This is a genomic window from Blautia sp. Marseille-P3201T, assembly GCF_900120295.1.
Taxonomy (GTDB): Bacteria; Bacillota; Clostridia; order Lachnospirales; family Lachnospiraceae; genus Blautia.
The window spans coordinates 115,343-230,685 of sequence record NZ_LT635468.1 but is presented as its reverse complement, the minus strand read 5'-3'; the positions used below and the strand labels follow the sequence as shown (position 1 = coordinate 230,685).

Annotated in this window: 98 protein-coding genes, 3 pseudogenes and 2 riboswitches (2 of these 103 running past the window's edge); of the genes and pseudogenes, 79 read left to right on the top strand and 22 right to left on the bottom strand. The window is 38.8% G+C overall.

Annotated elements, in window-relative coordinates; genetic code table 11:
• From lysS to BQ7352_RS04050, 7 genes are all read left to right on the top strand, one after another.
• A protein-coding gene (gene lysS / locus BQ7352_RS04080) for a lysine--tRNA ligase (RefSeq protein WP_072447193.1) crosses the window boundary here: on the top strand, positions 1-1,441 show its 3' portion. Its footprint begins 515 nt before the window's first position; 1,441 of the gene's 1,956 nt are visible here — the last part of the coding sequence; its start codon lies off the left edge, out of view; it ends in the stop codon at positions 1,439-1,441.
• Between the two features lie 239 nt (positions 1,442-1,680).
• A complete protein-coding gene (locus BQ7352_RS04075; protein ID WP_072447191.1) occupies positions 1,681-1,917 on the top strand; it encodes a DUF6462 family protein in 237 nt (78 codons plus the stop codon).
• A gap of 32 nt (positions 1,918-1,949) precedes the next feature.
• Entirely contained in the window at positions 1,950-2,207 is a 258-nt protein-coding gene (locus BQ7352_RS04070; RefSeq protein ID WP_072447189.1) for an excisionase, read from the top strand.
• A complete protein-coding gene (locus BQ7352_RS04065) occupies positions 2,186-2,971 on the top strand; it encodes a ParA family protein (RefSeq protein ID WP_072447187.1) in 786 nt (261 codons plus the stop codon). Before BQ7352_RS04070 ends, BQ7352_RS04065 begins: the two co-directional genes overlap by 22 nt.
• Positions 2,961-3,860 carry a ParB/RepB/Spo0J family partition protein gene (locus BQ7352_RS04060; protein WP_072447185.1) on the top strand — a complete coding sequence of 300 codons (900 nt, stop codon included), beginning with the start codon at positions 2,961-2,963 and terminating at the stop codon, positions 3,858-3,860. Before BQ7352_RS04065 ends, BQ7352_RS04060 begins: the two co-directional genes overlap by 11 nt.
• 89 nt (positions 3,861-3,949) lie before the next feature.
• Positions 3,950-4,948 (top strand): DUF6017 domain-containing protein, encoded by a 999-nt coding sequence (locus BQ7352_RS04055; protein WP_072447495.1) that lies wholly within the window; start codon positions 3,950-3,952, stop codon positions 4,946-4,948.
• Positions 4,949-4,958: 10 nt separating this feature from the next.
• Positions 4,959-5,255, top strand: a complete 297-nt coding sequence (locus BQ7352_RS04050; protein ID WP_072447183.1) for a hypothetical protein — start codon at positions 4,959-4,961, stop codon at positions 5,253-5,255.
• Positions 5,256-5,376: 121 nt separating this feature from the next.
• Here BQ7352_RS04050 and BQ7352_RS04045 read toward each other — a convergent pair whose 3' ends face one another.
• Both BQ7352_RS04045 and BQ7352_RS04040 read right to left on the bottom strand, forming a co-directional pair.
• The gene (locus BQ7352_RS04045; protein WP_009263190.1) at positions 5,377-5,868 is read right to left on the bottom strand and encodes a nucleotidyltransferase domain-containing protein; all 492 of its coding nucleotides are present in this window, start codon (positions 5,866-5,868) and stop codon (positions 5,377-5,379) included.
• A gap of 145 nt (positions 5,869-6,013) precedes the next feature.
• Positions 6,014-6,724, bottom strand: coding sequence for a hypothetical protein (locus tag BQ7352_RS04040; RefSeq protein ID WP_072447181.1), 711 nt, complete (start codon positions 6,722-6,724; stop codon positions 6,014-6,016).
• 132 nt (positions 6,725-6,856) lie between these two features.
• Between BQ7352_RS04040 and BQ7352_RS14260 the strand changes: the two genes are divergently transcribed.
• Positions 6,857-7,018, top strand: a complete 162-nt coding sequence (locus tag BQ7352_RS14260; protein WP_009263236.1) for a type II toxin-antitoxin system antitoxin — start codon at positions 6,857-6,859, stop codon at positions 7,016-7,018.
• A 59-nt stretch (positions 7,019-7,077) separates the two neighbouring features.
• Here the strand turns inward: BQ7352_RS14260 and BQ7352_RS04035 are convergent, their stop codons facing one another.
• Together BQ7352_RS04035 and BQ7352_RS04030 are read right to left on the bottom strand one after the other, a co-directional pair.
• A complete protein-coding gene (locus BQ7352_RS04035) occupies positions 7,078-7,602 on the bottom strand; it encodes an ImmA/IrrE family metallo-endopeptidase (RefSeq protein ID WP_225305238.1) in 525 nt (174 codons plus the stop codon).
• An 84-nt stretch (positions 7,603-7,686) separates the two neighbouring features.
• Positions 7,687-8,097: a helix-turn-helix domain-containing protein gene (locus BQ7352_RS04030; protein WP_009263234.1), complete on the bottom strand. Its 411-nt coding sequence runs from the start codon at positions 8,095-8,097 to the stop codon at positions 7,687-7,689.
• Positions 8,098-8,402: 305 nt separating this feature from the next.
• Between BQ7352_RS04030 and BQ7352_RS04025 the strand changes: the two genes are divergently transcribed.
• The 18 genes and pseudogenes from BQ7352_RS04025 (at position 8,403) to BQ7352_RS03940 (ending at position 29,551) form a co-directional block, all read left to right on the top strand.
• A complete protein-coding gene (locus BQ7352_RS04025) occupies positions 8,403-9,674 on the top strand; it encodes a Y-family DNA polymerase (RefSeq protein ID WP_072447179.1) in 1,272 nt (423 codons plus the stop codon).
• A gap of 11 nt (positions 9,675-9,685) precedes the next feature.
• Entirely contained in the window at positions 9,686-10,102 is a 417-nt protein-coding gene (locus BQ7352_RS04020; RefSeq protein WP_072447177.1) for a hypothetical protein, read from the top strand.
• A 230-nt stretch (positions 10,103-10,332) separates the two neighbouring features.
• Positions 10,333-10,569, top strand: coding sequence for a hypothetical protein (locus BQ7352_RS04015; RefSeq protein ID WP_072447175.1), 237 nt, complete (start codon positions 10,333-10,335; stop codon positions 10,567-10,569).
• 444 nt (positions 10,570-11,013) lie between these two features.
• Complete coding sequence (locus BQ7352_RS04010) at positions 11,014-11,634, top strand: sigma-70 family RNA polymerase sigma factor (protein WP_072447173.1); 621 nt, start codon at positions 11,014-11,016, stop codon at positions 11,632-11,634.
• 469 nt (positions 11,635-12,103) lie between these two features.
• The gene (locus BQ7352_RS04005; protein ID WP_072447171.1) at positions 12,104-17,332 is read left to right on the top strand and encodes a SpaA isopeptide-forming pilin-related protein; all 5,229 of its coding nucleotides are present in this window, start codon (positions 12,104-12,106) and stop codon (positions 17,330-17,332) included.
• Between the two features lie 69 nt (positions 17,333-17,401).
• Positions 17,402-17,593, top strand: coding sequence for a hypothetical protein (locus BQ7352_RS04000; protein ID WP_009268908.1), 192 nt, complete (start codon positions 17,402-17,404; stop codon positions 17,591-17,593).
• On the top strand, positions 17,594-18,157 hold the full coding sequence (locus BQ7352_RS03995; RefSeq protein WP_072447168.1) for a PcfB family protein: 564 nt from the start codon (positions 17,594-17,596) through the stop codon (positions 18,155-18,157).
• Positions 18,154-19,158: pseudogene (locus BQ7352_RS03990) on the top strand (type IV secretory system conjugative DNA transfer family protein); the annotation flags it as partial. The gene BQ7352_RS03995 and the pseudogene BQ7352_RS03990, both read left to right, overlap by 4 nt.
• 412 nt (positions 19,159-19,570) lie before the next feature.
• A complete protein-coding gene (locus BQ7352_RS03985; protein ID WP_072447165.1) occupies positions 19,571-21,454 on the top strand; it encodes a recombinase family protein in 1,884 nt (627 codons plus the stop codon).
• A gap of 504 nt (positions 21,455-21,958) precedes the next feature.
• Positions 21,959-23,380, top strand: coding sequence for a serine/arginine repetitive matrix protein 2 (locus BQ7352_RS03980; protein ID WP_072447163.1), 1,422 nt, complete (start codon positions 21,959-21,961; stop codon positions 23,378-23,380).
• Positions 23,381-23,446: 66 nt separating this feature from the next.
• Positions 23,447-24,082 carry a CHC2 zinc finger domain-containing protein gene (locus tag BQ7352_RS03975; RefSeq protein WP_072447161.1) on the top strand — a complete coding sequence of 212 codons (636 nt, stop codon included), beginning with the start codon at positions 23,447-23,449 and terminating at the stop codon, positions 24,080-24,082.
• On the top strand, positions 24,012-25,421 hold the full coding sequence (locus tag BQ7352_RS03970; RefSeq protein WP_227222458.1) for a DNA primase family protein: 1,410 nt from the start codon (positions 24,012-24,014) through the stop codon (positions 25,419-25,421). The genes BQ7352_RS03975 and BQ7352_RS03970 overlap by 71 nt, the downstream gene beginning before the upstream one ends.
• A 434-nt stretch (positions 25,422-25,855) precedes the next feature.
• Complete coding sequence (locus BQ7352_RS03965; RefSeq protein ID WP_227222457.1) at positions 25,856-26,029, top strand: transposon-encoded TnpW family protein; 174 nt, start codon at positions 25,856-25,858, stop codon at positions 26,027-26,029.
• 145 nt (positions 26,030-26,174) lie between these two features.
• Entirely contained in the window at positions 26,175-26,267 is a 93-nt protein-coding gene (locus tag BQ7352_RS15135) for a hypothetical protein (protein WP_231307149.1), read from the top strand.
• Entirely contained in the window at positions 26,228-26,614 is a 387-nt protein-coding gene (locus tag BQ7352_RS03955) for a relaxase/mobilization nuclease domain-containing protein (protein WP_002860781.1), read from the top strand. The genes BQ7352_RS15135 and BQ7352_RS03955 overlap by 40 nt, the downstream gene beginning before the upstream one ends.
• A gap of 51 nt (positions 26,615-26,665) precedes the next feature.
• A complete protein-coding gene (locus BQ7352_RS03950) occupies positions 26,666-27,040 on the top strand; it encodes a TnpV protein (protein ID WP_001129922.1) in 375 nt (124 codons plus the stop codon).
• Between the two features lie 366 nt (positions 27,041-27,406).
• Positions 27,407-29,326 carry a tetracycline resistance ribosomal protection protein Tet(O) gene (tet(O), locus tag BQ7352_RS03945; protein WP_072447158.1) on the top strand — a complete coding sequence of 640 codons (1,920 nt, stop codon included), beginning with the start codon at positions 27,407-27,409 and terminating at the stop codon, positions 29,324-29,326.
• A gap of 51 nt (positions 29,327-29,377) precedes the next feature.
• Positions 29,378-29,551 (top strand): cysteine-rich KTR domain-containing protein, encoded by a 174-nt coding sequence (locus BQ7352_RS03940; protein WP_002779755.1) that lies wholly within the window; start codon positions 29,378-29,380, stop codon positions 29,549-29,551.
• Positions 29,552-29,742: 191 nt separating this feature from the next.
• Here BQ7352_RS03940 and tnpB read toward each other — a convergent pair whose 3' ends face one another.
• The 13 genes from tnpB to BQ7352_RS03875 form a co-directional block, all read right to left on the bottom strand.
• A complete protein-coding gene (tnpB, locus tag BQ7352_RS03930) occupies positions 29,743-30,015 on the bottom strand; it encodes an IS66 family insertion sequence element accessory protein TnpB (RefSeq protein WP_072447156.1) in 273 nt (90 codons plus the stop codon).
• Positions 30,005-30,382: an IS66 family insertion sequence element accessory protein TnpA gene (gene tnpA / locus BQ7352_RS03925; RefSeq protein WP_072447154.1), complete on the bottom strand. Its 378-nt coding sequence runs from the start codon at positions 30,380-30,382 to the stop codon at positions 30,005-30,007. Before tnpA ends, tnpB begins: the two co-directional genes overlap by 11 nt.
• Positions 30,383-30,459: 77 nt before the next feature.
• Positions 30,460-31,926 carry an ABC-F type ribosomal protection protein Msr(D) gene (gene msr(D) / locus BQ7352_RS03920; RefSeq protein WP_072447152.1) on the bottom strand — a complete coding sequence of 489 codons (1,467 nt, stop codon included), beginning with the start codon at positions 31,924-31,926 and terminating at the stop codon, positions 30,460-30,462.
• Between the two features lie 120 nt (positions 31,927-32,046).
• Positions 32,047-33,264 carry a macrolide efflux MFS transporter Mef(A) gene (gene mef(A) / locus BQ7352_RS03915; RefSeq protein WP_009246943.1) on the bottom strand — a complete coding sequence of 406 codons (1,218 nt, stop codon included), beginning with the start codon at positions 33,262-33,264 and terminating at the stop codon, positions 32,047-32,049.
• A gap of 382 nt (positions 33,265-33,646) precedes the next feature.
• Positions 33,647-33,808 (bottom strand): hypothetical protein, encoded by a 162-nt coding sequence (locus BQ7352_RS14490; protein WP_153903692.1) that lies wholly within the window; start codon positions 33,806-33,808, stop codon positions 33,647-33,649.
• Positions 33,809-33,812: 4 nt separating this feature from the next.
• Positions 33,813-34,190 carry a TnpV protein gene (locus BQ7352_RS03910; protein ID WP_008976875.1) on the bottom strand — a complete coding sequence of 126 codons (378 nt, stop codon included), beginning with the start codon at positions 34,188-34,190 and terminating at the stop codon, positions 33,813-33,815.
• Positions 34,191-34,476: 286 nt separating this feature from the next.
• Positions 34,477-35,949, bottom strand: a complete 1,473-nt coding sequence (locus tag BQ7352_RS03905) for an IS1182 family transposase (protein WP_009263863.1) — start codon at positions 35,947-35,949, stop codon at positions 34,477-34,479.
• A 335-nt stretch (positions 35,950-36,284) separates the two neighbouring features.
• Complete coding sequence (locus BQ7352_RS03900) at positions 36,285-36,560, bottom strand: helix-turn-helix domain-containing protein (RefSeq protein WP_072447150.1); 276 nt, start codon at positions 36,558-36,560, stop codon at positions 36,285-36,287.
• A gap of 83 nt (positions 36,561-36,643) precedes the next feature.
• Positions 36,644-37,057 (bottom strand): dUTP diphosphatase, encoded by a 414-nt coding sequence (locus BQ7352_RS03895; protein ID WP_072447148.1) that lies wholly within the window; start codon positions 37,055-37,057, stop codon positions 36,644-36,646.
• The gene (locus BQ7352_RS03890; RefSeq protein WP_072447146.1) at positions 37,047-37,826 is read right to left on the bottom strand and encodes an FAD-dependent thymidylate synthase; all 780 of its coding nucleotides are present in this window, start codon (positions 37,824-37,826) and stop codon (positions 37,047-37,049) included. Before BQ7352_RS03890 ends, BQ7352_RS03895 begins: the two co-directional genes overlap by 11 nt.
• Entirely contained in the window at positions 37,813-38,139 is a 327-nt protein-coding gene (locus tag BQ7352_RS03885) for a hypothetical protein (RefSeq protein ID WP_004606466.1), read from the bottom strand. Before BQ7352_RS03885 ends, BQ7352_RS03890 begins: the two co-directional genes overlap by 14 nt.
• A 27-nt stretch (positions 38,140-38,166) precedes the next feature.
• On the bottom strand, positions 38,167-39,714 hold the full coding sequence (locus BQ7352_RS03880) for a relaxase/mobilization nuclease domain-containing protein (RefSeq protein WP_072447145.1): 1,548 nt from the start codon (positions 39,712-39,714) through the stop codon (positions 38,167-38,169).
• Positions 39,692-40,078, bottom strand: coding sequence for a plasmid mobilization protein (locus BQ7352_RS03875; RefSeq protein ID WP_009246941.1), 387 nt, complete (start codon positions 40,076-40,078; stop codon positions 39,692-39,694). Before BQ7352_RS03875 ends, BQ7352_RS03880 begins: the two co-directional genes overlap by 23 nt.
• Before the next feature lie 456 nt (positions 40,079-40,534).
• Here BQ7352_RS03875 and BQ7352_RS03865 point away from each other — a divergent pair, with 456 nt between their 5' ends.
• The 25 genes and pseudogenes from BQ7352_RS03865 to feoB all read left to right on the top strand — a co-directional run bounded on the left by BQ7352_RS03865 (position 40,535) and on the right by feoB (position 64,412).
• Positions 40,535-41,968: a PDDEXK family nuclease gene (locus BQ7352_RS03865; protein WP_072447143.1), complete on the top strand. Its 1,434-nt coding sequence runs from the start codon at positions 40,535-40,537 to the stop codon at positions 41,966-41,968.
• A gap of 247 nt (positions 41,969-42,215) precedes the next feature.
• Positions 42,216-42,314, top strand: coding sequence for a peptide deformylase (locus BQ7352_RS03860; RefSeq protein WP_330390365.1), 99 nt, complete (start codon positions 42,216-42,218; stop codon positions 42,312-42,314).
• A gap of 30 nt (positions 42,315-42,344) precedes the next feature.
• The gene (locus tag BQ7352_RS03855; RefSeq protein ID WP_054703388.1) at positions 42,345-42,617 is read left to right on the top strand and encodes a hypothetical protein; all 273 of its coding nucleotides are present in this window, start codon (positions 42,345-42,347) and stop codon (positions 42,615-42,617) included.
• Between the two features lie 197 nt (positions 42,618-42,814).
• The gene (locus BQ7352_RS03850) at positions 42,815-43,024 is read left to right on the top strand and encodes a DUF6462 family protein (RefSeq protein ID WP_008976866.1); all 210 of its coding nucleotides are present in this window, start codon (positions 42,815-42,817) and stop codon (positions 43,022-43,024) included.
• Between the two features lie 111 nt (positions 43,025-43,135).
• Complete coding sequence (locus BQ7352_RS14600) at positions 43,136-43,309, top strand: hypothetical protein (RefSeq protein ID WP_009246937.1); 174 nt, start codon at positions 43,136-43,138, stop codon at positions 43,307-43,309.
• Between the two features lie 33 nt (positions 43,310-43,342).
• On the top strand, positions 43,343-44,578 hold the full coding sequence (locus BQ7352_RS03845; RefSeq protein WP_072447139.1) for a site-specific integrase: 1,236 nt from the start codon (positions 43,343-43,345) through the stop codon (positions 44,576-44,578).
• A 153-nt stretch (positions 44,579-44,731) separates the two neighbouring features.
• Positions 44,732-45,220: pseudogene (locus tag BQ7352_RS03840) on the top strand (lysine--tRNA ligase); the annotation flags it as partial.
• A 307-nt stretch (positions 45,221-45,527) separates the two neighbouring features.
• Positions 45,528-45,845 (top strand): hypothetical protein, encoded by a 318-nt coding sequence (locus tag BQ7352_RS03835; RefSeq protein WP_072447135.1) that lies wholly within the window; start codon positions 45,528-45,530, stop codon positions 45,843-45,845.
• A gap of 287 nt (positions 45,846-46,132) precedes the next feature.
• A complete protein-coding gene (locus tag BQ7352_RS03830) occupies positions 46,133-46,468 on the top strand; it encodes a nucleotidyltransferase domain-containing protein (RefSeq protein ID WP_072447134.1) in 336 nt (111 codons plus the stop codon).
• On the top strand, positions 46,455-46,853 hold the full coding sequence (locus BQ7352_RS03825) for a HEPN domain-containing protein (protein ID WP_072447132.1): 399 nt from the start codon (positions 46,455-46,457) through the stop codon (positions 46,851-46,853). The genes BQ7352_RS03830 and BQ7352_RS03825 overlap by 14 nt, the downstream gene beginning before the upstream one ends.
• Positions 46,854-47,229: 376 nt before the next feature.
• Positions 47,230-47,442 (top strand): annotated as a pseudogene (locus BQ7352_RS03820) (helix-turn-helix domain-containing protein); the annotation flags it as partial.
• Positions 47,429-47,623 (top strand): HipA N-terminal domain-containing protein, encoded by a 195-nt coding sequence (locus tag BQ7352_RS03815; RefSeq protein ID WP_072447131.1) that lies wholly within the window; start codon positions 47,429-47,431, stop codon positions 47,621-47,623. The pseudogene BQ7352_RS03820 and the gene BQ7352_RS03815, both read left to right, overlap by 14 nt.
• Before the next feature lie 93 nt (positions 47,624-47,716).
• Positions 47,717-48,802 (top strand): SLC13 family permease, encoded by a 1,086-nt coding sequence (locus BQ7352_RS03810; RefSeq protein WP_072447130.1) that lies wholly within the window; start codon positions 47,717-47,719, stop codon positions 48,800-48,802.
• 59 nt (positions 48,803-48,861) lie between these two features.
• The gene (locus tag BQ7352_RS03805; protein WP_072447128.1) at positions 48,862-49,143 is read left to right on the top strand and encodes an acylphosphatase; all 282 of its coding nucleotides are present in this window, start codon (positions 48,862-48,864) and stop codon (positions 49,141-49,143) included.
• Between the two features lie 69 nt (positions 49,144-49,212).
• Positions 49,213-49,875 carry a response regulator transcription factor gene (locus BQ7352_RS03800; RefSeq protein ID WP_072447126.1) on the top strand — a complete coding sequence of 221 codons (663 nt, stop codon included), beginning with the start codon at positions 49,213-49,215 and terminating at the stop codon, positions 49,873-49,875.
• Positions 49,872-51,269 (top strand): sensor histidine kinase, encoded by a 1,398-nt coding sequence (locus BQ7352_RS03795; protein ID WP_072447124.1) that lies wholly within the window; start codon positions 49,872-49,874, stop codon positions 51,267-51,269. The genes BQ7352_RS03800 and BQ7352_RS03795 overlap by 4 nt, the downstream gene beginning before the upstream one ends.
• Positions 51,266-51,967 carry a hypothetical protein gene (locus BQ7352_RS03790; protein WP_072447122.1) on the top strand — a complete coding sequence of 234 codons (702 nt, stop codon included), beginning with the start codon at positions 51,266-51,268 and terminating at the stop codon, positions 51,965-51,967. The genes BQ7352_RS03795 and BQ7352_RS03790 overlap by 4 nt, the downstream gene beginning before the upstream one ends.
• Before the next feature lie 80 nt (positions 51,968-52,047).
• The gene (locus BQ7352_RS03785) at positions 52,048-52,824 is read left to right on the top strand and encodes a M15 family metallopeptidase (protein ID WP_072447488.1); all 777 of its coding nucleotides are present in this window, start codon (positions 52,048-52,050) and stop codon (positions 52,822-52,824) included.
• A gap of 109 nt (positions 52,825-52,933) precedes the next feature.
• On the top strand, positions 52,934-53,275 hold the full coding sequence (locus BQ7352_RS03780; protein WP_072447120.1) for a nucleotidyltransferase domain-containing protein: 342 nt from the start codon (positions 52,934-52,936) through the stop codon (positions 53,273-53,275).
• Positions 53,276-53,344: 69 nt separating this feature from the next.
• Complete coding sequence (locus BQ7352_RS03775; protein ID WP_143143371.1) at positions 53,345-54,709, top strand: alpha-amylase family glycosyl hydrolase; 1,365 nt, start codon at positions 53,345-53,347, stop codon at positions 54,707-54,709.
• A 214-nt stretch (positions 54,710-54,923) separates the two neighbouring features.
• The gene (locus BQ7352_RS03770) at positions 54,924-57,467 is read left to right on the top strand and encodes a YhgE/Pip domain-containing protein (RefSeq protein WP_072447115.1); all 2,544 of its coding nucleotides are present in this window, start codon (positions 54,924-54,926) and stop codon (positions 57,465-57,467) included.
• Positions 57,464-59,656: a YhgE/Pip domain-containing protein gene (locus BQ7352_RS03765; RefSeq protein WP_072447113.1), complete on the top strand. Its 2,193-nt coding sequence runs from the start codon at positions 57,464-57,466 to the stop codon at positions 59,654-59,656. The genes BQ7352_RS03770 and BQ7352_RS03765 overlap by 4 nt, the downstream gene beginning before the upstream one ends.
• 113 nt (positions 59,657-59,769) lie before the next feature.
• Positions 59,770-59,988, top strand: coding sequence for a cation transporter (locus tag BQ7352_RS03760; RefSeq protein WP_072447111.1), 219 nt, complete (start codon positions 59,770-59,772; stop codon positions 59,986-59,988).
• Positions 59,989-60,053: 65 nt separating this feature from the next.
• Positions 60,054-61,940: a heavy metal translocating P-type ATPase gene (locus BQ7352_RS03755; RefSeq protein WP_072447486.1), complete on the top strand. Its 1,887-nt coding sequence runs from the start codon at positions 60,054-60,056 to the stop codon at positions 61,938-61,940.
• A 141-nt stretch (positions 61,941-62,081) separates the two neighbouring features.
• A complete protein-coding gene (gene feoB / locus BQ7352_RS03750; RefSeq protein WP_072447109.1) occupies positions 62,082-64,412 on the top strand; it encodes a ferrous iron transport protein B in 2,331 nt (776 codons plus the stop codon).
• A gap of 161 nt (positions 64,413-64,573) precedes the next feature.
• On the opposite strand, the gene BQ7352_RS03745 is transcribed toward feoB, so the two are convergent.
• From BQ7352_RS03745 to BQ7352_RS03735, 3 genes are all read right to left on the bottom strand, one after another.
• Complete coding sequence (locus tag BQ7352_RS03745) at positions 64,574-64,945, bottom strand: ArsR/SmtB family transcription factor (RefSeq protein WP_072447107.1); 372 nt, start codon at positions 64,943-64,945, stop codon at positions 64,574-64,576.
• A 76-nt stretch (positions 64,946-65,021) separates the two neighbouring features.
• Positions 65,022-66,941, bottom strand: coding sequence for a beta-N-acetylhexosaminidase (locus tag BQ7352_RS03740; protein WP_072447105.1), 1,920 nt, complete (start codon positions 66,939-66,941; stop codon positions 65,022-65,024).
• Between the two features lie 23 nt (positions 66,942-66,964).
• The gene (locus BQ7352_RS03735) at positions 66,965-68,329 is read right to left on the bottom strand and encodes an MATE family efflux transporter (RefSeq protein ID WP_072447103.1); all 1,365 of its coding nucleotides are present in this window, start codon (positions 68,327-68,329) and stop codon (positions 66,965-66,967) included.
• Positions 68,330-68,476: 147 nt separating this feature from the next.
• Here BQ7352_RS03735 and BQ7352_RS03730 point away from each other — a divergent pair, with 147 nt between their 5' ends.
• The 27 genes from BQ7352_RS03730 to BQ7352_RS03595 all read left to right on the top strand — a co-directional run bounded on the left by BQ7352_RS03730 (position 68,477) and on the right by BQ7352_RS03595 (position 112,190).
• Positions 68,477-69,256: a hypothetical protein gene (locus BQ7352_RS03730; RefSeq protein WP_072447100.1), complete on the top strand. Its 780-nt coding sequence runs from the start codon at positions 68,477-68,479 to the stop codon at positions 69,254-69,256.
• The gene (locus tag BQ7352_RS03725) at positions 69,253-69,936 is read left to right on the top strand and encodes a hypothetical protein (RefSeq protein ID WP_072447098.1); all 684 of its coding nucleotides are present in this window, start codon (positions 69,253-69,255) and stop codon (positions 69,934-69,936) included. The genes BQ7352_RS03730 and BQ7352_RS03725 overlap by 4 nt, the downstream gene beginning before the upstream one ends.
• 95 nt (positions 69,937-70,031) lie before the next feature.
• Positions 70,032-70,118, top strand: a riboswitch (glycine riboswitch).
• 2 nt (positions 70,119-70,120) lie between these two features.
• Positions 70,121-70,198, top strand: a riboswitch (glycine riboswitch).
• A 197-nt stretch (positions 70,199-70,395) separates the two neighbouring features.
• Positions 70,396-71,739, top strand: coding sequence for an alanine/glycine:cation symporter family protein (locus tag BQ7352_RS03720; protein WP_072447096.1), 1,344 nt, complete (start codon positions 70,396-70,398; stop codon positions 71,737-71,739).
• 298 nt (positions 71,740-72,037) lie between these two features.
• On the top strand, positions 72,038-74,050 hold the full coding sequence (gene metG, locus BQ7352_RS03715) for a methionine--tRNA ligase (protein ID WP_072447094.1): 2,013 nt from the start codon (positions 72,038-72,040) through the stop codon (positions 74,048-74,050).
• A 241-nt stretch (positions 74,051-74,291) separates the two neighbouring features.
• Entirely contained in the window at positions 74,292-76,898 is a 2,607-nt protein-coding gene (locus tag BQ7352_RS03710) for a cation-translocating P-type ATPase (RefSeq protein WP_072447092.1), read from the top strand.
• Between the two features lie 20 nt (positions 76,899-76,918).
• Positions 76,919-78,058, top strand: coding sequence for an AI-2E family transporter (locus BQ7352_RS03705; protein WP_072447090.1), 1,140 nt, complete (start codon positions 76,919-76,921; stop codon positions 78,056-78,058).
• On the top strand, positions 78,048-78,812 hold the full coding sequence (locus BQ7352_RS03700) for a TatD family hydrolase (protein WP_072447088.1): 765 nt from the start codon (positions 78,048-78,050) through the stop codon (positions 78,810-78,812). Before BQ7352_RS03705 ends, BQ7352_RS03700 begins: the two co-directional genes overlap by 11 nt.
• A gap of 264 nt (positions 78,813-79,076) precedes the next feature.
• Positions 79,077-79,655: a TetR/AcrR family transcriptional regulator gene (locus BQ7352_RS03690; RefSeq protein WP_072447084.1), complete on the top strand. Its 579-nt coding sequence runs from the start codon at positions 79,077-79,079 to the stop codon at positions 79,653-79,655.
• A gap of 15 nt (positions 79,656-79,670) precedes the next feature.
• Positions 79,671-81,575: a 1,4-alpha-glucan branching protein GlgB gene (glgB, locus tag BQ7352_RS03685; protein ID WP_072447082.1), complete on the top strand. Its 1,905-nt coding sequence runs from the start codon at positions 79,671-79,673 to the stop codon at positions 81,573-81,575.
• A gap of 256 nt (positions 81,576-81,831) precedes the next feature.
• Positions 81,832-83,646, top strand: a complete 1,815-nt coding sequence (locus tag BQ7352_RS03680) for a serine/threonine protein kinase (protein WP_072447080.1) — start codon at positions 81,832-81,834, stop codon at positions 83,644-83,646.
• Positions 83,603-87,175 carry a hypothetical protein gene (locus tag BQ7352_RS03675; protein WP_072447078.1) on the top strand — a complete coding sequence of 1,191 codons (3,573 nt, stop codon included), beginning with the start codon at positions 83,603-83,605 and terminating at the stop codon, positions 87,173-87,175. Before BQ7352_RS03680 ends, BQ7352_RS03675 begins: the two co-directional genes overlap by 44 nt.
• A 5-nt stretch (positions 87,176-87,180) precedes the next feature.
• Entirely contained in the window at positions 87,181-88,176 is a 996-nt protein-coding gene (locus tag BQ7352_RS03670) for a dipeptidase (protein WP_072447484.1), read from the top strand.
• 182 nt (positions 88,177-88,358) lie between these two features.
• Positions 88,359-89,255 carry an ROK family protein gene (locus BQ7352_RS03665; protein ID WP_242948515.1) on the top strand — a complete coding sequence of 299 codons (897 nt, stop codon included), beginning with the start codon at positions 88,359-88,361 and terminating at the stop codon, positions 89,253-89,255.
• A gap of 2 nt (positions 89,256-89,257) precedes the next feature.
• Complete coding sequence (locus BQ7352_RS03660; protein WP_072447075.1) at positions 89,258-89,977, top strand: GntR family transcriptional regulator; 720 nt, start codon at positions 89,258-89,260, stop codon at positions 89,975-89,977.
• A gap of 14 nt (positions 89,978-89,991) precedes the next feature.
• Positions 89,992-91,752 carry a class I mannose-6-phosphate isomerase gene (locus tag BQ7352_RS03655; protein ID WP_072447073.1) on the top strand — a complete coding sequence of 587 codons (1,761 nt, stop codon included), beginning with the start codon at positions 89,992-89,994 and terminating at the stop codon, positions 91,750-91,752.
• A 14-nt stretch (positions 91,753-91,766) separates the two neighbouring features.
• Positions 91,767-94,160: a glycoside hydrolase family 38 N-terminal domain-containing protein gene (locus BQ7352_RS03650; RefSeq protein ID WP_072447071.1), complete on the top strand. Its 2,394-nt coding sequence runs from the start codon at positions 91,767-91,769 to the stop codon at positions 94,158-94,160.
• An 88-nt stretch (positions 94,161-94,248) separates the two neighbouring features.
• Positions 94,249-95,517, top strand: coding sequence for an MFS transporter (locus BQ7352_RS03645; RefSeq protein ID WP_242948514.1), 1,269 nt, complete (start codon positions 94,249-94,251; stop codon positions 95,515-95,517).
• Positions 95,518-95,536: 19 nt separating this feature from the next.
• Entirely contained in the window at positions 95,537-98,140 is a 2,604-nt protein-coding gene (locus tag BQ7352_RS03640; RefSeq protein ID WP_072447068.1) for a glycoside hydrolase family 3 C-terminal domain-containing protein, read from the top strand.
• Positions 98,141-98,320: 180 nt separating this feature from the next.
• On the top strand, positions 98,321-99,355 hold the full coding sequence (locus BQ7352_RS03635; protein ID WP_072447066.1) for a LacI family DNA-binding transcriptional regulator: 1,035 nt from the start codon (positions 98,321-98,323) through the stop codon (positions 99,353-99,355).
• Between the two features lie 12 nt (positions 99,356-99,367).
• The gene (locus BQ7352_RS03630) at positions 99,368-100,321 is read left to right on the top strand and encodes an ABC transporter permease (RefSeq protein WP_072447064.1); all 954 of its coding nucleotides are present in this window, start codon (positions 99,368-99,370) and stop codon (positions 100,319-100,321) included.
• 11 nt (positions 100,322-100,332) lie between these two features.
• Positions 100,333-101,265 carry a carbohydrate ABC transporter permease gene (locus tag BQ7352_RS03625; protein ID WP_072447062.1) on the top strand — a complete coding sequence of 311 codons (933 nt, stop codon included), beginning with the start codon at positions 100,333-100,335 and terminating at the stop codon, positions 101,263-101,265.
• 85 nt (positions 101,266-101,350) lie between these two features.
• On the top strand, positions 101,351-102,802 hold the full coding sequence (locus BQ7352_RS03620; RefSeq protein WP_072447061.1) for an ABC transporter substrate-binding protein: 1,452 nt from the start codon (positions 101,351-101,353) through the stop codon (positions 102,800-102,802).
• A 95-nt stretch (positions 102,803-102,897) separates the two neighbouring features.
• Positions 102,898-103,884, top strand: a complete 987-nt coding sequence (locus BQ7352_RS03615) for a glycoside hydrolase family 130 protein (protein ID WP_072447060.1) — start codon at positions 102,898-102,900, stop codon at positions 103,882-103,884.
• A gap of 278 nt (positions 103,885-104,162) precedes the next feature.
• The gene (locus BQ7352_RS03610) at positions 104,163-107,252 is read left to right on the top strand and encodes an alpha-mannosidase (RefSeq protein WP_072447059.1); all 3,090 of its coding nucleotides are present in this window, start codon (positions 104,163-104,165) and stop codon (positions 107,250-107,252) included.
• Positions 107,252-109,498, top strand: a complete 2,247-nt coding sequence (locus BQ7352_RS03605; RefSeq protein ID WP_072447058.1) for a glycoside hydrolase family 3 N-terminal domain-containing protein — start codon at positions 107,252-107,254, stop codon at positions 109,496-109,498. Before BQ7352_RS03610 ends, BQ7352_RS03605 begins: the two co-directional genes overlap by 1 nt.
• 13 nt (positions 109,499-109,511) lie before the next feature.
• Positions 109,512-111,242: a phospho-sugar mutase gene (locus BQ7352_RS03600; protein WP_072447057.1), complete on the top strand. Its 1,731-nt coding sequence runs from the start codon at positions 109,512-109,514 to the stop codon at positions 111,240-111,242.
• 3 nt (positions 111,243-111,245) lie between these two features.
• Positions 111,246-112,190, top strand: a complete 945-nt coding sequence (locus tag BQ7352_RS03595; RefSeq protein ID WP_072447056.1) for a type I phosphomannose isomerase catalytic subunit — start codon at positions 111,246-111,248, stop codon at positions 112,188-112,190.
• A gap of 231 nt (positions 112,191-112,421) precedes the next feature.
• On the opposite strand, the gene BQ7352_RS03590 is transcribed toward BQ7352_RS03595, so the two are convergent.
• Both BQ7352_RS03590 and BQ7352_RS03585 read right to left on the bottom strand, forming a co-directional pair.
• Positions 112,422-112,655 (bottom strand): helix-turn-helix transcriptional regulator, encoded by a 234-nt coding sequence (locus BQ7352_RS03590; RefSeq protein WP_072447055.1) that lies wholly within the window; start codon positions 112,653-112,655, stop codon positions 112,422-112,424.
• Positions 112,656-112,733: 78 nt separating this feature from the next.
• On the bottom strand, positions 112,734-114,122 hold the full coding sequence (locus BQ7352_RS03585) for an ATP-binding protein (protein ID WP_072447054.1): 1,389 nt from the start codon (positions 114,120-114,122) through the stop codon (positions 112,734-112,736).
• 179 nt (positions 114,123-114,301) lie between these two features.
• On the opposite strand from BQ7352_RS03585, the gene BQ7352_RS03580 reads away from it, so the two are divergent.
• Positions 114,302-115,343 carry the 5' portion of a sensor histidine kinase gene (locus tag BQ7352_RS03580; RefSeq protein WP_072447480.1) on the top strand. Its footprint extends 455 nt past the window's final position, so only the first 1,042 of its 1,497 coding nucleotides appear in the window; the start codon lies at positions 114,302-114,304; its stop codon lies beyond the right edge, outside the window.

Sequence of the window (115,343 nt, the reverse complement as noted above, 5' to 3'; positions counted from 1 at the left end):
AAAGGATACCTTTATTAAGCGTTCTAAAATCATTGCAAGTATCCGTAATTACTTGAATGGACAGGGATTTTTAGAAGTGGAAACACCTATGCTGGTTGCAAATGCCGGTGGTGCGGCAGCCCGTCCTTTTGAAACACATTTTAATGCATTGGATGAAGATTTCAAACTTCGTATTTCTCTTGAACTTTACCTGAAACGTCTGATTGTAGGCGGTATGGAAAGAGTATACGAAATCGGACGTGTATTCCGTAACGAAGGTCTTGATACAAGACATAATCCGGAATTTACACTGATGGAATTATATCAGGCATATACAGACTACCACGGTATGATGGACTTAACAGAGAACCTGTATCGTCATGTGGCACAGGAAGTTCTGGGAACTACAAAAATTGTATACAATGGTATTGAAATGGATTTAGGAAAACCATTTGAACGTATTACAATGGTAGATGCTGTTAAGAAATATGCAGGCGTGGACTTTGATGAAATTCACACATTAGAAGAAGCAAGAGCAGCAGCAAGAGAGCATCATGTAGAGTTTGAAGAACGTCATAAAAAAGGTGATATTTTATCTCTGTTCTTTGAAGCTTTTGCAGAAGAACATTTAATTCAGCCTACATTTGTTATGGACCATCCGATTGAAATTTCTCCATTAACAAAGAAGAAACCGGAAAATCCGGAATACACAGAACGTTTTGAATTCTTTATGAATGGTTGGGAAATGGCAAATGCTTATTCTGAGCTGAATGACCCAATCGACCAGAGAGAACGTTTTAAAGCACAGGAAGAACTTCTGGCACAGGGTGATGAAGAAGCAAACACAACAGATGAAGACTTTATGAATGCTTTGGAAATCGGTATGGCGCCTACAGGTGGTATCGGATTTGGTATCGACAGAATGGTAATGCTGTTGACAGACAGCGCTGCTATCCGTGACGTTTTACTGTTCCCGACAATGAAGAGCATGGGAGCCGCAAAGAATGAAGCTAACAATGCTGCACAGTCTGCTCCGGCAAAATCTGTTGCAACATTTACCGCTACATCTGACATGGCAGAAAAGATTGATTTCTCTAATGTAGAAGTAGAACCATTATTCGAAGACATGGTTGATTTCGATACATTTAGCAAGTCAGATTTCCGTGCTGTAAAGGTAAAAGAATGTGAAGCAGTTCCAAAATCTAAGAAGCTTTTGAAGTTCGTATTAGACGATGGAAGTGGCGTAGAACGTGTGATTTTAAGCGGAATTCACGATTATTATGAGCCGGAAGAACTGGTTGGAAAGACATTGCTTGCAATCACAAACCTTCCACCACGTAAGATGATGGGAATTGATTCTTGCGGTATGATCATCTCCGCTACACACCTTGTAGAAGGAAGAGAAGGATTGAATGTTCTGATCCTGGATGATCACATTCCGGCAGGAGCAAAATTGTACTAAGTGAGTAAAAATACTTCACAATTTGACAACAAAAATTTTCTTTGACAACAATTTGACAACAAATTTGTATTCCAACATGAATCATCATGAAGAATGGTGATTAGTTGTCAGTAATACTACTCCAACAATATAGATTGTTGAGGGCACTTTTTGAAAGAAAAATCTTTCAGAGAGTGCCCTTTTTTTATTCATTAACAATGTCCGTTGTGGTTGAGTAAAAGCTGAAAGGAGAAACAGATTTGAAAACAGAAAATATGTACTATAACCAACAGAAGCGTTCAGAGGTAAAAGAAGAAGCCCGTCGACTTAGAAGAAAATTTCTTCGTTATCAACAAGCAGAAATCGTATATAGCCTGTCACATAAAAAGTTGATGGAACTTGCAAATGATGCGGGTGCGATTTACAGAATGGAAGGAATCGTTTTGATAAACAGAGAAATCTTTGATGAATATCTTGAACAATTTCATGAAAAATAAGATGACAAATCGGAGAAAGGAATTTAGTTGAGATGCATGGAAAGGTATGGATGTTTTCTAATCTTATTGATGATGAAGATATAGAATTTATGCAACATGAATTTATAAGTTATAAACAAGCTATGGATTATTACGAGCTTGGATATAAGCCAATCGTAAGATTATCTCACAAGGCAGGAGCAGTTTATAAGGTTGGAAAAAAAGTTCTAATTAAGCGAAGCACATTTGAAAAATATCTGAGAGAAAATATCAGAAGGGAGAAAGAAGAATGGGAAAGGTTATTTCAGTAGCAAACCAGAAAGGCGGAGTTGCAAAAAGTACAACGACTTTAAATCTTGGGGTAGGATTGGCAAGACAAGGAAAAAAAGTGTTATTGATCGATGCGGATCCACAGGGAAGTTTGACTGCTAGTCTTGGGTATGTAGAACCGGATGATATTGGAACTACACTTGCAACTATTATGATGAATATTATCAATGACGAGGAAATTGCTGAGGACGAAGGCATTTTACATCATGAGGAACAAGTGGATCTCCTACCGGCCAATATTGAGTTATCTGCTTTAGAAGTAACCATGAGTAATGTAATGAGCAGAGAGCTGATCATGAAGGAATATATTGATACGATGCGATCACGATACGATTATATTTTAATTGATTGTATGCCGAGTTTAGGCATGATGACCATCAATGCTTTAGTAGCTTCTGATACGGTTCTGATACCTGTACAAGCTGCATATCTGCCGGTTAAAGGACTTCAACAGTTGATCAGGACTATTTCTATGGTAAAGAAGAGATTGAACCGGAAGCTGACGATACAGGGAATTCTTTTGACAATGGTGGATTTTCGTACTAATTACGCCAAAGATATTGCTTCTAGAGTGAGAGAAACTTATGGATCTAAGATTTCTATCTTTGAAAATGTCATTCCATTATCAGTTAAGGTAGCTGAAGCAAGTGCGGAAGGAAAAAGTATTTATTGTCATTGTCCAAATGGAAAAGTATCTATGGCTTATGAAAATCTGACGCAGGAGGTTTTGGAAAATGAAAAGTAGAAGTGGAGAAAAAATCAAATTGACAAGCATTGATGAATTGCTAGGAGTAGTCAATGAAGAGTCTGCAATGGAAATAGAAATCAACAGAATACATGCATTTAAAGATCATCCTTTCAAAGTATTGGATGATGAAAAGATGGCAGATTTAGTAGAGAGTGTAAAGACCTACGGGGTATTGACACCAGTTTTGTTACGGTCCGATGGTGAAAATGGATATGAGATGATCTCAGGTCATCGAAGAATGCACGCGGCTGTTATAGCTGGATTGGCAACAATTCCTGCAATTGTGAGAGAATTATCCGATGATGATGCAGTCATCGCTATGGTAGATGCCAATATCCAACGAGAAGAGTTACTTCCGAGCGAAAAAGCATTTGCTTATAGAATGAAATTGGAGGCAATGAAGAGACAAGGGGTAAGAAACGATTTAACTTTGTGCCAAAATGGCACGAAGTATCGTACTGATGTAGTTATAGCTGAACAGGTAGGAGAGAGCGCTCGTAATGTTCAGCGTTACATTCGCCTTACAGAATTGATTCCAGAATTATTAGATATGGTAGATGCAAAAAAATTGAATTTTACCATTGCCGTTGATATTTCCTACATTGAAAAGGAAATACAGAAATGGATCTACGAGTATATCCGTGATACAGGATTTGTTAAACCAAAGCAGATTACAGCTTTGAGAAAACAGTTGGAAGAAGGATCGGTGAACCAGGGATTTATGATTTCGATTTTTAATAGCTGCATAGCAGTAAAAGCACCGGAACGAAAAGTGGTGTTATCAGGAAAGAAGCTCACAAAGTATTTTCCGGAAGATTATTCGGAAACGGATATGGAAAAGGTGATTGAGGCATTACTGGAACAATGGAAAAGAGAACAGGAATAAGGGGTGTCAAAATAAGATACCCCAAAGAAAAAGAGATACAGAAGTTTAAAAAAAGGACTTCTATGAGAGAAAGGAAGGGAGGAAGATACATGGACAAAAAAATGAATTTTAAATATTTTTATGGAACAGAAGCAGACCAGTTTAGTTTTTACAGAATACCCAAAGCGTTATTTACCAATGACTGTTTTAAGGATCTTTCCAGTGATGCGAAGATCTTATACGGTTTGATGCTGGACAGAATGTCTTTATCCATTAAGAATCAGTGGTTTGATGAAGAAAATCGGGCATATATCTATTTTTCCATTGAAGATATCATGGAATTATTGAATTGTGGCAGAAATAAAGCGGTGAAATCTCTTCAGGAGCTGGATGATGAAAAAGGGATAGGTTTGATTGAAAAGCGCAGACAGGGCTTTGGAAAGGTTACGATCATCTATGTAAAATCATTTGTTCAGGAGGAATGTGAGGAACAGAAAAAAGAAAAATCAAAGATGGTGAAGTTTATAAATCAAACTTCTGTAGAGGAAGAAGAGACAGAAGAAGTTTACATTTCAAACTTCAAGAAGTCCGAAAAACAAACTTCAAGAAGTCCCGAAAATAAACTTCAAGAAGTTTACATTTCAAACTCTAATAATACTAATATTAACAATACTAATCTTAGTGAGAATAAATCTAATCATATCGTATCTGCAGGTGGGATAGGATCCGAAGAGGATGAGATGGAAACGTTACATGCGTATCAATCTCTGATCAAAGACAATCTGGATTATGATTCTTTGTTAGTGAGTCATCCTCATGACAAAAATCAGATTGATGAAATCGTGGATCTGATCGTAGAGACTGTTATGTGTAAGAGTGATAAAGTACTGATTGCAAGCAACTGGTATTCAGGAGCCTTGGTAAGAGGAAAATTCATGAAGCTGGATTATTCCCATGTAGAGTATGTGCTGCATTGTCTGGAAGGAAATACGAGTAAAATCAAGAATATCAAGAAATATTTACTTGCGGCATTGTTCAATGCACCTTCAACAATCAGTGGATATTACCGAGCAGAAGTAAATCATGATATGCCGTGGCTGGCAAGATAGGAGGACAGATATGGGTATTTTAAAAGTGGCAGGAAAAGTGTTATTGATTCCATTGTGGTTTATCATTTCGATCATAGGTGTCGGAGTGAAGCTATTAGTACATATGGTGGCAGTCGCAAAAAAAATATTGGGATTTGGAATTATGGCGTTGTTCATTGGAACAGTAATCTGTTATCAAGACTGGCTACAGGCAGCTTTTCTGGCTTGTATGGGAGGTGTTCTGATCTTTATCTTATTTGCCGGAGAATTTATAGATACTGTAATCGACTTACTTAGAGAAAAAATATGTGCATTGATTTTAGGTTAAGAAAAGATGATGATAGTTGAAAGAGTCTTAGTGATTTCAGATGAAAATAGAGCCTCTCCTTCATGGAAAGGCTCTATAAGAAAAGTCCAAACTGAAATTTATCTTAGAAATTACAGCAATGTTATTTTGATAAACTTTCAAGAATTGAAATATCATGCTTATCTTTATCTCTTAATTCATAACCTGAATGGAAAACTTTTTGGCCTTTTAAAGATATACAAGGAATTGTTTTGCCTTCAAAAAAAACACTACCAAAGTAATCTTTTTCAAACTCATACCATCCACCCTCTAAATCAGCTTGTTTTGAAGTTCCGTCCTCATTTAAAACGAACGGGTGAATGTCTAAGTAACCAAGTTCATCACTATATAACTCTATTCTAACCGGTTTCCAGTCTGTATCAATTTTATAGCCCAGATTCAAAAGCACATTTAACAATTTTTCCGTATGTTGAGCATCAAAATTTATATCTATATCTCTATGAATTCTTGTTTGTTTACCAGCTAAAATATCTACACCCCATCCGCCATCCAACCAGTATGTAATTCCAGTATTTTCGAATAATTCTATTACTTTCATTAAATCTTCTTTTGTTGTTATTTCTTTTCTACCCATACAAAGTCTCCTTTACAACTTCTATATAATTGTTTAGTTAAGTCAATATCAATATCTAATTGCCAAGGCTCAAAATCAAAAATCATGGTCATCACACTCCTTTTTAAAATTCAGATTTGTCGTTTTTTTCAGTATATCATAATTTTTATATTTCCGGTAGATAAAAGGCTTTTGTTTCTACGGAATTGTCTTCAAACTCCATTTCCACATAATAATCCCGGATGAAAATTGATCGGTAATAATCTTGTAAGGAATAAATATCAAGAGTTTTAAAATCAACCAAACACAGAGGAATCGGTTCTTTCTTTTCGTTTTCATATTTCCAATGTTCTAAGGAAGCAGCAACTTTATCAAGGCAACCTTGGCAGAGATGATCCGTTAGATTTCTTTTGTTCAATTTGTAGTTTTCCGGTAACGTGATATCTATCTCAGCCATTCCTCTGGAAACATCTCCATGAGAGGAATACGTGATTTCGCCGGTGTTTCCAAAAAGTATATTTGAACCGGTTTTATTTGGTATTTCATTTCCGTTTTCATCATATGCTTTTAGTTGGAAATCTAAGACGTACCAGTCATTGAGGGAAATCAGTCCAACCGTATCAAATTTTCGATAATAGTCCATCATACTATAATCAGAACTTCCACATAAATAGCATATAGAGATATCTTTCAGATTTGATTGCAGATCGTCAAAGGTTATTTCTGTCCGTTCTTTTGGGGCATCTGCTTTCAGGGAATGTGTTAGAAAAATGCGGTGATGTATAGCATAACCGATGAGAAAGGATATAGCTAATAGGATGGTGCACCAGAATAAATCTTTTCTGATATGATAATATTTTTTTCTTTTTTCATGCATAATTGAATTCCTCCGTGAAAAAATATAGTGTACTTAAAATAAGTCCATTTAAAACATTCTACCATTATTTGTACTTAAAATGAACTTGAAATATGAACTTAATATGTACTTATAGAGATGGAGAGAATAATCATGGAGAAAGAGAAGCATTTAGGATTACGGATTGATGCTGAAACGCATAAAAAACTGAAAAGCCTGGCAGAATTTGAAGGGCGTTCGATCAATGGAGAAGTGCTATATTTAATACGTCAGGCAATCATGGAATTTGAAAATAAGCATGGAGAACTGAAATAAAAGAATCTTCACATATGGATATAAGAAAAGCCCGTTCAGTTGTATGGAACGGGCAAATTTTATTTGGCCAGGAAGTTGCTCTGTATTTCCAGCGGCATATTGTAGTTCTGACCACGCTTGATCAGACTGTATAACTTGAAGCTCATGAGTTCCGGACTGGAGTTTAAGCAGCTACAGAGCCCGAAATAGTTCAGGTCTTCGTTCTTTGACAGGTCTGCGATTTCTTTATCATCCAGGATAAGATCTGCAGCGAAAAGGTTCGCTTCGTATTCCGTATTATCCCTCATGTTATATAAGACATCATCTTTCATCGGCGCCATTTTGAGCTGAGAACGATGCAGAATGATGTGACCGAGTTCGTGGGCGGCAACAATCTTTTTCTCTTCCTCAGAGAGAAAACTGCTTACCATAACATAAATGGTCTGGCAGCTCATGAAACAGTATCCCTTTAATTTTTCGTAGCGGTCTGTTTCACCAACGATCACATTCATTTCTTCCAATATTTCAAAAGGATCCCTGGTCTTGAACTTTTTTACAAGTTTTTCTACTTTGTTGTAAATATATGAATTCCCCAAATATATCACCTCGTGTATGAATCAAATAGAAGCGGGTAATGGTACTTTTGACAATAAAACTATATCCTATAGGCTGTCCCATAATCACCCCATCTATTTGGCATCTAAATATTTCTTTGGTGTAAATTTCTTTGCACGTCTCTTGGAATCCAGATATAAAGACTGGATCTCATCCATAAAGGCTGTTTTGTCTTCATCAGAAAGCTCCCCGCCAGCGAACATTGCAGCGGCCTGTTCTAAGATCTGCTGAGCCTGTTTTGCTCCACGGTTTCCAAATTGTTCAGATGCTTCTGTGATAAAAGCCTCTTCTTCTGTCATGAGATAGGAGATATCGCAGCTTAAAATGTCTGCAAGTTTCTGGTAAAGGTCATGTTTCTTTGGATAACGGCCTTCAATTTCCCATCCCCGAACAGTCCGAAGGGAGACACCGACAGCATCGGCTAATTGGGTTTGGTTGAGTCCTTTGTTCTTTCTTAAATTTTTCACTTTTTCACCGAATGTCATAAAAATACCTACTTTCTAATTGGCGTTTCAGGATCTTTATGTATGATGCTGAAACGGGATAGGAAATAAATTTCCCATAATCAACAAGTTGCCTCTTGACAAGAGGCGAATGATTGCCTATAATGTGAATCACAACAGAAAGGCAACTACTTGCCTATAATATAAATGATATTTCCTTTCTTGTCAATGGATTTACTGAAAATTGCCTATTTTGACACGATCACTATCGTGTGAAAAAGAGTTGGGATGAGATCTGATTGCTTAGGGGAAGGAGAAAGATAGGCAACTTATGGGAGGTGATTGATTTGAAACAGAAGGAAACATTCCTCTGTATTGATCTGAAATCTTTTTATGCTTCTGTTGAGTGTGTGGAAAGAGGACTGGATCCGTTTACTACCAATCTGGTTGTTGCAGATCCGGACCGATCGGTATCCACCATTTGCCTTGCCATCACGCCGGCTATGAAAAAGCTGGGGATCCGTAACCGTTGCAGGATCCATGAGATACCGGATCATATCGAATATATTGTGGCAAAACCGAGGATGCAGCTCTATATGGAGTATTCGGCAAGGATATACGGGATTTATTTAAACTATGTGGCAAAAGAAGATATCCATGTTTACAGTGTGGATGAGTGCTTTATGGATGTTACAAGATACCTTTCCCTGTATCACCTTACAGAGAAAGAAATGGCACAAAAACTGATGGATGCGGTCATGGAAGAAACCGGAATTACAGCAACAGCAGGAATTGGAACTAACCTGTATCTTGCAAAGATCGCAATGGATATTGTGGCAAAACATATAGAGGATCATATCGGAATGTTGGATGAGATCTCTTACCGGGAACAGTTATGGGAACATAAACCATTGAGTGATTTCTGGCGCATTGGTTCCAGAACAGAGAGAAAATTAGCCGGATATGGAATCCAAACGATGGGGGATATCGCACTTGCCTCTATCCAGTCGGAAGACTGGCTGTATAAAATGTTTGGAATCGATGCAGAACTATTGATCGATCATGCCTGGGGCTGTGAGTCCTGTAAAATGAGTGATATCAAAAATTATCATACAGAAGAGCATAGTCTTTCCAATGGACAGGTATTGATGAGAAATTACACATTTGAAGAAGCTGCTGTTGTTGTAAGAGAAATGACAGATGTACTGGTTTTGGATCTGGTGGAAAAGGGACTGGTAACGAATTCTGTAACCTTGTGGATCGCTTACGATCATCGTTTTGAAAGGGAGCCATCGAAAGGAACCGTAAGGTTTCCAGATCGTACCAATTGTTCCAAGGAAATGATTGATACAGTAGAAGCACTTTATCGAAAGATCGCAGATCCACATACCGGGATCAGACGGATAGAGATCATTGCAAATAAGATAACACCAGAAGGCTATCAGCAATATACTCTTTTCCAGAATTCCATAAAAGCAGAAAAGGAAAGACATCTGCAGGAAGCAGTATTACAGGTGAAAAAGCGTTATGGAAAAAATGCGATCATGCGGGGATCCAATCTGTTGGAATGTTCTACCTATCGGGAAAGAAATAATCAGGTTGGGGGACATCGTGCGTAGGAGGTGAAAGTATGCTGGCAAAGGCTTATCAGAAATATTTATATATTCCGAGACCGGTTTCCAAAAGATATCCTATGGATGTGCAGCACAGAGCGAAGCAATTTGCCCCCTTTGCAGCACTTCGGGGATTTGAGGAGATCGTTCGGAAACAGGAAGTTCTTTATGAACAAAGGAAGGTCTTATCCGAAGAACAAAAATGTGGATTGGATAGGAAGCTACAGATGGTTTCTGTTGGAATGAAGATACAGGCAACCTATTTTAAAGAAAACCGGGAAATGAAACCGGCAGGCCAGTATCATACGATTTGCGGAACCGTTGAATTTTTTGATCCATCCATTCATTTACGGATTGATGATACGATCATTTTGATCCAGGATCTTTGTGAGTTATCCGGAGATATATTTGAAGAATTGGAATTACCTTGTTAAATACAATCGGCAGAAATTCTTAGTATCCTGGGTGAGTGGGAATCCGGAGAGAATAAGGATGGATGCACCAGATCAACAAAGCAGATCTGGGATTTGATGATCATGCTGTTCGTGCAGCTTTGGCACTTACGGAATGGACAACATGATGCTCATAAGGCGGATTTGATTTCCCTTTGATCCGTTGAGTAATAAAAATGGAATTTTTTATTATTGCTTAAAGGAGGAAGCCTATGGGATCAGATGCTATCAGATGGCATGTACATTGCTCTGTATGCGGAGCATTTATTGAAAAAAGCGCACATTGCGATTCAGAAGTAGAGTGCAAGAAATGTAGAAGCACTTTGGAGATTTTAGTAAAAGATGATATTGTTTCAGTACGGCCTTTGCACATCAAAGACGAAAAACTGAAAGAAAGAATGCGGGTATATTCTCAAAAAATGATGAATTCCCGAAAGGAAACTAAATAAAATGAGCTATTAGAATAAGCGGTGGATTTGGCTGGAACCATCAAGGCTGCACCTGATAGCAAGAGTTTGTCAAGGAGCTGAACCTGACTGGAATCATGAAGAGCCCGGCAAAACATTTGCAGATACAATGCAGGATGATATTTCATTCTGTGTCTGTGGAAGCATTTGTTTTGCCGGCTTTTTTTGTTTTCTCAAAAATTTTAAAAAAAGTTGAGTTTTTAACCTGTAAAACAGGGCTTTTTCCTTTCTATATATAGAGGGCAAAGTTTCGTGTGCAAAAATCAGAGAGGATACGGAATTTTGTATGATATAGCCGAAGGAGGTAATTACATAGGAGCTGCGGACTCCCGTTCAAAAAAAACGGGTGAGTTCGTGGCTAATTGTGATGAGTTTTTTATAGAGTTCATGGATCACCCGTAGCCGTAAGGCAGAAAGGTGGTCCATATGTTGACATTAAAAGAATTAAAGAAAGTAGTAAAAGTGGCAGGTATGACAAAGAGAGTCCCTTCTGAAAAGGCGTTAGAAAAAGAAGAGATTGTAGTAAAGGAAATTCTGAGTGGGGAATGTGATATTACCGTTTACGCAAATGGGTATGTGTTATACAGGGAAAACGGAAAGAAAACCATCTTTCCACTCCATTCCTGTAAAGATTATCAATACATGGATGTGAAGGAAGATCGAAGTATTATGAACGAAGAATTTTTTGACAACGAAAATTGGTACATTCGTTTGTTAATGGAAGCAACGGATCGTATGGAAATAAATCAGACTAAGGTGGCATCAAACCATAGGATCATTTCTTATAGCGATTTTGTGGATGACAGAACCATATTGGTAGATCCATCTTCGGATATTCTCGACCAGTATATTGAAAAAGAGATGCTTCATGATCTTTTAGATTGTCTGACTGCCAGACAGAAAGAAATCATCCAATTATTTTACTTTGAAGAAATGAATCAAAACAAGATTGCGGACTATCTTGGAATCAGACAGCAGAGTGTTTGTGAAATGATAAAAAGAGCACTTTCTGTTATGAAAAAACATGCAGATAAAGAAGAAAATTAAAAAAAATCAAAAAAATTTAAAAAGCACCCTGTAAAACAGGCCGTTTTCCTTTCGTTATATGAAGACGTTTGTAAGAAACACTTCATGTACCTTGAAAAGAGAATAGCCTGCCCGGAGTGATACCTGCCTTGAATGTGCATTGTGCGTGTCCTGACAGAGAAAACGTTTTGGAGATATGGACTCTAAAACAGGAACGGATCCGGGGAAGAGAACAGGAAAACGCTTAAATCTTAAATAAAAAATAATTGTCTGAATCAAAATGAGGATGACAGTAGAAATCATATGGCGGTGTTTGTTTGAAAAAGCAGATACCGCCATATATTTGTGCTGTTATCTCAGCAAAGTGCTGACTGTCCCAAATAGCACAAAACCAGGAAAGGAGGGGATTATTTTCAGGAAAGAATGATGGAAAACGATGAACAAGTATAACGGATAAATAAGATTCAGAAGAAAGGAAGGATTTAAGAACATGAAAGTGAAACAAAAAGCAAAGCGGGTTGTATCCGGATTGCTGACAGCGGTCACTCTTTTATCTACGGTGTTATCACCAATCAGCAGTTATGCTGCGGAGCTTCCCAAAGAAAGAAAACTGCCTCTTTTGGAAGAGGTACAAAGCCAGTTAGATGAAGATGAGATTGTTCTGGCAAAGGATCATCAGGTGGAAGTGGGAACAAATTTTGATGTAAAAACAGATTTTACAGGGTTAGAGATCAAGGATGCGGCAAAGGTAAAGATTACTTTTGAAGAAGCAAAGAATGAGCAGGGAGAGGATTTTACAACATCCCATGCAGATACCTATAAAACTGTTTATCAGGTAGAAACGGTCAATCAGGAACATCCGAATTATCAGATCAGCAGAAATGTGGTCGTAAAGGAAATAGAAAAAGAGAGTGAAAGTCCTTCAGCAGATGCAGAGCAACCCGAAACAAAAGAGACGGAAGAAGATGAGGAGGATTCAGAGAAGCCGTCAGAAATCCCAACAGAGACACCGGATGTATCAGAAGGAAATGCTGCTTTTGATGCTTTGGTAGAACAGATGACAGAACAGGATACCTTTGATGAAGGATCGGGATTAGCATTACATGATGTAATGGAACAGGCTGCAAATCAGGGAGTGGATTTTGAGGCTATGGAAACCGGAGAAGTTGCGACTTTTTCAGCAATAGCAGCCAGAGATGCAAGTGTAGGATCTCAGCAGGTAACTATTGAAAAAGGTCCAATATATCGATATGCAGACTATGGGCTTGGAACATATCTTACAGAGCCGTATTATATTTCTTATGGAAGTGTAAGAGCAACGGCTTATTGTATCCAGCCGGCAAAGCCAGGTCCGGGTTCCGGTACCTATACCATCACAAAGCTGGCTGATAATCAGGCTCTTGCAAAGGTCTGTTATTACGGTACCGATGCGGCAGGTGAAGAAAGTTATTTTGCGAACAAGCACAGTGATTTTTCAGCAGGAAAGAGATTTATCCTTGTCCATATGGCGGCTGCTTATGCTTATGGCAGTAGTGATGCGTTCTATGGAACCAATGCAACAGGACAGGAACTAGCAATGGATATTTACAATTATTGTGTAAAGAAGCCTGAGATACCGGATGTATCCATGTCATTTTCCGATGCCAATGTAAAGGCTTATGTAGAAGGAAATACACAGCGTACAAAGGAAATCACATTCCATGCGGCAGGACAGCAGAGTGTGACGATCAGCCTTCCATCCGGCGTGCGTTTTCACAACGTGAGTACAGGAAGTACAAGTACACCGGGAGCAAAGGTAACGGTCAAGGGAGGTACAAAGTTTTATCTTTCTGCACCTCTGACACAGGCAGAAGATACCGCAGAAGTATTTGCTACAACCATGGCAGGTGGATTAAAGAAAGATTATTCTGCGTATAAACTGACAACGAATTCCAGTACTCAAGATCTTGCCTTTATTTTTGGAGAAGGTGTGGAAACAACAAATAAAGTAAGTCTGAATGTTACATGGACAAAACAGGCAGAAATTGCGATTGTAAAAAATGATAAAGACACCGGAAACCATCTGGCAGGAGCAATCTATGGTGTTTACCGTGATAAGGAATGCTCAGATTTAATCACACAGATGCCAGCAACAGACAGCAAAGGTGCTTCTAAAGTAACAGTCGAAAAAACACAGGAGATTGTGTATGTAAAAGAGATCCAGCCACCGGCAAATTATCAGGCAGATCCAACTGTTTATCCGGTAGATGTCAATATCGGTAAAACAAGTACAAAGAATGTTCTGAATGAACGTACTTATGCAAAGATCCATCTGATCAAAGAAGATGCGCAAACAGGAGCAAATCCACAAGGAGATGCGACTTTAGAAGGTGCGGTGTATGGCCTCTATGCGAGAGAAAACATTGTACATCCAGATGGAACAACAGGAATTGTACATAAAGCCGGTGATCTTGTATCTACCTTAAAAGTAGATCAGAAAGGAGATGCTGTGGTAAAAGACCTGTATCTTGGAAAATATTTTGTAAAAGAGATCCAGGCGCCGGAAGGATATCTGTTAGACGAGACAGAGCATGATGTGAAATGTTCTTATGAAGGTGGCACAGTCCCAATGATAGAACGTACTGTGAAATCAACAGAACTTGTTATGAAACAGCCGTTCCAGATCATAAAAGCTGCGAACAATGGGCAAACGGATGCAGATCTGTTAAAAGGGGCAGGTTTCAGCGCTTACTTAAAGAGCAGCCTGGAGAAAAAAGAAGATGGAAGTAATGATTTTTCCCATGCAGAGCCAGTCATCCTTACAGCAGATGGTAAAACGGAAATGTTCACAGATGAGAAAGGGTATGCGTGCAGTATTCCGCTTCCATATGGAACGTATATTGTACGAGAAACAACCACACCTCATAATTATAAACCGGTAGAGGATTTTGAGATTACCATCCGTGAAAACAATCCAAACAAACCACAGGTTTGGAAGGTACTGTTGGACAAAGAATTTTCCGCAAAGTTAAAGATCATCAAAAAAGATGATGAAACAAAGAAACCGGTATTAGTAGCCGGCACAGAATTCAAAATTTATGATCTGGATCATAAGAAATATGTGGAACAGGTAACAACCTATCCTACGGTCACAGTCCATAAATCTTTCTTTACGGACAGCCAGGGATACCTGATCTTGCCGAAAAACTTAGAGATCGGGCACTATCGTATTGAAGAAGTGACAGCACCGGATGGATATGTTGTGAACAAAAACTATGTAGAGATCACCGTGGATTCGGATACTGCCTATGAAGTAGATGGGGTAAGTGGAGACGTGATCATTGAAGTTTCCTATGAAGATCAGCCGGTAAAGGGAAATCTTGTTGTGTATAAGAAAGGCGAGATGATTTCCGGTTTTGAGAAAGACTTTATCTATAAGGAACAGTATCTTTCCGGGGCGGAATTTGAAGTGCGTGCGGCAGAGGATATCTGCACTCCGGATCATCAGAAAGATGCAGATGGAAACCGTATCGTACTTTATGCAAAGGATACGCTTGTGACAACGATCACAACGGGAGAGAGTGGAAAAGCTGTAGCAAAGGATCTGCCGCTTGGAAGATACTATGTAGTGGAAACAAAGGCGCCGGAAGGATTTGTATTAAATCCGGAGCCGGTAAAGGTTACATTAACTTATCAGGATCAGGATACACCGATCGTGGAAGCAGAAGCAATCGTAGGAAATGACAGACAGAAAGTCGCTATTTCCGTAGAAAAACAGGATGCAGAAAATGGACGGGTATTATCCGGGGCTGTGTTTGGCATCTATAACAAGAAAGATATCCAGGCAAATGGAAAAGTTCTTGTGAAAGCAGATACCTTATTACAGGAAATGACATCCGATGAGAACGGTATGGCAACATGCACCCTGGATCTTCCATTTGGAGAATACTATGTAAAAGAATTAAAAGCGCCGGAAGGTTTTGTTTCTTCGGATGAGGTTCTGGAATTTGTTGCAGAGTATCAGGGACAGGAGACAAAGATTGTTTCCTTACAGGCCGTAAAGAAGAATGAACCGACTACAGCAGAGTTCACAAAGTCTGATCTGACCACAGGCGTAGAGCTGGAGGGCGCAAGATTGAAGGTCATGGATAAAGATGGAAATGTGATCGATGAATGGACATCTGAAAAGGATAAGCCACATGTGATCAAGCGTCTGGTTGTCGGAGAAACCTATACCCTTCATGAAGAGTTTGCTCCATACGGTTATCTGAAAGCAACGGATGTGACATTTACGGTCAAAGATACTGCCGAAGTACAGAAAGTGGAAATGAAGGATGAAGTTCCAAAAGGGCTTCTGATCATCAACAAAAAGGGAGAATTTTTAGAGAAGATCACTCTTCTGGATAATGTGAAAGGAACGGTAGAACATTTCTTTGAATATATCACAGGAAACTTAAGTGAAGTCACCTTTGAAGTCTATGCTGCAGAAGATATCAAGGCTGCAGATGGCATAAGTGCAGACCATTATAAGAAAGATGAGCTGGTAGGCACGGTCACAACCGATGAGAAGGGAATCGCAAAAATGGAAGACCTTCCGGTAGGAAAATATTATGTGAAGGAAGTGAAAACGGCACATGGTTTTGTACTGGATGGAGAGCCTAGATTTGTGGATCTGACCTATCGTGACCAGGATACACCGGTGGTTACTTTTGATGAAGAATGGCAGAACAACCGGCAGAAGATAAAAGTAACGATCCTTAAAAAAGAAAAGGAAACAGAACGTATGCTGGAAGGTGCGATCTTCGGCTTATTTACAAAAGAAGATATCAAAGGCAGAGATGGAAAAGTCCTGATGGAAGCTGGAACGTTGATCGAGCAGAAAACAACGGATGAAAATGGACAGATTCTTTTCAAAGCAGATCTTCCAGTGGATGGGACCTATATCGTAAAAGAAATCTATGCACCGGATGGTTTTGTGACATCGAATGAAGAAAAGGAATTCACTTTTGAGTATGGAAAACCAGAAGAAGCTGAGGTTTCCTATGAGTTTGTTTTTGAAAATGAGCCGACAACGGTAGAACTTACGAAAACAGACCTTACCACAGGGAAAGAACTTCCGGGAGCGCATCTGAAGGTGACAGATGAAGATGGAAATGTAATCGAGGAGTGGGTATCTACAGAGAAAGCCCATGTGATCAAGGAACTGACAGTTGGAAAATCCTATACGATGACAGAAACAAAACCGGCAGATGGATATGTAACTGCTGAGAGCATTACCTTTACAGTAGAAAATACTGCAGAAATCCAGAAACAGGAGATGAAAGATGATGTGACAAAGGTGTTGATCTCGAAACAGGATATCGCAGGAAAAGAGCTTCCAGGTGCAAAGCTTACGATCTTAGATGAAGATGGAAAAGTGGTAGAAAGCTGGACATCTACAGAAGAGGCACATTATATAGAGATGCTTCCGATCGGAAAGTACACGCTCAGGGAAGAAACGGCACCGGAAGGTTATCTGGTTGCAAAGGATGTGGAATTTGAAGTAAAAGATACCGCCGAAGTGCAGAAGGTTGTTATGGTTGATGAGGAAAAACCAAAAGAAAGCACTCCGGAAGGTGGAAAACCTTCTAAAGATGCACCGAAGACTGGGGATAACACCAACTTGCTGTTATGGCTGCTCGTGCTTGGAATGAGTTTAAGTGGAGTGGTAGTCCTTGGAAGAAAAATAAAGAAGAAATAATGTAAGGGAAAGCGTTCATGGAAACCTGAGGGAATCTGTGAACGCTTTTTTGTAAGGAGGAACATGAGGATGGACAGGAGAAGAGACAAGAACCTGATCGTGGAACCAAATGCAGCAATGCCGGGGAGAAAATACAGTGAAGAAAAACCCTGGTCTTGTAAATATTGTTATTGGTGGGAAGGAAGAAAAAAGGGATGCATTGAGAAGCAGTGCTATTATTTGCTTCCCACAAAGGATCAAGGAAAGAAAGGAAGTGGTTAATTGCAGGATGAAGTGAATGAAAAAATCATAGCTCTGTGTGTCCAGACAACCCGGATGAGTACCGGTGTGTTAAAGGCATCTATGAGAAAATTTCTGGATGGAATGAACAGACAGAAACAGAAGCGAGTACAGGTAAAACAGGCTGTCAAAACGGGGAAAGCACAGGAAAAGGGCAGAGAAAAAGAAAGAAAACGACAGGAGATGAAAAAGCCTCATGGAAAGCAGACGATAAAGCAACTGATCGCACAGGGAGCACAGCTTACAAATATCCAGATTACAGATCAAAATATCAAGTCTTTTGACCGGGTAGCCCGAAAATATGGGATTGATTATAGTCTGAAAAAGGATTCCCGTGTGGAACCGCCGTTGTATCTGGTATTTTTTAAATCGAAAGATGTGGATGTGATGACGGCTGCTTTTAAAGAATATGCAGGTATAGAGCTGGATCAGTCTAAAAAGAAAAAACCTTCTGTCCGAAAGAAACTACAGAAGACAAAGGAGAGAAAAGCAAAACAACGTCAGAGAGTAAAAACAAGACAGAAAGTCAGAGGACAGGAACGATGATCCGGGAAAAGATGCAGAATATCCAGATGAAGAGAGTGGTGATATTAAGCATTCCGTATCTGATCATCTTCTATCTTGCAGATAAATGCTTTTGGCTTTATCGTCATTGTATGGGAAATAGCATGATTGAAAAAATCGGTGTGATGCTGATGAATTTCCCATTGGCATTTACCAACTGGTTTCCGAGCTTTTATCTACAAGATTTGCTGGGAGGTGTGATCGTAGCACTTATTTTTAGAATCGTCTTGTATTATAAAGCGAAGAATGCAAAGAAGTTCCGGCATGGAGAGGAGTATGGATCAGCCCGGTGGGGAAATCGGAAAGATATCGAACCATTTGAAGATCCGGTATTTGAGAACAATATCATTCTGACCGAAACAGAACGGCTTACGATGAATAGCAGACCGAAAGCTCCTAAATATGCCAGAAACAAGAATGTGATTGTGATCGGAGGATCAGGTTCTGGAAAAACAAGGTTTTATGTAAAGCCTCAACTTATGCAAATGACAGATCATGTATCCTATGTGGTGACAGATCCAAAGGGAACGATCATCGTAGAATGTGGAAAGATGCTAGTAAATGGAGGATATCGGATCAAGGTGCTGAATACGATCAATTTCAAAAAGTCGATGCACTATAATCCATTCCATTACATCCGTAGTGAAAAAGATATCCTCAAACTTGTGAATACCATCATAGCAAATACGAAGGGGGAAGGAGAAAAATCTACGGAAGATTTCTGGGTGAAAGCGGAACGCCTTCTGTATTCTGCTCTGATCGGTTATATTTGGTATGAAGCGCCGGAAGAAGAACAGAACTTTTCTACTCTTTTGGAATTCATCAATGCCAGTGAAACGAGAGAAGAAGATGAAGAATTTAAGAATGCGGTCGATGAACTGTTTGAAGAATTGGAGGCGGATAATCCGGAACACTTTGCAGTCAGACAATATCGAAAATATAAGCTGGCTGCCGGTGTAGTAAGTTTGAAGAGACTTCTTAATCAATTAATTTTAAAGAGTTGGAGCTCCAAAATGATTAAAAAGTCTCTTGAGGCTTATTTTTTTACCTTAAAGAACAAAATTGTATTTTGTAAAAATTCAAAATATGTCCGTATTTTGTTTCGTCAGTAAAGAGATTGTGTAAGGAACTTTAAAAAGTTGGCACAAAATCAAAAAAATTGCAATAAGAGCCTGTAAAAAGACCTCTGAGCATTTCGATTAGTGTAAGGAACTTTTTTACTTCTTACACGAACCTTGAAAACGAAACAGCCTGCCCATAGTGATACCAGAGTTGAATAGGCATTCAGCATGTCTTTTATGGTTAATACGTCCCGGAAACATCAGAACCCGGTACAGGAACGGATATGGGATGAGAACAGGAAATCAATAAACGAAGGAAGGAGGACATCTGACTATGACAGAGAAACAGGGATTCTTGACAGCGTTGTATGAACGTCTTAGTCGTGATGATGAATTAAACGGAGAATCCAACAGTATTTCAAACCAGAAGAAATTATTAGAACAATATGCAAAAGAACATGGATTTACCAATCTTGTTCATTTTACTGATGATGGTATATCGGGTACCAGATTTGATCGTCCAGGTTTCCTTGCCATGATGAAAGAAGTGGAATCGGGGAAAGTCGGAACGATCCTGATTAAAGATATGAGCCGAATGGGAAGAGATTATCTGAAAGTCGGACAGTATATGGAATTGCTGCGACAGAAGAATGTCCGCCTGATTGCAGTCAACGAGAACGTAGACAGCTTCCGGGAGGACGATGATTTTACTCCATTCCGAAATATCATGAATGAATGGTATGCAAGGGATACCAGTAAAAAGATAAAATCTACTTTCAAGGCTAAAGGAAAATCCGGCAAGCATGTGGCAAGCACAACACCGTATGGATATCTGAAAGACAAGGATGATCCGAATATATGGATTGTTGATGAAGAAGCAGCTGCAGTTGTACGGAGAATCTTTCACATGACAATGGATGGATACGGACCATATCAGATTGCCAGGGCGCTGAAAGAGGATAAGGTTGAGATACCAGCTGTTCATATGGCAAAGAAAGATGCTGGATTATGGAAAGGCAGAGTAGAAGAAATAAAAGATCCTTATGGATGGGGCTCTTCTACCGTCGCAGGTATTCTGAAGAAAAGGGAGTATCTTGGTCATACAGTGAACTTCAAAACCAGAAAGCATTTCAAGGATAAGAAAAGCCATTATGTATCTGAGGATAACTGGACGGTATTTGAAAATACACAGGAAGCAATCATAGATCAGGAAACTTTTGATAATGTTCAGCGAATTCGAAGCAATGTGAAACGATATCCAGATGGATGGGGAGAAGCCCACCCACTGACAGGTCTGATGTACTGTGCAGATTGTGGTTCCAAAATGTATGTCCACCGGGTAAATAATGGCAAGCGAGTACCACAATATACTTGTTCTGCATATTCTAAAGTTCCGGTTGGGACACTCTGCCGGACACAGCACAGAATTAATGCTGATGTGGTTTTAGAACTCATTAAGGAACTGTTAAGGGCTATTGCAGAGTATTCACAATTGAATCGTGAAGAATTTTTGGAAACAGTAAAAAAGGCACAGACTTCACAGCAGTCCAGTGAGATTACGAGATTGAAAAGCAGATTAGCAGAAGCAAAAAAGCGTGTGCAGGAACTGGAAAAACTGATTTGTAGAATTTATGAGGACAATATTCTTGGAAAACTGCCAGATAAACGCTATGCGATTCTTGACGGACAGTATTCTAAAGAACAGAAAGATTTGTCGGCAGAAATTGCAGATATGGAAGCTGAATTATCAGGCTATGAAGAAGGTCGCAGATCGGCGGAGAAGTTTATTGCTCTGGTTGATAAATACCAAAACTTTGATGAATTGACTACTTATATGCTGAACGAATTTGTTGAAAAGATTGTGGTTCATGAGCGTGATCGAAAAGGAAGCATTGAAACAACACAGGAAGTGGAAATCTATTTCAATTTCATTGGAAAATATTTACCTCCACATTTCGGTGAGGTAGAAATGACACTAGAAGAAATTGAAGAAATGAAGAAGCGGGAAGCCAGAAAAGACAGGCTTCATCAGAATTACTTGAAAAGAAAAGCAAATGGCAAGCAGCAAGAATACTATGAACGTACGAAAGCCAAAAAGAAAGCGGCGATGGACGCAAAAAAAGAGGGAATCCGTCAGGAAGATATTGCAAAAGGTGTGTTCGTTCCAGTATCATTGCTTCCACCTACAGAACCAAAGAAAGGAGTTGCATCAGCATGAACAAATTAGAAAGAATCATTCATGATGACAGTAACGGTCTGGATTAGTGCCTTTTGTTTTGCTCATTATTAAAAATGGACTGTATGAGCCAGTCAGAAAAATGAATAAAGACCGATCAGGTCAAAGGATTGAGCCGATGTATTTGGACTTTTGTATGAGGTTGAAATTGCGTCGGCTTTTTTATTTTACAAAATCCGAAATAGAGGATTTTTGAAAAATAGACAGAACGGAGAACATGCCGAAGGGACAGCGGCAGGAGTTTCGTTTTGTCTGCCGGGAGTGCAGAGGGCTGGAAGTCCTTTGTGCCAGGAATGCAAAGGGTGGCAACACCTTGCTGGGGTTAAGGGGCAAAGCCCTTAGCAGGTTAAGGGCGGCAGCCATTGCCCAGTGATATGGCGTTTCGCCATATGGTACTGGGTACTATCTGTAACAGCGACAGAGCCTTTTAGCAGCTTCGCTGCAATCCCTTCGGGAAAACAACTTAAAAGAAAGGAAAAATGTGAAATGAAAGGAACAAGGCATAACGGTAGGTCTGGGAAAAATGGAGTTTATAATCCACTTCACAATGATCGAAGATTTAATCCAGAACACAGTGAGCATATCGACAATGAAAGAGTTCGACAAAATATTTACTGGGACTGTTATCAGGGATATACCACAATGGAAGATCAGAGAAAAGAGGATAATTTTTCTTTTGAACAAATTGAGTTGGCATTCTATGAAGAGCATTATGGAAATTACGTTATGAAGCAAAATGAAAGACATGTGAAAGCCAGACACCCCGACAGATGCAAAGAAGTAGAAGATGTTTGGAAAAACAAAAAGACCTGTCCGGAAGAAAGTATCTATCAGCTTGGGACGATAGATGAACACGCTTCTGTGGAACTGCTGGTTTTAGTTTTTGATGAATTTAAGAAAGAGTTCGATGAACGGTTTGGTTCTAATGTGCATATCATCGACTGGTCACTGCATATGGACGAAGCAACGCCTCATATCCATGAGCGTCATGTTTTCGATGCTACAAACCAATATGGAGAGATTGAGCCGAAGCAGGAAGCAGCGTTGAAGGAACTTGGATTTGAACTTCCAAATTCGGAAAAGAAGAGATCAAAGACAAATAACCGCAAGGTTGTTTTTGATTCTGCCTGTCGGACAATGTTTTTAGATATCTGTAAACGGCATGGATTGGAACTTGATGAAGAACCATCATATGGTGGACGGAAATATCTGGAAAAACAAGATTATATCCGCATGAAGCAGAAAGAAGAAATTGCGGATCAGAAGGAAACAATCCTTTTGCAGATTGATAAGGTAAACGAAAATCGTTTGGAGCTTGCAAAACAGTCAAGTCATGTTCGTGCAAACGAAGAAATTATTCGGTCTCAGGAAGAAAAAATAAAACAGCAGGATATAGAATTCGCTAATAATTCCGACCGTATTTTCAAGCAGGGTGATCTGATTGAAGAACAGAGAGAGGAATTGCAACAGCTTACAGTCCGTATTGAAGATGTGGAAACTTTACTTGACGAAGTATCCAGTGGAGCATACGACAAGGCAGTAGAGAAAGTTGCAAAAGAAGCAATGTTGGCTACTAGAAGAGATGATATTCGCCTGGCAGAAGATTCTAAAAAGTGGATTCAGGATCCGAAACACAAGGCTTCCAAAAGAGAAAAGGATTATGCAATAAAAAGACTGGATGGTCTGATAAGAAAAATAGAAACAGCAATGGAGAAAGTGGTCATACGGATCACCAACCAGTTAAAACAGCCAGAGAAGAAAAAAACTGTTGTAGAAGAAATCAAAAAGGAAGTGAAGCCATCTATCAGGGAAAGACTTGCACAGAATGTAGCAAAAATCCAGAGAGAAGAGGCAGAGAGAAGAAAATTGAATAAAGGAGAGTCACGTTCTAGTGATTTAGAGATATAGAGCATTCCGTTGTATTTGTTATTGAATCAATGGGAGTGCTTTTTATTTTCTCGGAAAGGAGCAGGTATGAAATTATTTGAAGCTGTAAAGGAAGCTGTTACTGCAAGAAGTGCTGCAGAATATTATGGAATCAAAGTAGGACGAAATGGAATGGCCGTCTGCCCGTTTCACCCAGACAAGAATCCGAGTATGAAGCTTGATAAAAGATATCATTGTTTTGCCTGTCAGGCAGATGGAGATGTGATTGATTTTGTTGCCAAATATTTCAATCTTTCTGTAAAAGACTCAGCTGAAAAACTGGCAGAAGATTTTTCTGTACCTTATGAAAAATACCAAAGCTATAACAAGACGAAAGATTACCCAAAATCAAAACAAAAGAAACAGACACTGGATCAATTCTTTCACGAACAACAGATTCGTTTTTTTCGAGTATACAGTGACTACTACCATCTTTTAAAGAAATGGAAGGTTGATTATGCTCCCAGAATTGAAGATGATGATTGGCATCCGTTATTTGTTGAAGCAATGGAAAAATACACACTTATTGAATACAAGATGGATGTGCTTCTTAGTGGTTCACTAGAAGATCGTGCAAGATTGATTTTGGACTGTCAGGAGGAGGTGAAGAGCATTGAGCAACGAATTAAGGAAGAATCTTCCAGACGACCTGGTTGCACGTCTGGAAGCATTACAAAAAGTTGAAGAAGTAACCGAAGAGACACAGGTGGAAAAGAATTTATCCAAAATGGAACTGCCAATCTGGTTCGATGGCAAGCATATCAATGAAATCCTTCTGTATCAGACAATTCTACAGCAACATGAAATTAAGTGTATCAATGGAATCTTGTATGATATAGACCGTTCAATTCCAAATGATGAAATGGAGAAAGAGATTCTGGATATTATTGAACATTATTGGACCAGCGGGATTTCATCTAAAGTAACGGCTATTTTAAATGGATTTAAGATGTACACCCGTTCAGATCCGCTTCCCATAAAAGAAGATCGGGTTCATTTTAGGAATGGAACCTATTTTGTAAATCAGAAGTTCATCAATCGGAAAGAATGGACGCAAAACCGATTGACGGTTAATTATAACAAGGATGCATCTAAACCAAAAAAATGGCTAGCATTCCTGGATGGATTGCTCGAAGAGGATGATATTGTCTGCCTGCAGGAGTTTATGGGATATTGTCTCATTCCCAGCAATAGAGGTCAGAAGATGCTGCTGATTATCGGAAAAGGTGGTGAAGGTAAAAGCCGTATTGGCAGAATTTTAAAAAGAATATTTGGTCATAACATGAATTCAGGAAGTCTTCAGAAACTGGAAACCGACAAGTTTGCCAGAGCCGATCAGGAAGGCAAGCTGTTGTATTTGGATGATGATATGAAAACAGAAGCATTACCATCAACTAATGTGATTAAAGCAATTGTTACAGCTGAGGATGAAATGGACTTAGAGAAAAAAAACCAACAAAGCTATCAGGGACTGCTTGTTTGCAGAATACTGGCATTTGGAAATGGTACATTGAAGTCGCTTTTTGACAGGAGTAAAGGTTTTTACAGACGTCAGATTATTCTGGAAACAAAAGATGTACCGCCAGATAGAATCAATGATCCCTATTTGGCAGATAAGATGATGGAGGAAGTGGAAGGCATAGTTTTATGGTGTATTGAGGGATTAGAGAGACTGATTCGTAATGATTATCAGTTTACTATCAGTAATAAATCCCAATTATTGATGGATGAAATGCAGGAGGATGATGACAATATCCTATCGTTCCTGGAATCAACCGGATATATCAGACTGGAAAAAGGCACTCATGCTACGTCAAAAGATTTATATATTGCTTATTGCAGATGGTGCAATGATAACTTGGATGTACCCGTAAGCGAAAGATCCTTTGCAAGGAGATTTAAGGAACGGTCATCTGATTATGGAATGACTTATGACAAGAATATCTCGGTAGGAAATGGTCGTTTTTGCCGAGGATTTCGTGGGATCCATGTCAAGGTGAGGACGAAAGATGTCAATTATTGATCTGGCTGGAAAAGGCATTAGGCACTAGAAAAGCCTAAAATATATTCTGCTTAAATATATGGGTTTTATAAGTATATGTTTTTTTCTTATTAATTTTAAAAATGAAGTGCCTAAGTGCCTAAAGTATGATAAACACTGGAGAAACAGGTATTTTTAAGTGCCTATTTAATGCCTATAAAGGGCCTGAGAATAACCTTTAAGTGCCTACTCCTTGTCGGGCTTCTCAGTATAACAAGATATAAGCATATAAAAAATGCCTTCTATGGTAAAAAAGTGCTGTGATCACAAGGATTTTTGTAAGCATAAAAGAGAAGCCTATATATAGGTAGCCTATGAAACTGCAAGTGCTTATTTTGAGCCGAGTTTAAATAATAATGTCCTGACAGAGACAAATGGAATGGCTCTTCGCCGGGATCCAAAAGGAAAGGAAAAAAATGATTATGGAAAAAATGATGAATACAAAAACAGAGAAAAACATATTTACAAAGAAAATAGGACAGACGGTCTATGTTGTTCGTTATCATTTCAATGAAGATGCAACGGAAACAATGCAGGAGAAAATTAACCGGATGCTAGTTACAGAAGCAAGCCGAATGGCAGTGTATTAAAATTAGGGGGATGTAATTAAAGAAAAAATATGATATCATGCGAGTAACAAATTAGAATACGGACGGTATCAAAGAACTTATCCCGGAACTGAAACGGATAGGGAACAACCTCAACCAAATAGCAAAGAGGTGTAATGAGGGGGGAATGTTGCCGAGTGAAGCGGAAGTGCGGAAGCATGGAGAGGAGCTGAACAAAGTATGGCAGTCATTAAGGCGGTATCTTCAAAGGCGGGCATAGGGCACGCAATAGATTATGTGACGAAAAAAGAAAAGACAGAGGAGAAGCTTGTCAGCGGTCTGCATTGTGAGCCGGAGACGGTCAAGGAGGAAATGCAAGCCACAAAGGAGCTGTGGGGCAAGACGGACGGAAGAACCTATAAGCATTATGTGCAATCCTACCATGAGGACGAGGAAATAACCCCGGAGCAGGCTCACAAGAACGCTGTCGAGCTGGCAGAGCATACAAAGGCATGGAAAGGGCATGAAGTTCTGATAGCCACGCATATAGACAAGGGGCATATACACACGCACTTTATTGTCAATTCCGTAAATTATGAGAACGGTCATAAGCTCCAATGGATGTAGGACGGATTTTGCGGACATTCAAAATAAAAAAGAATGTGGAGGTAACAGACAATGGCAAAATCATTATTTGAGGAACTGGGCGGCAAATACGAAAGGCAAGGGGATTATTTGATACCGTGCTTAACTGTACCCGCCGAAGAAGAACAGGCAATAGGCATCTGGGGGCAACGGCATTTAGATTATCTAAAACAGTACCGTAAAGTTACATACACCAATCTTCTTACAAGCGGCAGGCTAAACGCCTACCTTGCCGACATCAACAGACAGGCACAGGAACGCTTTGAAAGGCTCATAGAGGGTATGAAACAGGCACAGGGCATAACGGAACAGCTAAAGGCAGAAAACGCCTTAGAATGGACAGGATGCCTCAATAACATAAGGGCTTGTGCGAGGGAGATTGTGGAAAAGGAAATTATTTTTGCATAAACAGATGATTAGTGGCAGGGGGAAATCCTGCCGCTTTTTCTGCTTTAGTTTGTCAGCTTGACAAATAAAGGGTTAAGGAATATAATTAGATTCAGTATTATACAAGGAGTTAATAAATATGCGGCAAGGTATTCTTAAATAAACTGTCAATTTGATAGTGGGAACAAAAAGTAGCAGTCCCGTTTCACTTTTAATATGGGGCTTAGTTTTTTGTACCCAGTTTAAGAATACTTTTATCATGTAATTTTATATGCCCGAAAACATATAAGTGTTTTGGGGCTATTGGAGTTATTTACCCAGTGATAGGAGTATTTATCACTGGGTATTTTTATGCCCTTTTTTGGGTGTTGATAGGAGGAAAATCACATGAAAATAATTAACTTAGGCATTCTGGCTCACGTTGACGCAGGAAAGACAACATTAACGGAAAGTTTATTGTATACCAGTGGTGCAATTGCAGAACTAGGGAGCGTAGATGAAGGCACAACAAGGACAGATACAATGAATTTGGAGCGTCAAAGGGGAATCACTATCCAGACAGCAGTGACATCTTTTCAGTGGGAGGATGTAAAAGTCAACATTATAGATACGCCAGGCCATATGGATTTTTTGGCGGAAGTATACCGTTCTTTATCCGTATTAGACGGAGCAGTATTATTAGTTTCTGCAAAGGATGGCATACAGGCACAGACCCGTATACTGTTTCATGCACTACAGATAATGAAGATTCCGACAATTTTTTTCATCAATAAAATTGACCAGGAGGGGATTGATTTGCCAATGGTATATCGGGAAATGAAAGCAAAGCTTTCTTCGGAAATTATAGTGAAGCAAAAGGTTGGGCAGCATCCCCATATAAATGTAACGGACAATGACGATATGGAACAGTGGGATGCGGTAATTATGGGAAACGATGAACTATTAGAGAAATATATGTCAGGGAAACCGTTTAAAATGTCAGAACTGGAACAGGAAGAAAACAGGAGATTCCAAAACGGAACGTTATTTCCCGTTTATCACGGAAGCGCTAAAAACAATCTGGGGATTCGGCAGCTTATAGAAGTAATTGCCAGTAAATTTTATTCATCAACGCCTGAAGGTCAATCTGAACTATGCGGGCAGGTTTTTAAGATTGAATATTCAGAGAAAAGGCGGCGTTTTGTTTATGTGCGTATATATAGCGGAACATTGCATTTGAGGGATGTTATTAGAATATCTGAAAAAGAGAAAATAAAAATCACAGAGATGTATGTTCCGACAAACGGTGAATTATATTCATCCGATACAGCCTGCTCTGGTGATATTGTAATTTTACCAAATGATGTTTTGCAGCTAAACAGTATTTTGGGGAACGAAATACTGTTGCCGCAGAGAAAATTTATTGAAAATCCTCTCCCTATGCTCCAAACAACGATTGCAGTAAAGAAATCTGAACAGCGGGAAATATTGCTTGGGGCACTTACAGAAATTTCAGATTGCGACCCTCTTTTAAAATATTATGTGGATACTACAACGCATGAGATTATACTTTCTTTTTTGGGGAATGTGCAGATGGAAGTCATTTGTGCCATCCTTGAGGAAAAATATCATGTGGAGGCAGAAATAAAAGAGCCTACTGTTATATATATGGAAAGACCGCTTAGAAAAGCAGAATATACCATCCACATAGAAGTCCCGCCAAATCCTTTCTGGGCTTCTGTCGGGTTGTCCATAGAGCCGCTCCCTATTGGAAGCGGAGTGCAGTATGAAAGCAGAGTTTCACTTGGATATTTAAATCAATCGTTCCAAAATGCGGTTATGGAGGGGGTTCTTTATGGCTGCGAGCAGGGGCTGTATGGATGGAAAGTGACAGACTGTAAAATCTGTTTTGAATATGGATTGTATTATAGTCCTGTAAGTACCCCCGCAGACTTTCGGCTGCTTTCCCCTATCGTATTGGAGCAGGCTTTAAAAAAAGCAGGGACAGAACTATTAGAGCCATATCTCCACTTTGAAATTTATGCACCGCAGGAATATCTCTCACGGGCGTATCATGATGCTCCAAGGTATTGTGCAGATATTGTAAGTACTCAGATAAAGAATGACGAGGTCATTCTGAAAGGAGAAATCCCTGCTAGATGTATTCAAGAATACAGGAACGATTTAACTTATTTCACAAATGGGCAGGGAGTCTGCTTGACAGAGTTAAAAGGATACCAGCCAGCTATTGGTAAATTTATTTGCCAACCCCGCCGCCCGAATAGCCGTATAGATAAGGTTCGGCATATGTTCCACAAGTTAGCTTAACAGCTTGCAAAAGTCATATAAAATGAGATTTGAAAGGATTAGAGACTAATTATGATGAAATGCGAATGGATATTGTGTCCTGTTTGTGGGAGCAAAACCCGTAATAAAATTAGGAAGGACACTGTTTTGGAGAATTATCCCCTTTATTGTCCAAAATGCAGACAAGAAAGATTGATTAAAGTTGACAACTTGAAGATAACTGTCATCAAAGAGCCAGACGCTTAAGACGCAGAGCCGATGAAATTGTGGAACAATTCACGAATCATCGGCTCTTTTTGTTTCGTATTTGAAAGAACAAACTCACCAAATAAAAAAAACGATATTCGGGTGGGTTATTTTGTTATACCCTAAATTACCCTCTGAATTTGTTTTTAAATTTGGAGGGATTTTTTTATGTCCTTTTTTCGGGCAGTTATCTATCTGCTCATGGCCTCTTCCTTCGTACGAGGCCAACTGAATCCGCCAACATTTAATCGTTTGTAAAGAAGCAGGAACCCATCTCCTTCCCAAACCAGCCCTTTGATTCGGTCGGTACGTTTACCACAGAAGAGAAACAGGATGTTTTTCTGAAAGGGATCCAGCTCGAATTGATATTTAATAGTGGATGCCAGACCATCAATTCCACGCCTTAAGTCGGTGTATCCTGTTGCGATAAAAATCTTGTCAAAACCGGTTGCATCATTCAGCATGTAAGAGGCCTCCGATCCTACTTAGCAGTTCCGCAGAAGCAGTGTTTGAAATCTCCAACGAAAAGGAGTCCTTTCGAATGATCACATCTGGTCTGAATGCAGATGATGATACGGCGGATTGTTCAGGTAATCTTAATTCGACGAAATCAACCGACGGCTCTGCCGGTACACTTACTGCTGGAAGTGAAGAAGATTCTACTGTAGAAATATAAGCTTCTTCACGAAGCCGGCGTTGCCAGTAAAAGAATGACTTGTCAGAAATACCATGTTCTCTGCACCAGGCAGTTTTATTCATTCCACTAGCCAGGCATTCTTTTATTATGTTAGCCCATTGTTCGCAGCGGACTTTGTGAGTAATTTTATCCATAAGATGTTCCTCCCTAAAAAACCTTAGATTTTTTAGAGTAATTATCTCACAAAAACTAACAAGTGGCATGGTACCGGCTATTTACCATTTACGTTTAATTTCTTATCTTTAATTTCATAAATTACATCAGCCACATTTTCAAGTAACCGTTTGTCATGGGTGATAAACATGATCGTTCCTGCATATTCCTTCATTAGTATTTCCAAGGCCTCCAGGCTTGGTATGTCAAGGAAGTTGCTCGGTTCATCCATTAGTAGGATGTTATATCTACCCATAAGCATTTTAGCTAGCAATAATTTCATAATTTCGCCACCGCTTAAAATAGATAAGCTTTTTCCAATATCGTTCTGTTTAAACCCCATGGATGCAAGCACGGAACGAATTTCTGAAACATTGTAATCACAATCCTCCTTCATAAACTCCAGGACTTTCTGATTACTGTTGTACTTGTAACCATTTTGTGCAAAGTATCCTATTTTTGCCTTAGGTGAAATAGAAATTCCATCTTCATAGTTTAAGATCATTTGGATTAAAGTTGTTTTTCCTGTTCCATTCCCACCAGTTAGAGCCACTTTTGCTCCAAGCGGAATTTGAAAAGATGCATCTTCAAACAATACCTTATCTCCAAATATTTTAGTAATATCCGTACCGACAATAGGATATGGATTATGGAGCTCCAATGCTTTACTTTGCCTGAAACGAATTCTGCGAATGTCTTCCGGAGCTTCTACATTTCCTAAGGCCGCAATCCGATGCTCTAGAGATTTAGCGGCATTATGCATCTTTTTTTCCTTACTTCCCATTGATTTCTGATGAGCCAAACGCCCTCCACGTTCCGTACTTTTTTTCTTTGAAGCACCTTTTGCCTTCTGTTCTATTTTACGAGCCTGTTTTCGCTTTTCCTCCGCAGCCCTTTCCAATCGGGCACGTTCGGTAACAAATTGCTCGTATTCTGCAACCTGGTTCTTGCGTTCTTCCTCTTTCTGACGAAGATAATCAGAATAGTTTCCCCAATACTCAGTGATTTTGCCATCTTTCAGTTCCCATATTTTATCTACTACCTCATCAAGAAAATAGCGGTCATGGCTAATAACTAACAGTGCACCTGTAAAATATTTTAGCTGTCCGACTAGAAAATCAATTCCTTCACGGTCTAAATGACTCGTAGGTTCATCCGCTAAAATACCATGAACCTGTGCCGATAAAGCTTGTGCTATTTTAAGCCTTGTTTCTTCACCGCCGCTCAAGGTTTGTATATCTAATTGCTTAACACCAAGCTTGCCTACAAGTGCAAAATCTTTTTCCTCCTGCAAGGTTACTTCGTCCAACTGAGGGATATAGGCAAGTTCACCCAGACGATTCATTTTACATCCTAGAGGAGTTAATTCGCCTAAAAGCACCTTGAATAAAGTGCTTTTTCCTGCACCATTTGCTCCTACTAAACCAATACGGTCATAATCATATACTTCTAAATTATCTATATCTAAAACATCGCGTCCTTTAAATTCCACACGAATGTCTTTTGCTTTTAATATCAATTCCATAACATTTTCCTCCTGTCTATAATCGCATGTTTTCATTTGCTTGTACGCAGGGAAAACCCTGCGATTTAAGCAGGAAGAATTACATGAAAATAAGATACATAAATATCCCTCCAATATTGTTTATTTTAAATCAAATTTTCTAATCTCAGTTATCATTGGGCAAACTATTGCAATGCAAATAATTAAAATACCTGATAGTAAAAACCAATGATTTACACCGATTCTATCAGCAAAGAATCCAGAAAGAATTAACCCAATTGGCATAGCAAGAGACATGATACTTCCAGTTAAAGAAAATACACGTCCTAAATATTCAGGCTTTATTTTCTCCTGAAAAAGAGCTGTTTGTACACCGCTGTAAAACGGAACCGAAAGCCCCATTATTGCACAGCAGACTACAAATATGAAAAATCCACTTTGGGGAAGTAATCCTGAAATGGTTAAGCTTATCCCCATCATAAAAATGGATGCCGTTATTAATAAGATTCGCTTTTGGTAATTCCCAAATAACCCTAATAATAGACCCCCTATCAACATACCAGAGGCATAAGCAATCTCCGTAATAGAAATATACATCGGTGTACCATTAAAATATTCCATAGTGATTAAAGGATATAAAGCATTTATGGGCATATAAACAAACATATATAATGTTCCAACGAGTAATAAAGCAAATAATCCTTTATTTTGCCGTAGTACAGCCATTCCTTCTTTCATTTCTCGTATGAAATTTGGTTTCAAACTTTGCACTTGATCACCCAGTTTAGGAATACGTACAATTGCTACCGTAATAGATGCAATCACAGCACCCCATACATCGATGGCAATAATAGCATTTAGTTCCCAAACGGAGTATAAGAGTGCTGCAACCGCCGGACTAACAATATAGCTTATAGACTGCAAAGACTGACTATAGCCTGCACATTTCGTAAGCTGTTCTTCTGGTACTAAAAGTGGCGTAACCGCATTGAGAGCCGGGGTGTGAAAAGCCGTTCCAATGCTACGGATAAACAATACTACCATAACCATCCAGATAGGTAGCTCCATATACAATGCAACAATAGCAAGCACTGCCCCAGCTGCTGCGATAATTAAATCAGCACCAATCATTATCTTCTTCCTATCATGACGATCCACTAATACACCAATAGCTGGTCCAAAGACCGCATAGGGTAAAAAACCTACTAGTGAAGCCATAGACAAGACCATCGCAGATCCTGTTTTCTCTGTAAGGTAAAAAATGATCGCCATTTGCAGGATGGCACTAGTGATTAATGATACTGCCTGCCCTGCCCATATTGTATAAAACTTAAGTTTCCAATTGTTGTATTTTTCCATTTATATTATCTCCTGCATATTATTTTGCTTGAATTTCTATTTTGAACAGCATTCTAGGCAATAAAAAATGCAGGCCAAAATCCACAATGTGGCTTTTGGTCTGCATACATACAATTTGGAAACATTCATATTAAAGACATAGTTAAATAAAGGTATAGTTAAATAAAGGTATAGTTAAATAACTTATATCTCACCGTAACTAATGAATGCTCAATATCGTATAAATAAGCACAAGAAAAAAAGCCTATCATCGGGGATAGATTCTGCTTTTTTTATTGCCAGCTTATCTTAAACGCATTGAGGCTGTCATAGTTTCGGTTCCTCCTAAACTCTTATTTGTATCAGCATATATTTTAACACAATAAGTTGTTTTAAGCAACGTTTAAAATTGAAAAAAGCCACGGACAGCGATAGCAAAATACGCAATACCGTCAATGGTCTCGATGAACAGTGCAAGCACTGCCATTGACGGTATTTCTTTATTTTGCTTATGAGCAGACAAGGGCAGTAAGCCAAAAGCTGGCTTACCGCCCCAATCACTCATTCTGTTATGCGTAGATAATCTCGCTGTAAATGATTTCTCTAACTCTGGACTGAATTTCATTCATTTTCTGTACCCACAGCATAGCATTATCTGCTTTCAGTTTCTCGGTCACATTTTCCTGCTCTGCAATTTGCTTTGTCAGCAGGAGCAAACGCTCCTGTGCCTGTCTGTCAATATCTGCAAGGTAGGAGTTTAGTGTACCCTCAATCAGCATTGTGGTATAGAGGAACTGCTTATGCTCCTTTAGATACTGCTTGTGGCGCTGTCCCCACAAACCGATAGGCTGTGTTTCTTCTTCGGAAAGTATCAGACAAGGGATATAATAATCTCCCTGCAATTCATACCATAAACCGTTGCTTTCATCAAAAATGTACTTGTCCATATAATAAATCCTCCAGTATAATATATTCGCACATACGTCACAGTTCTCCGATTGCCACATTCTCTTATATCTTGTTATCAGATTTTCTTGCCCTTGTGTTTGCCCTTATCAGCTTCCAAGGGAAGAATAAACGTAAGTGAAATCGTATAATAAGTTAAGGTGAGCATTTTGCGATAAACCCTTTATTTTCAAGGGCACTGAAAAACTTCCATTTCTTCTTAAGTGGAAGTTTTTCTTTTCTATTATTTTCAAATCTTTACTTAGGAAAATCATAAAAAGCTATGGTTTACTCCATAGCCAGCTCTTCTAATCTTACTATTCGTTTTACATTTGCTGTAAATGCCGTAAAATACATTTGCAGATGCATAGCAAATAAACCTCTCGAATCTGCTTTACGCAAACCGTGAGCTTCCTTTAGTTCTCCATTCTTTTCTTCTATCCTGTGCCGAATCTTCATTCGCTCCTGAAAATATTCGCTTTCTTCAAATTTAAGCCTTTCAAGATTTTTCTCACTTGCTTGCGTGATACTGTAGCTTCTTGTTTTAGCGTTTGATCTTCCTACACGGCATTTTTCTCTTTGGGGGCATTTCCGACACGTTACTTTGCTAAATATATATCTTAAATAAGTATTCCCATTTTTTGCCGTTCTTTTTTCTACACGCGTGGAAAGCTCTCCGGCAGGACACTGCAGCATCCCAGCATCTTTATTAAAGCAGAAACCTTCCTCAAGGTTCCCGTTTGCTGCAGCAGCTACTGCTGTATTGGTCCTGGCAATCAATGTAATCTCTTTTCCGCAGACTTCCAGATTGTCATCACTGACATATGCCATATCGCCTATAACTTCTGTAACTTTTATTCCATTTTCCTTCGCGTTTTCTATCAGTTTTGGTAATTCCTGCCCATCTGGTGCTCCTCCATCTGTTACAGTGATCCCCGCAATGAGACGTTCTTCAGTCATCGCAAGATGATTCTTATATCCATAGAACGTACTGGTTGCCGTTTTATGTCCAAACCGTGCATCTTTATCATCTTTGGATCGGATCTCTTTGAGCCGCTCATCTTCTAGTAGTTCTTTCATTTCATGAGAAAGTTTCTGTATCTTTTTATTTCCACAGGATTTTATTCCTTCCTCCAGAACCTGGAGTAGTTCCTTAGTATAGGCAATTTCTTCATCCAGCCCTGCTTCCAAAGAGGGTTTTTCAGGAAATCGCTCTGATAATTCAAAAGCTGTTTTATAAACCTCTTTCCGAAGTTGTTTGCTCATATCCCGCAGAATCTGCGTTGGAGATTTTGCCCGGACAGAAGCAATTGTATGGGTGGAATCAACGATAATGGTTCCCGATTTGATCAGGTTTTTATCCAAAGCCTGTTGAATGGTTTCTTTTAACATTTCTTCCAGAATATCTTCTGTAATACGAGTTTTTCTGAATTTTGTGAGAAGACTGGGATCTATCATTTTTGCTTCTGGTTCCAGATCAAGGAAAAATTTATATGCCATGTCCGTCTGGGCGCTGCTAATCAGGGCTTCGTCAGAAAGATCGTACAGCTTTTTCAGGAAAAGTAGTTTAAACATCATTTCTGGTTCCTTTGCTGGGCGACCGAAATTTTCACAATATTGCTTACGAAGCATTGGATTTACAAAGCTGAAGTCTATATTTTCTTTAATTCTACGCAAAAGATGATCTGCGGGAATGATCGCATCATAAAGCCCCTGATAAGGTGACAATGATAATTGTAACTGCGAATGATCTTTTAACATGATAGGTCCTCCTTCCTTATATTTCTATTATAATGGAAATAATAAAAAAGCCCAATTCTTTTTTAGAATCAGACTTTTTCAGTGCCCTTTATTTTCAAGGCTTTCGGAGGATTTTATTAAAACCCTGTGAGGGTTAATAACCACTTATAAAAATGTGGTTTTCAAATTGCAGTTTGTATAACTGGCAACCCAATCACAATTAAATCTTCACAGCTTTGCTAAGCAGGAAATCTGAAATGATATGCTCCCTTTATGAGAGACAGTAAAATAATAAACTGTCATCACGAAGAGAGCATATCTAAAGATTTCCTGCTTTTTTTATTTTATGTAAAAATTTATAGTTCTGTAGCTAGTTCATGCATCCAGAAGGACGCAGCATCATATTCTCTTGGTTCAGATAATACTGGAACGGTGAGGACATCGATTGGTACGTAAAGTATTTTAGCCATTTTAGCAAGGATTTCATCACGAGGCTTTCTTGCATCTGCTTCATATTGTGCAATTCTGACATCAGCAGAATCTTCTGGAAAGCCAAGTGCGATACCGAGTTCTTTTTGTGTGAGATGATTTTTCTGTCTCAAATGTTTTAATTTTCTTCCAAACGTAATCATAATAGTAATTCCTTTCTGTAAGTTATTTCGAGTGTGTGAGGTGTCGAATCATAAATTATTCGGTACCTCTGGTTTTATGATCTTTATTCCCCGGTACTTCCGAAAGCACCGATATCTCTTGCTTCTCCGAGATCCAGAACAAAGTCGGCGATTAGAACGGGAGTGATAACCAGTTGCCCTACACGGGTATCTTTGCGGAGTATTTGGGATTCTGAACTAACATTACTGATGATGGCATGAATTTCTCCACGATATCCAGAATCAATAGGCGGAAGTTCGCAGACCAACCCTTTTGCTGCCATGCTGCTTCTTGGAAAAACATAACCAGCATATCCATCTGGAATCATGAGACCAAATCCTAAGGGGATTCTTGCAATCTCTCCTGGCTTTAATGTGCAGTCATAAGGCATATACACATCGGCCCCGGCATCGTTTTCATGAGGGCGGAAGGGATAATGATCTTTCTCTAATCCAAAGTCGATCAATTTAATCTTCATAAACAGCTTCCCTCCCTTCTACGAGCAGAGGATAATCTGCTCTCATTATTTCTAATGGAGACCAGTCTTTTGGGATGGGGATTCCACAGGACATAGAACCTTCTTCACAACATCCCCGCTGGCAGAAAGGACCGGTCAGCTTCGGTGAAAATAACACCGGATCGAATTCATATAGCTTCTGCCAGATATCCAACATCACAATTCTTGTTTCGTCGGTATTTCTCCTGCAGATGCGCTGACTGATCATATGTTTCCACTCATAAGGTGTAGCGCAGATAATCAGAATATTTCTTAAAGCATGGGGAAGGGCATATCCTGCAGAATCATGATGAAATCCCACAGAACACAATTCCTGATAACATCTGAGATCCGATAAGCAGCTTTGCAGATAGAGATCAATGTATCTCTGTTCGGAAAAAAGGATTTCATATGGGATCGTAAATGCAGCTTTTTCTGAATAGTTGCTATATTGCAGAGATGCACTCATGAATTTTACTTCGTTTTGATGACGAGTGATCTGTGCAAGAAAACGTCTGCTTGCACCTACAATCGCAACGGTGATTACCGTAAATTTCTGTACGGTTGGATGGGGAAGACTGGCAATCCGGTCTACAGTTTTATCCGTAAAAGATTTCTGATAAAGAGCCATAAGATCATCCATGTTTTGAATGGAATGCCCCTGTTGGGTAAGCCTTGCTGCGAATACCATGTTCTGAGCTGCTTCTTGAATGGTATAACTATTTAAAATCTTTGTCTCAATGTGATCCATAGGCTTGTTCCTCCTTTATCAATGCTTTCAGCAGAATGAGATAGTTGATGCAGTCTGTGATCTTCTCATCCCATTGTTCTAAGTCAAATTGGAGCAGAGAAGAGTAACACATGTCATAGAGAGATACGACATGCTTCGACATCATTCCGGCCAGAGCAGCCTTAGGTGTGCATCCCTGTAATGAGGCAGCAATTTTAAATGCACTCAGGCGATCAATGCGGTCTCCGGTGTATTCTTTCTTCTTATGTGCTAGGACATCGGCACATTTTCGATATTGTTGTTCAAGGACAACATTAAATTCATTTTGTGTCATATTGTAATTCCTCCTTCGTAAAATGATTTATAATTCGGGTTCCCGTGTCTTTTGTTTTTTGGGAACCTGGTTGTGGAGAATTGCTTCCACATTTTTGTCTACGGTTCTTAAATCTTGTGTCAGATCCTTTAGAGATCGGATGGATGATTTTTGCTGGTCGATCTGTTCCTGCAAGCTGACTTTTTGTTCCTTCAATGTTTTGATAGGAAGCATCTTTCCATCGGGATAAAAAGATTTCAGCCAGTCACGGGCTTCTTCATATGCTTGAATTTCAGTGGTGTGTTCCTTTCGGAATCTGCCTTTGTTTTTCGCTTTTAAAAATTCGGTATAGATTGCTTTCTGTGCAAAATATTGTCCGGTGTAATGGATCTGCCGGTTGATGCTTTTCAAATCTGCATTCATTTCCATAAGCTGCTTTGTTGCCTGATCTAACTGTTTTTGAGATTCGGAAAAGGAACTTTTTAATTCGGTTTGGGTATTGTATCCATGTTCTTGCACATAGATAATAGTATTTGCCATTTCCTGAAGATTGGATATTTTTACCCGATGAGCATATCCGGGACTTTGCATTGCTTTCACATTTTTCTGAAGATCTACTACCAACCGCAAATGCGATCTGACATAAAGAATGGTTATCGGATCTTTTCGTAAGAAGAGCTGTTCTAAATGTTCTTTGCCGTATTGAGTTCCCAAAGCCTTCTCTGTAATCCGTTTGTCCCGATTCGGATGGAGATAACGATATCTTCCTCTTTCTTCAGTGACGGAAATCTGATATTTTTCCAAAAGCAGAGATTGGAATTCCTGAAAGTTTTTAGAATGCGAGCTACATTCTTCGATGGCATTCCTGAGTTCTTGCTTCTGTGTCTGAAATGTAGTGGCAGTTGGTTTCAACCCATCTGCAATGATTTTTTTGTTTGTCTCTTCTAATTTTTTCTGCCCGGATTTTTGAGCCATATATTCAGCCTGTGTGATTTTTGTTTCAGCCGGAGAGAGAAGATCAATCTGATGAAGTCCCTCTTGGATGCACATATCCATAATTTCCTTTTTGAAATAATTCAGAAATTTATTTGTGGATCGGTGTTTGTATCCGGCAATTTCTTCATGGGGCTTATCCATGTAACTCTGCCTTCTGACAGCTTCTTTACGGACACTGTTGATCACAATGTGCGTATGGATATTGCCGGAACCATTGTGACCATCGGTATGTGTCACGATAAGAGCCTGATATCCCGGAAAGATTTTCTTTGCAAGTTCTAAAGATAGAGCCTGTGCTTTTTCTCCGGTCAGCCCACATTCTGATTTGTCATCTGGATCAAAACTGATGATATAGTGATGACTTTTGATTTCAGATCTGCTTCGGTTCTTTTTAAAATGTTCATTACATTCATAGCATTCAACATCAAAAGTATCGGGATTACAGTTGAGACCATCCACATATAATTCATCTCTTCGCAGTGGCCGATTAAATTCATCGAGAATCATTTTTCCGGTTGATTCATCATGCTGGAAGATGAGATAATTCAGAGCATCTGAATAGTTTGCATTCCGACTTTTAATATGTTTCACTATTGCCACGATAATCACCTATCATTTTTAGCAGTTCCTTTTTTAACCTATAGAGGTCGTAAAGACATTGCTGGATTTCGTTTGTTACAGATTTAGAGTACGCTCCTCCTGTATTGAAATATTTTGCGATCTGATTAAGATTAGAGCCGATTTTTCCATACTCTGCTAAGAGCATTTTTATTGTTTGGCTATCAATGACAACTTCATAGTGTATAGCCATTTTGTGATCTAAAATCAGGTTTCTCAGATAATCAGAACGGGATAATTTCGCCTGAGAAGCGGCATGATTGACTAACTCTAATTCAATGTCACTTAATCTTAAACAAATGATATTAGAGTGTTTCATTTCATTTCTTTTTTTCTTTGGTGCCATGTTCCTCCTCCCTTAATTGAGTGCTTCCAACTTCAGGGCACTCCACTAGAAATATCAGCTGTCCCTTCTGATACTTCTGGTGTTGCGTACACATTTTATGTGGAAGCCAATCTGACATTTTGTGAATGTCAGTAACGAGGGTATGGGGAGCGTAATCCACATCAAGATAAAACTCAGAGTAATCGGAAAGCCAAAACGGCGATACCGTATTACTGGGTGGATCTTGCTCTTGAAAGATTAACCCTCTCATATAACGAAATGCTCAGAGTGGAAAATACAGGGCGAGATAGAAAAAAAGTTAAAAAACTGCTATACTACATTTCAGAATTATCCCCCAAGCACCTTATGAAACAGAAGATGGATGCTTATCTCTTCTATGTGTGCGTAAGACAATAGATGATGTATAATAGTTTTATGTAGAAAAAATTTTGAATGTGTGATTAGGAGTTGAAATTAATGTATTTGCCATTAGAGTACGTGAAACGTTATAGTGTTTTGACAGAATTATATTGTAGTGAGGAATATATTAATTGTGAACCTGAGGTATTACTAGAGATGATTGCAGATGCTGATTGGGGAACCAGTAATTATTCGGGTCCAAATAAAGAAAGATATATTCATACATATAATATGTTTGATAATAATTATTTTGCTATGCATATAATAAGTGCTTGTTTTGCAACAGCTGGATTTGCTGGAGTCTGGAAATATAATAAGATTGTATATGAACCGGATTATGATTTCTCGCAAGCACTCATAGGCACAAATAAATTAAGAGTATATCCGGAAATGCTCAAACATATACCGTTTGATACCTTTTATTTGGACTTCTCAAAAAATGAACTTTTCGTATATGAAGGATTTTTTGTACAAGTAAAAGTATACGATACAGGAGTAATAAGAATATCCTCTCTTCCGACAGAAATCGGATATTCACATATACCGGTACATGAGTATGAAGGCGAAAATCCCACGGCATATGCAGATGCATTTTGGATAAAACCAGAGATGTATAGTGTTGACAATGGCGTATATTATTTTGATTATAATTTGCATAAAGATTTGATGTATACATCAGATAGTTTTAGGACGCAGTGGTTTATTGGAGGAGTGAGTAATTTTAGACTGTTTTTATTACAATTTTTGATGTATTTATCTTCGAAAGAAGCGGATGTTATTGAAAGTTCAGAAACTATAAAAACATATAAACCATCAAGTTTGGTGAAAAATAAATATTCAGAAGTACGTAAGTGGAATGTTGGATGCCGTTATGGAGAAAAAATAAGAAGTTATCAAAAAAATAAAATTCAACAATATGAGAACAGTGAAAGCAGTCAGAATGGAAAGCGACCACATATTAGAAAAGCTCATTGGGAGCGGTATCATGTGGGAGAAGGGAGAAAAGATATTATTACAAAATGGAAAGAGCCAGTTTTTGTAAATGGAGACTTTAATGATATTGTTGCGAATATACATGTTGTAACAAATAAAGAAGCAGACTGTTCATTGGGAGAAGGGCTTGTTAAACAATATTTAGAAGCGAGAAAAATCTCTTTTCGTACAGAACATTATATACGAGAAATACGAAAAAGATATGATTTTTCGCTGGAATGGAATAAAACATTACTTTTTATTGAATTTGATGGAGAACAGCATTTTAAGTCGATCAATCGCTGGGGAGGGAAAAAGGGATATTTGAAAAGAAGACAAGCTGATATAGAAAAAAATGAATATTGTCGTAACAAAGGCATTCCGTTATTAAGAATCAGATTTGATCAGGCATACTTGATTTCTAATATGATAGATGATTTTTTAAAGAATAGTGAAAAATACTCTCAACAATTTAATACATATCTTGCGGATGATGTGTATTATAGCATTTGTCAGTAATATTAAAAAAATATGAATAGGTAAATAAGGAATAATTATGTGTGAAATTCATGTCTACACAACCGGATATGTTATCAATATTAGAGAAATTAAAGCAGAAAGAATAGTGTTTTATGATTAGATTTTGGCTTTAATAATTTGGCGCAAGAAAAACATCAGATATAATTCAGAGAATATTAACATGAAAAAATACAAATGTGTACCATAAAGTATCTAGAGTATTCTATCTGCCCCAGAAGTTGAATATTTGGATATGAATTGGAAGAAACAGAATTTGAAACTTGATGGATGGATCGCGCAGATCTGTCAGCATGAATTGGATCATTGGGAAGGAATATTGATATAAGCAGCGTAAAATTTACAGGAGAGATGGTTTATGAAAACAGAAAGAACAGATGAGTTGTACAAGGTTTTACTTACTAAAGGATATCCGAAAGAACTTTGTTCAGAAATAGCTTATAATATCTTGAATACTGATTATACGGCGACTAGAATGTTAGGATACTTGTATCGTTACACGGAACCTAGAATGGAAGATGTAATAGATGAAATGATAGCAATTTTAAGTGACCGGGAAGAATTCATAAAGAAAAAAGAAATGGAACAGGCGCAGGCTGTTATAAACGAGATTTATAGAAATGGGTTGTGATATAAAATATGAAAATAAAATAATTCAATATGAATAGTAGTAATTTGTAACGATAGTTGTCGAAGAAAATCCTTTGACAACTATTTTTTTAAACTTTTTTTCATAATCACCCTGTAAAATTCATTGATTTCCTTTCGTTATATGAGAAGACAAATTTGTTTTCTTTCTTATTTATAGATGGAAAGGAGTTTTGTGAAATGGGTTTTGCAAGAAAAGATGTGGAAGCTACTAAGAAAATGGAAAAGAAGTTCGTGAGATATCCAGAAGGTGCGGAGAAATATAGTTTAGGATTGACAAAATTTCAGGCATTAGCAAAAGAGGCGAAAGCAGTCTATAAAATTGATAAAGTAGCTTTAGTAAATTGTGAGATATTTGAAAAATATTTGGAAACATTCCGAGAGTATTAAAATTTTAAGAGAGAAAATAAGAGAGAAGAACTTCTATAGTTTTCTGCATTTTTAATTGACTTTATGTCATACAGAAAGTATAATGTTGGTATAGGAGGTATAAGAGCTGAAATGAAAAAGATGGGAAGACCAAAATCAGACAATGCAAAGAAGAAAGTATTAAGCATTCGTGTTCCTGATCAGCTATATTCCCAGATGCTTGCATACGCCGAACAACATAAAATGAATACAACGGACATTGTCCTAAAAGGGGTAGAGATACTTTTATCCGAGCAGAAAAAATAGTAAGTGCTTCTCTCTTAAGAGGAGGAAACTATTATGGCGAAAGTAAGAAAAGATTTGCGAGGAAGAACTTTACGTAAAGGAGAAGTACAAAGATCATCAGATAAAAGATACATGTACACCTATACAGATCCGATGGGTAGACGTAAATTTATATATGCTAACGATCTGGCAGAACTAAGAGAGAAAGAATCTAAACTGATGAAGGATCAGTTGGACGGATTGGATCTCTATGTTGCTGGCAAGGCAAGTGTGAATGATACGTTTGATCGGTATATGTCCACGAAGTATAATTTGCGTGAATCTACAAAAAGTTCATATTTATATACGTACGATCATTATGTACGTGACACCTTTGGAAAAAAGCGGATTGCAGATATAAAGTATTCTGATGTATTGCAGTTTTATTATTATCTTCTTAATGAAGTAAAAATTTCATTAGGAACATTAGATACTATTCATTGTTTACTTCATCCAACATTTCAGTTGGCAGTGCGGGATGAGATTATACGAAATAATCCTACTGATGGAGTAATGAAAGAAATTAGCAAAGAATCCGGGAAGAACAGAGGAATCAGACATGCATTGACAGTAGAGCAGCAAAGAGCATTTATGGAATATATTGCGAACCATCCGATATATTATCATTGGTGGCCTATGTTTACGGTGTTGCTTGGAACAGGATGTAGAATTGGTGAGGCATTAGGGCTTCGATGGCAAGACCTAGATTATGACAAAAGAACAGTCAGTATCAATCACAGTTTGAGTTATTATCAAAAACCAGAAAGCAACAAAAGTGTATTGAGAATATCCAAACCCAAAACGGAAGCGGGAATTCGTACAATTCCAATGTTGGATATTGTGAAAGATGCTTTTGAAATGCTTTATGAAGAACAACTGGAAAATGGTTTTAATGAATCAGAAATTGATGGAATGTCAGGATTTATTTTTTGTAATCGTTTTGGAATGGTTCCAAATCCACAAACAGTCAATCATACGATTAAGCGTATAGCGAATAGTTATAATGCAGACGAAGTGGTGCGAGCTAAAAAAGAACGAAGAGATCCTATTATACTACCTAATTTTTCTTGCCATCATCTGAGACATACTTTTTGTACACGACTTTGCGAAAATGAAACAAATTTAAAAGTTATTCAATCCATTATGGGACATAGAAACATTGAAACAACGATGGACATTTATGCGGAAGCAACAGAAGAAAAGAAACAAGAGTCATTCGAGAATTTAGCAACAAAATTAGATATTTTTTGAGAAGTGCTTAGTATAACGGATGACAACAATTTGTTTGGTTTACAGCAAATTGACAACAAAGTAAATTTAATAATGACGAATAATGAAGTGATTATAAGGTTTATAAATTTAGACAATATAGTACAATGACGCATCCCGAAGAATCATGAAGAAAACGTGAAATCTTTCCCCACAATGAAGTCACAGGGAGCTTCTAAAAATGAAGCACACAATGCAGGACAGAAAGCAGCACCAGTTGCAGCGACTCCGGTTGTGGAAGAAAAAATTGATTTTTCTAACGTGAAAATTGAGCCATTGTTTGAAGAAATGGTTGATTTTGAAACATTCAGCAAATCTGATTTCAGAGCTGTAAAGGTTCTGAAATGTGAAGCAGTACCGAGATCAAAGAAGCTTTTGAAATTTGTTTTAGATGATGGTACAGACGAAAAAAGAGTGATTTTAAGCGGTATTCATGAGTATTACGAACCGGAAGAGCTGGTTGGAAAGACTTGTATCGCAATCACAAATCTGCCGCCGAGACCAATGATGGGAATTGACTCCTGCGGTATGCTGATTTCAGCAGTACACGAGGAAGATGGAAAAGAAGGATTAAATCTGTTGATGGTAGATGACAGAATTCCGGCAGGTGCAAAATTGTACTAATAAATAAAATGTAATTAAATGGGCAGTCCCGAGGGGGATTGCCCATTTTTGGAAGAAAGAGAAGAAATAAGCATCTTCCTGTTGTGTCGAAACAATCTCATTGCGTATTTGTGGATAATACGTTTATAATAAAAGACATCACTATGAATGTTTGTATACAGATTAGAGATATATTAAAATTGTGCAGACGAATATCTCTATCCATTGCAAACTCTTTCAGGGAATTTATAAACATGCCTTTCTCAGAAATCTACTTTTGAACGAGAAAAATGAGCTCCACAATCGAAATCTACACATAAGTGGATGTTTGAATGAGAAAAAAGTGGACATTGGAAATAAGAAAGTGGATATTGCTAATGAAAAAGTAGACATTCAAGACAAAAAAGTGGACATTGAAAGTGTATTTCTTGAAAAAGGAAACGGTTTCTCAATAAAAACAACTGTTCATATCCATAGACTTTTTGAAAAGTTTGGTTTTGAGGAAGTATTTGGAAGAAGTGCAGTTATGGAACTTCTTGAGCTGAAAGGTTCAGGTGCGTCCAAATTTCTTTCCAATTTGGTACAAGCGGATATTATTGAACCGGTATCAGGTCACGGAAAAGGGAAATATAAATTCAAGAAGTAATTCCAATCAAGGTAGATTGAAATAAGAAAGAGTTTATGCGTAGAAATTTCAATGAAGAAGTAATCTCATTGCGCGTTTATGGATAATACGTTTATAATAAATATTATAGAAAAAAGACAGAAGTATTTTCATATCAGTTTTGAGGAAGCCGCATTGAAATTCTATAAGGCTGAAACGTATAAGACATTGCAGGAAACAGAAAATGGGGTGTGGGCAGAGTCGGCAGAGATATTATGAAGAAATTTCGTCTATTGTATTGGAGAAGTGATAAATGAGGTGGTATATCTATGACAACAAGAGAGTTAATAAGTCAATATGTTGAATTACTCTGTAAAATATACGGAAGACATTTGAAGACAGTTATTTTGTACGGTTCTTATGCAAGGGGCGATTATACAAAGGACTCGGATATAGATATTATGGTGCTTTTGGATTTAAGTGATATAGACATTAAAAAGTATCGTCATGAGTTATCTGGTATAACCTATGATTTTAATATGGATTATGATGTAGATATTAAGCCGATAGCAAAAAATCAAGAGCATTTTAATAAGTGGGTAGAAGTGTATCCGCTTTATTCAAATGTGGCGAGTGAGGGGGTAAAATTATTTGACGCAGCATAATGAAAAGGGTACAAGGCGAGATTTGGTTTTATATAGGTTGGAAGTTGCTAAAAGTGATATAAAATCAGCAAAAATTCTTTTAGATGCAGGAGAATACAGGGGAGTGAATAACAGAGCCTATTATGGAATTTATCATGCTATTTCAGCCATTCATGCTTTAGATGGAAACGCATATAAGAGGCATAAAGATGCCCTTGCGAATTTTAATAAAAATTATATCAAGACAGAAATTTTTCCAAGAACTTTGGGAAGGAAGATTGCTGAGGCAGAAGAAATAAGACATGCCAGTGATTATGATGATTTCTATATAGCGACTAGAGAAGAAGCAGAGGAACAAATTGACACAGCAGTAGAATTGGTTGAAAAAAAGAAGAATATGTATTGAAAGAGCTAGTATAATAATATATTATTATTCCCGACAATGAAGTTCTTAGATGGTGTAAATAAGAAAAGTGATGGGAATTGACTCCTGTGGTATGCTGATTTCAGCAGTACATGAAGAAGATGGTGGTGAAGGCTTAACTATTTTTATGGTTGATGATAAAATTCCCGCAGGTGCAAAATTGTATTAATAAAATGTAATTAAATGGGCAGTCCCAAGGGGGATTGTCCATTTTTGAAAGAAAGAGAAGTGGACATTTGAACTGGCAGTCAGTTAAGGAAGCTATAAATTATTGTTACCACAAGAAACGTGTGATAGAATAAAATGGATAAAATATTATATAAAATATTAGAAAGTCATAAAAAATAGATAATATATTATCAGGAAAAGAGGTTCTATTTCACAGGAAAAACCGGCTTCTATGAGTGGAGTGAGCTATGGTTCAATTAAGAGATTTGAAATGACAGGAAAGATATCCTTACTTTCACTGACGAAGATTGCAATGGCTTTGGATATTGCCGATGAGCTTAGAGGTATATTCACGAATGTACCATATAAGGATATTCAGGAGGTTATTAATGAAACGAGATAATTCGTTACAAGTATATTATAATGAACGATTGGGCGGGACGCTGGCGATGACAGCCGGTTGTAAAATTGCGTTTCAGTATAGTAAAAGCTGTATTGAAAAAGGATTTTTAATTAGCCCCTTTTCTCTTCCATTCAGGAGAAAAAGAAATTCTTGCAGTAGGCATAGCAGCAGGAATGAATAAAGAAAAATGTCTGGATATCATGAAAGAGATTGAAGCGAGGGTAAAAGAGCGGTTAGGGAAATATTTGTAGAAAAGAACGGAAAGAGGAAAAGAATGAATATTGTATTGATTATCGCATGGGTACTTGCACTTATATCTGCGCTTGCGGTTCCGCCGGATAGTGCATATTTAAGCTATATTGATTTTCATACGCTTGGGCTTTTGTTTTGTCTGATGGCAGTGATGGCAGGCGCAAATCGTCTCGGCATATTTCGGCAGGCGGCCGATAAATTGCTTACAAAAGTAAAAAATAGTCACCAGTTGGAGCTGATACTTGTTTTTTTATGTTTTATATCCAGCATGCTGATTACCAATGATGTAGCGCTTATTACATTTGTGCCATTTGCAATTCAGGTATTGGAGATGTCTGACCGGAGGGAGAGTATTATTCGGGTGGTTGTGTTGCAGACAATCGCGGCAAATCTTGGAAGCATGTTTACTCCAATCGGAAATCCGCAAAATCTCTATTTGTATTCGAAATCCGGAATGGAAATGGGAGAATTTCTTGCATTGATGCTTCCGTACACCATTCTTGCGGCGGTGCTGCTTTTTTTGACTATTGTCATTCGAAAAAAACAGCCGCTTCACACATTACAGATTTCTTCGGAGATATCCTTTAAGAAATATCACAAGCAAGTAATGTACGCGATTTTGTTTGCGCTGTGTCTGCTCTGTGTGGCGCAGATATTGCCGGTATGGTTTGTCACTGTTGTGACAGCTTTTGTTGTTTTTTTGGCAGACAGGGATACGTTAAAGGTGATTGACTATTCTTTGCTGCTTACATTTGCAGGATTTTTTATTTTTATCGGAAATATGGGGCGTATTCCGGCTTTTTGTGACTTTTTAAAAGAAATTATCAGCGGCAACGAGATACTTACAGCAGTAGCTTCTTCACAGGTAATCAGCAATGTTCCGGCTGCGCTGTTATTATCGGGATTTACGGAGAAATGGGAAGCTTTGATTGTGGGAACAAATATCGGAGGGCTTGGAACACTGATTGCATCAATGGCAAGCTTAATTTCTTATCGGCTTATTGTAGCCTCCGGCCCCAGCCGAAAAGGAAGGTATATTTTGTACTTTACAGCTGCAAATATCTTGTTTTTGACGGTGTTTATTTTGGCTGCATTTATGTTTTCATGATAATGGAGAAATATGAAAAAAGATAATTACCTCTTATAACGGGAAGGAGGAACGATAAAATGAATGAACAAAATATCATCCGTGAACGTCTGACATTTACAGGAAGGGTACAGGGCGTGGGATTTCGCTATCGGGCAAAGCATGCAGCAGACAGTGCGGGAGTTACCGGATGGGTAACAAACGAGTGGGATGGCAGTGTTGTGATGGAAGCGCAGGGGACAGCGGACCAGATTAACAGGGTTTTGAAGATGATTAATCAAAGCCCGTATATTCAGATTTCATGGCTGGATAGAAAACCACTTCCCAAGGAGCAGCATGAAAAAGGCTTTCACGTAAGATAAGATTTTTTGATGCCAAAAGGATGCCGTTATGATATATAATAGCCGCAGGATATAGACAGGGGGAAAGCTATGGTAAATATTTTAATTGTTGAGGATGAAAAACCTATTTCTGATTTGATAAAGCTGTCGCTGAAAGGAGCGGGATATTTTTGTTCTTGTGCGTATGATGGTGAGACTGCGGCTGATATGATTGAGGAAAACAGATATGATTTAATCCTTCTGGATATTATGATACCATATATTGACGGATTTGAACTGTTAGAATATATCAAACCTTTCGATATTCCGGTTATTTTTATCACGGCAATGAATTCGACAAAGGATAGGGTAAAAGGCTTAAAAATGGGAGCAGAGGATTACATTGTAAAACCCTTTGAGGTTGTAGAACTTCTGGCAAGGGTTGAGGTAGTGCTCAGAAGATTTCATAAGACCTCGGATATTATTTGGATTGGTGATAAGCTCACAATCAACCTGAAACAGCATGTGGTCAGATATGAGGAACAGGAAATAGCGCTAACACCGAAAGAGTATGATTTGCTCGTGCTTTTTGCACAAAATCCAAACGTGGCATTATACAGAGAGACCATATATGAGCGAGTCTGGGGAGGCAATCTGGAATGTACCGGTAAGACTGTGGACTTGCATGTGCAAAGACTACGAAAAAAGGCTCATATAGAAAATATGATAAAAGCAGTCAATAAAGTAGGATATCGATTGGAGATGAAGACATGAAGTTTCGATATAAAGTAACCTTATGTATGATTTCCATGATTGCGTTTATTTTTGGAATAGGCGGTACATTTCTTTTATACAGTTCCTTTCAAAGCTCTATAAACCGTGAAAAGATGGCTGCAATAAAAACATTTGACATGGTTCTTCATACATTTTCTTTACTGAGTCAGGAGACTGCATGGACAACAGCAAGTGAGATTTCCAATGATTTTGGGAAGATAGTGGAACAAAATGATTTGTTTGCTGCCATAAGTCTGCATAAAGACAAAGAACTTATATATAAAAGCAGTGATTTCGTGAATAACATGGAAGAAATGGGCGATAAAGCAGATTACGGAAATGTGGCATATAAGATTATCCGTAGTGAAAATAACTCCTATATTCAGCTTTGTTCGGTGATTAAAGCAGAAAATGTAGATTTATACATAGATGCTTTATATGACGTAACCAAAGTATACGAGCAAAGAGAGGAATTGCAAAGACTTTACATAGCGGTTTTTCTTCTGGTGGTAACATGCAGTGCGGTTCTTTCCTATATTTTGTCCTATTTTTTAACAAAACCCATAAGCAGGCTGAAGAAAATCGTTTCCAGCATTACACAAGGAAACTATGATTTGAGAAGTGATATCCATACAAATGATGAGATAGAAGAACTTTCAGCAGAGTTTAATCAGATGACGGATACGCTTGTTGATAAGATGGAGGAATTAAATAATGCGGTGGACAGACAGAACCAGTTTATTGCAAATTTTACCCACGAGCTGAAAACTCCGATGACATCCATGATTGGCTATGCAGATTTACTGAGGCGTCAGAACTTAAGTCTGGAGGAGCAGATAGATGCAGCAAACTATATTTATTCTGAAAGTAAGCGATTGGAGAGGCTGTCTATCAAGCTTCTTGAACTTATTGCAGCAGACAATAAAAATCAGGAACTGACTGTTCAAAATCCGGCATATTTGATAGACAGTGTGGTAAAGCATTCCATATCATATTTCAAAGAAAATGGGATAGAGATAGAGAAAAAATGCGAGGCTGGTAATTGTATGCTGGAACCGGACCTTTTTGTTTCCCTTGTTATAAATTTGCTGGAAAACGCCAGACGTGCTATGGAAAATGGCGGCGTTATTAAAATTATGCTTTCCATGACAGAAGAAGGTTGTGACCTGCTCATTCAGGACACCGGATGCGGCATCCCAAAAGATAAACTTGTACATCTGACAGAAGCATTTTATCGCATTGATAAAGCCCGAAGCCGCAGCTTTGGCGGGGCAGGGCTGGGACTGTCACTTTGTGATCGGATAGCCAAAATCCATAATGGAAGCCTTTCAGTAGAAAGTGAAGTGGGGATTGGAACATCGGTGAAAGTGCAGATACGGGGAGGCAGAAAATGAGAAAGTATTCATGGGTATTTGGAATATTTATAATGCTTTTATGTATTGGTTTTGGACTGTTTTTTCCGAATATTGTTTTTTCAAATGTTTTAAATGAAAATCTGGGACAGGTGGAAAAATATCAGGTGAACCCCATAGAAATTACCCATTCTAATAGCATTATAGAAGCTATGAGAGCTGTGTATTACAAGGATTATGAGTTTGATTATCAGGAAGATATGGCAAATTTATCAAGGGAAGAGCTGGCAGAGGTCTGCAATTCTTTTTTTCAAGGGATGCAGTTAGAGGAATGGGGTTACGCACAGCTAGAGATTGATAAGGAAAGTATGGATGCAAAATGCAGCCTGCTGGTTATAAAAGACTCATCTGTTTCCGCCGTAATATGGACAGTAAAAGTGAAGTGTTCAACAGGCAATGAAATGATACTGTATGTGGATGATAAGAATAAAAAAGTTATCCAGATGTATTGCAATGTTATAGCTGACGATGGGAATTCAGCAGCTTATTGCAGTGATGATAAAAATAGTGTGTATGTCAGGGATGCTTTAACTTTATATTTGGAAGATTATTATGGACTTAGAACAGAATTGGAAGATGATAGTTGTGACATAATCAAATTGGTTGATAAGAATAAAGACGAAATTTTGATGTCCGTATATTTTTATTATGACGGGCTTGAATTAATACCATTTGAATGATGCCAAATAGAGGGCGAAATGAATATATTTTGAAAATGCACCGCGCTATCCTTTAGAAAAAGGAAAGTGAGGTGCATTTTGTGACTAAGATAAAAACAAGACAAAGAAGGAGACGTGTGCTTATAACCGAAATTTTGGCATGTGTGATTTTTCTGATAATTGTAACAGGAATTATCAGGACAAGTGTTTCGACAGAGGCAAAAAATTTATATGAACACAATAATTCTAAAAAAATTAATCGAGATAACGATAATTTGAAAAATGCTCCATCAACAGATAAAGATACAGAGTGGAACCTGATTTTGGTAAACAGTTCACATAAGTTAGACAAGTCTTATGTTGAAAGTATTCCTCTTACACAGCTTAAAAACGGACAAAGCATTGACTCCAGATGTTATCCTGAATTGCAGCAGATGATGGATGACTGCCGTGCACAGGGTTACTCACCAATTATTTGTTCATCCTATCGGACGCATGAAAAACAACAGGAACTCTTTAACCAGCAGGTTCAGGTGTATATGAATGATGGGATGGACAGGCAGAAGGCAGAAGCAAAAACAGCAAAATCAGTTGCAGTTCCCGGAACAAGTGAACATGAGTTAGGTCTTGCTGTGGATATAACAGATATTGCGGAACAAAAAATAGTCAGCGGAATGGAGGAACAGCCTGTACAACAGTGGCTCATGAAGAATTGCTGGAAATACGGATTTATCCTGCGTTATCCTGAGGATAAGGCGGATATAACGGGAATTGTTTATGAGCCGTGGCATTACCGATATGTGGGGAAGGAAGCGGCAAAATATATTTATGATAAGCAGATTACATTGGAGGAATATTGTCAGAAATTTTGTTTTTGAAATAAAATTCGTTCTATTATGTAATGTTAAAAGCAAAATCTTGTATTGTATAGCGAGTGTTTTATTTTTGGAAAAAATGCAGTATAATAATACAAAGGAGCGTGAAAAAATGTGTACACGAAATGAATTGAGTTTAATACTGAAATCAATGGCTCAGGCATATCAAGCAGTTTATGGGGAAAATATTGTAAAAATTATTTTGTACGGTTCTTATGCCAGAGGTGATTATCAAAACAATTCAGACATAGATATTGTCGCTATTGTGCAGGGAGAACGAGAAGGCCTTCAGCAAGAGTTGAAAAAAGTATGGGATATTTCATCGGATTTAGAACTGGAGTATGGTATTATTATATCTCCAACGGTTATTCCATTTGCAGAATATGAGAAATATAAAAAAGACTTACCTTATTATAGAAATATTCAAAATGAGGGGGTGGAAGTCGTTGCCTGATAATAGAGAGGAATTGAAAAAGGGGATTATAAGTGCAGAACGAAAAAACGTATAATCAGAGGAGGAGTTATTATGGCATGGTATGAAGAGGCAGTGTTTTACCACATGTATCCTATTGGCATGACAGGTGCGCCCAGAGAAAATAAGGGAGAAGAGGTTGTACACAGGTTTGAAGAACTGGATAAATGGCTTCCTCATATTGCGGACATAGGCTGTACTGCTATTTATATAGGACCATTATTTGAGTCCAGCACACACGGATATGACACTAAAGATTATAAAATTGTGGACCGCAGATTGGGAGACAACGAGGATTTCAAACGTTTTGTCCGAAAGGCTCACGAGGCAGGCATCAGAGTTGTGGTAGACGGTGTATTTAATCATACGGGTAGGGAATTCTTTGCTTTTCAGGATATACAGAAAAACAGAGAGCAGTCACCGTATTGCAGCTGGTATAAAGGTGTTAATTTTGGCTGGAACAGTCCTTATAATGATGGATTTGGCTATGAAGCATGGAGAAATTGCTTTGAACTGGTGAATTTGAATTTATGGGAGCCGGCTGTGCGGGAATATTTGCTTGGAGTCATTGATTTCTGGATAGATACTTTTGATATTGACGGTATTCGATTGGACTGCGCCGATTGTCTGGAATTTTCTTTTATGGAAGAGATGAGAAGAAGAACCGGTGAGAAAAAGGCAGATTTCTGGCTTATGGGCGAGGTCATCCACGGAGATTACAGCCGTTATATTCAGGATGGGCAAAAAATGCTTCATAGTGTTACAAATTATGAGCTGCATAAAGGGCTTTATTCCGGACACAATGACCACAATTATTTTGAGATAGCCCATACCATCCGCCGAGAATTTGATGAAAACGGTGGAATTTACAAGGGTATGAAATTATATTCCTTTGTAGACAATCATGACGTAGACAGAATTATCAGCAAAATTCAGGTAAAAGACCATATTTTTCCTATTTATACACTGTTATTTACGCTTCCGGGAATTCCTTCTGTTTATTATGGCTCTGAATGGGGAATTGAGGGACGCAAGGAAGGCGGAAATGACAATCCCCTGCGTCCGGCAGTGAATATTGAAGAGGTCTTAAATCAGGAAAAGAGTTCTGAAATTATGCAGCATGTGAAATGGTTGGGAAATCTGCATAAGAAATATACAGATTGTCTTGCTTACGGAAGATATCGAGAGCTGTTGCTGACAAACAGACAATATGCCTTTGCCAGATTTACGCAGGAGCAGGGAATTGTTGTGGCAGTAAACAATGATGAGCAGGAAGTGAATATAAGTATTCCGGTTCCGTTTGAGAATAAGAGGTATATCAATCTGGAAACAGAAGAACAGATACTTGTGGAGGGCGGCAGAATTTGTCTTTCTGTGAAAGCGGCAGGAAGCGTTTTCGTGGAAATTAAAGAATAGAAGTATATGGAAATAATGATAACAGGTGAAAAGCTTGAGTAAAATCAGTTTTTCACCTTTATTTTGTTGTATAAGAATGATATCAGACAATAAAATTGACTTAAAGTCATATTTTTTCTCCGAAATTATTGACATCTCAAATTCTGGTGATAAAATATACGAATTGCAGACAATATGCTTACATGACAAGATTATAGAAAAGCGAGGGAAAAGCATGAAACGGGCGTTTGAAATTTTTAGAAGAGATGTAAATCGGTTGTCCCACAACATGGTGGCAATGATTGTTACAATTGGTGTATGTCTGATACCATCTCTATACGCATGGTTTAATATTGCCGCAAATTATGATCCGTATGCAAATACCGGAAATATTAAGATTGCAGTGGCAAATGCAGACAAAGGTACAGAAAATGAGTTAATAGGAGACTTGAATGCGGGAGAAGAGATTGTTCAGAACTTAAAGGAAAATAAAGACTTAGGCTGGAAATTTACGGATAAGAAAAAGGCAGTGGAGGGTGTAAAGTCAGGAAAATATTATGCTGCCATTGTAATACCGGAGGACTTCAGCGCTTCTCTAGTGAGCATCCTCTCCGGAGATATGAAGCAGCCTCAGTTTGAATACTACTTAAATGAAAAGAAAAATGCCATTGCCCCCAAAGTGACGGATACCGGCGCCTCCACAATTCAGGAGCAGGTAAATGAAGAATTTATTGCGGCAGCGGCAGGCTCTGTTTCTAAGATACTGGGACAGACAGCAGAGCAAATGGGCACACAGGTTGACAAGGCACAGGAAAATCTCATTACGAAGATGCAGACAGTAGAGAGAAATCTGGAGGAATATCAAGCGGTTTTAGAAAATCTCAATAAAACCATTGACGGAAGTGGCGATTTAATCAGTGGAACTCAGGAAACACTGGATACTCTCAAAAGTGCAGCATCATCCGGTGCAAAGTCTATTAATCAGGGAACAGATATTTTATCGTCTGTACGAAACAGCGTAGGTGCGTTAAGCACAGGTTTATCTGAGGGGCTTACACAGGGAGCGGATACACTGTCAGGTATCAGCAGCGCAGTGGGGACAGACCTGGGAAAGCTGAATGAGAAGGTTCAGAATGTAAATGAAAAGCTTGGAAATGCCATTACATCTGTGCAGGACTTAATCGCACAGAACGAGGAAATTTTGGCTGTTCTTCGGGAGTTGGATAATCAGGTTCCCGGAAGTCCGCTGTCTGATATTATCGGAAAGCTGGAAGCAGAAAATCAGAGGCATCAAGAAATTTTGAAAAATCTTCAGACAGGAAATGCCAGTATAGGAAATGCCGTAAATACTTCTGTTCAGGGATTAAACCAGATTGCCGCAGCTATTGGTGACGGACAGAAAAACTTACAGACCTCCAGAAAGTCTTTTGAGCAGAATGTGCTTCCTTCCTTAAATCAATCTTTAGACTCTTTTGCACAGCTTTCAGGAAGGGTTTCGGGAATTCTTACAGGAGTAGAGCCTTCCGCAGAACAGCTTAAAAATGTAACCGGGGATTTGAAACAGACATTAAGCGACACAAAAGCAGCAATGGAGAGCAGCCAAAAGGCTCTTGAAGAGGTACAGAAAAAGCTGAATACAGCTATTGCAGATTTGGGAACATTACAAAGCTCGGATATTTATCAAAGCTTAACAGAGCTTACAAAAAAGAATGCAGAAGAGGTAGCTGAGTTTATGTATTCTCCGGTACAGCTGAAAACAGAGAGTTTTTATCATGTAGAGAATTACGGTTCAGCCATGACTCCTTTTTACACAAATTTGGCAATCTGGGTAGGCGGAATTGTTTTAATTGCTATTTTTAAGCTGGAAGTAGACAAGGATGACAAGATTAAAAGCTTTACGGTAACACAGGGATATTTTGGAAGATGGCTTTTGTATGTGACAACAGGTCTGATACAAGCGCTTATTATCTGCCTTGGGGATATCTATCTTTTGAAAATACAATGTAAAAATCCTGCCGCCTTTATATTTGCAGGGCTATTTGCCTCTTTTGTGTATGTGAATTTGATTTATGCGTTATCCATTACCTTTAAACATATCGGAAAGGCATTGAGCGTGATTTTGGTTATCCTGCAAATTCCGGGTTCAGCAGGAACGTATCCTATTGAAATGACACCGGCATTTTTCCGGTTCGTACATCCACTTTTGCCCTTTACATACGGAATTAATGCTATGAGGGAAGCGATTGCAGGAATTTACGGAATGCACTACTGGAAAAACCTGCTTTGTTTGGCAATATTTTTGCCTATTGCTTTGGGAATAGGGCTTCTTTTAAGGCCACGCCTTTTAAATTTAAATTATTTATTTGACCGCAAACTGGCTGAAACCGATTTGATGATTTGCGAAGAAGAGGGAATGAAAAGAGAAAAAATCAGTTTATCAACAGCAGTGAAAATTTTGGCAGGACAGGATGAATTTCGTAAAGCTTTAAACGATAAAATTGAAAAATTTGAGTCCGGTTATCAGAAAAGAATACGCAGGGGATTTCTTGCCATTCTGGTTATCCCTGTTATTTTCCTCATACTGATGTTCAGCATTGACTCGAAAATGGTATTTTTGGTGTTGTGGATAGCTTCTATTATACTAATCGCTTTATATTTAATTGTAGTGGAATATATTCATGAAAGCCTGAAGGGAAAGAAGCGTCTAAGTGAAATGTCAGATGAGGTTCTTTTGAAAAAAGTAAGAGAAAATGCACAGAAGGGAGAAAAGGAGCAATGAGAAATATATGGAAAATTTTCATGGGAGACCTGAAGAAAATCAAAAAAAATGCCATTGCATGGATTGTTATTCTGGGACTTAGTGTTGTTCCTTCTCTTTATGCGTGGTTTAATATTGCTGCCAGCTGGGACCCTTACAGCAATACAGGCAGCTTAAAGGTGGCAGTTGCCAATGTAGACGCAGGGTATGAAGGAGAATTGCTTCCTCTCAACATCAATCTGGGTGAGCAGGTGGTGTCGGGTCTGCGTGAGAACAATCAGTTGGATTGGGTATTTACAAATCAGAAAAAAGCAGTAGAAGGTGTAAAATCAGGAAAATATTATGCAGCGATTGTGATACCGGAAACCTTCAGTAATGATATGATGAGTCTTTTTTCAGATGATGTGGAACATTCTGATATTTTATATTATTTAAACGAAAAGGAAAACGCCATTGCACCCAAGGTAACAGACAAAGGTGCAGGAGCTGTTCGTAAGCAGATTGCAGAATTGTTTACGAAAACCATTTCTCAGGTAGGATTACAGCTTATGGACAGTTTGTCTTCTATGTTAAGCGAGGAAGACTCTAAAGAAATGATTGGCAGAGTACACGAAAACATAGCAGAAATTGCAGATAATCTTTCCGCTGCTTCAGGAACGATTAAGGCGTTTTCTAATATGACAGACTCTATGGGAAATACTCTGGAGTCTACGGCTTCCTTTTTGGAGCAGACAGGAAGCAATGCTGACACTAATTTGTCTCTTCTTACAGACACGGGAAAAAGTTTTCAGAGTTTAAGAGAAGCTTTATCAGGTACTACGGACAGTGTAAATGATGTGCTGGATGCAGGCAGTGATGTTTACCGTGCAGTATCAGAACAGGTGGACAAGACCTTTTCCTCTCTGTCACAGGATGCCGCAGCAGCAGGACAGAGCTTAAATGGGCTGGCAGGGCAGGTACAGACAATCATTGACCGATATACTTCATTTCGTGACAGTTTGCAGGGAATTAGCGACTCCTTGCCGGAGGTTTTTCCACATATAAAGGAACAGCTTGGTACTGTTATCGGAAAATTAAATGCTTCTATTGCACAGCAGGAGGCTGTGAGAGATAAGTTAAACGAGGCAGCTGACAAAATTTCTCAGTCCGTTTCAGATGCAGGTAATTATCAGAGTGAATTAAAAGAGCTTGCAAAACAAAGCGCTCAGCAAATTCAAGACGTGCAGGCAGATTATGAGAAAAATGTAAAGGGAAATTTAGACCAGCTGTTTCAGACGCTGGGCAACACCAACAAGGACGTATCCTTGATTTTATCAAAATTAGAGGAGGGAGCACAGGGAATTGAAGACTTGTCAGGCTCTGCATCTTCTGATTTGGGAAAATTAAAAGCAGCTTTAGATACCTCTGCTTCCTTGTTAGATGAAGCATCCGGCAAAATGAATGATGTTTTACAGAGGCTTTCCGAAGCGGCAGAAAACGGAAATTTGGAAACCTTAAAAGAAGTTTTGGGAAATGGTCCTGATACGGTAAGCACTTTTCTTGCCTCACCTGTGAAAATGGAGACAAAAAGTATCTATCCGATAGAGAATTACGGTTCTGCCATGGCGCCGTTTTATTCCACCTTGTCTATCTGGGTTGGCGGTATTATATTGGTTGCTATGATGAAAGTAACGCTGTCAGAGGATAGAAAGAAAAATCTTAATAATGTGAAAAATTATCAGATTTATTTTGGCAGATATTTGCTGTTTCTTATTATGGGGCTTATTCAAAGCGGTTTAATTTGTCTGGGGGATTTATTTTTCTTGGGAATTCAGTGTGAGCATCCGTTTTTATTTGTATTGTCAGGCTGGATTACCAGTATTGTGTATGTAAATATTATTTACACACTGACGGTTTCTTTCGGAGATGTGGGAAAAGCAATCTGTGTTGTTTTGCTAGTAATTCAGGTGGCTGGTTCAGGCGGAACTTTTCCGATTGAGATGACGCCGTCAGTCTTTCAGAAGATATATCAGTTCCTTCCTTTCACTCACAGTATGGGAGCAATGAGGGAGGCAATAGCCGGCTTATACGGAAATGCTTATGTAAGAGAGTTGGGGATTTTGAGTGTGTTTCTGATTTTATCCCTACTTTTGGGATTGGTGCTTCGTAAGCCTGTTATTCGGTTAAATGAAATGTTTGCGGAAAAGCTGGAAGAAACAAAACTGATGTAAACTTTATTTTTCTATTGACTTTTTTATCTCTCTGCTTTATAGTATAGATATAACAATTAAACATATATTTAATCATTAAGAAAACATTATATTGAAAAGAGAGGTATTTTATTATGAAGAAGACTTACAATATTGAAGTAGACTGTGCAAACTGTGCAAACTTAATGGAAGATGCAACAAGAAAAACAGAGGGCGTTGCTTCTGCCACTGTGAATTTCATGACTCAGAAAATGATTGTGGAATTTGAAGAAGGACAGGACCCGAAAAAGGTCATGAAAAATGTTTTAAAGGCTTGTAAAAAAGTAGAGTCCGATTGTGAAATTGAGCTTTAAAAATCAGCACCCCGGCGGTAACCGCAAAAGGGGTGCAAATTTATAGCAGAAGGAAGGTGGCAGTTTTGAACAAAAAGCAGAAGAAGATGTTGATTAGAATTATCATTACAACAGTGATGGTGATTGCGCTGAATTTGATACCTGCAACAGGAATATTACAGTTAGCCCTTTATTTGGCAGCTTATCTGATTATCGGATATGATATTTTAAGAAAAGCCGGACGGGGTATCCTGAACAGGCGTGTTTTTGATGAGAACTTCTTAATGGCAGTGGCTACTGTGGGAGCTTTTGTTTTGGCAATTTATTCCAAGAGCGGAGATTATAATGAAGCCATTGCGGTTATGTTGTTTTACCAAATAGGCGAGCTGTTCCAGAGCTATGCAGTGGGAAAAAGCCGCAGAAATATCAGTGCATTGATGGATATCCGTCCTGATTATGCCAATGTAGAGCGAGACGGAAAGCTGGAAAAAGTAGACCCGGACGAAGTGGAAATTGACAGTATTATTGTAGTACAGCCGGGAGAAAAGGTTCCTTTAGACGGGATTGTTACGGAAGGGAGTTCCAGTCTAAATACCAGCGCTTTGACAGGTGAAAGCCTTCCCCGTGATGTAAAGCAGGGAGATGAGATTATCAGCGGATGTATCAATCTAAACGGTGTGCTGAAAATCAGGACAACAAAGGAATTTGGAGAGTCTACGGTATCGAAGATTTTAGAGCTTGTGGAAAATTCCAGTTCCAGAAAGTCCAAATCCGAAAACTTTATTTCCAAATTTGCAAAAGTATATACACCGGCAGTTTGTTATAGTGCCTTGGCACTGGCAATCCTTCCGCCTCTGGTACAGATGTTGTTTTTGGGACAGACAGCCCAGTGGGGCGTATGGATTTATCGTGCATTGACATTCCTTGTTATCAGTTGTCCTTGTGCTCTTGTTATCAGTATTCCGCTCAGCTTTTTTGCAGGAATTGGCGGGGCAAGCAAGGAAGGCGTCTTAATTAAAGGCTCTAACTATATGGAAACCTTATCTCAGGCGAAATATGTGGTCTTTGATAAGACAGGTACTTTAACACAGGGTGTCTTTGAGGTAAGCGGTGTTCATCATAATGAAATGGAAGAAAAGAAATTGTTGGAATATGCTGCATTGGCGGAATGTGCTTCTTCTCATCCAATCAGTAAGAGTCTTCAAAGAGCTTACGGTAAAGAAATTGACAGAAACAGAGTTTCCGATATTCAGGAAATCAGCGGTCATGGAATAATTGCAAAAGTAGACGGAAGAGAAGTTGTAGCAGGAAACAGTAAGCTGATGAAGAAATTAAACGTGGAATATCAGGATTGCCACAAAGTGGGAACGATTATCCATGTGGCAATAGACGGCAAATATGAAGGACATATTGTAATTTCTGACCTTGTAAAGGAACATTCCAAAGAAGCCATTGCACGGCTGAAAAAGGCTGGAGTAAAGAAAACGATTATGCTTACCGGAGATGCAAAAACTGTGGCAGAGCAGGTTGCACAGTCTTTGGGGATTGACGAGGTTTATGCAGAATTACTTCCGGGAGATAAGGTAACAAAAGTCGAGGAATTACTTTTGGCAAAATCTGAAAAGGAAAAACTGGCATTTGTAGGTGACGGCATTAATGATGCGCCGGTTCTTACCCGTGCAGATATTGGAATTGCCATGGGCGCTATGGGCTCGGATGCAGCCATTGAGGCGGCAGATGTGGTTCTGATGGATGACGACCCGCTGAAAATTTCTAAAGCCATTGGAATTTCCAGAAAATGCCTTGGCATTGTATATCAGAATATTGTTTTTGCATTAGTGATTAAATTCGGTTGTCTGGCGCTTGGAGCAGTAGGCGTTGCCAACATGTGGTTTGCGATTTTCGCAGATGTGGGTGTTATGATTATTGCTGTTTTAAATGCAATTCGTGCTCTCAGAGTACAAAATTTATAAAAGTTACTGTAAGAAACAGTTGCTTTTACAGGGATAAGAACGTATACTGTATAAGGAAAAGATTTTAAGGAGCTGTTATATAGAGCAGCTCCAATCCTTACAAGATGAGTTAGATGAAACTAATAAGAAAGAAGGCAGAAGATGAAGCTAAGTGAATTACAGATAGGAAGCACAGCCACTATTCTTTCCGTAGGAGGAAGCGGCGCTTTACGTCAGCATTTTCTGGATATGGGTTTGATACAGGGAACAGAAGTAACCGTAGTAAAATATGCGCCGATGGGAGACCCGATTGAGCTGCGTATCCACGGATATGAACTGACTATTCGTTTAGAAGATGCAGAAAACATTGAAATCAGCAAAGAACATCGACCGAAAGATAAGGAAAAGAAGAAGAACAGACAGGAAAAGCTGCACCCCGGATATGGTGAGGGTGGAAAATTTCATGACAGAAAAAGTGAAAATCCATTACCGGACAGTGAAACCTTAACCTTTGCGCTGGTGGGAAACCAGAACTGCGGAAAAACAACTTTATTCAATCAGCTTACAGGCTCGAAGCAGCATGTGGGGAACTTCCCCGGTGTTACCGTAGACCGCAAGGATGGTGTGATTAAAGGTCATAATAACACATTGATAACAGACTTGCCGGGAATTTACTCTATGTCACCTTACAGCAGTGAGGAAATTGTCACAAGAGAGTTTGTTATCCGTGAAAGACCAAAGGGAATTATCAACATTGTAGACGCTACCAATATTGAAAGAAATATGTATCTTACCATGCAGCTTTTGGAGCTGGGATTTCCTATGGTAGTGGCTTTAAATATGATGGATGAGCTTCGGGAAAACGGAGGTTCTGTTCTGGTAAATGAGATGGAGGCAGCTCTTGGTGTGCCTGTTGTGCCTATTTCGGCAGCAAAGGGGGAAGGGATTGAAGAGCTTATCCAGCATGCCCTTCACGTGGCAAAATATCAGGAAACACCGATGGAAACAGATTTTTGCCGAAAAGAGGAAGGAATTCACAGAGGAATTCATGCAGTCATGCACCTTATTGAAGACCATGCACAGAAGACAGGAATTCCGGTGCGCTTTGCAGCCAGCAAGGTGATGGAAGGTGACAGAAAAATTTTAGAACAACTGGAGCTTACAGAAAATGAACAGAATATTTTAGAGCAAATTGCAAAACAGACGGAGGAGGAGACAGGTCTTGACAGAGCGGCAGGAATTGCCCAGATGCGTTTCCAGTATATTGAAGATGTCTGCGGAGAAGCTGTGGTAAAGCCAAAAGAAAGCAAGGAGCATATCAGAAGCAGAAGTATTGACCGTTTTCTTACGGGAAAGTATACAGGAATTCCTGCGTTTATCGGAATTATGGGAATTGTATTCTGGCTTACCTTCAGTGTGGTAGGAGCTTTTCTTCAGGGGCTTTTAGAGTCCGGTATTACCTATCTTACAGAACTGGCGGATATGGCAATGCAGGAAGCACATGTATCAGGTGTGCTGCATTCTCTTGTCATTGATGGTATTTTTAACGGTGTAGGCGGTGTCTTGAGCTTTCTGCCGATTATTGTAACCTTGTTTTTCTTCCTGTCCCTTTTGGAAGACAGCGGTTATATGGCGCGTGTGGCATTTATTATGGATAAGCTGCTTCGAAAGCTGGGACTTTCCGGAAGAAGTATTGTGCCTATGCTGATAGGATTTGGATGTACTGTTCCGGGTGTTATGGCAAGCCGTACCCTTCCTTCTGAGCGAGACAGAAAGATGACAATCCTTCTTACGCCGTTTATGAGCTGTACCGCAAAGCTTCCTATTTATGCGTTTTTCACAGCAGCATTTTTCCCAAAACACGGAGCTCTGGTGATGATTTCTCTGTACGTTTTCGGAATTGTTATGGGAATTATTATGGCATTGATTTTCAAGAAGACGGCGTTTAAAGGGGAGGCAGTTCCTTTTGTTATGGAGCTTCCCAATTATCGTATGCCTGGACTGAAAAATGTAGGACATCTGCTGTGGGATAAAGCAAAAGATTTCCTTCAGAGAGCTTTTACTGTTATCTTTATTGCAACTATTGTAATCTGGTTCTTACAGAACTTTGATACAAGTCTGAATATGACGACAAATTCACAGAACAGTATTTTGGCGTTAGTTGCCGGTGTATTGGCACCTGTTTTTGCACCAATGGGATTTGGAGACTGGAGAATTGTGACAGCCTTGATTTCAGGCTTTTTGGCAAAAGAAAGCGTGGTATCTTCTCTTACTGTATTATTTGGAAGTACAGCTGCTTTACAGAGCAGTATAAGTATACCGGGAGCAGCAGCGTTACTGGTATTCTGCCTTCTTTATACTCCATGTGTGGCAGCAATTGCATCTGTAAAACGTGAGCTTGGGGGAAAATGGGCAACAGCTATGGTAATCGGGCAGTGCGTCATTGCATGGATTGTAGCATTTGCAGTTTATCATATTGCAATGTTACTCTAAATTAAAAAAATAAGGAGTTGGCGCTTTAGGTACATCTCCAGAATATTTATACATTTTATGCTCAGCCTGCGCTCACTTTGAGCTTGTAATCTCAAAGCGTGCTCGACAAATTCGCTAAAAGTGTATAAATATTTCGGAATGATATTTAAAGCTCTGACTCTTTATTTTTTAGATGCCGATAGACAGGAAATATCCATCATCTGTTCAATCATGTGATGAAGAGACTGTGCTTTTTCTGATGAACTGGCTTTATAATAAGTTTCCTTTCCTTCTCTGCGGGTTTCTACCAGACCGCTGCTTTTTAAGAGCCGTAAATGATGTGCTACCGCAGGACTGCTCATATCCATTAAGGCAGAGATATTGATTACGCATTCTTCGCAGTGGCATAAAATCCAAAAAATGCGAATACGTGTGGTATCACTGAGCTGTTTGAAGATAGAAGCAACAATTTGAAATTTTTCTGTGTCAGGTATATGTTCTATTAAATGTTCCCCATGTTCTCCGTGCTGATGGGGTAATGTGTGTTCTTCCATAAAAGTATTTCCTCCTTTATTTCCTTATAGTGTATCATAAAATGATGGAAATAAAAGAGGAAACCTTTAAAATCTCTTAAATCGTATCGATTAAATCACATCCACTGACAATTCTGCTCCAGATATTTTCACGAAGTTCTACCTTCATATCATGTGGATATTTATTTTCCACTGTCCAGTAAGGCAGGCGTTCCTGCTCTAATTCTTCTAATTTATCCACTTCCTTGGCAAGATAAGAAGCAATACGTCTCTGGCAGGCTTTTAAACGTGCAGAAACTCCGCCAAGTTTAATATCCATAAGCTCGTAACCAAAAGGCTTTGCATCTTTCATCCATAACTCCTCACGGAATTGGTGCATAAGTTGTAAATTCTCCAGAATATTGGGGATAACTTTTGCGTTTAATTCTTCTAATGTGGACAAATCGTTTTTATCATAAGCTTCTTTTAAACGAATTCCCAAATCCGCTTTTTCAGACAGTACAAGGGCAAAATATTTATAGAAATTAAATAATGTTTTGTAGCAAGAATTTTCGTTTGCACATTTGTCCAGCTTGTCAGCTAAATCTTTATAATAGGACTTTGTATCTACTCCTTGAATGTGGTAGTCAAACATACCCAGCATAGCGTCCTGATACAGCAAATATTTGGAAGGATTATCGGCAGAAATGTTATTTCCGTCTCCTTGGAAAAGAGAGTCAAATCTGTCCAAAAGCTCAAAATCTTCCCAAGCTGCATCTACGCAGTCAGCAAAGTTCTGTTTTAAAACGGCTTCATCTAAATCAGAGTGGAAGCAAAGGGTAGCAAATGCCACAAGTCCCGGATAAATAGCGTCAATCGGAGTTTCCGCTCCGTTGTCCATCCAGCCGGTAGCAAATACCTCTTTCACATTCTGTGCCTGACATTCTAAAAGGGCAGGAATTGTGCAGTTGATTGTTCTGCCGTAGTTTGGCGCAATACCGTTCCAGTTCCAGATACCGCCGGCAAATACCGTTCTTTTAGCGATTTCGTTATGAATACGAAGCATCTTGCGATATACGCTTCTGTCTGTATTATAGTAATCCCAATATACCAAAGCCAAATCATCTGCCGGTTTTGTCCAGCTTGTAGTATCAACGTTTTCGTCAACATTGTAATACCATGTTCCGGCGTTGGAGGAAATAAACATATCACTCCACATCATAGGCTTTAAGTTCAATTCTCTGCAAATTTCCAGAACACGGTCGGTATGCTCTAAAAGCAGCTCAGAGCTTTTCTTGTAGCCGTTCTGGTGCAGATAATTTCCAAGTCCCAGCATAACAGCCTCATCCATACCGATATGAATATTTTCAGAACGGAAGCAGCTTTTTACAGAGGTTAAAAGCTGTCTGATAAAATCGTAGACTTTTTCAGAACCTACCAGCAAAATATCGGCGCTGTCCTTTAAGTCCTGTCCCATAGGCCATTTCAGGGCATTTCTTAAATGAGCGAGTGTCTGGATACAGGGAACGAGCTCAATTCCGAATTGGTAAGCATAGTCATCTAACTGGCGAAGCTCTTCCTGTGAGTAACGGCCTCTGTAAGTACCGAAGTAAGGAAGTCCCGGAACCTCATAAGTATCCTCTGTATATAAAAGTAACTGATTAAGTCCCAGCTTTGCCATAATACGAATTAATTTTTTAACTGTATTTACAGTAGAAACGGCATTTCTGGAACAGTCCAGCATAAAACCGTTTTTCTCGAAAAAGCCCGTTTCTTCAAAGTCAAAATCCTCATCCAAGTGATGAATAAGGTAATTGAGACAGCGGAAATAATGAGCCGGTTCATGGCAGGTAATGGTGCACTGTTCTCCTTTTTTAGAAACCCTTAAAGTGTTTCCGGATGAAGTAAAAGTGACGTTTACACAGAGCCGTTCTGCGTCTGCACACTGCTTGCTGTATTCATTTAAAAGTATCTGTGTGCTTTCCTCAATCAGTGCAAGCTCCAGAGAGGAAGGTGCGTTGGAATAAGAAAAAGTCATAATAATAGCTTCCTTTCATTGTTTTAATGTTCTATATGTGTTTTATAGAATTTTTTCTGGTCAAAGTAATAGTAAATAACAAACAGGGCTGCTGTCAATCCCCATGAGATGGGATAACACAGCAAAATGTCAGAAATGCTTGGTTTTTCCGGTATTACAAGGAAAATCCAGATAATACGAAGCAAGCATACGCCGGTACAAGTCATAAGCATGGGAACTAATACATTTCCCACTCCTCGAAGGGCGCTGGATAAAATTTCAATAAAAATAAACAGCACGTAAGAGGGCGCAATCACATGAATAATTTTCATACCGATTTTAATCACCTCCGGGTCAGTGGTAAACATTCGCAGGAGATATTCTCCCAGAGAAAGTAAAAGAATACTTACCAGCACAGAAGCAATAAAATCCATAAACAGACAGACTGCAACGCTCTTTTTCATACGGTGATATTTTCCAGCACCGTAATTCTGCCCGATAAAGGTTGTAATTGCCACGCTGAAAGCGCCGGAAATCATCCAGTAAATAGCATCAATCTTTCCAAAAGCAGTGTAAGCTGCCATGGTACTTGTCCCCAAATCATTAAGAGAAGTCTGAATAATCATATTGGAAACATTATACATGACAGACTGAATGCCCGCAGGAAGCCCAATGGTAACAATGGACAGCAAAAGGAACTTGTGAAAATGAATTTCCTTTGGCTTCAGACAATACATATCCTTGGATTTCATCAGGGCATAAATTACTAAAATAGCGCTGACTGCCTGAGAAATTACCGTGGCGAGAGCAGCGCCGGCAACACCCATATCAAACCCCACTACCAGAAGAATATCCAGAAAGATGTTAATAAAGCAGCATACAATCAGGAAATAAAGAGGGCGTGTAGAGTCTCCCACAGCTCTTAAAATTGCAGAGCCTACATTATAGATAAACACAAAAATAATGCCTGCAAAATAAATTCTCAGATAAGTGGAGGAGTCCTGCAAAACGTCCTTTGGAGTGTTCATAAGCTTTAACATGAAAGGTGTTAAAGCAATACCGGCAATGGTGATAATAATGCCGCCTGCAACAGAAAGAGCAGCGGCTGTATGCAGAGTGTCGTTTAACTCCTTTTTGTTTTTTGCTCCGTAATAGCGGGCGATAATTACCGTAGCGCCGGAAGAAAGACCTACAAAAAAGCCTACAATCAGATTAACCATCTGTCCGGTAGAGCCTCCTACGGCAGCCAACGCCTGTGTCCCCACAAAACGTCCCACAACAACTGCATCAGCCGTATTGTAGAGCTGCTGAAACAGCGTTCCCAGCATAATCGGGAAGAAGAAAAGCAGGAGTTGTTTCCATATAACACCCTCTGTAATTTGGTTCACAGAAGTATTTTTTGTCTTCAATAAAAGTCCCCCCTTTTTTATGAAATCCTATACTCAATATATATCACAGCTTTTTACAAATGTCGATAAATTTTATTATTTTTTGATGTGGAATGTGATATGATTAAAATATATTGGGGAACGAAAATATTTGGGAGGTATGAGTATATGGAATTAAAAATTCGAGTAGCAAATCCGGCAGGAAATGTAACGATTTTTGTAATGAGTCCGGCAAAAAGAGAGGAGTACGCAGCAATTTCCAGAGAACTTTTGTGCATGGAGGAGCTTCATGGCGAGCAGGTAGGCTTTGTGGAAGAAGCACAGGACGGAAATTTTCACATGCAGATGATGGGCGGAGAATTCTGTGGCAACGCAACCAGAAGCTTTGGCTATCTGCTGAATATGCTTTCACAGGAAAAGGCAGAGGAAGTGTGGGTGGATGTCAGCGGTTCTCAGAAGAAATTGAAGGTGGCAGTGGATATGGAAAAAGGCACTGCAAGGACAGAAATGCCCCTTCCGCTGGAGATAAAAGAGATTTCCGTAAAAGGGGAAGTTTTTTCTATGGTAGTCTTTGAGGGGATTTGCCATATTATTGTAAAAAGTGCGCCAAAAGCTCAGGAATTTGTAGATGAGCTTATTGGGGAGGCGAAGAAAGTATGTCCCTGTGATGCCTATGGCGTTATGTTTTTAGAAGGAAATCAGATGACGCCTGTGGTATATGTAGAGAGCACAGCTTCTATGGTATGGGAAAGCAGCTGCGGAAGCGGCAGCATGGGAGCTGCTGTATATCTGTCTAAGGATGCAGATACAGGAGAATTTGTATATGAGCTTTACCAGCCGGGCGGCATGATAGAAGCGTATGTAAAAAAAGAAGAGGGCAAGGTAATATCCTGTAAAATGGGAGGACCGGTAACAATATCAGAAGAAATGAAGGTTGACATAAGATGAAGCAAGGGAAGCTAAAAGAGCCTTATATAGCAATTATGAAGGACGGCAGTCTGTCTTACGGAGGAAGTCAGGAATGGTGGAGAAGAAAAATCATGGCAGGCTACGGCTGCGGTGTGATTGCGGCAACGGATATTCTTTTCTATTTAGATTTACATAAGGAATATTGTAAGGGAAAGGACTTTCAGGAAGAAGATATAAAAAGTGGGATTGTGGACATTGAAACCTATCAAAGGTGTGCAGAAGCAATGCGAAAAAAATATTTTCCGGTTATTCCTTCATTAGGAATTCCGGGCTGGCTTTTAGGAATGGAGATAAATCGCTATTTTATAAAGAACAGAATTCCTTTAAAAGCAACTTTTGGTGTAAGAAGCAGAAATATACCAAACAGGATAAAAGCAATGCTGGCGCATGACATACCGGTTATACTGGCAATAGGACCGAATTTCCCCCTTCCTGTGAGAAAACACAAATTGGCTTTTTATGAAAAGATAGAGGAAGGATATGAGAAGATAGCGGAAGCAGCAGCACATTTCGTTGTGATTACAGGATTTGAAGGACAATGGCTGCGTATTTCTTCATGGGGAAGGGAATATTATGTTAATTTTTATGAATATCAGAATTATGTGAAAAAATACAGTTGTTCGCTGGTTAGTAATATTTGCTATATCAGAAAAAAATAAAATGTATTTGAGAAAAACACATTTGTCTTCACAAAGGGGATTGACAAATGGAAAACGGGTGCTATAATAAAATCGTTATTTGCATATTGTGCCAATAGAAGGTTGCAGGAAAGAGGCAAAATTGCCCACCGAAGGAGTAATACTCTCAGGGGCTTTGAAAAAAGCAGGACTGCATCTGGATGGCTCTCTGGAGAATCCCGAAAAGGGTGCCGAAGGTGTAAGCAGACATGGTCTGTGAATCTCTCAGGCAAAAGGACAGTGAAGTTTTTCGTAAAGGTAGTGCTTTTGGGCGCTATGTTTATGTTTGAACGCAGTTGCGCTTGGAAAGAACTTTAGTCCGTGGGATTTTCGTAATCCCACGGATTTTTTGTTTTAGAGGAAATGATGTTCTGTGAAACAAAAACATAAATTTCAGACAACAATAGGCAAATAGAATGAAAAGAAAAGGGAGAGAAAAAAATGGAAATGATAGCGTCTATTGTAGAGCTGGTAAACAAGTTTTTGTGGGATTATGCACTTTTAATCCTGCTTTTAGGTACAGGTATTTTTTATACCTTTACACTGAAATTTATTCAGGTGAGGAAATTCGGTGCGGGAATGAAGAAGATGTTCGGCGGTTTTTCACTTCACGGAAAAAGCAGTGAAAACGGACTAAGCTCCTTTCAGGCATTGGCAACAGCTATTGCGGCACAGGTAGGTACGGGAAATATTGCCGGTGCGGCAACAGCCATTGCATCCGGAGGTCCGGGAGCTATTTTCTGGATGTGGGTAAGCGCCTTCTTTGGAATGGCAACCATTTACGCAGAAGCAGTTATGGCACAGCATACCAGAGTAAAAGAAAACGGTGTTGTTGTGGGAGGACCTGTTTACTATATTAAATATATTTTTAAAGGCAAATTCGGAAAGTTCCTTGCAGGATTTTTCTCTGTTGCAATTATTTTAGCGCTGGGATTTATGGGAAACATGGTACAGTCCAATTCTATCGGAAGCTCTTTCTATAATGCCTTTGGAATTAAACCGTTCCATGTGGGAATTTTAGTAGCTATTGTAGCGGCATTTATTTTTCTTGGAGGCATTAACCGAATTGCAAGAGTTACAGAAAAGGTTGTTCCTTTGATGGCGCTTATTTATATTATCGGATGTCTGATTATTTTGTTTATGAACGGAAGCGGAGTAGGTACTGCATTCCACGATATTTTTGTGGCAGCATTTGCACCGGAAGCTGTTCTTGGCGGCGCTCTTGGCGTTACCGTACAGAAAGCAATGCGTTTTGGTGTGGCAAGAGGTCTTTTTTCTAACGAAGCAGGTATGGGTTCTACACCTCATGCTCATGCAACAGCAGATGTAAAACATCCGGGTGAGCAGGGCGTGATTGCCATGATGGGAGTATTTATTGATACTTTTGTAATTTTGACTTTAACGGCTCTCGTAATTCTTTCCACAGGAGCATTATCAAGCGGAGAGACAGGCTCGGCGTTGGCACAGATTGCGTTTGACGCTGCCTTTGGTTCTTTCGGTAAGATTTTTATTGCTATTTGTATGTTATTCTTTGCATTTACGACAATTATCGGATGGTACTACTTTGGGGAAGTAAATGTGCGTAGCCTTTTTGGTTCAAAAGCAGTGAAGATTTATGCTTTTCTGGTAGTTATCTGCGTTTTGGTAGGTTCTACTTTAAAGGTTGATTTGGTATGGAATATGTCTGATATGTTTAACGGACTTATGGTAATTCCGAACCTGATTGCGATTTTGGCATCTGTTAAGATTGTGAAGAAGCTCAGTAAGGAGCATGAATTTATGTAGAAAAAGAGTGTTTACAAATATTCCTGAATATGTTAGCATAATTCATATATGTAAACACAGTGACGGAGAGAGTACATATATTTAACATTTTACAGAGAAATTCCCATAGGCTGAGAGGAATAAATGAGAGTATATGGAAGATGGCTCCTGAGAGGCGCACCGAAGCAGAATTGCCAAGGCTGCGACAGGGTCCGCCTGTTATAGCGGCAGGGTATTAAACAGATACCCGTTGAGGTTTGTACTGCGAGGTACAGATAAACAGAAGTGGTAACGTGGGTTATAGGCTCGCCTTCTTAATATGGAAGGTGAGTCTTTTTTTGTGAGCGTATACAAGGAGGAAAGAAAATTGGATAAGAAAAAATATTATATTACAACAGCGATTGCCTATACATCAGGCAAACCACATATTGGAAATACTTACGAAGCAATTCTTGCGGATAGTATTGCCAGATTTAAAAGACAGCAGGGATATGATGTGTTTTTCCAGACAGGAACAGATGAACACGGTCAGAAAATTGAATTAAAGGCAGCAGAAGCCGGTGTTACCTGTAAAGAATTTGTAGATAATGTAGCAGGAGAAATTAAAAATATCTGGGATTTAATGAATACTTCCTATGATAAATTTATCCGTACAACAGATGATTATCATGAAAAACAGGTACAGAAAATCTTTAAAAAGCTGTATGACCAGGGTGATATTTACAAAGGATATTACGAAGGTATGTACTGTACACCATGTGAGTCTTTCTTTACAGAGTCCCAGCTGGTAGACGGCAAATGTCCGGACTGCGGACGTCCTGTAACACCTGCAAAGGAAGAAGCATACTTCTTCAGAATGAGCAAATATGCACAGAGACTGATTGACCATATCAACACACATCCTGAATTTATTCAGCCTGTATCCAGAAAGAATGAGATGATGAACAACTTCCTTCTTCCGGGACTTCAGGATTTATGTGTATCCAGAACATCCTTTAAATGGGGAATTCCGGTAGATTTTGACCCGAAACACGTAGTATATGTGTGGCTGGATGCGCTGACAAACTACATTACAGGTATCGGATATGACTGTGACGGCGAGAATACAGAGCAGTTTAAAAAAGACTGGCCGGCAGATTTACACTTAATCGGAAAAGATATTATTCGTTTCCATACAATTTACTGGCCAATCTTCCTGATGGCTCTTGATTTACCGTTGCCAAAACAGATTTTCGGACATCCATGGCTTTTACAGGGTGACGGAAAAATGAGTAAATCAAAGGGAAATGTGCTCTATGCAGACCAGTTAGTAGATTTCTTTGGCGTAGACGCAGTGCGCTACTTTGTTCTTCACGAAATGCCATTTGAAAATGACGGTGTGATTACATGGGAGCTGATGGTAGAGCGTTTAAATTCCGAACTTGCAAATACTTTAGGAAATCTGGTAAACAGAACAATCTCCATGTCTAATAAATACTTTGGCGGAGAAGTGAAAAATACCAATGTATGTGAGCCTGTAGATGAAGAATTAAAGGCAGTTGTACTGGGAACAAAAGCAAAAGTAGCAGCAAAAATGGAAGAACTTCGTGTGGCAGATGCTATTACAGAAATCTTTACTTTATTCAAACGCTGCAACAAATATATTGATGAAACAATGCCATGGGCTTTGGCAAAAGAGGAAGATAAGCAAGACCGTCTTGCAACTGTTCTCTATAATCTGGTAGAGGGAATTTGTATTGGAGCATCTTTATTAGAGTCCTTTATGCCTGAAACAACAGGAAAAATTCTGGCACAGTTAAATGCGCCAAAACGTGAATATGAAGAATTAGAAACCTTTGGTTTATATCCTTCTGGAAACAAAGTTACAGAAAAACCGGAAATCTTATTTGCGCGTCTGGATGTAAAAGAAGTGCTGGAAAAAGTGGAAGCTATGAAAGAAGCAGAAAAAACGGAAGAAGCAGCAGAAGAAAAGGAAGAAGCTCCTGTTGTGGATATTGAAGCAAAAGAAGAAGTTACTTTTGATGATTTTATGAAAATGCAGTTCCAGGTGGGTGAGATTATTGCCTGTGAAGAAGTGAAAAAATCCAAAAAACTTCTTTGCTCTCAGGTAAAAATTGGAAGTCAGGTAAAACAGATTGTATCAGGAATTAAATCCAACTACAAACCGGAAGATATGGTTGGCAAGAAGGTTATGGTTTTAGTAAACTTAAAACCTGCCAAGTTAGCCGGTGTTGTTTCAGAAGGTATGATTTTATGTGCAGAAGGGCTGGATGGCGAGCTTGCTCTGATGACTCCTGATAAGGATATGCCTGCAGGTGCGGAAATCTGTTAAAAAAGGGGGTTGACAGCGTCAGCCATATCGTTTATAGTTCTCTTTAATAAAAGGGAGTAGCTGGCACCTATAGGTGTTCGCGATGACGTCAATCTCGATGGAAAGATTTCCGTCCGCGTCGTGATGAAATGGCAAGACTTTTATTGCATGAAAAAGTGCAGTAGGAGTCTTGCCTTTTTCTGTTTCACATGAAAAGCAAAGGGACTTTTACAATGCACAATAAAAATCAGGAGGAAAAAGCATGAAAGAGTATTATCAAATGTCAAGAACAGAAGCCCAAAAAGCTGTAAATGGCAGTACTCATCCTCTCAGTGAGGAGCAGATTAAGAAAAATCAGGAAAAGTATGGACCAAATGCTTTAGTAGAAGAAAAGAAGAAGTCCATTCTGCAGATTTTTTTAGAACAGTATAAAGACTTTCTGGTTATTATACTGATTGTAGCAGCAATCGTGTCAGGATTACTGGGAGAAACAGAAAGTGCCATTGTTATTCTGGTGGTAATTACCATGAATGCTATTTTAGGTACAGTCCAGACTATTAAAGCAGAACAGTCATTGGACTCTTTAAAAGCCATGTCAGCCCCTGAGGCAAAAGTTTTCAGAAACGGAGAGGTAATGAAAGTTCCCTCTGATCAGGTAACAGTAGGTGATATTGTTATGCTGGAAGCCGGTGATTATGTTCCGGCTGATGGACGTATTCTTGAAAATGCCAGCTTGAAGGTTGATGAAAGTGCACTTACCGGTGAAAGCCTCGGTGTAGAGAAGAAGGAAGAAGAAATTGAAGGTGAAGTTCCTTTAGGGGACAGAACCAACATGGTATATTCCGGAAGTTTTGTTTCTTATGGACGTGGTTCCTTCCTTGTAACAGGAATTGGTATGGAAACAGAAGTTGGAAAGATTGCAAAACTTTTAAAAACAACTTCCGAGAAGAAAACACCTCTTCAGATGAACTTAGATAATTTCGGTCAGAAATTGTCCATTTTAATTCTTGTATTTTGTGCCATTTTATTTGGTATCAGCGTATTTCGTGGAGAAAGCATCGGAGATGCATTCCTCTTTGCAGTTGCTCTTGCAGTAGCGGCTATTCCGGAAGCGTTAAGCTCTATTGTTACTATTGTACTTTCCTTTGGTACACAGAAAATGGCGAAAGAACATGCCATTGTAAGAAAGCTTCAGGCAGTAGAAGGTCTGGGAAGCGTTTCTATTATCTGTTCAGATAAAACAGGAACTCTGACACAGAATAAAATGACAGTAGAATATTATTATGTAGAAGGAAAAGAAATTCCGGCGGAAGCCATTGACTTAGGTGATAAAGCACAGAAACAGCTGCTTCGCCACAGTATCTTATGTAATGACTCTACAAATAAAAATGGTGAAGAAATCGGTGATCCTACAGAAACAGCTCTGATTAATCAGGGTGATAAGCTTGGTTCTCCTGCAGAAGTAGTGAGACAGAAATATCCAAGACACAGTGAAGTTCCGTTTGACAGTGACAGAAAGATGATGTCAACCCTTCATAATTTAAAAGAAGGCTCTACTATGGTGACAAAGGGAGCTGTAGATGTTCTTTTGGGACGTGTGACACATATCCAGAAAAATGGTGAAATTGTTCCGATTACACAAGACGATGTTCAGGAAATCGAAGCACAGAACCAGAAATTTTCGCAGGGCGGTCTTCGTGTCCTTGCTTTTGCGTATAAGAGTGTGCCGGAAGGAACAATTCTTACTGTGGAAGATGAAAAAGATATGACCTTCTTAGGTCTGATTGCTATGATGGATCCGCCGCGTGAAGAGTCAAAAGCTGCTGTTGAAGAATGTATTAAAGCAGGCATTAAACCGATTATGATTACCGGCGACCACAAAGTGACTGCAGCTGCTATTGCAAAACGTATCGGTATTTTAAAAGACGAGTCAGAAGCATGTGAAGGTGCTGTTATTGAAAATATGTCTGACGAAGAACTGATGGATTTTGTAGAAGGTATTTCTGTATATGCACGAGTTTCACCGGAACACAAAATCAGAATTGTTAAAGCATGGCAGGACAAAGGAAATATTGTTTCCATGACAGGTGACGGAGTGAATGATGCACCTGCTTTAAAACAGGCAGACATCGGTGTTGCTATGGGTATTACCGGAACAGAAGTATCAAAAGATGCTGCATCTATGATATTGACAGATGACAATTTTGCGACTATTGTTAAAGCAGTAGAAAATGGACGTAATGTATATCGAAACATTAAGAGTGCAATTCAGTTCCTGCTGTCAGGTAACTTTGCCGGAATTCTGGCGGTGCTGTATGCTTCTATTGCAGGACTTCCGGTTCCGTTTGCTCCTGTTCATCTTCTGTTTATCAACTTACTTACAGATAGTTTACCGGCTATTGCTCTTGGACTTGAGCCACACACAGAAAGTGTTATGAATGAGAAACCAAGACCAATGAACGAATCTATTTTAACAAAAGATTTTCTTTCCAGAATTGGAATTGAAGGCCTTGTAATTGGTATTATGACAATGGTTGCTTTCTATATCGGATATCAGGAAAGTCCACTTTTAGCTTCTACATTGGCATTCGGAACCTTATGTACTTCTCGTCTGGTACATGGATTTAACTGCAAATCTTCCGAACCGGTATTGTTTACTAAGAGATTTTTCAATAATATTTACTTGATTGGCGCTTTTGTACTGGGGCTTGCATTGATTACCGCAGTTATGTTAATTCCGGCACTGCACAGCATTTTCCAGGTACAGACATTAAATTTGACACAGCTTCTGATTATGTTTGGTCTGTCATTGGCAAACCTTCCGATTATCCAGTTTATTAAATGGATACGTACAAAAATCGGTAAATAAATGATTTTTGGAGGATATGTATGGATTTGAACAAGAAAAACATGAAAAACATTATGCTGTTGATTATATTTGCTGTTTTATTCTATGTAGGGGTGCAGCGAATTGAAAGTGTGGCAGCAGGTATTTCCTTTGTAGTCAGCATTGTTTTCCCTTTTCTTTTGGGAGCCGCTATGGCATTTATTTTAAATGTTCCTATGAGCTTTATGGAAAAAACATTGTTTTCTAAGGCAAAGGGAAATGTGAAAAAGCTGAAACGACCTGTCAGCCTTGCACTGTCTATTCTGTTTGTAATTGCTATTTTATGGATTGTAATCTTAGTAGTCATTCCTGAGGTGGCAAGTACAGTTACCAGTCTTAGTGCTAATATAGAAGCAGCGCTGATTAAACTTCAGAGATGGGCAATGGATATTTTTGAAGATAATCAACAGATTGAAGTTTGGATTGCCAGTTTGCAGTTTGATTGGGATGGGATTATTCAGACAGCCTTTGGATTTCTGAAAAATGGAGCCGGAAATGTCTTAAATTCCACCGTAACTGTAGCAAAGACGCTTATTAATTCAGTTATGAATTTTTGTGTGGCTTTTGTATTTGCCTGTTATATCCTCCTTCAGAAAGAGAAGCTTGCCACGCAGATCCGAAAGATTTTATATGCCTTTTTCTCTAAGAAAGTAGTGGAAAAAGTGTTGGAAATTGCATCTTTGAGTTATAGAACTTTTGCCAATTTTGTTACAGGACAGTGTTGCGAAGCAGTTATTCTGGGAACTATGTTTTTTATTTCCATGAGTATTTTGAGATTTCCCTATGCGCTTTTAGTTGGAGTTTTGATTGCATTTACTGCTTTAATTCCTATTTTTGGAGCTTTTATTGGCTGCTTTTTGGGAACCTTCTTAATCCTGGTGGCAGATCCTATGAAGGCAATTGCTTTTGTGATTTTGTTCCTTGTACTGCAGCAGGTTGAGGGTAATCTGATTTATCCTCATGTGGTAGGCGGTTCTGTGGGATTGCCGTCTATCTGGGTGTTGGTTGCTGTTACTGTAGGTGGAAGTTTAATGGGAATTGTAGGTATGCTGGTATTCATCCCGATTTCTTCCGTGGTATATGCACTGTTTCGGGAAATGGTATATAAAAGGTTAAAGGAGAGAGGAATTCATGATATTTGATACCCATGCACATTATGATGATAAGACATTTGATAAGGACCGCGAGAAAATGCTGGAATATGTAACTGCCAACGGAGTTGAAAAAATTATAAATGTGGGCGCTTCTTTTAAGGGAGCAGAGGACTCTGTGAAGTTGGCAAAGAAATATCCGTTTATTTATGCGGCAGTAGGTATTCATCCGGATGAGGTAGGTGAACTGGATGAAGAAAAAATGTGCAGACTCCGACAACTGTGTGATGAGGAAAAAACAGTTGCCGTAGGGGAAATCGGATTGGATTATCATTGGAATAAGGAAGACCATGAAACACAGAAAAAATGGTTTGTAAGGCAGATGGATCTGGCAAAAGAAACAAAACTGCCGATTATTGTTCACAGCCGTGATGCCGCCAAGGATACCTTAGATATTATGAAGGCGGAAAAGGCTGAGAATTTATCAGGAGTTATTCACTGCTATGCTTATTCCAAAGAACATGCAAAAGAATACATGAATATGGGATATTATCTGGGGATTGGCGGTGTGATTACCTTTCCGGATGCAAAGAGATTAAAAGAAGTGGTAGAGTATGCGCCGTTAGACTATCTGCTTTTGGAAACAGATGCCCCATATTTATCACCTGTACCACGCAGAGGTAAAAGGAATAACTCTCTTCATCTTGGCTTTGTCATGGATGAAATCTCCAGAATAAAAGGAGTTTCCTTTGACAAAGTTGCGGAAGTAACCAGAGAAAATGCCAGAAGGTTATTTGGAGTGTAATACGGCAGATTTATTTGGTATTAGGAAGGAAAGTAGAAAGTTCTTTCTTTAAAAGGAGAAATTCACTGTCCAAGGGATTGACATAAAGTATGTAATTGATTTTACTGTTGAGACTTTGAAGGTAGTGGGTTTCTCCTTTTTTGTATCCAATATGTGCAAGGTGGTCTTTTAATCCATTTGTATGAAAAAAGAAAATAAAAAAATGAACAGTTGATTTTTTATATACCGATAAGTATAATTGAAGATAGAAGGGCGGTGACGAGAATGGACAACAAAGAGGTGCTTTTGCGAGTAGCACTTGATTTGTTTCATGCAAAAGGATACGATGCGGTGGGAATACAGGAAATTGTGGATAAAGCCGGAGTGACCAAACCTACATTATATTATTACTTTGGAAGTAAAAAAGGACTTTTGCAATATCTTTTGGAAAGTGGATATAAAATTTTGCAGAAAGATATTGAGGAGGTTGTAAAGGTAGAGGCTGAACTGCCGGAGGTTTTATATCAGATTGCCAGAAGATTTTTTAATTTCGCATCAGCTCACGAGAAATTCTATTTGTTTATGCTGTCACTTTTCTTTTCCGGAAGAGAAAATGAGGCGTTTCAAATGGTGCTTCCCTTTATAGAAAATTATTACGGATACATTGCGGATGTCTTTGAAAGAGATACTTCTTTGAGAGGAGATACAAGACAGAGGAAAATGTATGCGGTGGGATTTACGGGTGTTTTAAATCATCATATTATGACTGCCAGTTATGGATTGCTGGAGAACGAAATGTTTGAAATTTCTGATGAAACAACGCGGGAAGTTATCCGCCAGTTTCTGTATGGAATTTATTCATAGAAGGAGGAGATTTTTATGGGTGTTAATATGAAAATTACGGAGTTGGACCGATATTTGTTTGGGGAAGGAACTCATTATGAAATTTATAAGCTGCTGGGGGCACATGTGGGGGTGAACAGAAAGCGACAAGGTGTTTTCTTTGCTGTCTGGGCGCCACATGCCAAAGCAGTTTCTGTGGTTGGAAATTTTAATGACTGGGATCCGCAGGCAGACATTATGAAGTGTGATAATAATATGGGACTTTATCAGCTTTTTATTCCTAAGGTGCGAGAAGGGGATTTGTATAAATTCTGCATTACTACTCAGAAAGGTGACTTATTGTATAAAGCAGATCCCTATGCAAATTATTCGGAGCTTCGACCGGGTAATGCTTCAAGAGTAGTGGACTTAACAGGTTATAAATGGTCAGACAGTGTCTGGATGAAAAAGAGAGAGGAATTTGATGTGGACAAGGATGCCATGTCTATTTATGAGGTTCATCCGGGTTCATGGAAAAAACATCCGGCGCAGGGAGAAGATGATCCGGGCTTTTATAATTATCGGGAGCTGGCTCATGAATTGACAAAATATGTGAAAGAAATGGGCTATACTCACGTAGAACTTATGGGAATTGCGGAACATCCTTTTGATGGCTCATGGGGATATCAGGTAACAGGATACTATGCGCCTACTTCCCGCTATGGTACGCCAGAGGACTTTCGTTACTTTGTTAATTATCTGCATAAAAATAAAATTGGTGTTATTTTGGACTGGGTACCGGCACATTTTCCAAAGGATGCTCATGGACTGGCAGATTTTGACGGTGCGCCTACTTATGAGTACGCAGATCCCAGAAAAGGAGAGCATCCGGACTGGGGAACAAAGGTGTTTGACTATGGCAAAAATGAGGTTAAAAATTTCCTGATAGCAAATGCACTGTTCTGGCTGGAAGAATTTCACATTGACGGATTACGTGTCGATGCAGTTGCGTCTATGTTGTACTTGGATTATGGACGCAGAGATGGGGAATGGGTTCCAAATCAATATGGTGAAAATAAGAACTTAGAAGCTATTGAATTTTTCCGTCATTTGAATTCCATTGTTTTGAATAAACATAAAGGTGTTGTAATGATTGCCGAAGAGTCTACAGCATGGCCTATGGTGACAGGAAAACCAGAAGATGGTGGACTGGGATTTTCTCTGAAGTGGAACATGGGATGGATGCACGACTTTTTGGAATATATGAAGCTGGATCCGTATTTTAGAAAATACAATCATCATAAAATGACATTTTCAACTTCTTATGCTTACAGCGAAAGATATGTGTTAGTGCTTTCTCATGATGAAGTAGTGCATCTGAAATGTTCTATGATCAATAAAATGCCGGGACTTGGTCAGGATAAGTTTGAGAATTTAAAGGCAGGATATTCCTATATGATTGGACATCCGGGCAAGAAATTATTGTTTATGGGACAAGATTTCGGACAGTATCAGGAATGGAGCGAAGAACGGGAATTAGACTGGTATTTGCTGGGAGAACAAAACCATCAGCAGCTTCAAAATTATGTGAAGGAATTGCTGAAAATGTACAAAAAATATCCGGCATTATATGCGAATGACAGTAATTATCAGGGACTGGAATGGATTAATGCAGATGATGCTGCCAGAAGTATTTACAGCTTTGTGCGCTGGTCTCCTACAGGCAGAAACAATTTGTTATTTGTAATTAATTATACGCCTGTAGCAAGGGATGATTACCGTGTAGGAGTGCCGAAACGGAAGCAGTATAAGTTGATTTTAAACAGTAAAGAGCCGGAATTTGGCGGTGATGTACATAAAGAAGTTGTAGACTACAAAGCAGTGAAAAAAGAATGTGACGGAAGACCTTATTCTTTTGCGTATCCGTTGCCTGCTTATGGAGTTGCTGTATTTAAATTTTAAATTATAAAAGAGATATAAGAAATATTTATACATTTTAGCAAATTTGTCAAGCACGCTTTAAGATTATAAACTCAAAGTGAGCGCAGACTGAGCGTAAAATGTATAAATATTTTTTTTGGCAATATTGCTAATTGCAAATGCAAAGAAATTATGATATTCTCATGTTCACAAAGAAATTCAATTCTAAGAAATCTTTTTGACAGTTCTGTCAAAGAAATTCCATGTAATTATTTTCAGGTATTAGCTGGTACTTTATTTGCAAAAGGAAGGTGATACTACGCGGCAAACAGGTGAACTTATTGATGGCCGATATCGAATTTTAAAAAAATTAGGTGAAGGGGGAATGAGTGTTGTATATCTGGCTGTAAATGAAAAAGTAAACCGATATTGGGCGATTAAAGAAGTAAAAAAGGAAGGAGTGAAAGATTTTGAAATTGTCCGGCAAGGACTTCTGGCAGAGGCAGATTTGCTCAAAAGACTTCATCATCCAAACCTGCCTGATATTGTGGATATTATCGAAGGGGAAGAGACTTTTTTGCTTGTGATGGACTATATCGAAGGAAGACAGTTAGAAAATATTGTACAGGAGTTTGGCCCACAGAAGCAGGAGGATGTTGTGGAGTGGGGAAAACAATTATGTGATGTTTTGAGTTATTTACATTCACAACAACCTCCGATTATTTATCGTGATATGAAACCATCAAACATTATGTTGCAGGCAGACGGAAGGGTGATGCTGATTGATTTTGGAACGGCCAGGGAATTTAAGGAGATGGAAAAAGAAGATACGACTTATCTGGGAACACAGGGATATGCTGCACCGGAACAGTACGGAGGATGTGGCCAGACGGATGTGCGAACAGACATTTATTGTTTGGGAGTAACTTTATACTATCTTCTTACAGGTCATAATCCAGCGAAACAACCTTATGAAATTTATCCTATTCGCTATTGGAATGTAAATTTATCTTCGGGCATTGAAACTATTATTCTGAAGTGTACGAGAAAAAATCCTTCTGACAGATATCAAAGCTGTGAAGAATTGAAACAAGATCTTTTTCACTATTATGACTTTGATATGGAGTACCGAAATGTTCAAAAACTGCGAAAAGTTATTTTTTCCTGTTTTGCAATTCTGACAATTGCTTTCGGATCTTTGAGTTTTGTTTTTTATAAAACAGAAAAGGACTTTAGAACAGATGTATATGAAGATTGTCTGTACGAAGCACAGCGTGCAGTAGAAGGGCAAGAATATCGGCAATATTATCAGATGGCAATTACTTTTAATCCTCAAGACAGCAGAGGTTACAAAGAGCTTTTGAATACTTTTCTTTGGATAGATAATCAGGGACAAAACCGGATTAAGGGATATGCTGTATGCTTTTTTTCAAAGGAAGAGGAAGAATTTATTCGAAAAATGCTGGGAGTTACAGGAGAAGAGAAAAAGAGAAATGAAGAATATTTAAAGGCATGCAAAAAAGAATATGAGAGTTTTGCATATAATCTGGGATTGGCATATTTTTATTCCTACAATGGGGTTGGAAACAAAGGGGCGGCTCAGAAATGGCTGAAAATAGCAGGGGAGGGAAAACCATCAGAAGAATTAGAACAAAAAGACATTACCAGAGCACAGAAACTTTATAAGATTGCATCCTATTATGAGAACCTAGGTGTTTATCATCAGGGTGGAAATACGGAGATTTCTTATAAAGATTACTGGGCGGATTTGGTAGAAATTGCAGAGGATGACAGACTTCGTGGAGCGAACAGGTCAAATATGTTATTAAGTTATAAGGAGCTATTATCTCAAATGATTACCTGTGCTTCGGAGTTTAGAAAAGCAGGCGTATCGGAAACAGAAATGGAAGAGCAATTAAAAGAAATGGAGAAGAGTTTATCAAAGATGAAGATAGAAGAAAGCACAATAAATGCTGCTTATGAAATAGAAATGAAAGAAACCTTATGTGAAAATCTTTTAGCAGCGCATAGGAGTGTGGAGGCTGCCTTTGCAGATGGAGGTGTAAAAAATGGCGGAAATACAAAAGCAGATTTGTCTGTATCAGTACCTTGAAAAAGGTTGTTTTAGTTTTTGCATTTTATGTCTGGCAATTACAATCTGGATGTTTTTTAGGATAAAAAGAAATGAAAAATGGAGGATAATTTCTGTACTCGGTCTGTTTCTCATAGCAGGCTGTTTTATGCAGCAGGAGTGTGTTCAGGGGTTTACAGATGAGAGAATACCTGTAATTCTTAAAATGAAGGACGGAGAAATGTTGAAATACTCTAAAATATATGATGGAAATGACTTTCGCGTGTTTCACAATCCTGAGACAGAAGATGAGATAGAAAATATAAATGATATACAGATTTTGGGAATTGAGAAGCAGGATGAAGTATTTATAAAAGAAATAGAAGGGATTATGGAAGACAGCGTAAAAGATGTAACCGAGGGTGAGAAGGTTTCTATAATTCTTACAAAGGTGGAATTAGAAGGAAAAGATGCACAGAAATATAGGGTGGATTTAGAAAATGAAAAAGTACGATTGAATGGGAGTATTACAATAAAAAAGAGAAAAATAAATTTGAAAATAGAAGGAGGAACAAGGGAATACGGGCATTATAATGAAATTACCTATGAAACAGATACACCTGTGCAGGAAGATCGGGAAAGTTATGTTAACAATGAAACAGAAGGATTGCTGGAAAATGAACAGGTGCTATATCCTACTCCTTGTGAAAAAGAAATTGAAAAAGAAAATATGCCGGATTACCCATTGGGAGAATGGGAAGATAGAATTACAGTAAATCGGAATGGTGATGCAGGAGCCAACTATTATTTTAATTATGAGGGAGTTTCCTGTGGAAATTTGGTGATCAGGGAAGAGGAGATTAAGGAAAGTTCTCAGTATGTCGATTTTGAAACAAATAAAACACAGGTGTACATTAGTGAAAATCCTCATAAACTCTGGGTTGATGGAGAAATAGAGGAGTTCCGTGTATTGCTAAAGGAAAATATAAGAGCCGGTTTCTACACAGATGTATGTACGGAAACAGGTGAAATTATCAGCCAAAATGGAGAAGGGTTAGATTTTTCAAGAGAGAATTTTCAGGAGGGAGAAGAGCGAAAACTTTCTGTTTATCTTTATAACCGCAATAATAAAGCGAAATCTCAGACCTTTGAAATTTCAGTTTTTATAGATTGCTGTGCTCCCCAAATAGTTAAAAATACAGTCAGTGATAATATGTACGATTATGAGAAAATGCCGGAAAAGATTATATTTCATAAATTTTATTCACAGGATAGGGTAAAGGAGGAGTTTCAATTAGAAGATAAAGAAGGAAGTGGTGTTAAGAGATGGTTTTATCATGTTATGGGGAAAAAAGGGAAATTTACAAAGGAAGAAATTAGAAAATATATTACTGAAGAAATAAAAGCAGAAGACTGGAAAAAGGGAGATGCAGAATTAAATGGATGTATAGAACTTCCAAAAGCGGAAAAGAATTATATTATTTTTATAAAAGCGGAAGATAATTTAGGACATACGAAAATTTATGTTTCTGATGGGATTATGACAGACCGGCATAGACCTGAAATAGAAATTAAGGTAGACGACCGGCAGAAAATTCCGAAAACCGGAATTTATGGAGAGGATATAGAGTTAAATATTTCTGTGCAAGACAGACAGTCTGCTGTAGCAAAAGTGGAAGTCTGTGTTACCAGTGAAGGAGAAGAAACCGGAAAGGAAACACTTTTCCGTCAATGGTCTTTAGAAGAAAGGGAAGAAAGTGAAAAAATTATACTTTCTTATAAAATTAATGCGCAAAAGAATAACAGTAATGATGTCTGTGTGAGAGTTACAGTTTTGGACTATGCCGGAAATGAAGCGGAAAAAATGATATATTTTAAAATTGATACGGACTATCCTGAGATTTCAGTGAAGTGGGATACAGAGAAACCGCAAGGGAAGGGATATTATAATATCCGGAGAACAGCAGAGGTAGAGGTTAAAGACAGAAACTTTGATGCGACTGGTGTGAAGTTTGATATAAAGGGAAATGCCAGAATAGGAAAATGGAAGGCAGACGGATGGAGAAATAAATGCCGTATTATTTTTGAAGAAGATGGGGAATATCAATTTTCGGTATCTTGTATGGATGGTGCAGGGAATGTAAAAAAATATGAGAAGACAGAAAGCTTTGTGATAGACAGGATGAGACCGGTTATAGAAGTATCTTATAATTATGATGTTACAGGCACTGAAAAATATTTTAATAGAGAAAGAGTTGCAACTGTTGTAATTAAAGAAAAAAATTTTGATGAAAATCAGGTAAAGATATTAACAGAAGGTGATGGAAAAGGACCTGTACTTACAGAGTTTTCTACAGAAAAAGATCTGCACAAAGCCAAGATTTGTTATCAAGAAAGCGGAGAATATATCTTGAATATTTCATGTACAGATCGAGCCGGAAATCAGTCTGAGGAGTTTCAATCTGAAAAATTTTGTGTGGATTTAGATATCCCGGAAATCATAATTTTAAACTTGAGAGATAAGTCTGCAAATAGAGATACAGTAGCGCCTTTCATTCAAATCAGAGATTTAAATTATCAAATGGGTGGGTTTGCCATAGATATTACAGGAAGCAATAATAAGAAATTAGATGTGAAGAAAACGGTGAAGAGGACGAAACAGGGAGAGAGTATACAGATTGCAGATTTTCCTCGAGAGGCAAAGGCAGATGATATTTATAAACTTTCTGTAACGGCTGTGGATAAAGCCGGGAATTGGGCAAAGAAAGTGATTGAATTTTCTGTAAACCGCTGTGGTTCTATTTATATGCCGGATTTAGACACTCAAAGCTGGCTGTCTACAGATGGGAAAAATCATACTTATATAAGGGAAGGAAAGGACATAGGTATTCTGGAGTATAATATAGATTTAATTAAAGAAAGAACACTTACCATTAATCGAGATGGTGAACTTAAAAATTTAAAAGCGGGAATTGATTATACAGTGGAAGAACTGGGGAAAGAAGGAAAATGGGAGAAGAATTATTATAAAATAAAGGCAGAAAATTTCCGTCAGGAGGGGAATTATACAATTATTTTAAATTCCCGGGATATGGCAGATAATATTATGAATAATGCAGAAGTATTGCCTATTTCTTTTACAGTAGATAAAACACCCCCTACAATTATTCTTTCAGGAATAGAAGGAGACAGGAGATATCAGACCTTAAAAAAGGATATTGTAATTGATATCAAAGACAATTTAGCTTTGGAGGAGACAGTTGTGAAAATCGGTGACAGGGAAACGACTTATGGAAGGGAGGAATTAAAGGCACAGGATGGGATTATAAAAGAGGTAGTTTTGAGTAAAGATGAATGGCAGAATATAGAAGTTATTGCAAAGGATGCGGCAGATAATATAACGAAAATGGAAAAGATGAAAGTGCTTATAATGCCAAATTCTTTTATAAGGGAAGAACCGAAAAAAAATTTTGAGATTATTTTTGGGATAATAGCAGCAGGGGGATTTTTGTTTGTCTGGAAAAAGAAAAGGAGTTGTTTTATACTGAACGTAAAAAGAAAGAAAGGCTGAGAAAAATGAAAGTTTTTGATATGCATTGTGATACGATTAGCGCTCTCTATGAAAAAAGAAGGCGCAACGAAATGGCAGAGCTGAGAAAAAATAATCTGCATTTAGATATAGAAAAGATGAAAAAAGGCAACTATGGGCTTCAGACTTTTGCCCTTTTTGTAGACCGAGATGCAGAGGATGATTGCTTTTGTACAGCACAGGAAATGTTAAAACTGTTTCGGGAGGAAATGGCAAAAAACAGTAAGGAAATTTCCCAGGTATTTACTTATAAAGATATAGAAGAAAACGAAAAAATAGGAAAGATTTCTGCTCTTTTGTCTTTAGAAGAAGGGGCCAGCTATGAAAAAAATCCCGAAATGCTCCATAAATTTTATGAACAGGGTGTTCGCATGGCAACTCTGACATGGAATTACGAAAATACTTTGGGATATCCTAATCAATTTTATAATCCTTTGGAAAGAGATGTGTGGAGTACAGGCGAGACAGCAGGATTGAAAGCAAAAGGGTTTGAAATGTTAGAGGAGATGGAGTCTCTAGGTATTATTGTAGACGTTTCTCATCTTTCAGATGGGGGATTTTATGATGTGGCAAAGTATGCAAAACGCCCATTTTTGGCATCACATTCAAATGCCAGAGGTATTACACCAAGGGCCGCCCGCAATCTTACAGATGACATGATTCGTATTTTAGCAGAAAAAGGTGGAGTTATGGGATTGAATTTTTGTGTATCTTTTGTAAGAGAGAACTGGAGACCAGGAGAAGAAGGCGCTTTATTATCAGAATTGATAAGACAAATAAAATATATTATTCATATAGGAGGTGAAGACTGTATAGGATTGGGAAGTGATTTTGACGGAATTGAAGAGGTTCCTATGGAAATGCAAAATGCCGGAGAACTGGGGATTTTAGCAGAAACAATGGAGAGAGAAGGACTTAGATATCATCAGATTGAAAAAATATTTTATGGAAATGTGAAAAGATTTTTAGAAGAAAATTTATAGGATGAGCAAAAAGTCTGTCCATAGATATGTAGTATATTTATACAAAAGGTATTAGAAATATTTAACAAAATTAGAAAAATAAAAAAAAGAACTTGAAAAACAAAAAAAATTGGATAATATAAAGGTTATAACGTTATGATTACTACAAACGTAGAAATACTAGTATTGAAAGGAAAATGACTATGACAAATTACACAGAAAAAGCGTATTTACTTCTTGATGTAGGAGGAACTCAGATTAAAGGTGCTATGTTTGATGAGGAAGGAAACAGAAAAACAGATATTTTTTCCTATCCATCAAAATCCAGAGAAAGCGCAGATATTATTCTTGATAATTTTGCTTTTATTTTAAGAGAGTTAATGAATACAAATCCTCAGGCAGAAATAATAGGAGTTGGTATGGCGTTTCCGGGACCTTTTGACTATGAAAAGGGAATTTGTCAGATCCAGGGATTAAATAAATACGATAGCATTTATGGAAGAGCTTTAGAACCTGAAATGAAAAAGAGAATTCCTGAAATTGAAAATGCCAAATTTGGTTATTTACATGATATTGAGGCATTTGCAGTTGGAGAAGCATGGTTCGGTGAAATGCAGAACGAATCAAAAATCGTGTGTCTTTGCATTGGAACTGGTACAGGAACAGCATTTTTAAAGGACAGAGTTCCACAGAAATCAGGGGAAGGCGTGCCGGAATGCGGATGGCTGTACTGGCTTCCATATAAAGACTCTATTATTGACGATTATATTTCTGTAAGAGGATTGGAACGAATTTGTAAGGAAGTATTTGGAGAACCTAAGAGTGGAAAAGAGCTTTACGATTTATGTCAGAATAATGATAAAGCTGCTCTGGAAGCATGGAAAAAATTTGGAGATGAGATTATAGCAGCAATTCTTCCTGTTATTGAAGATTTTCATCCTGATGCAATTATTTTCGGCGGTCAGATTTCAAAGAGCTTTTCTTATTTTGGTAAAGACTTTGCAAAAGAATGTGAAAAGAGAAATATTAAAATTCATGTGCAGACAGAAACTTCTGAGAAAGCCATGCAAGGGTTGTTTGTAAAAATGACAAGAGGATAAAGATGTTAGATAGAGAGAAGGGAGCCATTCCACTGTATATACAGCTGGAGATGGTTTTAAGAAAGAAAATTGAACAGGGTGAATATAGTAAAGGCGATTTATTTCCTACAGAAAAGGAGCTTATGGAAACTTATCAGGTTTCCCGTGTGACAGTACGCCAGGCAATGGCAAGGCTGGTACAGACAGGTTATATAAGAATTCGCAGAGGTATCGGTACGGATGTTGTATACGATAAAATTGAGGAGCAGATAGAGGGTGTTATCAGTTTTACAGAGGAAATGCGAAAACATAATATCTTTATGGAGACCTCATACTGTAATATGGAATTAGTAAAGCCCGGTGAACAGGTGGCGAAAAACCTGCAAATTCCTTTGACAGAGAAATGTTATTGTCTGAAAAGAGTCAGAAATGTGGATGGAAAGCCTATCGTTTACACGATTACATATTTAAAAAAGATTAAAGAACTTCCGTTGGATAGTCATTATTATACAAAATCTTTATACCAGTATCTACGGGAAAGTCATGGTATATGGATTGAGTCAGGAAAAGATACATTAGAAGCGGCATTACCGTCTCCGGAAGTACAAAAGTATTTGGAAATAGAAGCACAAATGCCTATTTTTATAAGAACCCGACAGACGTTTCTGTCCAGCGGGGAGACTTATGAATATTCCAGATGCTATTATCCTGGCAACAGATATAAATATACAGTAGATTTATAGGAGAGAACAGAATAATGGATATTGTAAGTAAATACAACAATTACGATTTACATCCGGCTACAGTGGTCAAAGGTTTTGACAATTGTATTTGGGATGGAAAGGAAAATGTAACAGATGAGCTGAAAGAAAGAGTGGGGAAACTTCTTAAAGCGAATAAAAAGGTTGTTGTATGTATGGATATGTATCCGGGGGTAGAGAAGGAAGACATTCTGGATATTGTGAAAGGCTTAGCTCCGGTTAAAGTGTTTGACATGGAAGCTTATGCCAAATCAGAAGAAGAACTTAATAGGGAGTTTTACGAATACATCACAGATGACAGAGTATTCGGAATTATCTGCCATAAAAAACTGGAAGACTTTTTTAACCAGGAGAAGTTAAGAGAAGCAGCAGAAGAGCTGGACGATATTCAGGAAGGAATTGTTGTAATCGCAGGTCTTGGAGCAGGATTTCTATCAGAGGGTGATATTTATGTGTATTGCAATATTACCCGATGGGAAATTCAGTTGAGATATCGTAAAGGTATGCCGAACTGGCACTGTACAAATACAGATGCACCGGTTCTGGCAAAATATAAACGAGGATTTTTCATTGAATGGCGTCTGGCAGACAGATACAAAAAGCAGCGTTATGAAAGATTTGATTATGTTCTTGATACAGAAGTAAAAGGGCATCCTGTTTTAGCTTCCGGTGATGCATTTCGGGAAGGACTTAAACAGGTAAGTAAAAAACCATTCCGTATGGAGCCGTATTTTGATCCCGGCGTATGGGGCGGTCAGTGGATGAAAGAAAACTTTGGTCTGGATAAAAACAGGGAAAATTTTGCATGGAGTTTTGATGGAGTACCGGAAGAAAACAGTTTAAACCTGAAAATGGGAGAACATATTTTAAAAATTCCGGCCATTGATTTAGGACTTTATGCACCTCACGAGCTTTTAGGAGAGCGTGTACATGGAAGATTTGGAGCAGAATTCCCTATTCGCTTCGACTTGCTGGACACTATGGGCGGAGGAAATCTGTCCTTACAGGTACATCCGCTGACAGAATACATACAGGATACATTTGGAATGCACTATACACAGGACGAAAGTTATTATCTTTTAGATGCAGACCAATCAGAGGAAACCTATGTATATCTTGGAGTAAAAGAAGATGTGGATCCGAAAGCAATGGAAAGAGATTTAAGGGCCGCAGAAAAGGGAGAGATAGAGTTTCCGGCGGAGAAATATGTAAATAAGGTGCCCGTGAAAAAGCATGATCATATTTTAATTCCCGCAGGTACTGTGCATTGCTCAGGAAAGGATACTATGGTACTGGAAATCAGTGCTACCCCATATATTTTTACTTTTAAACTCTGGGATTGGGGCAGAGTAGGTCTGGATGGACTGCCAAGACCAATTCATGTAGACCACGGAATGAAAAATATTCAGTGGGACAGAGATACGAAATGGATTTATGAAAATGTTGTAGGACAGCAGAAAACCCTTGAAAAAGGGGATGGTTATGAAGTGGAAAGAACCGGTCTTCATAACAGGGAATTTATAGATACTTTTCGATATACTTTGACAGAACCTTATACAGTAAGTACAGAAGACTCTGTGAATGTAATGAATTTAGTAGACGGAAGTCATGCACTTATTGAAAGTGTGGATGGAAGTTTTGAGCCATTTGAAATTCATTACGCAGAAACAGCTATTGTACCGGCAGCAGCAGGTCAGTACAGAATTGTACCTGAAAACGAAGAAATTAAATTAATCGTAGCTACTGTACGCAAATAAGAAAGGAGACTACAATGTCACACAAAATTCAGACAGTATATGTAATTCATCATTCTCATACAGATATTGGGTATACAGACTTACAGGAGCGTGTAATTGACAATCAGACAGATTATATTCGCACAGTGTTGTCTCTTATGAAAAAACCGGAGTATCAGAACTTCCGCTGGAATTGTGAAACGCTTTTCTGTGTGGAAGAGTTTTTCAAAACAGCTTCCGAAGAAGAAAAAGAAGAATTCTGCAAATTAACAGCAGAAGGGAAATTGGGACTTTCTGCAAATTATCTGAACTTTAATGACTTATTAGACAGTGAAGTTTATAACGAGCGTTTGCAGGAATGGAAAGAATATTTCCAGAAAAAGGGCATCACAATGAAAACAGCGATGTTTGCGGATATTAATGGTATTTCTATGGGATGCCGTGATGCGATGTTAGATAATGGAGTGGAATTTTTATATACAAATATCCACTGCCATCATGGTATGTATCCTCTGCGCCAGAACCAGAATGCATATTGGTGGGAAAATGCAGAGGGAAAACGCCTGTTGGTATGGAATGGTGAACATTACAATTTGGGAAACGTACTGGGATTTAAACCAAATTATGTTACGAACTTTATGCAGGACAGTTATCTGGGCGGCAAGCAGGAGGCAGAAGGTCCGGTAGAAGAGCTGCATCAGAATTTACTTCGTTATTTAGATGAATGTGAAGAACAGGGATATGCTTATAACTTTATTATCTCTTCTGTATCCGGTGTATTTAGCGATAATGCTCCGCCGGAAGTGGAAATTTTGGAAACGATTGAGGAACATAATCGTCGTTACGGAAATGAAGTAGCAATAAAGATGGTTTCTCTTCAGGAACTGTATGAAGCTATTAAAGATGAACTTGCAGATGCGCCGGTATGTCATGGTGATTTAACGGACTGGTGGGCAAATGGTGTGGGAAGTACACCTTATGCAGTAAAGCACTATCGCGAAGCCCAGCATTATTATCACTTATGTAAACGATTGGATCCGGAGGCAGAGAAAAAATATCCTGATTTATATAGAACAGCTCAGGACAACCTTTTGCTCTACGCAGAACATACATGGGGACATTCCTCAACCATTACAAATCCTTATGACACTATGGTGTTAAACTTGGATATGCGTAAAAACAGTTATGCTTCCAAAGCACATGAGGCATCTGCCAGAATGTTAAACCAGATTATCAAAGAAAAGGGCGATGTGCTTCGTTATTATAATACAAACGGAAAGATTAAGGTCTGTAACGTGTCAAAAACAGAAGGACCTAAGCTTGTAGAATTTTACATTGAAACAATGATGCTGCCTGATGCAGAGATAAGAAATGAAAAAGGTGAAGTAATTGCCTGTCAGGTATCTCCTCATCCAAGAGGAAGAAATATCAGTTTTGTAGATACTTTCCTTCCGGGAGAAGAAAAGACATATACATACCACAGTAAAAAAGCGGCAGTGGAGACACTGAATACACGTCAGTGCTATGCAGGTTCAGAGCGTGTTCGTGATATTGTAAATGAATACGATCCGGAGACATATCATCTGCCATATTATTTCGAGAATAAATTTTTCCGTTTATCTTATCGTCGTCATGAAGGAATTACATCATTTATTGATAAGAGAACAGGAAAAGAAATGCTGGGAAAAGGTGTTGCACCTATTTTCACACCTATGTATGAAGTTACAAAGATATTAAACGGAAAGCAGGCAGGATGTCCGGAAGAAACAGAAAGAAGAATTATGGGCAGAAATATGCGTGGTGAACATGCCCAGCTTTATGTAGGATGTCTGGAGGAAGTGATCCGCCAGGAGAGAGGACCGGTATTTACAATTCTTCGTCTTCGCTACAATATGGAAGGTTCTGTGCATACAGAAGTAGTACTGAAATTTTACAATGAAATCCCACGTGTTGATTTCAGCCTTGAGCTTGGCAAAACAATTTCTTCTGATATTGAAAGTGTATATCTTCCACTGGAACTTGCCTTTGAGGACAGCAGTCTGTATCTGAGAAAAGGAAAAGAAGCCTTCCGTCCAGGTGTAGATCAGGTACCAGGTACTTGTATGGAATTTTATATGTCTGATGAGGGACTTGGTTATGTATCACCACAGGGTGGCGCTATGATTGCTATGCATGACACACCACTTGTTTATATGGGAGAAATGGAACATCATCCTATCAGATTGTGTGAAGGCTGCGAAGCGGATAATCATCGTCCTGTTTATTCCTGGGTTATGAATAATATCTGGGAGACAAACTTTAAAATGGATTTATCAGGATTTAGTGAGTTTAAATACAGCCTTTGGCTTAGTGAAGAGCAAAATCCTGAAAAAATGATGGATCAGTTAAGAGAGGCTGCTTATGCACCACATGTACTGATTGTTGAATAAAAATTTTATAATATTTGCAGATGGAGGCACATCTGCAGCAATATCTGATGATTTTGAAAGGTATATAAATAAAGAGATGAATGTTAAGTTGAGACAGAAATTTATTCCTGATCAAAATCCCACAGAACGTGAACTTTTGATTGGAACTCGCGGTATTATGATAGAAGGTGCAGTTGCATCAGTTATTTATGCAGCTGCAACAAATAATATTATGACGGGGTATCTTGGCTACCTGGGGGCATCAGTTGCTGCATGTGCCTCCATTGCCTTAATTCCCCAACTGGGCTGTATTTTGCAGTTTTTCTCTCCGTTTTTATTTGAGAGATTTCGTTACAGAAAACCGATTATATGGATTTTATGTGTGATTTATCGTTTTTCCGCAGCAGCAATGTTTTTGCTTCCCCTGCTTTTGTCAGGTGCGAAGCTTCAAGTAGGAACAGCAGTTGCATTGTACATTGTCGCTTTTGCCAGCGCCGGTATCGTAACACCGGGCCTTCAGCAGTGGACTATAAGCCTTGTAGATGTAAGTGAACGGGGAGTCTATATGGCGAAGAAGGATATTCTGGCAGTAGGAGTAAACAGTATTGCGACTTTTTTACTCAGTCGTCATTTGGACAAACTTATGGCACTGGGACGAGACAGTGAGGGATACCAGACCGTAGGACTTGTATGTCTGGTGTTAGCTTTGTTAGACGCAGTGCTTTTACTGAATGTATGTGAGCGTCCGGTGGAAGAAACTGCACATATTCAATTGTCAGATGTCTTTTTGCCATTGAAAGACAAAAGTTATCGTCCGTTGCTTTTATATAATATTTTGTCCAGTGTTGCCAGCGGCATTGCAACTCCGTTTTTAATTGTATACCAGCTTCGAGTTTTGGGACTGAGTCATACGTTTCTGGCAAGTGCGGGAATTGTGGCAGCTATAGCAGGAATGGCAGGCAGTTATTTGTGGGGACGGTTTTCGGACAGACATACATGGGACTGGACCATTCACCGTTCAGCCGCCATTGGATTTTTATGTACAGTGTCCTGGGCGTTTGTCACCCCTGAAAGTGCATTTTTTATAGCGCCTATTTTAATGATAATTACAACAGCATGTAATTCAGGAACCGTTATTGCCAATACAAACTTACAGTATTCAGCCAGCCCTGCTACAGGAAAGACGTTATACCTGGGAGTTACTGCAGCAATTATCAGTATTGCAGGATGTCTGACAACAGCATGCAGTGCGTCTTTACAGTCTGTTTTCGAGGAGTCGCTGGGATATAAGAGTATTTCTGTATTGTTTTTGCTGTCCGGTGTGGGAGGTCTTATCAATCTTTTCATCAATGGCCGAAAACTGCCGCATATTAAATAGAGTTAGAAAGAGGGAAAATATGTATCCGTATAAAAATAAAGATTTATCAATAGAAGAACGACTGGATGATTTAATATCCAGAATGACACTGGAAGAAAAAATTCTTCAGACAGATCAGTATTATTCTCATGATTTTACAAAATGGGATGTAGATGGAAATGTGACAGAGCTGTTCATGAATACTGTAGAAGAATTATTAAAAGGAAATAGTGTAGGGAGTATTCAGACAAGAGGGATGAATGCCTGCCAGACAAATGAGCTGCAACGCTACGCAGTAGAAAATACAAGACTGGGAATTCCTTTTTTGTTTAGTGAAGAGGCTTTACATGGTATTTTCCGTAACGGAGCGACCTGCTTTCCGCAGCAGATAGGACTTGCAGCCACTTTTCATCCGGAGCTTGGGCGAAAAATGGGACATGCGATAGCTACAGAAGCCAGAGCAGTAGGTATACATGAAACTTATAGTCCTGTTATGGACTTAAGCCGTGATCCCCGTTATGGAAGAACAGAAGAGTCTTATGGGGAAGATGTACATTTAAGTGCTCAGTTTGCCAGAGAAACAGTGCTTGGAATGCAGGGGGATGATCTGGCAGCGCCGGATGCCGTGGCTGCAGAACCAAAACATTATGTGGGTTACGGAAGTCCGGTAGGAGGCTTAAACTGTGCCCCTTCTTCTATGGGGCGTCATGATGTGTTTGCAGAATGTCTGCCTGTTTTTGAAGCTGCATTTGCAGAGGGAAAGGCAGTAGACACGATGTGTTCCTATAATTCTATTGATGGAAATCCTGTTTCCTCAGACTATGAGTTGTTGACGGAAGTACTGAGAAATCAGTATGGAATGCGTGGTTTTGTTCGTTCAGATCTTACAGCTATTGTCCGCTTGTATGATGAACACTATGTAGCCGACAGCCGTAAAGAAGCAATGGCTATGGGACTGGAAGCCGGTGTAGATTTACAGTTATATGATTATCCACATGAGGAGTGGCAGGAAGGACTGAAAGAACTGGTAGAAACAGGAAGACTGTCAGAAGAAGTGATTAATCAGGCGTGCCGCCGTGTACTGAGAGTGAAATTTCTGACAGGTCTTTTTGATAATCCTTATACACAGGAGGACAGAGAGGAAAAAACGCATCGCTGTACAGAACATTTGGATTTAGCAAAACAGATTGCGGCAGAAAGCATTTGTCTTTTGAAAAATGAAGGAGAAATTCTTCCACTGAAAAAGGATATTAAGAGTATTGCTGTGTTAGGACCTGCGGCAGCGACACCGGTACTGGGAGATTATTGTGTAGAGTCAGGAGTGCCTTATGCAGTATCTGTATTGGAAGGTATTCGCAATACAGTATCAGAAGAAACAAAAGTTTTATATGAAAAGGGCTGTAGTTTTCTGGGAGATATGGTAACACCTTTTCATCCGGGGATGCTATTAGATGAAGAGGGAAAGCCGGGGCTTACAGGACGCTATTATAACGGAAGAACACCAAAAGGAGAACCGGTATGTGTCAGAACAGACTCAATGATTAACTTTAACTGGATTTTTGCAAAACCACATCCGGATCTTGATGCGGCAGCTTTTAGTGTAGTTTGGACAGGGTACGTGAAAATGCCGTATGAGTTGGAAGGTTGTATTGGCTTCAGTACGCAGGACAGTATGCAGTTATATATAGATGAGGAACTTTTAATTGACGGCTGGGGGGAAAACCATGATGCCAATCAGATGGCAGAATTCCATTTCGAGGAAGGAAAGGCTTATAAGGTTCGCATTGTATTTACCAATGATCGCCGTGCTGCCAGAGTTATCTTTGGATATAACAGCGGAAAAGAGGATTTCACAAAGGCCGTTGAAGCAGCGAAAAAGGCAGATGTGGCAGTTGTCTGCGTAGGGGACAATATTGAAACCAGTGGAGAGAATTTTGACAGGGTGAGTCTGGATCTGCCAGGGCGACAGCTTGATTTCGTAAAAGCGGTATATGCAACAGGAACCCCTGTTGTATTGGTGATGCAAAGTGGGCGCCCGGTTACAGCTGTCTGGGAGCAGGAGCATATCCCGGCAATTTTAGAAGCGTGGTTTCCGGGGGAACAGGGCGGTTATGCTATAGCTGAGGTTCTTTTTGGAGATTGTGCGCCTTCAGGTCGTCTGCCTATGACCTTTCCAAAACATGTAGGTCAAATTCCCTGTCACTACAGTCGTCGCCCCGGAGGTGGGAAACGATATGTGGAAATGAACTGGCTGCCTCTCTATCCTTTTGGATATGGACAGACATATACCACATTTTCATTTACAGATATGACACTTTCCAAAAAAGAAATTCATCAAGGGGAGAGTATTATAGTATCGGTTACGATTGTGAATACAGGCAGCCGAAAAGGAGCTGCAGTTCCCCAGATTTATTTAAGGGATCAAGTCAGCTCTACAGTAAAACCATATTATGCGCTGGCAGGATTTGCAAAAGTGGAGCTTGAACCAAAAGAAACCCGTACTGTGGAAATAATTATCGGACCAAAGGAGATGAGAACGCTAAGTCCTGAATATGGCTGGTCTGTGGAGCCGGGAAAATTTGAAGTGTTTCTCGGAGATAATGCAGAAAACATAATATTTAGAGATGAGTTTACAGTTTTGTAAACAAGTGTTAAGTAATAAAAAGAATTGTAAAGTTAAAAGTAACCCTCCTAAAATTAGCAATTATATACAAAAAGTATTTAGTAAAAGTGTGCATTATATATGAAAAGGCTAAAAGTTATTGACGAAACCTCCAAAAAGTGATAGATTTATTATAGAAATGTTAGGGAAAAGGGGGATGTTATGGCTGAGAAAAAGGCAGTTTCAATGCAAGATATAGCTGACGAATTGGGTATAAGTAAGGTTACTGTTTCCAAAGCGTTAAACGGCAAGGAAGGAGTAGGCGAAGCCCTGAAAAAACGAATTGCTGAACTTGCAGAGAAATCGGGATATGTACTTCCGAATTATGGTAATAGGAAGACAAAAAAAGTCGGAATTATTATGAGCGATCGTTTTAATTCAGGAGACGAAGGCAAGTTCTACATGGCAATGTACGAAAAAATTATCAGTGAACTTCAGAAATCCTCCTGCACCAGCATGATGATATCACCCAACCGAAATAGTCTTGCCGGAGATTTGCAGACTATTAAATCGTCGGGAATGTTTGATGGCCTGATATTTCTCGGAATACTGGACTGGGAAGTAAAAAAACGATTAGATGCTGTTGACCTTCCGAAGATATATGTAGACGTCTATGATGAAACACATAAATCAGACTCCGTAGTAACAGAAAATATTTACAGCTGTTATGAAATTACAAACTATCTGATACATCAGGGACATACAGAAATCGGGTTTGTAGGTACACTAGGAGCTACTACCAGTATCACAGACCGTTATTTGGGGTATGTAAGAAGTATGATGGAAAATAATATTACTCCCCAGGATGTATGGAATATTCTGGACCGCAGTCAGGAAGGTGAGGCAATTCCTTTAGAACTTCCGAAAAAAATGCCTACTGCATTTGTATGTAACTGTGATGAAACGGCATTTCGGCTGGTTAAGGAATTAACAGCAAAAGGTTATCATATACCGGAGGACATTTCCGTAGCAGGATTTGATAACTCTATTTACGCACAGGTTTGCAGTCCGCCGCTTACCACAGTGGCAGTTGATATTGAAGAAATAGGTAAACTTGCAGCGCGGCGTATGATAAAACACATGAACAACCCTACGAAAAAGGGCGGAGGTGTATTCCGAATTCCCGGCAAGGTTATATACCGGGAGTCTGTTCGCAATATAAAAGAAGAGGAACAGAAATCAGAAACTGAAAGATAAGGAGGAACGGATTTGAAGAAAGAAAAAAAACTCAGAAAAAGAAATCGTTGGACCAAAAACGATACGGAGCTGACCATTCTGGCGCTTCCAACAGCAGTCTGGTACATATTATTCTGTTTTCTGCCAATGTTCGGTTTAATCATTGCGTTTAAGAATTACAGAGTAACTGCCGGAGAAAGCTTCATTTACAATGTTTTCCACAGCGACTGGTCAGGTTTTAAAAACTTCGAATTCTTAATAAAGTCCAATGACTTGTTTGTTATTTTAAGAAACACAATTCTTTATAACCTGGCATTTATTGTAATTGGAATGATTCTTTCTGTAGGCTTTGCTATTATGATTAGCTTACTGCACAACAAAAGAGCTTCTAAAGTATACCAGACATTAATGTTCTTCCCATACTTTATGTCATGGGTAGTAGCATCTTATTTCCTGGATGCCTTTTTAAATCAGGACAATGGTTTGATTAACACCATGCTCCGTGATGGAGGCAACGAACCGGTTCAGTGGTATATGAAAGCAAGCGTTTGGCCGGCTATTTTGATATTTATGTATCTGTGGAAAAGTACGGGATATAACATGGTTATTTATTTATCCAGTATCTCGGGAATTGATACTACTTTATACGAAGCGGCTGTTATGGACGGCGCTAATAAGCGTCAGCAGGTAAGATACATTACACTGCCTTGTCTGAAAAACGTTATTATTATGATGTTTATCCTGAACGTAGGTAAGATTTTCTATTCAGACTTTGGATTATTTTTCCAGTTGTCTCAGGGTGCAACCGGTTCTATCTTTAATACAACAGCAACCATTGATACTCAGGTATTTAACATGCTGCAGTCTTCAGCACCAATTGGTATGACTTCAGCAGTAACCTTCTTCCAGTCAGTAGCATGTTGTATTACTATTTTAGTTGCTAATGCAATTGTGCGAAAAGTAGATGAAGACAGTGCAATTATATAGGAGGTGTAAAAATGGCGAAAAATAAAAAAGATTTAGATCTTGCAGATTCTTCAAAATTGAATAGAATTTCCGGTGGAACCAACGCGATTTTTAACATTATATTCATCCTATTGGCATTGATTTGTATTATTCCGGTATTTTTTGTCTTCATGATTTCTATTTCATCTGAAGAGTCCATTGCACAAAACGGTTACCGTTTTATTCCGGAAGTATTTTCGCTGGATGCCTATAAATTCTTAGGTCGTGAAATTTCCATGATTATTGATGCTCTGGGAGTTTCCGTAATCGTAACGGCAGTAGGTACTGCATTAGGTGTTGCTTTGACAACTTTAATGGGATATGTAATTTCCAGACGCAGTTATAAATTGAACAATTTCTTTACTATGTTAGTTTTCATTCCTATGGTTTTCAATGGTGGTATGATTTCATCTTATGTAGTAAATACACAGTTCATGCACTTGAAAGATACTATGTGGGCACTGATACTTCCGCTGTGTGTATCTTCATTCAACGTAGTAATTTGTAAGACGTTCTTTAGAACGAATATACCGGAGTCTGTTATTGAGTCCGCTCAGATTGACGGCGCTACACAGTTCCAGATTTTCGGAAAGATTGCTTTGCCACTGTCAAAACCTCTGTTGGCAACAATCGCTTTGTTCCTTACATTTGGTTATTGGAACGACTGGTTCCAGTCATCCCTGTACATTACAGACTCATCTCTGTATTCCTTACAGGCTCTGCTGGATCATTTCGAAAGAAATATGCAGGCAATGTTAAGCAATCCGGCGCTTGGTGTCAGCATGACTGACTACATCAATTCCATGCCGAAGGAAGGCGCCAGAATGGCGATGGCAGTAATTATTATCGTTCCGATTGCGTGCTGCTATCCGTTCTTCCAGAAATACTTTATTTCAGGTCTTACAGTCGGAGCTGTAAAGGGCTGATACAACCCAACGATATTTTCCGGAAGCAATATCCGGCTTCCGGTGAAATTAAAAATTATAAAAATCTAAAGGAGGATATTTTACAATGAAAAAAAGACAAGTTATTGCTTTAGGACTTGTAGCTGCAATGAGTATGGGACTCTTAGCAGGATGTGGCTCAGAAGGTAAAAAAGCTGATGCCGGCAAAGGCGAAGGTAAAGATGATGTTGTAACATTAAAATGGATTCAGGTAGGAAATGGTATGCCTAAGAACTACGACGAATGGCTGAAACAGATCAATCCATACCTTGAAGAAAAAATTGGTGTAAACGTAGACATGGAAATCGTTCCATGGGGTGACTGGGATAACAGAAGAAGTGTTATCACAAACTCCGGCGAATACTTCGATATTCTTTTCACAGACCAGACACGTTATAATGCAGAAATTGCAAATGGTTCTTTACTGGATTTAACAGAAATGTTACCAAAAGAAGCGCCTGAACTGTACGAAATGATTCCAGAAGATTACTGGACAGCAATGAAAGTTGATGACAAGATTTATGGTGTTCCATCTTACAAAGACAGTTCTCTTTCTGAATACTTTGTTTGGGATCAGGATATGGCAGACAAATACAGCATTGATATCAATGCAATCACAGACTTCAATTCTCTGTATGAAGCTTTAAAGACAATCAAAGAAGGCGAAGGAACAGCTCCATATTATATGTCTAAAAATGGTGCAAACTTCCTTGTAAACCTTGGATTTGATGATTTAAGTGCAAGTTTACCTGTATTAGGTGTTAAATACACAGATGAAAGCAAAACAGTAGTAAACCCATTAGCAGACGAAGAAGTTTTAGCAAACCTGGATATCGTACACAAAATGTACAAAGAAGGTCTTATTAATGGTGATGCACCAACAGCTGATGACTCTAACAAATACAGAACATTCTTTACAGCACAGGGATGGAGTGGCGCTGCAACTACTACATGGGGACCAAACAATGGTATTGAAAACTGTGTAGCAGTAAAATATGGCGATACTGTAGTTTCCAACACAACAGTACGTGGTTCTATCAATGGTATTTACTCTGGATCTAAACATCCGGAAAAAGCTTTACAGTTATTAAACTTAGTTAATACAGACTCTAAAGTTCGTGACTTATTCTACTATGGTGTAGAAGGTTCTGACTTCGAATACACAGAAGACGGAAAAGTTAATAGACTGACAACAGACTGGGGTATGGCTGGTTATACACAGGGTACATTCTTTAATGTAACTCAGCAGGCAATTGAAACATTCAATCAGTGGGATGAAGTTAAAGAATTAAATGAAAATGCAAAACCATCTGTATTACTTGGATTTAACCTTGACACATCCAAGATTGAAACAGAACTTGCAAACTGCCGTGCCGTATATGAAAAATATTATTCAGAATTCTTTACAGGCGCTCAGGATCCAAGAGAACTGATCAAAACAATTGAAAGTGAACTGGAAACAGCAGGTTGGGAAACAATTCGTGCAGAAGCACAGAAACAGATTGACGCTACAAAATAATAATTGTAAATAACGATTACCATTAAATTGTGTAATAGAGGAGTGGGGACATTTTCTAAAATAGAGAATGCCCCTATTCCTGACAAGGAGGAAAAATGTCAAAAATTATTGGAAATCCATTAAAAAACATTCCGTGGCAGGATAAACCAGAAAATTACAATATGCCTATCTGGAGATACACACAGAACCCGATTATCAATCGCAATGATATTCCAAGTTCCAACAGTATTTTCAATAGCGCTGTTGTACCTTTTAAAGATGGTTTTGCAGGTGTGTTCAGATGTGACAGCAAATGTGTAAGCATGGATATCTTTGCAGGATTTTCAAAAGATGGTATCAACTGGGAAATTAACCATGAACCAATTACTTTTGAAGGTGATGCTGAGGTTACAAAGAGAGAATATCGCTATGACCCACGTGTTTGCTTTATTGAAGACAGATATTACATTACATGGTGTAACGGATATCACGGACCGACAATTGGTGTAGCTTATACTTTTGACTTCAAGACTTTCCATCAGCTGGAAAATGCATTTTTACCATATAATAGAAATGGTGTGCTTTTTCCAAGAAAAATCAATGGAAACTATATGATGCTGAGCAGACCAAGTGATACAGGACATACACCATTCGGTGATATCTTCTGCAGTCAGAGCCCTGATTTGGAATACTGGGGACACCACAGACATGTAATGTCCACAGAAAAAGGCGATATCTCTGCATGGCAGTCTACAAAGATTGGTCCGGGTCCTGTTCCGATTGAGACAGATGAAGGATGGTTATTGATTTACCATGGTGTTATCAACACATGTAACGGATTTGTATATCGTATGGGTGCAGCACTTTTAGACTTAAATGAGCCATGGAAAGTAATTGCACGTTCTAAAGCTTATGTATTAGGACCTTACGAATTATATGAATGTGTAGGAGATGTACCGAACGTAGTATTCCCATGTGCAACTCTTACAGATGCTGATACAGGAAGAATTGCCATTTATTATGGTTGTGCAGATACAGTTACAGGTCTTGCCTTTACAACTGTTGATGATATGTTAAAATATATTAAAGAAAATGCTTTTTAATGAACCTGTTGGAGAGTTTCTCAACAGGAAAGTGCTCCCAGGTGCATTAGATGCATCTGGGAGCATTTTCACTTATACGATTGTATCAAAGTGTAGCTTGCAGATATCGATATATTTTACGCTCAGTCTGCGCTTGCTTTGAGCTTGTAATCTCAAAGCGTGCTCGACGAATTCGCTCAAAATATATCAATATCACAAGCTACTATTTGAAGTGACAGTCGTATAACAAATAATCTCTAAGAAGAAATAAAATAGTATATAAGGAGTGATGCGATAGCATGAGATTTATTGAAGACAGAATTTCCGTAATATGCAATGAATTAAAAGAATTAGCTTTTGTAAAAAAAGAACCGGTAAATGGAGTTGTTTATAAGAAAGGTTTATATTTTTATCCACAGGAAGCAGACCAGTCCGCAGAACCTTGGGAGGAATTTGACAGCAAGACCATGCACTGGTATGGTCCGGATAAGCATTACTGGTTTAGAGCAGAGTATACCATTCCAAAGAGTATGGATGGAAAAACTCTTTACCTCAAGGTAGCAACACAGGTAGACCACTGGGACTATGCAAAAAATCCACAGTTTTTACTGTTTGTAAATGGACAGATGACACAGGGAATGGATCTTAATCACCAGACAGTAATGCTGGAAAAATGTGCAAAAGAGGGTGAAACTTACACTATTGATTTGCAGGGATACACAGGTGTTATGTTCGCGGAACTGACATTTACAATGGAAGCAGTAGAAGTAGATGAGAAAATCAATGAGATTTACTACGATATTGTTGTTCCCCTTCAGGGATTTTCCAGAATGCAGGAAGATGATAAGGTAAGAAAAGATTTGCGTACAATATTGAATAATACCATTAATCTTCTGGATTTGCGTACACCATATTCTGACAGTTTTTATCAGTCTATAGAAGAAGCTCATAACTATATTCAAAAGGCACTGTATGAAGACATGAGCGGATATGAAGATGTTATTGCTTCCTGTATCGGACATACGCACATTGATGTGGCATGGCTTTGGACAGTGGCACAGACAAGAGAAAAGGTTGCAAGAAGTTTTTCAACGGTACTGAAATATATGGAAGAATATCCGGAATATAAATTTATGTCCAGCCAGCCGGCGCTGTATCAGTTCCTGAAAGAAAGATATCCGGAAACTTATGAAAAGATTAAAGAGCGTGTAAAAGAAGGCAGATGGGAACCGGAAGGCGGAATGTGGGTGGAAGCTGACTGTAATCTCACAAGCGGCGAGTCACTGGTGCGTCAGTTCCTTTACGGAAAACAGTTCTTCAAGGAAGAATTTGGTATCGACAGCCGTATCTTATGGCTTCCTGACGTATTCGGATATTCAGGAGCTTTGCCTCAGATTATGAAGAAAAGTGGTATTAAATATTTTATGACCACAAAACTGGCATGGAACCAGGTTAATAAAGTTCCTTACGATACTATGATGTGGAGGGGAATTGACGGAAGTGAGATTTTCACTCACCTGATTACTACTTTAGGCGTAGGACAGAGTGAAGCTGACTTCTTCACAACTTATAACGGTATGCTGCATCCTGATGCAATTCTGGGCGGTTGGCATCGTTATCAGAATAAAGATATTAACAACGATATTCTTATTGCCTTCGGATACGGTGACGGAGGCGGCGGTCCTACAAGAGAAATGCTGGAAACCTCCAAACGTATGGAAAAAGGTATTCGTGGAATTCCAAAAGTACGTCAGGAGTTTGCAGGTAAATACTTTGAAGAGCTTGAGGAGCGTGTGGAAGGAAACAAGAGCCTGCCTGTATGGGAAGGTGAGCTGTATTTTGAATACCACAGAGGAACTTACACTTCTATGGGAAGAAATAAACGTTCTAACCGCAGATGTGAGCAGCTTTTAATGGATACAGAATTATTGGAAGTGCTCACAGGAACAAGCGAAAAAGAGGAAATGGATAAAATCTGGAGAACCGTGCTTCTGAACCAGTTCCACGATATTTTACCGGGTTCTTCTATTGCAGAGGTATATGAAGTAACAAAGAAAGAATATGCAGAGATTGAAAGCCGTCTGGCAGAAATGATTGCAGAAAAATTAAATCTTCTTACTGTTGACGGAGAGGACAAAGTCAGCGTATTTAATACATTGGGATTTGAGAGAAATGACGTTGTAAACTTAGGCGACTGCCATGCAGCGGCATTGACAGATGAAAGCGGTAAGATTTATCCGGTACAGGAAACAGCAGATGGGGCAGTTGCTTATATTACAGACATTCCTGCAAAAGGCGGAAGAACTTTCCGTATTTTAGAAACAGCAGAAAAAGAAGCTTCCGACATTCAGATTACAGAAAACGGTGTGGAAACTCCGTTCTATCGTATTTCTATTGATGAAAACGGTCTGTTTACTTCTATTTATGATAAAGAGTGCGACCGTGAAGTATTACAGGATGGAGCAAAAGGAAATCTCCTTCGTATGTATGAAGATAAACCAATGCACTATGACTGCTGGGATATTGATATGTACTATTCTGAAAAATACTGGGATGCGGAAAAAGCAGATAAAATCCAGTGGACAGAAGAAGGCCCTGTACGTGCTACTCTGGAAATTCAGCGCACAATCAGCAATTCTGTAATTAAACAGCAAATTCATTTCTATGCAGACAGCAGAAGAATTGACTTCTCTACATGGGTAGATTGGAAAGAGCATCAGCACTTACTGAAGGTTCACTTCCCTGTAAATATTCACTCAGATGAGGCAACCTTTGAAGTACAGTTCGGTAATCTGAAGAGAAAAATTCATGGCAATACAAGCTGGGATGAAGCCAGATTTGAAAGCTGCGGACAGAAGTGGATGGATATTTCCGAAGGTCACTATGGCGTCAGCTTGTTGAATGATTGCAAATATGGTTATTCTGCAAAAGACGGAAACATTGCCCTCACACTGATTAAATCAGGTATCGAGCCCAATAAGACCGCAGATCAGGAAGAACATGTATTTACTTATGCGTTATATCCGCATAAAGAAACATGGAGCGCAGCAGGAACCGTTCAGGAGGCTTACAAGCTGAACCAGCCGGCTTATGCAGCGGCGGGAGAGCTGAAAAATTCAGGAAAATCCTTTGTTTCTGTAAATAAAGATAATATTATTATTGAAACAGTAAAACCGGCAGAAAACGGCGACGGCATGATTGTCAGACTGTATGACTGTGAAAACAGCCTGACAAAAGCAACGCTTACATTTTCCGAAGGAGAACTGGAAAGCGTAGAAGAATGTAACCTTATGGAAGAAAAAGAAGCAGATGTTGAGGCTTGCGGAAATAGCTTTACCGTATCTGTTAAGCCTTATGAAATTAAAACCTATAGGGTGAGGTTAAAATAATGGAAAAAAATACCTACAGTACCAAGGCAAAAGAATTACTTGCTGAAATGACTCTGCAGGAAAAAATCGGACAGTTAAATCAGAAACTTTATGGTTTTGGTATTTATGAAAGAGATGGAGAAGAAATCTCCTTTAGTCAGGAGTTTAAAGACGAAGTGGAGAAATACGGAGGTCTTGGAACTCTGTATGGTCTTTACCGAGCAGATCCTTGGTCTCAGAAAGATTATGAAAACGGTCTTTACGGCGAGAACGCCGTAAAGGCATATAATCAAATGCAGAAATATGTTCTGGAACATTCCAGACTGAAAATACCGGCTTTGTTAAGCACAGAATGCCCCCATGGCCATCAGGCTCTTGACAGTTATCTGCTTCCGGTAAATCTGAATATGGGCGCTACTTTTCACCCGGAATTAATCCATTCTGCGTATCGTGTCTGTGGAAAACAGCTCCATGATATGGGGGTAGATCTTGCATTGATTTCTCTTCTGGATGTAGTAAGAGACCCTCGCTGGGGACGCAGCGAGGAGTGCTTTTCTGAAGATCCGTATCTTTGTTCAAGAATGGCAGAGCAGGTAGTAAGTGCTGTTCAAGGCGAAGGTGTATCTGTAGTGGCAAAACATTTTGCCGCACAGGGAGAATGTACCGGAGGAATTAACGCCAGCGCAGCCAGAATTGGAGAGCGTGAGCTTCGGGAAATCCACCTTCCGGCAATGAAAGCCTGTGCAGATGCGGGCGTTGACGGCGTTATGGCAGCGTACAACGAGATTGACGGTGTGTTCTGTCATGCAAACTATCACCTTTTGACTGATATTTTAAGAGATGAAATGGGATTTGACGGTGTGGTAATGGCAGACGGCTGTGCTATTGACCAGTTAAACGTTGTGACAGGTGATTGTGTTCGCTCCGGAGCGGCAGCACTTCGTGCAGGTGTAGATATCGGACTTTGGGATGAAGCCTATGGACATCTGGATGAAGCTTTTGAAAAAGGATATATCACAGAAGAAGATATTGACAGAGCAGTTCTTCGAGTATTAGAATTGAAAGTCAAAAGAGGTCTTTTTGAAAGTCCTCTTTTAGATGAAAACCAGAAACCGGAAGAGTATTCTTATGAGAAATATCCTCAGGCTTTGCAAATTGCCAGAGAGTCTGTTGTCCTTCTGGAAAACAGAAATGATATCCTGCCTCTTTCAAAAGAGACACGGAAAATCGCAGTAATCGGACCAAATGCCGATGCGGTCTATAATCAGTTAGGAGATTACAGCCCTCAGGTGAAAAGAGAGAACTGCAGTACCGTATTAGACGGTGTGCGTTCTTACCTTGGGGACAAGGCAGTTTATGCCAGAGGCTGCGGTGTCTTTGACGGCACACAGGAAGAATTGGAGGAGGCTGTAAAACTTGCAGAGCAGTCCGATATTACGATTTTAGTATTGGGCGGTTCTTCCAGCCGTTTCGGAGAAGTTTCCTTTGATGCAAACGGAGCGGCTATTTCCGAACACGGTGTTTCCATGGACTGCGGAGAAGGCGTGGACACTGCGGAACTTTCCCTTCCTGCTGTACAGAGAGAACTGGCAGAGAAAATTTTTGCCACAGGTTCTAAGGTCATTACCGTAATTATCGGAGGAAGAGCTTATGCGCTGGACGAAGTGGCAGAGAAGTCAGATGCGGTTCTGTATGGATTTTATCCGGGTATGCAGGGCGGAAAAGCCATTGGAGAAATTTTATTCGGGGAGGTAAATCCTTCGGGAAGACTTCCTGTATCTCTGCCAAGATGTACAGGTCAGCTTCCAGTGTATTACAACTATAAAAATTCCTACCGAAGCATGCACTATTACAATATTCCGGATGGTGCAGCCTATACCTTTGGATATGGAAAGAGTTATACAAATTTTGAATATGAAGACATATCCTTTGGAAAGAAAGATGTAGCCATAGAGGAACTTCATAAGAACGGTATTCAGGTGGAAATGAGCATTAAAAATATTGGTGAGCAGGACGGCTATGCAGTGCCTCTTGTATACATTGCAGGAGAGCAGGGAAGTGTAGTGCGCCGTGCAAAAGAGTTAAAAGGCTTTCAAAAGATATGGCTGAAAAAGGGAGAAAGTAAAAAAGTCAGCATTTTCTTACCTTCTGAGGCATTTGCAGTTTGGAATTCTGAAATGAAATTTACCGTAGAGCCGGGCAGAGTACAAATCATTTTGGAAGAAATGGGACAGACTGTGGGAAGTGAAACATTAAATCTTTTTTAAGGAGAAAAGAGAAATGGATATTAGAGAAAACTATAATTTTTGGTGTACATCCCCTTACTTTGATGAGGACACAAAAGCGGAATTAAAAAGTATTTCCGACAATGAGGAAGAAATCGAAGAAAGATTTTATAAAAATCTGGAATTTGGAACAGGTGGTCTTCGTGGTATTATCGGAGCAGGAACAAACAGAATGAACCGTTACACCGTAAGAAAGGCAACACAGGGACTGGCAAATTATATTCTGAAAGAAAATGCACAGGAAAAGGGAATTGCCATTGCTTACGACTCCAGAAACAAATCCACAGAGTTTGCATGGGAAACAGCTCTTTGCATGGCTGCAAACGGTATCAAAGCATATATTTTCCCTGAACTTCGCCCAACACCAATGCTTTCATTTGCTTTAAGAGAGCTGGGCTGTACAGCAGGCGTGGTAATTACAGCAAGTCACAACCCTGCAGAATACAACGGATACAAAGTATACTGGGAAGACGGCGCTCAGATTACAGCGCCTCGTGACAAAGACATTATTGCAGAAGTAAATGCCATTGAGTCTTATGATGAAGTAAAAACCATGAGCCGTGAAGAAGCTATGGAAGCAGGACTTTGTGAGATTATCGGTTCTGATATGGATGACCGCTATATCGAAGCACTGAAAAAACTGGTGCTGCGTCCGGAAGCAATTAAACGTCAGGCAGACAAGATTAAGATTGTATACACTCCTTTACACGGAACAGGTAATCTTCCTGTACGCCGCATTTTAAAAGAGCTGGGATTTGAAAATGTGTATGTGGTAAAAGAACAGGAACTTCCTGACGGAAACTTCCCAACAGTTCCTTATCCAAATCCGGAAGACAAGAAAGCATTTGCATTAGCCCTGGAACTTGCAAAAGAGAAGGATGCAGATTTAATTCTGGCTACTGACCCGGACGCTGACCGTTTAGGTATTTATGCGAAAGATCCGGCAGACGGAGAATACAAGAGCTTTACAGGAAATATGTCCGGAATGCTTATTCTGGAATACCTTCTTTCTCAGAAGAAAGAGCTGGGTATTCTGCCTGAAAATGGAGCGGTAGTTACTACAATCGTATCCGGAAAAATGGCAAAGAGAATTGCAGAAGCTTATAATGTAAAACTCATTGAAACTCTTACCGGATTTAAGTATATCGGTGAGCAGATTAAGTTCTTTGAACAGGAACATTCCAACGAATTTTTGTTCGGATATGAAGAAAGTTACGGCTGTCTGGAAGGCACTCATGCCAGAGATAAAGACGCTGTTGTAGCTGTTATGGCTTTATGTGAAGCAGCAGCTTATTATATGGACAAAGGTATTACTCTTTGTGAACAGATGAACAATCTTTTTGAAACTTACGGTTTCTATAAAGAAGATTTATGCACAATTACTTTAAAAGGTCAAAACGGAGCAAAACAGATTGCAGCCATTATGGAAAAAATCCGTAAAGAAGTTCCGACAGAGCTGGGTGGATATGAAGTTCTGGAATTGCGTGACTATGAACTGGGCATTGCGAAAAATCCGAAGACAGGGGCAGAAAAAGGCACTGGATTGCCAAAATCCAATGTACTTTATTTTGAACTGGAAGGAGATGCATGGTGTTGCGTACGTCCATCAGGGACAGAGCCGAAGATTAAGTTCTATGTAGGTGTAAGAGGAACAGACAGTGAAGATGCAGATGCGAAGATGAATACATTAATGTGTGGAGTCAGAGCGCTGGCAGAGGAGGAATAAGAAATGGCATTATTAAAATTACGTCCAAGTTATAAAGATTATTTGTGGGGCGGACATCGTCTGGTAGAAAAATATAATAAAGAATTTGACGGTGACGTACTGGCAGAGAGCTGGGAGCTCTCCTGTCATCCAGACGGACCTTCTTATATTGCAAATGGTTCTTATGCAGGCAAGACGCTGCAGGAATACATTGATTTGGAAGGCAAAAAAGTACTGGGAAGCAACTGCCAGAAGTTCGAAGAATTCCCTATTCTGGCTAAATTTATTGATGCAAAAGACAACCTTTCCATTCAGGTGCATCCTGATAATGAATACGCTCTGAAAAATGAAGGACAGTACGGAAAGACGGAAATGTGGTACATTATGGACTGCGAAGAAGGCGCTTTCCTGTACTATGGATTTAAAAAAGAAGTCAGCAAAGAAGAATTTGAAGAAAGAATTAAAACAGATACTTTACTGGAAGTTTTAAATGCCGTTCCGGTACAGAAAGGTGATGTGCTGTTTATTGAAGCAGGAACGATCCATGCAATCGGAAAAGGAATTGTTATTGCGGAAATTCAGCAGAACTCCAATGTAACTTACAGAGTATATGACTTTGGCCGTGTGGGAAAAGACGGAAAGAAGAGAGAGTTACACATTGACAAAGCAGTGGAAGTAACCAATCGTGTTCCGATTTCCAGAAAAAATACATGCTATCCTCATATTGCAAGCTGCGATTATTTCACAGTAGACTGTCTGAATATGGATGGAAAACTTATGAGCAGCATGAAAGGTTCTGTAGGCGAAGAGTCCTTTGCAAGTATCTTAATTATGGAAGGCGAAGGTATAATTTCCTGTGGAGGAGAGACTATCCCTTACAGAAAGGGAGACAGCTTCTTTATGTCAGCGGGAAGCGGTGAGTATGAAATCAACGGAGAATGTGAAGCGTTAATTACGACAGTAGGATAAAAATACAACGAAAAATGAAACAATTAGACTGGTTGTTCAAGAGGGGCAATATAAGCACTATAGTGTAACAGATGATGAGGGGAAAATTGCAAAAGTGGCAGGGTACACGAAATCAAAAGTTATTGGGAATGGGCGTGGAACCAAGTATACACTATAAAAAATGGGAATATTTATACATAGATAACTTAAATGTATGAATATTCCCGTTTTGTATTATATAAGTATCAGGTATTAACCTTTAAAATCAAATAAATCACGAATGGGCACTTCCAGTGCATCTGCAATATCAAAAAGACTGTCAAGAGAGATGGAAGTTTTTACTCTTGGTGCTTCGATATTGCTGATATGTGTTCTGCTGAGGCCCACACTTTCTGCAAGTTGAGTTTGTGTTAATCCTTTTAATTTCCGATAATAAGATATAGTCAGTCCTAATTCACGAAATTGTCTTGTCCTTTTCTCGTCCATAAAGGCAAATCTCCTTTTTCCTTAAATATAGCATTGCCATAAATGAACAAAAACAAACATGAAATATGCAAAAATCAATTATAAATTTGCAAAAGAAAAGTAAAACTTGTCAGAAATACTGCACATCTGTTCCAGGCTGAATACGTGTACGTGACTGCCGGATATGACCTCAAAGCCGCTTACAAAATCTGATTTAGAAAACAGATAATACCATTTTTCCATATCCGGAAAAAGTGAGGCGTGCTTTTGCAGGTTGTAAAGTGCATCAATGTCAATCCATTCATCTGTCCAGAAACAGGAACCCAGTAAAATTTTATTATTATCATAGGCTGCAATCGAAATGAATTCAGTACGTTTTTTAGTAGGATGTTGTCCCCACCATTTTCCTACGTTTTTCATAGGGAAAGGCGCATTATTCATCTCGTCTGTCAGAAGCAGAAATTCTTTGCAGATAGTTTCAAAGGTACTTTTTGTATAACCATCCAACGAAGGAAGAACAAGTGTATTAAAAACAGTTTCCCCTTGCCCTGCCTCGATTTCTGATTGGTAAGGGAGGACGTATGTATACCAAAAACGGAAAACACTGTCTGAAATAAAATAAACAGCGCGGCGACTGCTTTGTTCTTCTGTTACAGGTACCATTCTCTCTGCCAGATTGTGTGAGGACAAAGAAAGAAGCAGACTGCTTGCGGCACTGGGAGTAAGCCCGGTATAGTCGCAAATTTCCTGTAGTTTTTTATTTTCCTGACCCATAGAAAGAAGAATAGAGCGCATAACAGAAGATGCGGAGTAGTATTCTCTTGTTCTGGCAGGGACAAGACGGTAAAACGCACCATTTTCCTGAAAGAAAAGGTGGTAAATGTTATCCTGTATGGATAATTTAGAATTAAAATATTGTAAGTAGGCAGGAACACCTCCTGTAATACTGTACAGCAGAATTTGTTCTTCTACAGACATTTCCGGATACAATACCCGCATTTCGAAAAAGTGAAATGGTCTTAAAAGGAAAGTATGGGACTCTTTGGCGCATTCCTTTTCGTAAACGGAAGCGGGTTTACATAAAACTAAAAATAAGTTTGCATCTGTACCTATGCGGTTGAAAAAAGAGGAAATTGATGTGGAAATCCTTCTATTTCCAGCTGCAAGATGTGGAAAATCATCAAAAACTACAAGAAAAGGTTCTTGTACAGAATATTTTGCCAGTAATTTTAAAATATCCGTCAGTTTTTTTGCCTGCTGAAATTCGTCATGAAGCTGTCGTATGCATAATGTCTTCAGCATGCGGATGTTGTCTTCAAAAGATAAAGCAGAAGCTTTAAAATATAATGTTTTTCTGCTCTTAGAAAGCTCCTGAATAAGTCTGGTTTTTCCCATACCGGGATGGGAATACAATGATATTTGACAGGAGGCTTCTGTATTAAATAAATGATTAAAATCGGAAAGTATATTCCCTTTGTCTAAAAACATAATATCTCCTTGGATTTTGTAAAATAATATCTAACTTTATTTTAGGTGGACTTTTCAGGAAAGTCAAAGTATTTTCAAAGGTTTTTTATAGAAAATTTAGATTTAATTCCAGATTGTTTAGGGGAAAAAGAGAAAAAATGTGGTACAATATAGAAAAACCGGGCAGAGAGGCAGTGATTATGAAACTTAAAACCAGAATTATTATTTCTTTTTTTATAATTGTTTTAGAGCCGTTACTTTTTACAGGGCTGGCTTTTTGGGCATTCTCAGAGTATCAGTTCGGCGTTATAGAAGAACAATATGGTATAGAAGATCCCACATACAAAAGTCTTTCTAACACGGCAGAGATTGTAAATCATCTTACTAATGAACAGGCAGAGATTATGCAGAAAGTTGCAGAGGAAGAACCATATAAGTTTGAAGATATTGTTTATCTGGATGAGATGAACAAAGAACTCCAGGAAATGCACTCCTATTTATTAGTGAAGGAAAACGACAGAGTGACTTATTATGGATGCGAAACTTATCCGGCAGAAGTTGTTAAACGATTGGAACATTATGAAAATTTTAATTCAGGCAGCAGTGACAGCGTTTATATGGGAGGCAGAATTCAGGCTCTTGTAAAGCAAGTCAGTTTTCAGACAGATACTGTAAAAGAGGGAAATGCCTTTATTATTTCAAATATTTTTGAAACCCTTCCTCAGCTAAAGGAACTTTTCAAAAATATGTTGGTAACGGTAATTGTAATTTTAGCGACAACAGCTCTAGGGCTGACATGGTGGATTTACAGAGGTCTGATTACTCCTTTAGACAGGCTTCGGACTGCGACCAGAAGAATTAAAGAAGGCGATTTAAACTTTTCTGTTTCTACAGAAGGTGTCAGTGAAATTGCAGATTTATGTCAGGATTTTGAAGATATGCGATGCCGTTTAAAGGAAAATGCAGAAGAGAAGGTCGCTTTTGACAGAGAGAGTAAGGAACTTATCAGCAACATCTCTCATGACCTGAAAACACCAATTACGGCAGTGAAAGGTTATGTTGAAGGAATTATGGATGGAGTTGCCAATACACCGGAGAAAATGGAGCGTTATATTAAAACTATCTATAATAAAGCCAATGAAATGGATAGATTAATAAATGAGCTGACATTTTATTCTAAAATGGATACAAACAAAATTCCGTATACCTTTAACAAGATTTCTGTGACAGAGTTCTTTGATG

Excerpts from the sequence above, each read along its gene's own strand:
- tnpB (WP_072447156.1), bottom strand. The coding sequence starts at position 30,015 with ATGCTGAATGATGCAACCGGTTTTGACAAGATTTTTATCGCAACAGGA.
- BQ7352_RS03615 (WP_072447060.1), top strand. The coding sequence starts at position 102,898 with ATGTCAAAAATTATTGGAAATCCATTAAAAAACATTCCGTGGCAGGAT.
- BQ7352_RS03730 (WP_072447100.1), top strand. The coding sequence starts at position 68,477 with ATGGAATTAAAAATTCGAGTAGCAAATCCGGCAGGAAATGTAACGATT.
- BQ7352_RS03765 (WP_072447113.1), top strand. The coding sequence starts at position 57,464 with ATGAGAAATATATGGAAAATTTTCATGGGAGACCTGAAGAAAATCAAA.
- BQ7352_RS03965 (WP_227222457.1), top strand. The coding sequence starts at position 25,856 with ATGATTATGGAAAAAATGATGAATACAAAAACAGAGAAAAACATATTT.
- BQ7352_RS03985 (WP_072447165.1), top strand. The coding sequence starts at position 19,571 with ATGACAGAGAAACAGGGATTCTTGACAGCGTTGTATGAACGTCTTAGT.
- BQ7352_RS04070 (WP_072447189.1), top strand. The coding sequence starts at position 1,950 with ATGCATGGAAAGGTATGGATGTTTTCTAATCTTATTGATGATGAAGAT.
- BQ7352_RS03640 (WP_072447068.1), top strand. The coding sequence starts at position 95,537 with ATGTATCCGTATAAAAATAAAGATTTATCAATAGAAGAACGACTGGAT.
- BQ7352_RS03590 (WP_072447055.1), bottom strand. The coding sequence starts at position 112,655 with ATGGACGAGAAAAGGACAAGACAATTTCGTGAATTAGGACTGACTATA.
- tnpA (WP_072447154.1), bottom strand. The coding sequence starts at position 30,382 with ATGGATAAAATTACTCACAAAGTCCGCTGCGAACAATGGGCTAACATA.
- BQ7352_RS03855 (WP_054703388.1), top strand. The coding sequence starts at position 42,345 with ATGAAAACAGAAAGAACAGATGAGTTGTACAAGGTTTTACTTACTAAA.
- BQ7352_RS04065 (WP_072447187.1), top strand. The coding sequence starts at position 2,186 with ATGGGAAAGGTTATTTCAGTAGCAAACCAGAAAGGCGGAGTTGCAAAA.
- BQ7352_RS03725 (WP_072447098.1), top strand. The coding sequence starts at position 69,253 with ATGAAGCAAGGGAAGCTAAAAGAGCCTTATATAGCAATTATGAAGGAC.
- BQ7352_RS04015 (WP_072447175.1), top strand. The coding sequence starts at position 10,333 with ATGGGATCAGATGCTATCAGATGGCATGTACATTGCTCTGTATGCGGA.
- BQ7352_RS03955 (WP_002860781.1), top strand. The coding sequence starts at position 26,228 with ATGGCAGTCATTAAGGCGGTATCTTCAAAGGCGGGCATAGGGCACGCA.
- BQ7352_RS03875 (WP_009246941.1), bottom strand. The coding sequence starts at position 40,078 with ATGGCACCAAAGAAAAAAAGAAATGAAATGAAACACTCTAATATCATT.
- BQ7352_RS03795 (WP_072447124.1), top strand. The coding sequence starts at position 49,872 with ATGAAGTTTCGATATAAAGTAACCTTATGTATGATTTCCATGATTGCG.
- BQ7352_RS03895 (WP_072447148.1), bottom strand. The coding sequence starts at position 37,057 with ATGAAGATTAAATTGATCGACTTTGGATTAGAGAAAGATCATTATCCC.
- feoB (WP_072447109.1), top strand. The coding sequence starts at position 62,082 with ATGAAGCTAAGTGAATTACAGATAGGAAGCACAGCCACTATTCTTTCC.
- BQ7352_RS03700 (WP_072447088.1), top strand. The coding sequence starts at position 78,048 with ATGATATTTGATACCCATGCACATTATGATGATAAGACATTTGATAAG.
- BQ7352_RS03650 (WP_072447071.1), top strand. The coding sequence starts at position 91,767 with ATGTCACACAAAATTCAGACAGTATATGTAATTCATCATTCTCATACA.
- BQ7352_RS03745 (WP_072447107.1), bottom strand. The coding sequence starts at position 64,945 with ATGGAAGAACACACATTACCCCATCAGCACGGAGAACATGGGGAACAT.
- BQ7352_RS04055 (WP_072447495.1), top strand. The coding sequence starts at position 3,950 with ATGGACAAAAAAATGAATTTTAAATATTTTTATGGAACAGAAGCAGAC.
- BQ7352_RS03905 (WP_009263863.1), bottom strand. The coding sequence starts at position 35,949 with ATGTTAAAAGATCATTCGCAGTTACAATTATCATTGTCACCTTATCAG.
- BQ7352_RS03830 (WP_072447134.1), top strand. The coding sequence starts at position 46,133 with ATGACAACAAGAGAGTTAATAAGTCAATATGTTGAATTACTCTGTAAA.
- BQ7352_RS04050 (WP_072447183.1), top strand. The coding sequence starts at position 4,959 with ATGGGTATTTTAAAAGTGGCAGGAAAAGTGTTATTGATTCCATTGTGG.
- BQ7352_RS03610 (WP_072447059.1), top strand. The coding sequence starts at position 104,163 with ATGAGATTTATTGAAGACAGAATTTCCGTAATATGCAATGAATTAAAA.
- BQ7352_RS03890 (WP_072447146.1), bottom strand. The coding sequence starts at position 37,826 with ATGGATCACATTGAGACAAAGATTTTAAATAGTTATACCATTCAAGAA.
- BQ7352_RS03585 (WP_072447054.1), bottom strand. The coding sequence starts at position 114,122 with ATGTTTTTAGACAAAGGGAATATACTTTCCGATTTTAATCATTTATTT.
- BQ7352_RS03975 (WP_072447161.1), top strand. The coding sequence starts at position 23,447 with ATGAAATTATTTGAAGCTGTAAAGGAAGCTGTTACTGCAAGAAGTGCT.
- BQ7352_RS03815 (WP_072447131.1), top strand. The coding sequence starts at position 47,429 with ATGAAACGAGATAATTCGTTACAAGTATATTATAATGAACGATTGGGC.
- BQ7352_RS03705 (WP_072447090.1), top strand. The coding sequence starts at position 76,919 with ATGGATTTGAACAAGAAAAACATGAAAAACATTATGCTGTTGATTATA.
- BQ7352_RS03675 (WP_072447078.1), top strand. The coding sequence starts at position 83,603 with ATGGCGGAAATACAAAAGCAGATTTGTCTGTATCAGTACCTTGAAAAA.
- BQ7352_RS03760 (WP_072447111.1), top strand. The coding sequence starts at position 59,770 with ATGAAGAAGACTTACAATATTGAAGTAGACTGTGCAAACTGTGCAAAC.
- BQ7352_RS03845 (WP_072447139.1), top strand. The coding sequence starts at position 43,343 with ATGGCGAAAGTAAGAAAAGATTTGCGAGGAAGAACTTTACGTAAAGGA.
- BQ7352_RS03800 (WP_072447126.1), top strand. The coding sequence starts at position 49,213 with ATGGTAAATATTTTAATTGTTGAGGATGAAAAACCTATTTCTGATTTG.
- BQ7352_RS03805 (WP_072447128.1), top strand. The coding sequence starts at position 48,862 with ATGAATGAACAAAATATCATCCGTGAACGTCTGACATTTACAGGAAGG.
- BQ7352_RS04030 (WP_009263234.1), bottom strand. The coding sequence starts at position 8,097 with ATGACATTCGGTGAAAAAGTGAAAAATTTAAGAAAGAACAAAGGACTC.
- glgB (WP_072447082.1), top strand. The coding sequence starts at position 79,671 with ATGGGTGTTAATATGAAAATTACGGAGTTGGACCGATATTTGTTTGGG.
- BQ7352_RS03620 (WP_072447061.1), top strand. The coding sequence starts at position 101,351 with ATGAAAAAAAGACAAGTTATTGCTTTAGGACTTGTAGCTGCAATGAGT.
- BQ7352_RS03910 (WP_008976875.1), bottom strand. The coding sequence starts at position 34,190 with ATGGACAAGTACATTTTTGATGAAAGCAACGGTTTATGGTATGAATTG.
- BQ7352_RS04020 (WP_072447177.1), top strand. The coding sequence starts at position 9,686 with ATGCTGGCAAAGGCTTATCAGAAATATTTATATATTCCGAGACCGGTT.
- BQ7352_RS03850 (WP_008976866.1), top strand. The coding sequence starts at position 42,815 with ATGGGTTTTGCAAGAAAAGATGTGGAAGCTACTAAGAAAATGGAAAAG.
- BQ7352_RS03740 (WP_072447105.1), bottom strand. The coding sequence starts at position 66,941 with ATGACTTTTTCTTATTCCAACGCACCTTCCTCTCTGGAGCTTGCACTG.
- BQ7352_RS03605 (WP_072447058.1), top strand. The coding sequence starts at position 107,252 with ATGGAAAAAAATACCTACAGTACCAAGGCAAAAGAATTACTTGCTGAA.
- BQ7352_RS03710 (WP_072447092.1), top strand. The coding sequence starts at position 74,292 with ATGAAAGAGTATTATCAAATGTCAAGAACAGAAGCCCAAAAAGCTGTA.
- BQ7352_RS03635 (WP_072447066.1), top strand. The coding sequence starts at position 98,321 with ATGGCTGAGAAAAAGGCAGTTTCAATGCAAGATATAGCTGACGAATTG.
- BQ7352_RS03720 (WP_072447096.1), top strand. The coding sequence starts at position 70,396 with ATGGAAATGATAGCGTCTATTGTAGAGCTGGTAAACAAGTTTTTGTGG.
- BQ7352_RS03595 (WP_072447056.1), top strand. The coding sequence starts at position 111,246 with ATGGCATTATTAAAATTACGTCCAAGTTATAAAGATTATTTGTGGGGC.
- BQ7352_RS03690 (WP_072447084.1), top strand. The coding sequence starts at position 79,077 with ATGGACAACAAAGAGGTGCTTTTGCGAGTAGCACTTGATTTGTTTCAT.
- BQ7352_RS03770 (WP_072447115.1), top strand. The coding sequence starts at position 54,924 with ATGAAACGGGCGTTTGAAATTTTTAGAAGAGATGTAAATCGGTTGTCC.
- BQ7352_RS03885 (WP_004606466.1), bottom strand. The coding sequence starts at position 38,139 with ATGACACAAAATGAATTTAATGTTGTCCTTGAACAACAATATCGAAAA.
- BQ7352_RS04005 (WP_072447171.1), top strand. The coding sequence starts at position 12,104 with ATGAAAGTGAAACAAAAAGCAAAGCGGGTTGTATCCGGATTGCTGACA.
- BQ7352_RS03900 (WP_072447150.1), bottom strand. The coding sequence starts at position 36,560 with ATGATTACGTTTGGAAGAAAATTAAAACATTTGAGACAGAAAAATCAT.
- BQ7352_RS04010 (WP_072447173.1), top strand. The coding sequence starts at position 11,014 with ATGTTGACATTAAAAGAATTAAAGAAAGTAGTAAAAGTGGCAGGTATG.
- BQ7352_RS04000 (WP_009268908.1), top strand. The coding sequence starts at position 17,402 with ATGGACAGGAGAAGAGACAAGAACCTGATCGTGGAACCAAATGCAGCA.
- BQ7352_RS03600 (WP_072447057.1), top strand. The coding sequence starts at position 109,512 with ATGGATATTAGAGAAAACTATAATTTTTGGTGTACATCCCCTTACTTT.
- BQ7352_RS04060 (WP_072447185.1), top strand. The coding sequence starts at position 2,961 with ATGAAAAGTAGAAGTGGAGAAAAAATCAAATTGACAAGCATTGATGAA.
- BQ7352_RS03780 (WP_072447120.1), top strand. The coding sequence starts at position 52,934 with ATGTGTACACGAAATGAATTGAGTTTAATACTGAAATCAATGGCTCAG.
- BQ7352_RS03950 (WP_001129922.1), top strand. The coding sequence starts at position 26,666 with ATGGCAAAATCATTATTTGAGGAACTGGGCGGCAAATACGAAAGGCAA.
- BQ7352_RS03940 (WP_002779755.1), top strand. The coding sequence starts at position 29,378 with ATGATGAAATGCGAATGGATATTGTGTCCTGTTTGTGGGAGCAAAACC.
- BQ7352_RS03665 (WP_242948515.1), top strand. The coding sequence starts at position 88,359 with ATGACAAATTACACAGAAAAAGCGTATTTACTTCTTGATGTAGGAGGA.
- BQ7352_RS03980 (WP_072447163.1), top strand. The coding sequence starts at position 21,959 with ATGAAAGGAACAAGGCATAACGGTAGGTCTGGGAAAAATGGAGTTTAT.
- BQ7352_RS03810 (WP_072447130.1), top strand. The coding sequence starts at position 47,717 with ATGAATATTGTATTGATTATCGCATGGGTACTTGCACTTATATCTGCG.
- BQ7352_RS03625 (WP_072447062.1), top strand. The coding sequence starts at position 100,333 with ATGGCGAAAAATAAAAAAGATTTAGATCTTGCAGATTCTTCAAAATTG.
- BQ7352_RS15135 (WP_231307149.1), top strand. The coding sequence starts at position 26,175 with ATGTTGCCGAGTGAAGCGGAAGTGCGGAAGCATGGAGAGGAGCTGAAC.
- BQ7352_RS03790 (WP_072447122.1), top strand. The coding sequence starts at position 51,266 with ATGAGAAAGTATTCATGGGTATTTGGAATATTTATAATGCTTTTATGT.
- BQ7352_RS14600 (WP_009246937.1), top strand. The coding sequence starts at position 43,136 with ATGAAAAAGATGGGAAGACCAAAATCAGACAATGCAAAGAAGAAAGTA.
- BQ7352_RS04040 (WP_072447181.1), bottom strand. The coding sequence starts at position 6,724 with ATGCATGAAAAAAGAAAAAAATATTATCATATCAGAAAAGATTTATTC.
- metG (WP_072447094.1), top strand. The coding sequence starts at position 72,038 with ATGGAAGGTGAGTCTTTTTTTGTGAGCGTATACAAGGAGGAAAGAAAA.
- BQ7352_RS03655 (WP_072447073.1), top strand. The coding sequence starts at position 89,992 with ATGGATATTGTAAGTAAATACAACAATTACGATTTACATCCGGCTACA.
- BQ7352_RS03865 (WP_072447143.1), top strand. The coding sequence starts at position 40,535 with ATGTATTTGCCATTAGAGTACGTGAAACGTTATAGTGTTTTGACAGAA.
- BQ7352_RS14490 (WP_153903692.1), bottom strand. The coding sequence starts at position 33,808 with ATGAGTGATTGGGGCGGTAAGCCAGCTTTTGGCTTACTGCCCTTGTCT.
- BQ7352_RS04045 (WP_009263190.1), bottom strand. The coding sequence starts at position 5,868 with ATGGGTAGAAAAGAAATAACAACAAAAGAAGATTTAATGAAAGTAATA.
- BQ7352_RS14260 (WP_009263236.1), top strand. The coding sequence starts at position 6,857 with ATGGAGAAAGAGAAGCATTTAGGATTACGGATTGATGCTGAAACGCAT.
- BQ7352_RS03670 (WP_072447484.1), top strand. The coding sequence starts at position 87,181 with ATGAAAGTTTTTGATATGCATTGTGATACGATTAGCGCTCTCTATGAA.
- BQ7352_RS03660 (WP_072447075.1), top strand. The coding sequence starts at position 89,258 with ATGTTAGATAGAGAGAAGGGAGCCATTCCACTGTATATACAGCTGGAG.